Source organism: Oculatella sp. LEGE 06141 (assembly GCF_015207605.1).
In the GTDB taxonomy this organism is placed as follows: Bacteria; Cyanobacteriota; Cyanobacteriia; order Elainellales; family Elainellaceae; genus Oculatella.
Window position 1 is genome coordinate 1 of sequence record NZ_JADEWO010000029.1, and the last position, 86308, is coordinate 86308.

Annotated in this window: 62 protein-coding genes and 5 pseudogenes; 30 read left to right on the plus strand and 37 right to left on the minus strand. The window is 49.9% G+C overall.

Annotation, left to right across the window (positions count from 1 at the left end; all coding sequences use genetic code 11):
• Positions 1-224 precede the first annotated feature (224 nt).
• From IQ268_RS33480 to IQ268_RS18650, 5 genes and pseudogenes are all read right to left on the minus strand, one after another.
• Positions 225-659: a lysozyme gene (locus IQ268_RS33480; protein ID WP_370584683.1), complete on the minus strand. Its 435-nt coding sequence runs from the start codon at positions 657-659 to the stop codon at positions 225-227.
• Between the two features lie 114 nt (positions 660-773).
• Positions 774-1514 (minus strand): annotated as a pseudogene (locus IQ268_RS33485) (peptidoglycan-binding protein); the annotation flags it as partial.
• A gap of 185 nt (positions 1515-1699) precedes the next feature.
• Positions 1700-2473 (minus strand): MlaE family lipid ABC transporter permease subunit, encoded by a 774-nt coding sequence (locus IQ268_RS18640; protein WP_193882539.1) that lies wholly within the window; start codon positions 2471-2473, stop codon positions 1700-1702.
• A gap of 222 nt (positions 2474-2695) precedes the next feature.
• Complete coding sequence (locus IQ268_RS18645) at positions 2696-3454, minus strand: hypothetical protein (RefSeq protein ID WP_193882348.1); 759 nt, start codon at positions 3452-3454, stop codon at positions 2696-2698.
• 72 nt (positions 3455-3526) lie between these two features.
• The gene (locus tag IQ268_RS18650) at positions 3527-4822 is read right to left on the minus strand and encodes an MFS transporter (RefSeq protein WP_193882351.1); all 1296 of its coding nucleotides are present in this window, start codon (positions 4820-4822) and stop codon (positions 3527-3529) included.
• A 315-nt stretch (positions 4823-5137) separates the two neighbouring features.
• Between IQ268_RS18650 and IQ268_RS18655 the strand changes: the two genes are divergently transcribed.
• Complete coding sequence (locus IQ268_RS18655) at positions 5138-6682, plus strand: mercuric reductase (RefSeq protein ID WP_193882355.1); 1545 nt, start codon at positions 5138-5140, stop codon at positions 6680-6682.
• Positions 6683-6742: 60 nt separating this feature from the next.
• On the opposite strand, the gene IQ268_RS18660 is transcribed toward IQ268_RS18655, so the two are convergent.
• Positions 6743-8962, minus strand: coding sequence for an ATP-binding protein (locus tag IQ268_RS18660; protein WP_193882358.1), 2220 nt, complete (start codon positions 8960-8962; stop codon positions 6743-6745).
• A 670-nt stretch (positions 8963-9632) separates the two neighbouring features.
• Here IQ268_RS18660 and ilvD point away from each other — a divergent pair.
• Positions 9633-11477 carry a dihydroxy-acid dehydratase gene (ilvD, locus tag IQ268_RS18665; RefSeq protein ID WP_193882361.1) on the plus strand — a complete coding sequence of 615 codons (1845 nt, stop codon included), beginning with the start codon at positions 9633-9635 and terminating at the stop codon, positions 11475-11477.
• A 42-nt stretch (positions 11478-11519) separates the two neighbouring features.
• The gene (locus IQ268_RS18670) at positions 11520-11753 is read left to right on the plus strand and encodes a hypothetical protein (RefSeq protein WP_193882364.1); all 234 of its coding nucleotides are present in this window, start codon (positions 11520-11522) and stop codon (positions 11751-11753) included.
• A gap of 144 nt (positions 11754-11897) precedes the next feature.
• Here the strand turns inward: IQ268_RS18670 and IQ268_RS18675 are convergent, their stop codons facing one another.
• Complete coding sequence (locus tag IQ268_RS18675) at positions 11898-12302, minus strand: hypothetical protein (RefSeq protein WP_193882367.1); 405 nt, start codon at positions 12300-12302, stop codon at positions 11898-11900.
• Positions 12303-12461: 159 nt separating this feature from the next.
• On the opposite strand from IQ268_RS18675, the gene IQ268_RS18680 reads away from it, so the two are divergent.
• On the plus strand, positions 12462-12653 hold the full coding sequence (locus IQ268_RS18680) for a hypothetical protein (protein ID WP_193882371.1): 192 nt from the start codon (positions 12462-12464) through the stop codon (positions 12651-12653).
• A gap of 4 nt (positions 12654-12657) precedes the next feature.
• On the opposite strand, the gene IQ268_RS18685 is transcribed toward IQ268_RS18680, so the two are convergent.
• Positions 12658-13200: a hypothetical protein gene (locus IQ268_RS18685; protein WP_193882543.1), complete on the minus strand. Its 543-nt coding sequence runs from the start codon at positions 13198-13200 to the stop codon at positions 12658-12660.
• A gap of 335 nt (positions 13201-13535) precedes the next feature.
• On the opposite strand from IQ268_RS18685, the gene IQ268_RS18690 reads away from it, so the two are divergent.
• Positions 13536-14009 carry a DoxX family protein gene (locus IQ268_RS18690; RefSeq protein WP_193882374.1) on the plus strand — a complete coding sequence of 158 codons (474 nt, stop codon included), beginning with the start codon at positions 13536-13538 and terminating at the stop codon, positions 14007-14009.
• Positions 14010-14256: 247 nt separating this feature from the next.
• Here IQ268_RS18690 and IQ268_RS18695 read toward each other — a convergent pair whose 3' ends face one another.
• The 12 genes from IQ268_RS18695 to IQ268_RS18750 all read right to left on the minus strand — a co-directional run bounded on the left by IQ268_RS18695 (position 14257) and on the right by IQ268_RS18750 (position 32962).
• The gene (locus tag IQ268_RS18695) at positions 14257-15555 is read right to left on the minus strand and encodes an MFS transporter (RefSeq protein ID WP_193882377.1); all 1299 of its coding nucleotides are present in this window, start codon (positions 15553-15555) and stop codon (positions 14257-14259) included.
• Between the two features lie 18 nt (positions 15556-15573).
• On the minus strand, positions 15574-16623 hold the full coding sequence (locus tag IQ268_RS18700) for an iron-siderophore ABC transporter substrate-binding protein (RefSeq protein WP_193882380.1): 1050 nt from the start codon (positions 16621-16623) through the stop codon (positions 15574-15576).
• A gap of 31 nt (positions 16624-16654) precedes the next feature.
• Positions 16655-19246 carry a TonB-dependent receptor gene (locus IQ268_RS18705; protein ID WP_193882383.1) on the minus strand — a complete coding sequence of 864 codons (2592 nt, stop codon included), beginning with the start codon at positions 19244-19246 and terminating at the stop codon, positions 16655-16657.
• A 124-nt stretch (positions 19247-19370) separates the two neighbouring features.
• Positions 19371-20441: an AraC family transcriptional regulator gene (locus IQ268_RS18710; protein WP_228035505.1), complete on the minus strand. Its 1071-nt coding sequence runs from the start codon at positions 20439-20441 to the stop codon at positions 19371-19373.
• A 518-nt stretch (positions 20442-20959) separates the two neighbouring features.
• Positions 20960-21790 (minus strand): ABC transporter ATP-binding protein, encoded by an 831-nt coding sequence (locus IQ268_RS18715; protein WP_193882386.1) that lies wholly within the window; start codon positions 21788-21790, stop codon positions 20960-20962.
• On the minus strand, positions 21787-22833 hold the full coding sequence (locus IQ268_RS18720; RefSeq protein ID WP_193882388.1) for an iron ABC transporter permease: 1047 nt from the start codon (positions 22831-22833) through the stop codon (positions 21787-21789). The genes IQ268_RS18715 and IQ268_RS18720 overlap by 4 nt, the downstream gene beginning before the upstream one ends.
• Before the next feature lie 29 nt (positions 22834-22862).
• Positions 22863-23903 (minus strand): iron ABC transporter permease, encoded by a 1041-nt coding sequence (locus IQ268_RS18725; protein WP_193882390.1) that lies wholly within the window; start codon positions 23901-23903, stop codon positions 22863-22865.
• 484 nt (positions 23904-24387) lie between these two features.
• Positions 24388-26175, minus strand: coding sequence for an ABC transporter ATP-binding protein (locus IQ268_RS18730; protein ID WP_193882392.1), 1788 nt, complete (start codon positions 26173-26175; stop codon positions 24388-24390).
• A gap of 110 nt (positions 26176-26285) precedes the next feature.
• A complete protein-coding gene (locus IQ268_RS18735; protein WP_228035507.1) occupies positions 26286-27281 on the minus strand; it encodes an iron-siderophore ABC transporter substrate-binding protein in 996 nt (331 codons plus the stop codon).
• Positions 27282-27356: 75 nt separating this feature from the next.
• Positions 27357-29930, minus strand: coding sequence for a TonB-dependent siderophore receptor (locus tag IQ268_RS18740; protein ID WP_193882394.1), 2574 nt, complete (start codon positions 29928-29930; stop codon positions 27357-27359).
• Between the two features lie 91 nt (positions 29931-30021).
• A complete protein-coding gene (locus IQ268_RS18745; protein WP_193882396.1) occupies positions 30022-31035 on the minus strand; it encodes an AraC family transcriptional regulator in 1014 nt (337 codons plus the stop codon).
• A 154-nt stretch (positions 31036-31189) separates the two neighbouring features.
• Positions 31190-32962, minus strand: coding sequence for an ABC transporter ATP-binding protein (locus IQ268_RS18750; protein WP_193882398.1), 1773 nt, complete (start codon positions 32960-32962; stop codon positions 31190-31192).
• 54 nt (positions 32963-33016) lie between these two features.
• On the opposite strand from IQ268_RS18750, the gene IQ268_RS18755 reads away from it, so the two are divergent.
• Positions 33017-33301, plus strand: a complete 285-nt coding sequence (locus tag IQ268_RS18755; protein ID WP_193882400.1) for a hypothetical protein — start codon at positions 33017-33019, stop codon at positions 33299-33301.
• A gap of 109 nt (positions 33302-33410) precedes the next feature.
• On the opposite strand, the gene IQ268_RS18760 is transcribed toward IQ268_RS18755, so the two are convergent.
• The 7 genes from IQ268_RS18760 to IQ268_RS18790 all read right to left on the minus strand — a co-directional run bounded on the left by IQ268_RS18760 (position 33411) and on the right by IQ268_RS18790 (position 46143).
• A complete protein-coding gene (locus IQ268_RS18760) occupies positions 33411-33785 on the minus strand; it encodes a DUF1636 domain-containing protein (protein WP_193882403.1) in 375 nt (124 codons plus the stop codon).
• Positions 33786-33789: 4 nt separating this feature from the next.
• Positions 33790-34767 carry an iron-siderophore ABC transporter substrate-binding protein gene (locus tag IQ268_RS18765; RefSeq protein ID WP_339383378.1) on the minus strand — a complete coding sequence of 326 codons (978 nt, stop codon included), beginning with the start codon at positions 34765-34767 and terminating at the stop codon, positions 33790-33792.
• A 19-nt stretch (positions 34768-34786) separates the two neighbouring features.
• On the minus strand, positions 34787-37366 hold the full coding sequence (locus IQ268_RS18770) for a TonB-dependent siderophore receptor (RefSeq protein WP_193882409.1): 2580 nt from the start codon (positions 37364-37366) through the stop codon (positions 34787-34789).
• Between the two features lie 171 nt (positions 37367-37537).
• The gene (locus IQ268_RS18775) at positions 37538-38344 is read right to left on the minus strand and encodes a Uma2 family endonuclease (RefSeq protein ID WP_193882412.1); all 807 of its coding nucleotides are present in this window, start codon (positions 38342-38344) and stop codon (positions 37538-37540) included.
• Between the two features lie 28 nt (positions 38345-38372).
• Complete coding sequence (locus IQ268_RS18780; RefSeq protein ID WP_193882415.1) at positions 38373-39371, minus strand: AraC family transcriptional regulator; 999 nt, start codon at positions 39369-39371, stop codon at positions 38373-38375.
• Positions 39372-39473: 102 nt separating this feature from the next.
• A complete protein-coding gene (locus IQ268_RS18785; protein WP_193882418.1) occupies positions 39474-39809 on the minus strand; it encodes a DUF4242 domain-containing protein in 336 nt (111 codons plus the stop codon).
• Positions 39790-46143, minus strand: a complete 6354-nt coding sequence (locus IQ268_RS18790; RefSeq protein WP_193882421.1) for an AAA family ATPase — start codon at positions 46141-46143, stop codon at positions 39790-39792. The genes IQ268_RS18785 and IQ268_RS18790 overlap by 20 nt, the downstream gene beginning before the upstream one ends.
• Positions 46144-46376: 233 nt before the next feature.
• Here IQ268_RS18790 and IQ268_RS18795 point away from each other — a divergent pair, with 233 nt between their 5' ends.
• The 6 genes from IQ268_RS18795 to IQ268_RS18820 all read left to right on the plus strand — a co-directional run bounded on the left by IQ268_RS18795 (position 46377) and on the right by IQ268_RS18820 (position 52141).
• Complete coding sequence (locus IQ268_RS18795; RefSeq protein ID WP_193882424.1) at positions 46377-47450, plus strand: class I SAM-dependent methyltransferase; 1074 nt, start codon at positions 46377-46379, stop codon at positions 47448-47450.
• A gap of 167 nt (positions 47451-47617) precedes the next feature.
• A complete protein-coding gene (locus tag IQ268_RS18800; RefSeq protein ID WP_193882427.1) occupies positions 47618-47893 on the plus strand; it encodes a hypothetical protein in 276 nt (91 codons plus the stop codon).
• A gap of 40 nt (positions 47894-47933) precedes the next feature.
• The gene (locus tag IQ268_RS33260) at positions 47934-49283 is read left to right on the plus strand and encodes a calcium-binding protein (RefSeq protein ID WP_193882430.1); all 1350 of its coding nucleotides are present in this window, start codon (positions 47934-47936) and stop codon (positions 49281-49283) included.
• A 244-nt stretch (positions 49284-49527) separates the two neighbouring features.
• Positions 49528-51003 (plus strand): calcium-binding protein, encoded by a 1476-nt coding sequence (locus IQ268_RS18810; protein ID WP_193882433.1) that lies wholly within the window; start codon positions 49528-49530, stop codon positions 51001-51003.
• Between the two features lie 25 nt (positions 51004-51028).
• The gene (locus IQ268_RS18815; RefSeq protein ID WP_193882435.1) at positions 51029-51367 is read left to right on the plus strand and encodes a hypothetical protein; all 339 of its coding nucleotides are present in this window, start codon (positions 51029-51031) and stop codon (positions 51365-51367) included.
• A 33-nt stretch (positions 51368-51400) separates the two neighbouring features.
• Positions 51401-52141, plus strand: coding sequence for a DUF6585 family protein (locus IQ268_RS18820; RefSeq protein WP_193882477.1), 741 nt, complete (start codon positions 51401-51403; stop codon positions 52139-52141).
• 204 nt (positions 52142-52345) lie between these two features.
• Here the strand turns inward: IQ268_RS18820 and IQ268_RS18825 are convergent, their stop codons facing one another.
• Positions 52346-54001: a bifunctional diguanylate cyclase/phosphodiesterase gene (locus IQ268_RS18825; protein ID WP_228035509.1), complete on the minus strand. Its 1656-nt coding sequence runs from the start codon at positions 53999-54001 to the stop codon at positions 52346-52348.
• A gap of 1113 nt (positions 54002-55114) precedes the next feature.
• Here IQ268_RS18825 and IQ268_RS18830 point away from each other — a divergent pair.
• Positions 55115-55861, plus strand: a pseudogene (locus IQ268_RS18830) (IS256 family transposase); the annotation flags it as partial.
• Between the two features lie 82 nt (positions 55862-55943).
• On the opposite strand, the gene IQ268_RS33490 reads toward IQ268_RS18830, so the two are convergent.
• From IQ268_RS33490 to IQ268_RS18860, 8 genes and pseudogenes are all read right to left on the minus strand, one after another.
• Positions 55944-56222, minus strand: a complete 279-nt coding sequence (locus IQ268_RS33490; protein ID WP_370584681.1) for a DDE-type integrase/transposase/recombinase — start codon at positions 56220-56222, stop codon at positions 55944-55946.
• Between the two features lie 13 nt (positions 56223-56235).
• Positions 56236-56361, minus strand: a pseudogene (locus IQ268_RS33495) (IS6 family transposase); the annotation flags it as partial.
• Between the two features lie 164 nt (positions 56362-56525).
• Positions 56526-57290 carry a peptidylprolyl isomerase gene (locus IQ268_RS18840; protein WP_193882483.1) on the minus strand — a complete coding sequence of 255 codons (765 nt, stop codon included), beginning with the start codon at positions 57288-57290 and terminating at the stop codon, positions 56526-56528.
• Between the two features lie 159 nt (positions 57291-57449).
• Positions 57450-57774, minus strand: a pseudogene (locus tag IQ268_RS33500) (IS5/IS1182 family transposase); the annotation flags it as partial.
• The gene (locus tag IQ268_RS18845) at positions 57767-58081 is read right to left on the minus strand and encodes a transposase (RefSeq protein WP_228035510.1); all 315 of its coding nucleotides are present in this window, start codon (positions 58079-58081) and stop codon (positions 57767-57769) included. The gene IQ268_RS18845 and the pseudogene IQ268_RS33500, both read right to left, overlap by 8 nt.
• Positions 58082-58234: 153 nt before the next feature.
• Positions 58235-59686 carry an HlyD family efflux transporter periplasmic adaptor subunit gene (locus tag IQ268_RS18850; RefSeq protein WP_193882486.1) on the minus strand — a complete coding sequence of 484 codons (1452 nt, stop codon included), beginning with the start codon at positions 59684-59686 and terminating at the stop codon, positions 58235-58237.
• 149 nt (positions 59687-59835) lie between these two features.
• Complete coding sequence (locus tag IQ268_RS18855; protein WP_193882490.1) at positions 59836-62580, minus strand: peptidase domain-containing ABC transporter; 2745 nt, start codon at positions 62578-62580, stop codon at positions 59836-59838.
• Positions 62581-62622: 42 nt separating this feature from the next.
• A complete protein-coding gene (locus tag IQ268_RS18860; RefSeq protein WP_339383381.1) occupies positions 62623-63186 on the minus strand; it encodes a helix-turn-helix domain-containing protein in 564 nt (187 codons plus the stop codon).
• Between the two features lie 1851 nt (positions 63187-65037).
• Here IQ268_RS18860 and IQ268_RS18865 point away from each other — a divergent pair.
• The 15 genes and pseudogenes from IQ268_RS18865 to IQ268_RS18935 all read left to right on the plus strand — a co-directional run bounded on the left by IQ268_RS18865 (position 65038) and on the right by IQ268_RS18935 (position 78603).
• Positions 65038-65271 carry a hypothetical protein gene (locus IQ268_RS18865; protein ID WP_193882557.1) on the plus strand — a complete coding sequence of 78 codons (234 nt, stop codon included), beginning with the start codon at positions 65038-65040 and terminating at the stop codon, positions 65269-65271.
• Positions 65272-65330: 59 nt separating this feature from the next.
• Complete coding sequence (locus tag IQ268_RS18870) at positions 65331-65561, plus strand: hypothetical protein (protein WP_193882493.1); 231 nt, start codon at positions 65331-65333, stop codon at positions 65559-65561.
• A 98-nt stretch (positions 65562-65659) separates the two neighbouring features.
• Positions 65660-65890: a hypothetical protein gene (locus IQ268_RS18875; protein WP_193882496.1), complete on the plus strand. Its 231-nt coding sequence runs from the start codon at positions 65660-65662 to the stop codon at positions 65888-65890.
• Between the two features lie 105 nt (positions 65891-65995).
• Positions 65996-66187 (plus strand): hypothetical protein, encoded by a 192-nt coding sequence (locus tag IQ268_RS18880; RefSeq protein WP_193882499.1) that lies wholly within the window; start codon positions 65996-65998, stop codon positions 66185-66187.
• A 97-nt stretch (positions 66188-66284) separates the two neighbouring features.
• Positions 66285-67463: a phosphotransferase family protein gene (locus IQ268_RS18885; protein WP_193882501.1), complete on the plus strand. Its 1179-nt coding sequence runs from the start codon at positions 66285-66287 to the stop codon at positions 67461-67463.
• A gap of 285 nt (positions 67464-67748) precedes the next feature.
• The gene (locus IQ268_RS18890; protein WP_193882504.1) at positions 67749-68867 is read left to right on the plus strand and encodes a T3SS effector HopA1 family protein; all 1119 of its coding nucleotides are present in this window, start codon (positions 67749-67751) and stop codon (positions 68865-68867) included.
• Positions 68861-69877 (plus strand): aldo/keto reductase, encoded by a 1017-nt coding sequence (locus IQ268_RS18895; RefSeq protein ID WP_193882507.1) that lies wholly within the window; start codon positions 68861-68863, stop codon positions 69875-69877. Before IQ268_RS18890 ends, IQ268_RS18895 begins: the two co-directional genes overlap by 7 nt.
• Positions 69878-70042: 165 nt before the next feature.
• On the plus strand, positions 70043-70831 hold the full coding sequence (locus IQ268_RS18900) for a peptidylprolyl isomerase (RefSeq protein ID WP_193882510.1): 789 nt from the start codon (positions 70043-70045) through the stop codon (positions 70829-70831).
• A 367-nt stretch (positions 70832-71198) separates the two neighbouring features.
• Positions 71199-71645, plus strand: a pseudogene (locus tag IQ268_RS18905) (IS1 family transposase); the annotation flags it as partial.
• Between the two features lie 338 nt (positions 71646-71983).
• A complete protein-coding gene (locus tag IQ268_RS18910; RefSeq protein ID WP_193882516.1) occupies positions 71984-72343 on the plus strand; it encodes a hypothetical protein in 360 nt (119 codons plus the stop codon).
• Positions 72344-72398: 55 nt separating this feature from the next.
• On the plus strand, positions 72399-72803 hold the full coding sequence (locus IQ268_RS18915) for a VOC family protein (protein WP_193882519.1): 405 nt from the start codon (positions 72399-72401) through the stop codon (positions 72801-72803).
• Between the two features lie 39 nt (positions 72804-72842).
• Positions 72843-73967, plus strand: a complete 1125-nt coding sequence (locus IQ268_RS18920) for a protein kinase (protein WP_193882522.1) — start codon at positions 72843-72845, stop codon at positions 73965-73967.
• A gap of 46 nt (positions 73968-74013) precedes the next feature.
• Positions 74014-74121, plus strand: a complete 108-nt coding sequence (locus tag IQ268_RS33505; RefSeq protein WP_370584685.1) for a hypothetical protein — start codon at positions 74014-74016, stop codon at positions 74119-74121.
• A gap of 298 nt (positions 74122-74419) precedes the next feature.
• Complete coding sequence (locus IQ268_RS18930) at positions 74420-76327, plus strand: serine/threonine protein kinase (protein WP_193882525.1); 1908 nt, start codon at positions 74420-74422, stop codon at positions 76325-76327.
• A 395-nt stretch (positions 76328-76722) separates the two neighbouring features.
• On the plus strand, positions 76723-78603 hold the full coding sequence (locus IQ268_RS18935) for a ShlB/FhaC/HecB family hemolysin secretion/activation protein (RefSeq protein WP_193882529.1): 1881 nt from the start codon (positions 76723-76725) through the stop codon (positions 78601-78603).
• Between the two features lie 46 nt (positions 78604-78649).
• Here the strand turns inward: IQ268_RS18935 and IQ268_RS18940 are convergent, their stop codons facing one another.
• Positions 78650-84403, minus strand: coding sequence for a CHAT domain-containing protein (locus IQ268_RS18940; protein WP_193882532.1), 5754 nt, complete (start codon positions 84401-84403; stop codon positions 78650-78652).
• A gap of 578 nt (positions 84404-84981) precedes the next feature.
• Here IQ268_RS18940 and IQ268_RS33005 point away from each other — a divergent pair.
• Both IQ268_RS33005 and IQ268_RS18945 read left to right on the plus strand, forming a co-directional pair.
• The gene (locus tag IQ268_RS33005) at positions 84982-85107 is read left to right on the plus strand and encodes a hypothetical protein (protein ID WP_255527228.1); all 126 of its coding nucleotides are present in this window, start codon (positions 84982-84984) and stop codon (positions 85105-85107) included.
• Positions 85108-85214: 107 nt separating this feature from the next.
• Positions 85215-85802, plus strand: coding sequence for a COP23 domain-containing protein (locus IQ268_RS18945; RefSeq protein ID WP_193882536.1), 588 nt, complete (start codon positions 85215-85217; stop codon positions 85800-85802).
• Positions 85803-86308 lie beyond the last annotated feature (506 nt).

Here is an 86308-nt window from a genome sequence, read left to right on the forward strand (position 1 = left end):
GGGTTTGGGGGCAAAGCCCCCAAGTCTTCACCTCCCCACCTTAGATTCAATACACTACCAACCTGCCCACCCGCACCGATCGCAACACAATCAACCTTGCTGAATAGATAGGAACGAATTGCTGATTAGAACACCTGCCTTAAAGCAACCCAATGCCCCAACAAACCTCATACATGTATTCAGCAACGCCAAATGATAAAGCTCTATCACCGTGCCTCTGCTGATCACCGTGCCTCTGCTTTGAGAAACAATGCCCTCTCCGCACTTCTGCGCCGCACCAACCCTGCCAACACCCTGCCGCCTGCTTTATTCCAGCGCGGAAACTGATCCGCCGCACCCCGATAATCGCTTCGGTTCAAAAGTCGCAGCAGCGTTGACCCCGCCAAAGCACCCTGCCCAACATTGTACGTAAACGACACCAACGCCGAAAACTGATTTGAACTGAGCGGTACTTTTACTAACCGCCGCACATGGTTTTCAAACCGTCTCAGGTCTTGCCGCAGCAACGCCTCTCCTTCCGCCCTGGTGATAACCTGCCCAGCCCGGACATCCGCTCCAGTATGCCCGTAACCAATCGTCCAAACGCCGACCGGATCTCGGTAAGCCTGCGATCGAAACCCCTCAAAATTCTTAACCAGGTTCAACCCCTCCTGATTAATTTGCCCCGTTCCTCCCGCTGGATTCGCCGGAATATTTGGTGGAGTGGGTGGCTGCGGTTGACCGGGAATAGGAGCGGTGACATTATCGGCGCGAAACGTCTCCTGCCATGTCTTTGGCCCTACAATACCGTCTGCAACCAATCCCTTTTCTTGTTGAAACTGACGCGTCACCCGTGCGCTTTGCGAGCCATAGAAACCATCCACATCAATCGTCCAACCCCGATCCTTCATTCGCTGTTGCCATTGCTGCACATTCACATCATATTTCAACGGCTTTCCTGGCTCATACTTCAGCAAATAGCCAGGATAGGCCACTTCTGATGCCGTTAACGCACTGGTTCTTGGCATTGGTGATTCAGCCACCGGAGCAAACAGATCTTCAGCACTGTTGGGCTTGGCGTGCTTCTCTGATGGGGCGATCGCCAGAGCCGAATCCGATTCCAACATATCCCCCACTCCTAACGTTGCCGTATCCTCAGGCATCCCCGTCAAAACATCTACCTTCCTGCCAGTGAGGGATGTATGGACAGGAGCCGGACTGCCAGCCAAACTGGGGCTTTCAGCCGAGTTGCCGGAACGTGTAAGTGAGGTGTTGTTGCGATCGCCAGTAAACCGTTCCAAATGCATGGATTTAAATACACCAGCCACACCAGGTTCTACCTGACGCACCGATGAGGATAACTCAATTTCTGGTGTAAAGCTGTTCTGGCTGGCGATCGACCCATCTGCTCGGATTGCAGCTACAAGATCTGTCTTGGTGTAACCAGCCGTTGCATTGTTCAAAAACGAGGTAACTGAAAAGATAGATTGTAATGCCGTTGATTCATTAGACGAGAGAGTTCCAAACGTCTCCATACTCAATTCTCTTGGATGCGGTAAGTCAAGGTATACAGCTTGAAGCAAAGGAGTGCCTTTCAGCCAGATAAGTTGTAGACGTGACCCAGCGACGACCGTTCCCAGAGGGATAGATAGAAGCGCATCTACCAACTAACTGGCTGCTACTGCCCGACATCATTTCAGTTGAGTCTGTATCCGGTGATTTATCTGGAGGTGGGCACAGTGCCAAACAAGAGCAATGACAATAAGAAATCGCAGCCGAACAAGCAAATCCAACCAACGACCACCGCAGCGGTTGCTGACTGCCCCACCTCCCTGGCTCCACCAATGGTCGTTAAGCCACAGCTACACCCTATTACCGACAAAATTGCTCCAAAAATACAGGACTTGACTGTAACTGCAATGAGATCGTCGATCGTGAGGAAATTACGAACTGACAACAAAAACACGGCAGGCGGTTGACCATACAACAACGCCGCCGCAACGATGCCACCCATAATTCCTACAACCATGGCAACGATCGCCACAACAGGCAGCATGAGACAGCAGGCCACAATTCGCGGTGTGATCAGGTAGTCGATTGGATCGGTTCTCAGCATTCTGAGCGCATCAATTTGTTCACTGATTTTCATCGCTCCAATTTCCGCCGCAAATGCTGAACCGACCTGTCCAGTCATGACGCTGGCCGTTAATACAGGGGACAACTCCCGGCAAAAGGCAAGGGCAAAGGCTCCACCAACGCCCGCGATCGCTCCAAAGCGGGAGAGTTCGCGAGCCGTTTGTACCGTGAAGATCATTCCTGCAAAGCCATTGACCAACAAGACGGCATAGAGTGAAGCTGGCCCAACGGTGTAGAGGTGAACAAGCAAATTACGCCAATGGAGCCGTCCCTGTAGCAACCGAAACAGGACTTGCCCTGCGAGCAGACAGGTCAGCAATGTTCGTATTAGCGGGCGACTGCCAAACAGCAAGCGAATCTGTTTGATGGTCAGTTTTTTGAACGAATGGAGTGTATGCAGCAGTGGATTGCTTTCACCTCCCTATTCCAGAGCATTGCTAACTTAACATCTTGCTGGAGAATTAAATATCGCACCCACTGCAAAAGAACCTGATCAGGTTTCTACAAATACGGAGAGAACCGAGTACCAGATGCATAAATGGCCGATTTTGTTCCATTTAGGCGATCGCCCATCTATTCCCTAAGAGGCGAAGGATTGCAACCGCTGGTCAAGCTTGGAGGCCAGGGATTGTAGCGAAGTTAAGGGAGTAGCGCGATCTGGATGAATCACAAATACGGTGTTCAATGTAGCGTCTCTGCGAAAAATGGCAATATCTGTCTTGCCCAAATCGGCAACGGTTCCTCGGAACCCGATCGCGATATTGCCCACCCCCGACAAATCCAAAAATTGTAGGTCTTCTGGTTTTTCTTGCCCTAACACCTGGGTTAATGCCTCCGGATTGCTTAACATAGCATCCAGAAACGCGATACCCAGTGGCGAACCGGGCTGATTGTTTTCCACAATGTGATCAATTGGTACGGACGAGACACACACAATCTCTGCGATCGCGGCTTCTGAAACAAACGCGTTTCCAGGTTGCTCTGAAGGATTGCAGTTGCCAACGGCCGCACCTGAATACACCGCAAATCCGGGTGGCAAATCGTCTAGCGTCAGCAGGTTTGTGGGCAGGTTTGCTCCTAATGCGGGTTGGGGAACAGTTGAAAACGACAGAAAAATACTCACCATCACCAATAAAGCGACGACTAAGCTGTTTAGTCTATTGCGACTTCTGTTGCAACTTAGTCTATTGCCATGCTGCGATCGTCCTGGCTCTGGTTGGATCATTTCAGCCATTTGCTTCCTTGCTACCCATCCGTTCTCGTCCACAATTGACATTGCTAGTTCCCGCTTAAACGCTGCTGCTCCGCTTGCTCTACCGTAGACCATTTTAGCGTTCACAGGTTTAAGCTCTGCTGTTATCTCGGCGTTGCTGAATCATAGTATGAATTTGCCCCCCATCAGGGCAGCACGTTAGCGCTTCTGATAATTGGCTGACAGTTTTTGATACGAACGCGATCGCATTGCCATAACCGTCACGATCAGCCCAATCAGCCCGGTTACTGTAAATAAAAGCGCAATCCCTCGATCGGTTCCAGTTCCAAACCAGCTACCGAGGAGATCTACACCAACCCCGGTTGTCATAAAGGGGATGAATATAAATTGCGCGATCGGCCCAATCATAAAAGCCGTGAGAGGGGCGGCAGATTGCTCAATGCTTTGGGCAAACCCGAATACTCGCCCCTGGCGCTCAGGTGGTATTACCGTTTGAATGATGGTTTGCTCTGCCGCTTCAACCACCGGAATTAAGCACAGGTAAATAAATAAGCCGATCGCCAGCAAGAGGATATAGGGCTGAATCGTAAAGAAAATGGAAACAATCCACATGACAATATTGGACAGAAATAGCGTTCGCAGTGGGCTTTTTCCCAATCCTATTCGGGCGACCGCTAACCCACCGACAATGAATCCTAAACTTAAAAACCCCCACAAAATGCCCCATGCTTGCACCGATACGAGCGACAAACCATAGGCATCCATCAGGGAAATAAATACGCCACCCAGGAAATTGTTGAAACTGTTGAAAAAGATGAGCGCAAACAGTCCAGGGATAAGACGGATCACTCGAATTGTGCCGCGAATATCAATGGAGTGAGGTTGAGCGTCAGTGTGAAGGATTCGCGTTTCGGGAATGGACAGCGTCCATAGATGAAGCATGGCCAGAAGGGTTATGCCAATTGCGAAAACAAGCATCCAAAACATGCCAAGAAAGCCGATGACCAATCCGCTAAAGATAGACGCAACCAGGAATGCTACACCATTCACTGTGCCAACCAAACCGTTTGCCTTATCCCTTTGATGCTCAGGAATTAAGATCGTTACCAGCGTTGGAAGTGCGATCGTTCGTAGATTTCCAGCGATCGCCCCTATCAGTGCCAGGATGATGAATATCCAGAGAACAATACTGCCAGGATCAGTAAAGACAGAAGAAGGCACCGACACAAAAATAAGATAGGCAAGCAGATATAAAATCAGAGAACCAATGCTGGAAAGCATCATGGCTGTTTTCTTTTTATACCGATCCACCAGAGAACCGAGAAAAAAACCGGAGATAGCGACAGTCGCCAGATACACCCCCGCCATCACTGATGTTGCCAGCACTGACTGGGTTTGCAGATACACCCAAAACGTGACCGCAAACCAAACAAAGGTATTGGTTAATGATGCCACTAGCGAGTTCACTAAAATAGCGTAGAAACGGTTCGTCATGCGTTCTATCCTCTGCGTGGGGATGGGGGGTATGAATTCTATTCACTGAGAGTCGGCTGCCGCATTACGTAGAGCGGGGAGCCAGTTGGCTGTTCATAGGACATGACAGAAAACCCTTGAGTAGTAGCAGGTGAAACAGTGCAGGTAAGCCCGACCAACTTGCAGTGTAATACAAATAATACAATTGTAGTTTATTTAGATCCTTGACTCAACCGTTAGTAAAGTTGACGACGATTCTCTAGACTGAAGACGGGTGCGCTAATGGCTCAAGCTGTCATGGTGGCCGCCTGATTCAACGTGCTAAAGGAGTCTCTGATGACAAATATTGACACCCGTTCCGTAACGGTTCAACCGATGGATCAGTATAACCAAACGCTGGTTGCGAACCTTCATCCCTCGAACTGGGTAAACCCAAAACCAGCTTCCCGTTATAATCTGGTTGTCATTGGAGCCGGTACCGCTGGGTTGGTCACAGCCGCAGGAGCGGCTCTGGTCGGAGCTAAGGTGGCTCTAATTGAAAAACATTTAATGGGTGGAGACTGTACCAACACAGGCTGTGTTCCCTCCAAAACCTTGATCCGGTCTGCACGAGCCGTAGCTGATGTGCATCAGGCTCATCGCTTTGGTGTCTCTGTTCCCGATGGAACTCACGTTGATTTTGCCGCAGTGATGGAACGGTTGCGCCAGGTACGAGCGACCATCAGCAAAAATGACTCCGTTCAACGATTTTGCGAGATGGGTGTTGATGTATTTTTAGGGCAGGCTCATTTTTCCGGTTCAGATACGGTGGAGGTGGCTGGACAATCCTTGCGGTTTAAGAAAGCGGTGATTGCCACTGGGTCACGCGCGGCTCAGCTACCGATTGAGGGGTTGGCCGAATCGGGATACCTCACTAATGAAACGGTTTTTTCGTTGACCGAGTGTCCTAAACGCCTGAGTATTATTGGCGGTGGCTACATTGGATGTGAATTGGCGCAAACCTTCCGTCGGTTAGGTGCAGAGGTGATCCTGCTGCAAAAAGGATCTCGGTTGCTTGCCAGTGCCGATGCCGATGCGGCTCAAATCATTCAGCGGCAGTTTGAGCAGGAGGATATTCAGGTGGTGTTAGATGCCAAAACTACGCGCATCGAACGCCATGGAGCCGAAAAGAGAATCTACTACCAGCGCAATGGTCATGAAGAAACCATTGTTGTGGATGAACTGTTGGTTGCCGCTGGGCGATCGCCCAACATAGACGGGTTAAATCTGGAGGCCGTAGGAGTCAACACCGATTCAAAGAAGGGCGTTCTGGTCAATGAGTTTCTGCAAACCTCGAATCCGCGTATTTATGCCGTTGGGGATGTGTGTATGTCGCAGAAATTTACCCATGCAGCAGACGCAGCGGCTCGACGAGTAGTTCGCAATGCGCTGTTTTCACCCCTGGGAATTGGGCGACAAAAGCTCAGCCAGCTTGTGATACCCTGGTGCGCCTACACCGATCCAGAAATTGCCCATGTGGGTTTAAGCGATCGCGCCATTCAACAACAGGCCGATCAAGTTGAAACGCTGTTTGTTTCTCTGGATGATGTCGATCGGGCGATCGCTGACGGAGAAATTCACGGGTTTGCCAAAATTCACCTCAAAAAAGGGAGTGACAAAATCCTGGGAGCAACGGTGGTTGCTCGTCATGCTGGCGAAATGATTAATGAAATTACGCTGGCGATGACCAGAAATTTGGGACTGGGAGCGGTCGCCAACACGATCCATCCCTATCCCACCCAGGCTGAAGTGATTCGCAAGGCAGCAGACGAGTACAGCTTCAGTCAATTTACGCCGTTCATTAAAAAACTATTTTCAACCTGGCTACAGTGGCAGCGATAATCTGTTGTTACACCGGGTTAACTGACACGCACCCATTTGTCGCCTTAACCAACCGTCTATTTATGTGTATTGGTGAACGGTTTGCCGAAGCGGGATTTGAATAATGAATTCGGTTCCTGCACCGGGAGTTGAGAAACACTCCAGCTTGCCGTGATGTTTTTCTGTGATAATTTGGTAGCTGATCGGCATTCCCATTCCCGTGCCTTTTCCAAGCGGTTTTGTGGTAAAGAAAGCATCAAAGATGCGTTTTTGCGTCTCTTTGGACATACCAATTCCGTTATCGGCGATCGCCACTTCTACCCATGAATCGTTGATTAACGCTGTCCGAATTGTAATTTTCGGAGCGGGTTGGGGGTGGGATGAAGATTGAGTCGAGTTCAACTCAGCGCCAGGAACTGGAACCTGAGAAGTGCTTTCCAGTGCATCAAGGGAATTCACCAGGATGTTCATAAAGACCTGGTTGAGCTGTCCGGCATAACATTCTACAAGCGGTAGTGCAGCGTAGTCTTTGATCACCTCAATTTCTACTTGTTCAGGATTGGCTTTGAGGCGATGTTGCAGAATCAGCAGGGTGCTATCAATGCCTTCATGAATATCGACCGCTTTGAATTCTGCTTCGTCCATCCGGGAAAAGTTCCGTAGCGACAGAACAATTTGGCGAATCCGCTCTGTTCCCAGTTCCATAGAAGCCAACAACTTTGGTAGATCATCCTGCAAAAACTCCAGATCGATGTCTTCCACAGCCGTCTGGATTGCAGGAGCCGAGTCAGGGTGGTGCTGTTGATACAACTGCACCAGTTTCAACAAATCGCTAACATACGTCTGCACATGGCTGAGGTTGCCATGAATGAAGTTCACTGGATTATTAATTTCGTGAGCCACACCAGCCACAAGCTGACCCAAACTCGACATTTTTTCACTTTGAACCACTTGAGCTTGAGTGCGCTGCAGTTCCTGTAAGGTATTTTTGAGTTCAGCCGTGCGTTCTTCTACCCGATCTTCCAATTCTGCTTTGCTTTGCGCCAGTGCTGTAAATGATGTTCGCAGTTGTTCTGCCATATGGTTAAAAGACTGAGACAGGGTATTGAGTTCTTGAAGCTGACTCATTTCTACTGTCTGATCCAAATCACCCGATGCCATTGCTTTACTGGCTCGATTTAAGTGAAGAATCGGGCGGGCAATCCAATGGGAGGTGAATGCACCCATAACTGAAGCTGCAACCAATGCGCCCAGGCAAAGCACGATCGTGGTGCGTGTGTTTGCATTGATTTGCGTCATGAATGTGTGTTCTGGCAGACTCGTTACTACGAGCCAATCCAGGCCATACTGATCCTGCCAGGGGTTAACATCAACAAAATGCCGTTCTCCCTGCACCTTGAGCTGAAAGTGGGTCACCTCGGTAATGGACTGAAATCCGTTGGAGGCTTGAATTTGTTGGGCAATGCTTTGAATGACCGGATTAGCGCTGTCGATCGCCTTTATTCGTTGAGCTTCCTCGTTAACCAGAACAAAGGGCTTCTCGATGCTGGAGTTAGCAATGAGGGTGCCGTCCCGCTCCACAATAAACACCTGTCCAGATTCGCTGATGGCCAGGTTGCGTAAGAAGTCGCTCAGCTTCAGCAGATGAATATCTGTGGCGATCATGCCTAGCAAACGATTCTGCGCGTCATAGATAGGACGACTGGCGGAGGCTGTGATGTATGGACCCGTCGGAAAGTTTGCAGTTACAATCTTTGCCCAAATGGGTTTGCCTGCTGCAATGGGGTCGGTGTACCAGGGTTCGCTGAAGTTATCCCAATCCCAGCGACCATTCACTTGAGTGCGGTTACCCTGGTCATCAACGGCATAGTTGGTCACGTTGTTGGGCAGGGTTGCAGTCCATTCTTCAACCGTCGTTGTTTTGCCATCATAACGAGCGGCTCCAAGCCCCTCCCCTGTGACTAAGCCAATGCCGATGAAGGTCAAATCATACGCCTGCATTTGATCCCAAAAATACTCGCCTACTGCTTTGCGATCGCGCACATCCAGCATTCCTCGACGAATGGCGTTTGCATTGATCTGGTTTAGCGTTTGCGGAATGGAAAGATAAGAACTCAAGTGTTCGTTGACGACATCACCGGTGCGATCGATCAACTGCTGTGCCAGATCATTGACTGCTTTTTGCCCATTCTTGAAGGACAAATAACCCACCAAACTGACAGCTCCAACGGTTTGGAGAACGAAGGGCACAACCAGAACAATTTGTAATGGAAATGCCTTACCTTTACTGAGATGACGCATCTTTGTCAAAAGGATGGCAGAACAGGGACAGTTACATCAGGCCAGGTAGTTGATCGGCTGACAACTTTCAATCGCCCTCTCCTATGTCTGCCTTGCAGAGGTTTAAGGAAAGGACGTTAAACGTCAACTTTGATCCTTAACCGCTTCGCTCCTGTGTGGCAGGAGAAGGCGTTAAGGCTTCAATTCGTCAATCAGGCTATGTCAATCAGGCTATATAGATCTAAGGTGCCCATAATGCCATCGGATTAACAATTAAAGCGGTCTTGCTTGCGCTCCTCCGACAAGCTACAAACGTTCACGGCAACAGGTATTTCTCTTAACCATCACGTCTTAGAGGATGTTTGGAAGTAAGGGCGTAGCATTCGGTAAATAGCCCTTGAAATAGACCTCAGGCGGATTGCCCGTAGATTGTGCAGGGGATGCTACGCTCCTACGGATGTCGGGCGGACTACCAATTAGACCTCATAAAGCATTCTCTTTAGAGCCGGTTGAGACAGCGCTTCGCAAATGTCATTTCACTCAACGCTGTCCTCAGCGCAGGTTAGTGGTACAGAAATTTTGAGATATTTGCTGGCAGGTGATGGCTGGAGGAGGGCGATCGCCGCAGGAATCACAGTAAAATCATTCAAAGTCTAGACTCTTTCGATCCCCTATCCCAATAGGATGCACCATGCCAACCTATCGATCTAAAACCTCTACACAGGGACGCAATATGGCCGGTGCCCGCGCGCTCTGGCGCGCCACCGGAATGCAAACCGAAGATTTCGAGAAGCCCATCATTGCGATCGCCAACTCCTTTACCCAATTTGTACCCGGCCACGTTCACCTGAAAGATCTGGGTCAGTTGGTGTGCCGTGAGGTTGAAGCCGCTGGTGGTGTCGCCAAGGAATTCAACACGATCGCCGTAGACGATGGCATCGCTATGGGTCATGATGGGATGCTCTACAGTCTGCCGTCGCGCGAGATCATCGCCGATTCGGTTGAGTACATGGTCAACGCCCATTGTGCCGATGCCCTGGTCTGCATTTCCAACTGTGACAAGATTACCCCTGGAATGTTGATGGCCGCTTTGCGGCTTAACATTCCTGCCGTATTTGTTTCTGGTGGCCCGATGGAAGCGGGCAAAACGAAGCTCTCGGAGCACAAGCTGGATCTGGTGGACGCTATGGTGGTGGCCGCAAATGACAACGTTAGCGATGAGGTTGTCGAAGAGTATGAGCGCTCTGCCTGCCCAACCTGCGGCTCTTGCTCTGGCATGTTCACCGCCAACTCCATGAACTGTCTCACCGAAGCGATCGGCCTCTCCTTACCCGGCAACGGCACCGTACTCGCCACCCATTTCGACCGGAAGGATCTGTTCCTTAACGCTGCACGTACCGTTGTCAGCATTACCCGCCGTTACTACGAGCAGAACGATGAATCCGTACTGCCGCGTTCGGTGGCTAACATCAAAGCGTTTGAAAATGCCATGATGCTGGACATTGCTATGGGCGGTTCCACCAACACCATTCTGCACTTGCTGGCTGCGGCTCATGAAGCCGAGGTTGACTTCACCTTGGCCGACATCGATCGCCTCTCGCGCCGGGTTCCCCAGTTGTGCAAGGTGGCACCAAACACTCCCCAGTATCATGTCGAAGATGTTCATCGTGCTGGCGGTATCCCCAGCATTCTCGGCGAACTGGATCGTGCCGGGTTGCTTCACACGGATGTGCCGACGGTTCACAGCCAGACGCTAAAGGAAGCGCTCGATCGTTGGGATGTTATGCGTACTGATGACGAAGCCGTTCACACCTTCTTCAAGGCTGGCCCTGCGGGGATTCCTACTCAGCAAGCGTTCAGCCAATCGACCCGCTGGCCTTCACTCGACCTGGATCGAGAAAATGGCTGTATCCGCAGCATCGAACACGCTTACAGCACGGAGGGGGGGCTGGCTGTACTCTACGGCAACCTGGCTGAGCGCGGTTGTATTATTAAGTCGGCAGGTGTAGACGAAAGCATTCATGTGTTTGAAGGCCGAGCGCGCATTTATGAAAGTCAGGATGCTGCGGTCAAAGGAATTTTAGGGGATGAAGTACAACCGGGTGACGTGGTGGTCATTCGGTATGAAGGGCCGCGCGGTGGCCCCGGGATGCAGGAAATGCTTTATCCGACCAGTTACCTCAAGTCCAAAGGGATGGGTAAAGTTTGTGCATTGTTGACCGATGGCCGCTTTTCCGGCGGTACGTCGGGACTCTCGATTGGTCATGCTTCTCCGGAGGCGGCGGCAGGTGGCAACATTGCCCTGGTTCACGATGGCGATCGCATCCTGATTGACATTCCCAATCGCAGCATCCATGTGGATCTATCGGCGGAGGAATTAGCCAACCGTCGGGTTGCTATGGAAGCTAAGGGTAAAGATGCCTGGAAGCCTGAACAGCCCCGGCAGCGTCGGGTAACAGCAGCGCTCAAGGCGTATGCGCTGTTGGCAACTAGTGCCGATCAAGGAGCGGTACGAAACCTGGAAATGCTTGAGTAGAGCAGCCTCTCGACGAGTGCAAGCTTTTTAGGGCAAACTATCATGCTCATGCAGTCGCGGAGTTCTGCAATTGATGCCTCAATGCATGGGTTTGAGCAGTTTTTGGCGTTGCTGCATGAGCGTCTGAAGCCTTGGAAACGTCCTGTCTTTAACGGCCTCCGATTCTCTACTATTGGGGACTTCAAACCGCTTCTGGTTCAAAGTCCCCATTTTGCTGAATGCCCTTCCGCCTTGGCATCGGCTCAGTCGAATGCTCACATCGAAGCCCAACGCTGAGGCTTGAGCGCCTGTGGCAAGTCATTCCAGGAACATCTGAACCTTCAGAGTTCTTAAACTGGGTAGATTTGGAAAGCGATTCAAACCATGATCTGCCAATGACTCATTTACTTAGCAATGTCTGACGTTTCGACTCAACGAATTTCAAACAGCGGTAGCTGGAGCAGCCTCTTTGTCCAAGGGAATTGCTGCTGGTTCCTCATCGGCCAGGCGCTCGTTAAGTTCTGCAACTAGATTCTCTCCACCCCGATGCGCTTCCCACTCGCCTGAATCCGACTGACCAATACTCCATTTGCCAGACATAAAATCTGCGTCTACTGCAATAGCGCCTGTATAGCTCACTAAACTGAGCGACGTAGTAAGATACCGCTTTGTAAAGCTAATAGTAAGTCCACTGACTTCACCTGTAATTTGCGCCTCTCCTAAGTTGCCGTCATCTAAAATCCTACCGGTGAGCGTGTTGCCGCTTTGAACCAGAGTGGCTTCAAACCGGGTAGGAGATCCCGCTTGCCAGTAGGTTCCAAGCCAAGTGCCATTTACATCCGCCATTTGAGCACCTAAGAACAACAGAGATATTGCAAGAATATACTTGCAAGCACTATGCCAGTATAGGCGGAGTGCGATCGCGATACATCTTACTTAGGTGTCTAGGTTACAACAGATAAAGTACAGATGAGTGAATCAACTGAACAAGAGTGAATAAGAGAAATGCTGCCCTACTTTGACCGTGTTCCAATTTGGTTCGAGCTAAAACCGTTTTTGTTTGGGCTGGCGATCGCTGGCTTAGGGTTTGTCGTGGCACAGCTTTCAAATCATTTCACCTATCAGTGGTTACACTCTGACGAAAGAGCAGATGAAACGGACGCGACAAATGATGAGGATGAGACGGGTGAACCATAACAACCTAATCATCATTGATTGAATCTGGCTTTTTTCCGGACTCCCAACGGTATAGCCTCGGCAACTGAGCTAAATCGAGGCCGTAGTTTACGCTCCATACAACGAGTTCTAGCATCAAAATAGCTCGTACCCAGACCAGATTTGATCCGGGTTCAATGAATCCCAAGCCTTCATACAATTGCCAGAGGCGATAGGGCACATAAAGATAAGGCACCATAACCCAGGTGACCGAGCGAAATCGCCGCAGCGTCAACCTTTCGCTAATAATTTGTAGTGCTAGAATAATAAAATATGATAGGAAGACGACCAGGACTCCTGAGTAGTGCTGTCCAATGCCCCACCACACCAGGGCAAGCAACGGCGGAAATACTCCTAAAATTTGAACCGATGTAAACCAAAGTGTGAACCATTGGGGCAATGGTTTGGGTAATTCGTAAGCTTTTGCACCTTGCCATGCTCGACCCGCGATCGCCAGAAATGCAGTGGCGATCGCCACAAACAGGAGATCTCGCAGCAGAATGTTGGTGGTGATATCAAAAACAATCATAAACTTATTATCCCATAGGGGGTTTCGGCTCATCACCTGCCTTCCGTGGTTCCCACTTTCTGCACTTTAACAAACCCTGCCCTTATAGTAATGGGCACCATTGCCCCCTACGTTTGAGTAAAAGGGTGTCTGCGTCGCTCCCAACCCTTTGCAGCCTTGAGCCTGTTATTATGAAACGATCGCATTGAACGGTGCGATCGCTCGTCTTTTATCTGTCGTTACCTGTTGCTTTTATACCCATCCAGCAAACCATCGCCAAGATTATCTGGGCAGCAGAATTATCTGGGCAGTGAGCGGCGAAAATCAATTAAACCTAACTGAAACCATTCCTAGTGATGACTGCAATTCAAACAAAACCAACGTTACTGAGTGCCACTCTGCAATCTACCGCGATCGAGAACCGCCCTGCTCAGGTGGCCTGGACACTTTTTCGAGTGGTGGTGGGCTTACTGATGATCCATAACGGATTTAGCAAACTGGCAGACGTGCAGGGGTTTGCCAGCGGGGTTGTGAGTTTTATTGGCTTACCTTACCCCGTTTTCTTGACCTACTGTGCGGCCTACGCTGAAATTGTCAGTTCGATTCTGCTAGCACTTGGATTATTCACGCGGCTCAATGCTTTGATCCTGCTGTTTACCATGCTGATTGCGATATTCTTTCACCTCAAAAAAGACGGCTGGCAAATTTCGCCCTTGGAAACGGCTTCCCTGTATGCCCTGTGGTTTGGCTTCTTCCTGACCAATGGCGGTGGTTTGTTCTCCCTCGATACGGCGATCGCAGGTTGGCTGAGGAAATCCTCATCTCCGTAAAGTAAACTGGTCGATGGTGATTGGGGTACTTACATCGTCGCTGTAACGAGGGGCAATCGGGTCGAATTCGAAGCCTGAAACAACGTAAATCTGTTGCTTAATAGAGGCAAATCCTGGCATGTTGAACTTGAGTAGTACAAAAGTTTAATTGAAGGCCTTTGTCCTGTAACAGTTTCAGCTAATTGCCCCATATCGCAGCTACGCTGCAATCATCCCATCTGGCAAAAATAGTGTGACTACACTGGATCTAATCCATCTCATGATCGGGCATCAACGCTTCAGCGGCTTGAAATCGTTTGACCTTAGTGCTTATCAGTCCAATCACAATGATGACAATGGCAGTCAGTGTGTATAAAAGTGCAATGCCGCTACCCATTCCTGACCCTACCATTGCTCCAAATGTTGAAGCCAGCCACCCTTCCGATCGCATCAGCGGTTCAAACACCCGATCGGCAAGCAATCCTGCACTGAGTCCGGCTGAGACTTCAATCACGATGCCAATCAGGTAATCTGCTGCAAAAACTCGTCCCTGAAGGTTGGGCGCAACTTTGGCATACCATACCGCCATGTAGGAGCTAAACACTAATGGGCTGTGTAGAGATGCCCCAAACCGAGCGATCGCCCATATCCCAATTCCTCGTCCTAGCCCCAACACCAGTTCGCTTAAGCCAATGCCGATAAAGCCAACAATCATTCCTGAAGTGCGACGACGAAATCCACCCCCAATGCTCAGAGCGATCGCGCCGACAACCCCTCCCACCCCTGACGCTGCTACAACAATGCCTAACGTCTCAGCATTGCCACCTGTTCTTGCCAAAATCATTGGTTGGTAAAGCACTTCGCCCATTTGATTGAGAAAGGCGAAGGAGGACATGATGATGACCATTGCCAACAAACTAGGCTGAGCGGCAATGTAGCGAAACCCAAAGGTTGTCTCTTGCCAAAGCTTCTTACTCGTCTCTTCAGTGCTGGCGTTCAGCGTTTCTCTCGTTTGCGGAATCGGCACCAGAAATAGAGTCAGCATAGCGATCGCAAATGTCGCCATGTCAATTGCAGTAATGCCTAATAGTCCTACCCTTGGATAAAGCAATCCGGCTAAGGCTGGAGAGAGAATTCCGGCAGCATAGCTCACCATCATACCCAGACTACTCGCACGAGTATGGTGTTGTTTTGGAACAATTAAGGGAACCAGAGTGGAATAGGTGAGGGATTGAATATTTCCGAAGCAACCAATGATGGCAGCAATCAAATAAATATGCCAAAGCTGTAATGCCTGAACGGCTGCCAGGATACCAACGGAGAGGGTGCAGACCGCCGCCGCCGTATCGCTGACAATTAATAGGTGTTTACGCGAGATGCGATCGACTAGAATGCCTGCAAACAGAGATATCGCAATCTGCGGTAGTTGATAAAAAACGAGGATGAGAGCAATCGCCGTTGCTGATTCGGTTTGCTGCCACACCCATAGGGTCAGCGCAAAGTAGGTCATGCTGCTGCCAATGGAAGATGCCAGTTGACCCAGCCAAAGGATAATAAAGGTACGCACGGTTACAGGAAGTCAACCTTATTGAGTGGGCAATAGCTGTCGCTGAAGTTCATTGAGGTAGAGATCAGTGCCAACGGGGCCCGGTAAACCTAAACAAAGGTAGGCAGGAATGAAATAGACTCGTCCGGCTTTACTAGCATCCAAGGATTGGGCGATCGCACTCTTTTCCCATGCCTGTTGAAAGCGCATGAGTTGGTGTTGCTGGAAACGGTTAGAATCGGTTGAGCTACCTGCAACCGCAAAATCAACCCCAAATAGCATTACTAAATCTGCCTGGTTCATTTGGGGAATTTGCTCCAGGGAGATCGGCACAGAGGCTTGGAGTTGAGCAGGATCGATCGCGGGTGGATAAACCAGTTGAAATCCCAAATCCTCTACCAGAGCAGCACAGTAGTTTTCTTGAGGGGTGAATAAACGAACTTCGGTCATGTCTGTTGAAGACAGCATCAACACCTTGGGATGAGATGCTACAACCGGGGCAAGGCGTTGTCGTGCCTGGTCTACTGCTTGCTGCATCTGGGTTAGGGCTGTGTCTGCCTGTGTAGATCGGTTCAACGTTGTAGCGATCGTCCGTAAATTTGTTTCTGTATCAAACCAGTCGAGTAGTAACGTCGGCGCAATTTGGGCAAGCGTGGCATATTGTTCATCTCCAAGGAAGCTGGGACCCAGGATTAAATCGGGCTTGCTTCGCAGGAGTGCTTCTAGATTGGGCGTGTAGTCTATTCCCACATTGATAGGTTGGGTAATAATGCGATCGCCCAAATAGGGAATTTGCACGGCTGGATTGTCATAATCCTTGGTGTGAAACTGAATGTGGTCGGCAAAACCAACGGGCTGTACCTCTAAAACCAGCAACAGTTCCAATAGATTGGGACCCAACACCACAATACGTTCTGGCTGTCCGCAAACTTCAGTTTTTCCCATTTGATGGTCAACGGTGCGACAATCCGCCGTTGTGGTTGTTGGGGCTGGCTCTTCAACTGAGGAATCGATCGCACCACAAGCCCCGATCACGCTAGTCAGAAGTAGGGCAATGAGCCATCCTCGAACAGAGTGGTACTTAATCATAGCGTGATCCTGAATATCTCCTATTTACCGCTTAAAAACTGACTGAGACTGAACCAATCACCGACAACGGCTCTCCGGGTCTGATTCCCGTATTGCGGTTTGTGCCACTGGCACTGGTGATGTAATTCACGTCAAATAAGTTGTTCACATTGAGAGCGAATCGCCAGTTATCACGCCGATAGAACAGTGCCGCATTCGTCAGGAAATAATCGCCCAACTCAAAGTCATTATCGAGATTGCCAAAGCGGTTGCTGACATAGTTCACACCTAAGCCAAAACCCAATCCTTGCAAGTCACCCGATTGAATGGTGTAGGTTGACCACAATCCCGCACTATGTCTTGGGGCATTCACCAGACGGTTGCCAATGGGAACAACATTATCCTCAGTCACCCTGGCATCTGTGTAGGCATAGAAACCAATGACATTCCAGCCTGGTAAAATCTCTCCAATGGTATCCAGCTCGATTCCCTGACTGCGCTGTGCTCCAGTTGCCGCCGATGCTCCTGTGAGAGGATCAACCACTGTTGGCACATTTTGTTTAGTGATGTCAAAAAACGCTAATGTTGCGAGCAAATTGCCGTCAAATAGTTCTGTTTTAGCGCCGATCTCAAATCCTTCTGATGTTTCGGGTTCCAGAAAGTCTCCATCAACACCTTGAGCAAAATTGGGCACAAACGATCGAGAATAACTAGCGTAGAGCGATACATTGTCTAAAGGACGATACACCACTCCCAAACGCGGACTCCACGCTGTATCTGAACGTCTGGTGTCTTCGGCGACGTTTCGGAAGATAACGCTGTCATAACGCAATCCACCGACAAGAGTGATAGCATCGCCAATCGAAATCTGATCTTGCAAAAACACACCGACGCGATCGTACTCCGTATCAAAAGGAGCAAAGGGAGTAAGGCCACTCAAATCGGGTCGGGAGACTAAACCATACTCCGGATCAAAAATATTGAGCGGTGCCGGAGAATTAAGGTCAACGCGGGTAAAGACCTCATCAAACCGATTAAAGTTCAGATCAACTCCAGCCAAAAGCGTATGGTCGATCGCGCCTGTGGCAAATTCTCCCACTACATTGGTCTGCAACGAGTAATCGTCGGATCGATAGCGGCGATCGGCAGGAAAGCGAGTGACTGTTCCTGTGGCATCATCCACCGCAAACGGCAGAAACGTTTCTAAATTGTAGTCCTGAGCAACATAGCGAAAGGCGTTGCGTAATGTCCAATCTTCATTGAATTGGTGCTCCAGGTTATAACCAATTGTGAACGATTCAGTACGGCGGAAATCATCTGGTTCATTCACAATCCGACCAGCGGGAACATCCGCAACCCGATCGCCAATGGCAACCAACCCCGTATCGAAGGGGGATTCGTCATCTAAGTATTCTAGCGAAACGGAGAGAGTGGTGCGATCGCTAATATCCCAGGCTAAAACCGGGGCAATAAAGAATCGCTCATCGTCGGTATCAAAGTCACGGAAACCATCTTCTCGCTGATAAACAGCATTCAATCGATAGCGGAGTGAGGCATCTGCCGTCAATGGCCCGGAAAAATCCAGGCTCGGACGAATTAGCCCAAAACTCCCTGCCTGCAATTGCAGCTCATACGCTGGTTCAAACAGAGGTTGCTCTGTCACCAGATTGATAATTCCCCCCGGTTCATTTTGACCGTACAGAATCGAAGCAGGGCCTCGTAACACTTCAATCCGCTCCAGGTTTGCCGTTTCCTGAACTCCCAGGTTGTTGTAAACCCGAAATCCATCACGTAAAACTGGACCATTGGAAAAGGTATCCGTTGAAAAGCCCCGTAGTGTCAGAGTTCCCCCCGCTCCAAAGGCATCCAGGCTACCCACCACACCGCTGACATTTCGCAACGCCTCATCCACTCGTAAAATTTGCTGGTCTTCCAGAATCTGGCGCGGAATCACCTGAACTGACTGGGGTACATCCAGAATCGGGGTATTGGTACGAGTGGCGGTACTGGCATCAGGCGCGAAGTAATCACTGCCCTCCTCCGCACCAGAGACGACAATCTGAATGGCATCCGCTTCTGCTGAAACTGCGATCGCATCACTGGGAACAGCATTCACAATCAGTTGAGCATTTTCGGTACGGAGATCAACAACAGGCGGTGCATCGGTTCCTGTGATCGCAATCCGTACCCGATTGTCGGGCAGACCGTTGATGTTAACCAGAGCGATCCCGTCTGCGGGTTGAGCGGCTGAGAACTCATTGCCTTCTGGTAATGCCAGTACTGCATCAGGCAGATCGACAATCAGCGCATTACCGACCACAGTCGGTTCAGGCGTGACGAGTTCACCCGTCGTTTGCAGCGTCAGTTCAATGCCTCCTTCGCTTGAGTCAAGCTGTATCCCTGTGATTTGCACGATTGAACCTTGAGCAATTTGCGTCAACCCTGCCTCCACTGTTGACGGAACCTGGTCATTCGTCATTTGCCCTGGTTCAGAGGTTTGTAGCTGTGCCAATAACCATTGACGATTCACCAATGACGATCGCGGTTCCTGCCCCTGAGCGACTGCCGCTGTCCCTATTACCCACACCAGTCCCGTCATTAACCCAGCGGACTGCCCCACCCAAACGCTCCACTTCAACTTCATGCCAAACCCTACACCACAAATAATAATTTTTCTCAACAACCAATGAGGAGATGATAGGGGGTTCGAGACCTGATTTTCTTTGTGAAATTGAAAGGTTTCTTTGTTAAATGAAGTGTCTGCCCCTTTAATTGTGTTTTCCAAGTTGAAACGCCTTGGGGTTGATCCCAAATCTGCGGCGAAAGGCAGTGCTGAAGGCTTCTGGGTTACAATATCCCACTCTTGCGGCTACGCCTGCAATCGACAGATCAGAATTCAGCAACAATTCCTGAGCAATTTGCATTCGATGGTGATGCAAATAACCAAAGGGCGTTGTGCCAAACACTTGATGAAACCCCTGTTTCAGCCGATATTCACTAAGTCCGGCCTGTTGCGCGATCTCCGCCAATGAAGGGGGATGACTAACATTGCGAACTAACTTATCTTTGGCAGCATGAAGCTGTTCTAACTCATGGGGTGACAAACGCCGCGATCGCTCCCTGGAGGATGGCTCCTCGGTCCATTGGGAAAACTGCAACGCCAACAGCTCCAGAGCCTTGCTCTCCAGATACAACTGCTGCGTCAACCCCTGATAGCAAGCGTGCAAAATTTGTTGTAACACCTGATTCATGGCGGCTGTCGTTCGTCCCAGAGGATGGTGAAATCGCCGAGTCCCATATCCCTTTAGCAAACGCTGAAGCGATTGAGCCAAACCGATTTCATTCGAGTAAAAGGAGCGAAAGTAATCAGCAGGAGCATAGACCATTACCACCTGAATCATCTCGTCGGATTGCCATTCCTCTACTTCGGTCAAATCCGGCAGGTAATAGAGATAGTTGTAGCCTGGAGTCTCTATATAATCCGATTCGACCTCCGCCACACCTTTGGTTTTGACCCTGGAGGAACCCGATATATAAAACTTTGCCGTTAATGGAAAGACCGAGTCATGCTGCTGTTCTAAGCTTAACGGCTGCCGCAGTATTGCTTGACGAATATGAATGGTGAGTCCGTTCCGCAGATGAATACAGCGATCGCCTCCGTTCCCCAAGATGCTGGGCAGGTTGGTTTGTGTCTCAAACGCCGTTCGTTGATGGATGATTTCCCCTTGTTGTTGGGCGCGTTCTGTCAGTGCTTGAACGTCTGCCAGGGTGAGGGCGATCGCAGAGTTAGATCGCTGAGTCGTTGTGCCCATTACACGAGTTTTTGAAGAAATTGCCATCCCGCCATCCAAATTGTTTTATTGCTATTAACTCTCATTAAGTTGGGTGCTTTGTCAAGTCAGGTGTTCAATTTGGCGATGGCATTTATACAACCCGTTTGACACCTTGCGGGGCTGAATTACAGCCATTTTCAGTTGCATTCACCACACTTCAAACCCTACACCCCACACCTATCTTGGCGAGACTGTGGCTGACTCGATTGAGAACTGCTGTAAGGTAAACGCAAGCCTCTACTCTAGCCACGCTCAGGTATGGCTTCAACTCCTCCTGGCATGGTCTTTTCCAAGAACTGCAACTATCCAATAACGCCGCTACCCGCCAGTAGCGATCGCTTTTTTTCTGACCCCTATTCCTATCATGGCATGTCTATAAATGTCATTTGTTCTGTCACGTAACCTCGACTCTAATGTTTGTGGGATCAGAATTTGCAAACGGTGGGTGATGGTGAAACAGTTCAACCATCGCTTAGCAATCCTCTCCGGGCGATCGAGGGTGATTAAACTACACAAGCTAGCAATTATCCCTGATGCAATCTTGCCTCTCTGCTTTTGCGTCCGATTGGGACACACATTGGTGTTCCAGCCACAGGATCGGCAACAATCCGGCTCTCTAAGCCAAACACTTCTCGCACCATTGCCTCAGTCATCACTTTAGTCGGAATTCCCTGAGCGTAAATACATCCCTGCCGCATCGCCACCAAATAATCGGCATAGCGACAGGCTTGATTCAAATCGTGCAGCACCATAACGATTGTCCGGTTCTGAGTTTGATTCAACTCATACAGCAGATCCAGTACTTCAATTTGATGCGCCAGATCGAGAAATGTAGTGGGTTCATCCAGCAGCAGAACGTCTGTATTTTGTGCCAGGGTCATGGCAATCCAGGCGCGTTGTCGCTGTCCCCCTGAAAGACTATCAAGTGGGCGATCTGCCAACTCTGCCACACTCGTAATTGCAAGGGCTTGTTCAGTGAAGCGTTCGTCCTCCTGTGACCACTGCTGCAGCCAACCCTGATGGGGATAACGCCCCTGTGCCACCAATTCTCTGACGGTTAACCCTTCAGGAGCAACTGGACCTTGAGGCAACATTCCCAATCGCTTAGCCACTTCTTTGGTAGACAGTTTAAAGATCGAAGCGCTATCCAGATAAACCACGCCAGCTTTCGGCTTAACCAACCGCGCCAGTCCTTTAAGCAGGGTGGATTTTCCACACCCATTAGGTCCAACCAGTGCAGTGATTCTACCCGCTGGAATTGCCAGATCTAAGGCTTCAATAATCGTGGTGTCTGCATAAGCCAGGCTGAGTTTGCGGGTAGTGAGAGCGCTTTCAGTGGAGGTATCGGTCTTCATGTATTGCGATTACGATAGAGCAAATAAAGGAAGTAAGGCGCACCTACAACAGCGGTAATCACGCCACAGGGTATTTCGATCGGCGCAAACAGCGATCGCCCCAATAAGTCAGCTAGTGCAACGATAAGCCCACCCACCAAAGCAGCAGTAGGAATTAATCCTTCATGGGCATTGCCAACCAGTTGCCGCGCCAGGTGAGGAGCCATCAGCCCTACAAAGCCGATTGTGCCAGCAGTCGCCACACTTGCTCCAGACAGCGCCACACAGGTAATGAGTAACAGAGCGCGCTGCCATTCTACCGAACTGCCCAAGCTCCGCGCCACCTGATCTCCCAAATTCAACGTATTAAGTTCTCGTGCCAGAAGCAAGGATGCTGGAATAAACACAACCAGCCACGGCAATAACGCTTGCACATGCTCCCAATTGCGTCCATACACACTTCCGGCTAACCACACCAACGCCTGACTCACATCATAAATATTTCCAAAGGTAATCATTAGAGTGGTGAACGCAGACGCGATCGCCCCCACGCCTACACCGACCAAAATCAGTCGAATTGGCGCACTGCCCTGCTCCCACGCTAACCCATAAACCAGCAATGCCGCGATAGCTGCGCCTGCAAAGGCAGCGATTGGCAAAAAGAGTATAGGAATGGAAGGAAACAAGACAATTAGAGCAACTGCTGCCAATCCTGCTCCTGCCTCCACCCCAACAATTTCTGGAGCAGCCAGGGGGTTACGAGTTAGCCCTTGCAAAAGGGTTCCGGCGATTGCCAGTGCGGTTCCCACCATAAAGGCAATGATGACGCGCGGCAGCCGCAGGGTGTGAATGACAAAAACATAGTCAGAATTACTGCTTTGTAATCCTAGAACTGTTTTGACCACGTCCAGATGTGGAATAGGGTATTCTCCATAGCCAACGCTGATCACCATAACGATCAGTGTCATGATCAGCAGTAGCAGCAGTACCAGGGGAACTCGCCGATCGATCCGAAACGACAACCGGAGTGAATTGGATCGAATAACGAACCAGGAGATTTTCATAGTAGAGGATTGGTGCAGTGGAACGCCTCTCATTGTTTTACCTTTGAGCGAGCCAGATAAATGAAGAACGGCGCACCAATCAAAGCGGTCATGATGCCCACGGGAAGTTCTTGAGGTTTGATCACCAAACGTGCTGCCAGATCGGTTAGGGAGAGTAACATTGCACCCCAGATCGCAGCATAGGGTAACAACCATCGGTAATCGGCACCAACCCAGAACCGCACAATGTGAGGAACGATCAAACCAATAAATCCGATCGGCCCTGCCAGGGAGACTGCACTTCCAGCCAGCAAGACAACTACGATGGCGGCGATCGCCTTCACCCACCCGGTTCGCAATCCCAAACCTTTAGCGACATCTTCTCCCAGTGTCAATGCTGTAATTTGCTTGCCGAGGCTGAAGGCAAGCACCAGACCAATCAGAATGTAGGGAAACACTTGCACCAAATTATTCAAGTCTCGCCCTGCGACTGACCCGGCTAACCAGAAGCGAATGTCATCGAGAGTACGCTGGCTGAGAATCAAAATTCCCGTCGTCAGTGCGGCCATCAGATAGGAAAGCACTGCTCCTGCCAGAATTAGCTTCAGGGGAGTGATGCCCCTGCGCCCGACTGAACCCAATAGATAAACTGCAATTGCAGCGATTGCTCCTCCAGCAAACGCTATCCAGGTATAAGACTGAACAGACAAACTGCCAAACATAAAGGTACTGGCAACCACTGCAAGGGCAGCCCCGGCACTGATGCCCAAGATACCCGGATCTGCCAGCGCGTTTTGGGTTAGTCCTTGCATCAATGATCCCGCAACCGCCAGTGCGGCTCCGACTGATAGGGCAATCAACGCACGCGGTAAGCGAACGGTTGTGATAATCAAATGATTGGTTGAACCATCAAATGCAACTAGTGACTGCCAAACCGTATTGGGCGTAATTTCTGCTGCACCCAGAGTAATGCTCACTACAAAACATAAGGCAAGTAGTAAAATGCCGACTATTAGCCCCAACAGTCGCAAGGAACGCGATCGTTTAGGTGAAACGGATGGTTGATGTAGCTGAGCTTGAGACTGAGGCATGATTACGGTCGTTGTGTAGCAATTCCTGACGTGGCTTCAAGCAGATGATCTGCCGCTGTTGACTTACGCCTCGTTGCTGAAATCAAATTATTTCACAAAATTGGTTCAGTTGTTGCAAATGTATCTCAAGAGAGCGTAAGCTTATTGGAGACTACTGTCAAGTTTTCTAATTAAATCGGTAGATTAAGTTTAGTAAACACAGGCCAATTTGTTGAAGCGGGAGTGAGCATCCGATCCCTGCTCCATTCTTGGTTCAGATTGACCGATGGTGTGTAAATTTCTGCCTGTGCCTGCCAATACAGCGTTTCGAGGGCAAGCATAACCGTGTAGATCACGTCAGATTCATGGTGTGTGCTTATTGCTACCCTACTAAATTGCTACCACTTGTGAGGCTATGAATTTTGGACATTGCAAATTGCTGCTATTCACTCAAGTAAATTTATTCCTAACGATGCGACTGTGTTGCAAAAAGCAGCAGACATCATCACTTCATTGCTAAATTCATGCCTGACTGCACGCACCATAGCCCTGCATAGATGCCGTTGTGTGCTATCAACTCATCATGGATTCCCTGCTCTACAATTTGCCCCTTGTCCATTACATAAATGCAGTCTGCATTGCGAATGGTCGAAAGCCGATGGGCGATCGCAATTGTCGTTCGATTCTGCGTAATCACCTGCAAGGATTTCTGAATGGCGGCTTCGGTTTCGTTATCTACGGCTGAGGTAGCTTCGTCCAGAATCAGAATCGGTGGGTCTTTGAGAATAGCACGGGCGATCGCCAGTCGTTGTCGCTGCCCACCAGAAAGCTTCTGCCCTCGTTCTCCCACGATCGTGTCATACCCCTGGGGCAACTCCTGAATAAACTCATGGGCTTCTGCTTGCTGTGCCGCATGGATAATTTGATCACGAGTGGCATCAAAACTGCCGTAGCGGATGTTTTCAGCCACCGTGCCGTGAAACAAAAACACATCCTGACTCACCCAACCAATGCACCGTCTTAGCTCCAATAGGTGAAGTTCTCGAATGTCGTTGCCGTCAATTAAAATGCGTCCACTTTGCACGTCATAAAAGCGGAGTAAAAGTTTAACAAGTGTACTTTTACCCGACCCGGTTGCACCGACAATCCCAATTGTTTTACCCGCAGGAACATGAAGGGAGAGATGTTTGAGAACCGGATTACAACCATTGTAGGCAAAGGTGATACTGTCAAATTGAACTGCACCCTGCACTGTTTTAAGCGGTAGAGATTGACTACCGTGCGGAATTGCGATCGCCGTATCCAGCAAGCTCATGACGCGCCGTACAGAAGCCATCGCCCTTTGATACTCATCCATGATTTCGCTCAGTTCGGTGAAGGGCCACAGCAAATCTTGCACGATAAACACCATGAATCCATAGGTTCCGACACTGAGATTTCCCTGAAGCACGTCTCTACCGCCCAAGTACAGCGTCAGCACAAACCCCAGTAAAATCAGAAACCGAATCAACGGTTGGAACGATACACTGAGGGCGATCGCCCTTTGATTACCGCGACGATACGCCTCACTTTCTTGATAAACGCGATCGCTCTCGTATGCCTCAGCGGTAAAGCTCTTGATGGTGGCAATGCCGGAGAGGTTATTGGAGAGGCGATCGCTAATCAGCCCTGCCTGGTCGCGCACCCTGTCATAACGAGGAGCCAAACGGGATTGAAATAGAAACGTTCCCCACAGAATGAATGGAATGGGCAGCATGGCAAACCAGGCAATGCCGGGAGCCAGCAACACAAAGCTGATGCCTACAGCAAAGATGCGGGTAAAGAAGCTGATCAGATCTTGTGCTCCGGAGTTGAGGAAGCGCTCTAGCTGATTGATGTCATCGTTGAGAATCGCTAACAGCGTTCCCGTGCTGTGGTCTTCAAAGTAGGCAAGATCTAGGTCTTGCAGGTGATTGTAGGTATCGACGCGCAATTTGTGCTGGAGAGATTGGGCAAGATTGCGCCAGAGTTTATCGGCTCCGTATTGACTGAGGGATTCTAAGCCCCAGGTGGCGATCGTCAGTAGAGACAGTACAAATAATTGAGTTAGCGGATTTTGAATGCCAAATCGGGCAATCAACGAGGTTTCTCGTTCAACCACTACATCTACTGCAACGCCAATCAGGTAGGGTGGAGCCAGATCAAACAGGGTGCGAAACATAGAGCAGATTACGGCTCCCAAAACGTGCCAACGACAGCCAGCAGCGTAGCGAAGTAGACGCAGGAGCAAATGAGCAGACGTGCGAATCGTCATTATTTCCGACAAATGTAAAATTCAACTGAGATTAGAGCGCATACTTTTCCTGTACCAAGCGCACGAACAATCGCCCCTTCTTTAGGGCTTACTATCATTTCCTTAGATAGTTAACCAGGATTGACGAGGTATTTGTACAGGTCATCAATGACGGCATCAGCAGCCAATAAATTCCAGCCTTCCCAGGTTACTTGATCGACAAAATAAACCTGGTTTTGTTGAACGGCGTTTAGTTGCTGCCAAAGTGGTTTTTGTTGTAGCTCCTGGAAGGCTTTCTCATCGTCATCGGAAAACGTCATGATGAATAAAATGTCGCCATCGACTTTCTCCAGTTCCTCTTCAGAAAAGCGAACGTAGCCATAGGGCGTTGTTATGTTCTGTGAAGGAGGGCGTTGCAATCCCACATCATCGAGAATAGATCCGGCAAACGAATTTTTGACATCGCTGCCAAAGGCACCATAGTAGAAGAAGACGAGGGAGATGGTTTTGGTTTGATAGCGATTCTCCTCTGGAGAGGCTGCGCCAACGCCCAACGCAGCTTTTAGTTGATCAATTCTCTGATAGTAGTGATCCCAGGCTTGCTGAGCATCCTCTTGTTTACCCAGCACCTCTGCCACAAAGGCAAAACTATCTCTCCAGGTTCGATCGGGTTGCCAGCCAGACAATGCTGTAGGCGCGATATTAGATAGCAGCGGATAGATTGCTTCATGGGAATCATGCCACCCGATAATTAAATCAGGTTTTAGAGAGACTATTTTCTCTAAATTGGGTTGCTCATCACTACCCAGTTGCTCTATGCCCTCCAAGCTATTGCCCAAATAGCTCGGAAATTGATTGCCCCAATAGGTTGTCAAGGTACTGCCAACGGGTTTAACATCAAGCACCAGGGCATTCCCCAATGTGGATAATGTGACAACCCGTTGTGGATTCTCAGGAACACAAACTTCCTCGATCCGTTGTTTGATTAGACGACAGTTTGCACTCGGTGAGGGGCGATCGCCTGGTGTTTGGAGCGCAGCATTTTGAATGTTGCACGCAGAAACGACAACCGTCATTAAAACACCGAGCCAAAATAACAAAACTGGGTAACCGTATCTTTTCGTCATGGGTAATGCAATCAATACGTGGAGAGGAATTTGAACGGAGTATAGTACTTACTCGCATAGTCATGTTGAGAGTAATTAAAACTCCCAAGCGACCGTGCCAGACACCGTAAACGGATCGCCTCGCAACACAAAATCTCGACCGCTAACGGAGACAAAATAGTTTTCGTCAAACAGGTTCTTGACGTTTAACGCAACTCGCAGGCGATCGCGTCGGTAAAACAGAGCCGCATCAGCGCGTAAATAACCGGGCACATCAAACGAGTTGTCCAAATCTCCAGCGCGATCGCCAATATAGAAGAGTCCTAAACCAAACCCCAGTCCTCTTAAATCTCCTGATTGAATTTCATAGGTAGTCCAGAGGTTGATGTTATGTTCAGGGGCATTGGTCAAACGATTACCCGTTTCAAACGTATTATCATCGGTAATGCGGGCATCGGTGTAGGCATAGCCCACAATGATATTCCACCCCGGTAAGATTTCACCAGACAGATCGACTTCAACCCCCTGACTGCGTTGTTCGCCGGTTTGAATCGAAAAGCGAGAATCATCAGGGTCTACCGTTAATAAATTAGAACGGGTTAAGTCATACAGGGCAAGGGTGGCCGCAAGCCGATCGTTCACCTCGGCTTTTACGCCAATCTCGTATTGCGTTCCTCGCTCCGGTTCAAATACGCCCCCATCCGCTGCTCTGCCTTCGGTTGGGTTAAACGATCGGCTGTAGCTGGCATACAGCGAAATCGGTGGAATCGGCTGATAAACAATGCCAACACGGGGCGTAAAGGCATCGCCCGATTGACTTTCTCTAGTGTCTGACAAGAAATCTCGATTGGTTTGCTCGAACAGGTCAAACCGCCCGCCCAACAGTAGCTTGAGATTGTCGGCGATCGCAATTTGATCTTGCAGATAGATCCCCAAAGAATCGGTTAAGCGAGAACCATCTTCGTACACGGTATCAATGCGGCCAATCGGAGGTTGACGGTAGACCGGATCATAAATATCGAGCGGAGCCAATTCCGCCAGATCAATACCAAAATTATTGAAATTGTCCAGTCGGCTCAAGTTCACGCCGAACAACAGTTGATGTTCCAAAGAACCAGTTGAAAAGCGTCCTACCACATCGGTTGTGAGATTATAGATATTAGAATCGCTGTCTGAACTGTAGGTACTGCGATTTGCTGTTCGGCCATCCGCATCAAGACCCAAGAAAAACGACTGATCGTTATCCCGATTCCGCTCAAACGCGACTCGAAAATCATTTCTCAATGACCAATTTTCGCTAAATTGATGCTCCAACCGATAGCCAATCCGTGTGGTTTCTATTTCAGTATTGCCATCGGGTTCATAGACCGTTCGACTACGAGGAATCCGACGCCCATCTGGCCCTGGCAACACGGTGCCCACGGCTGGCAAGACCACAACCGACCTGGAATCAATTGTTCTGCGGGAATGCTCTCCTTCGAGGGTCAAGGTTGTATTATCCCCGATAGCCAGACGGACAACAGGCGCAATAAAAAACGATCGACTCCCAATAAAATCAATGTAGCTATCCGTATCTTGATAGGCCACATTGAGGCGATACAGCAATGCTCCAGATTCATCCAGCGGCCCTGATAAATCAACCGCACCACGGTATAATTCATTGCTGCCAATGGTTCCTTCTACTTCATAAAAAGGAATTGCAAGGGGTTGTCGGGTCACAATGTTGACCGTGCCGCCTGGATTGCCTAATCCATACAAAACGGACGCGGGACCTCTTAAAACCTCTACCCGCTCGAAATTGTACAAATCTCTCGTTTCAGTTAGAGTGCGATCTGGTAAGCCGTTGCTGAGAACATTTCCGCTAAAAATTTCAAACCCTCGAATCACAAAGGAATCGGCGCGATCGCCCGATCCTCTCGTCGAATTCACCCCCGTAGCATTCCTCAATGCATCACCCAGCCGAGTCGCTTGCTGATCTCGAAGTGCGGCTTCAGGAATCACCTGGATCGCCTGAGGAATATCGCGTAGTGGCGTGTCGGTTCGGGTTCCCACCGAGGCATCCGGCACATAATAGTCATCCGCTTGCTCACCGGTGGCCACAATCTGAATCGCATCATCTTCAGCGACTGTTTCAGCACCCCCTGTAGTGACGGCCAGCACCAATCCCTGCGCGTCTGAGGTTACTTCTGCGATCGGTGGCGCATCGGTTCCGGTAATGGCAACCCGTACTCTGTCACCCGGTAACGCTGTCACGTTCACCAACGCAATGCCTTCGATCGGTTCTGCTTGAGAAAACTCCTCTGCCAGAGTTGCATTCGCAATGTCCACAATCAGCGCATTTCCAATGGATTGGGTTTCCGATACCGCCAGATCACCGTCTACTGTTTCCAGTACTATCTGCAAACCCGTTGCGGTTTCCTCCACCTGCACCCCAGTAATTTGTACGAGCGAGGTTTCGAGTTGAGCGATCCAATCAGTCACCGTTGTGGCGGGTGAATGAGTGGACGGGTGGATCGGTAGATTAGACTCACCTACGCTCCTACGCTCTGACTCACCTACACTCTCACTCTCCTGTGCCCAAGTGGGTAACGCCACTATCCCTGCAAAACTACTGGCCAGCACTACCATCCAGGTCAATCGTACCGATGTCGAACGTTGCCACACGCGCATTTCAATTCCTCACACTTAGGGAACCCACTTTATTGCTAACAGTTCTCGTTAAGCAACAACAGGCAGTGTAGGGAAGTGAATTGTGGCCTGTCTATCCCAAAACGGACACGAGGTGTTTAGAACCCGTTTTACCTGCCAAACATTCACTGGGCGAAATCCCAAACTGTCGCTTAAACCCGGCGGCAAAATGACCCAAGTGGGAATAGCCTACCCAGTTTGCGATCTCTGCAACGGTGTAATGCCCCTCTCTCAGGAGTTGCTCTGCCTGTTTCATGCGCTGCTGGGTCAAGTAACCCACCACCGTAGTGCCAAATAACTCTCGAAAGCCTCGACGTAAGGTGCGATCGCTAACGCCGACCCGCTGTGCTAGCTCCAGGAAACTCGGGGGCTGCTCCAGCCGAGACAGTAAGATTTCCTTGGCGTGGTAAATCCGGGCAACGGTATCGGGTTTGCGTCCAGGGGCAAGAGAGGTCAATCGCTGATCAGCCAAGATTGGCTCAAGCTGTAGCGACAGCAAGTCAAACACTTTCGATTGAAGATACAGGCGTTGAGTTAAACCACAAAAGGGGGACTGCAAAATTTGCTGTGCCAACTGTCTGCTTTCCTGCGTTACTGGAGGAAAGAAAGACACCTTCCAGTCTTCTTGCTTTAAAAGCAGTTTCAGAAATGTGTCATTGGAACCTGCCAGATCTGAGTAGAATTCGGCAAATACCTCTGGTCTGAGATGAATATGTACATTGATCAGGCGTTGCGATCGCTGATGGTGCATTGCATAGGATGGAGAAACGCCGCTGCCAGACAGATATCCCCGTGACCCGCCAAAGGTCGGGTACTCCTGACTATGCTCCAGACCAGATAACACCACAGTACATTGCACTAAATGCTCATGCAGAGGGACTTTGATCGTAAAATCCTGATAGAATTTCTCGTCTGACCAACCCACCCACACGCTAGGCAATAACTCTAGCTCGCAACTATAGCCCCGACCCAGGTGTTCCGGTACTCCTTGGATTTCAAACCCGTCAGGTATCCCATTGCCAGGGTTTGGTTTGGGAGCCTGCTCACACAGTTCGGCCCAGTCACTTTCGTTGAGGATGAGCGTCATAATAGGGTCAAATCAAGCTTAGCAGTTGAGATTAATGATAATATTTTTCAATAATATCATCATGATTGCGCCCACCGAGAAGGATAATCTCATGCGACTCTAACAATCGCCCCACGCTCTACTTTCGTGTAGCGGAAACTCACGGCATTGTTGATCAACTCACTCCTGACTGCACGCGCCATAGCCCTGCATAGATGCTGTTGTGTGCTATCAACTCATCATGGATTCCCTGCTCTACAATTTGCCCCTTATCGATTACATAAATGCAGTCTGCATTGCGAATGGTCGAAAGCCGATGGGCGATCGCAATTGTCGTTCGATTCTGCGTAATCACCTGCAAGGATTTCTGAATGGCGGCTTCGGTTTCGTTATCTACGGCTGAGGTAGCTTCGTCCAGAATCAGAATCGGTGGGTCTTTGAGAATAGCACGGGCGATCGCCAATCGTTGTCGCTGCCCACCAGAAAGCTTCTGCCCTCGTTCTCCCACGATCGTGTCATACCCCTGGGGCAACTGTTCAACAAACTGATGAGCTTCTGCTCGCTTTGCTGCCTCAATAATTTGTTCGCGAGTCGCGTCAAAACTGCCATAGCGAATGTTCTCAGCTACTGTGCCGTGAAACAAAAACACATCCTGACTCACCCAACCGATGCATTGTCTTAAGTCCGTCAGGCGTATCTCTCGAATATCCACTCCATCGATCGCAATCCGTCCACTTTGCACTTCATAGAATCGCAACAGCAGCTTGACCAATGTGCTTTTGCCTGACCCCGTTGCCCCGACAATGCCGATCGTTGCCCCTGCCGGAACGGATAGAGATAACTGTTTGAGAATGTTGTTGCGATCCTGGTAGCCAAAGGTGATGTGATCAAACTGTACTTCACCTCGGACAGTATTGAGGGGGAGTGAGCGATCGCCCTGCGAAATTGCGATCGGCGTATCGAGCAACCCCATCACCCGCCGCACTGATGCCATTGCCCGCTGATACTCATCCATCAATTCGCTCAGGTCAGTAAAGGGCCACAGCAATCGCTGGATGATGAACACCAGAAAACCATAAGTGCCTGCGGATAAGTTTCCGTTAGCGACAGCCAGACCTCCCAGAAACAGGGTGGCTGTAAACCCAATTAGAATTAAAATCCGAATCAGAGGCACGAAGGCGGCACTGAGGGCGATCGCCTTTCCATTACTGCGGCGATAGGCTTCACTTTCAACTGTGACGCGATCGCGCTCATAGGCTTCTGCCGTGTAGCTTTTGATCGTGGCAATGCCAGAGAGATTGTTGGCTAATCGACTGCTGATCAATCCACTTTTCTCGCGCACATCGGCGTAGCGTGGCTCCAATTTGGACTGGAAGACTATTGACCCCCAGATGACAAAGGGAATCGGTAGCATCGCCCACCAGGACACTCCTGGAGCCAGGATGATAAATGTACTGCCAATCAGGAGAATAGTGGTGAGAAAGTGAAGGATGTTATGGGCACCAAAGTTGAGAAATCGCTCCAGTTGATTGATGTCATCATTTAACACGGACAGCAGCATTCCCATACTGCGTTCTTCAAAATAATTCAGTTCTAATTCTTGTAAATGACTGTAAGCATCAACTCGTAATTCATGTTGTAGAGTTTGGGCTAAATTGCGCCATAGACGGCTGTAAAGATATTCCGTCAAGGATTCCAGGCTCCAGATCAACAGGGTCAGCAACGATAGAACCGCCAGTTGCCCGGTGATGCTGGTGATGCCAAAACGAGCAATCAGAGAGTTTTCTTCATTGACGACAACATCAATGGCGATACCAATGAGATAGGGAGGTGCCAGATCAAAAATAGTATTGAGAATAGAGTTGGCGATCGCTCCCCAAACTTTAACCTGGTAGGGTTTGCCGTACCGTAGTAGACGCAGGAGTGGCTGAGCCACAAGAGTTGCCATACGTGATTTTAGCGAAGTTATAATGAGTTATATCTATGACATGAGGCACTAGTCATGCCCCTGATCCCTCTCTTGATTGGTTCATCTACAGCGTTAGGAATGGGCTATTTCTGTGCAGATATTTACCGCAACCGACGCAGATTAGCTGAAAAGCCTGTACCTGAAACAGATTTGACTTGCTATGAGCTAGGTCTTCCCGATCAAGTGGATCTTCTTGGAGCTGCTGAACATACACTCAGCCATGCGGGACATGCAATTGGAGAAGCCTCTAGTGAGTGTGCGAGTGGCGGCATAGGACATTGTGTAGAGGCGATCGCCCATATTATTTCCCATCATTAATTACAGCCATTTTCATTTGCATTCACCACGCCTTAAACCCTACACCCATCTTGGCGAGACTGTGGCTGACTCGATTGAGAACTGCTGTAAGTTTGGCGTTTCAATCTACTCATCCCCCCACTGCCGGAATCTTGGCAGTGCTCACCGACTGCAACATTTCAGGAAACTGCTTCCAGGGAATATCGCCAGTCTTGCTATTGAGGTAGAGTTTGCCAAACTCAAGCAGGGCAGGAGCCGTTTCATCCGTTGGCAAGGTTGTAAACAAGTAGGTGGGTTTGTGGGGAGCAGAAAAAGCAACAGCGCAGGGGCGATCGCAGGTCCACAAGCAACCGACAGGCTGAATTTCAAAATGAGCAGACTGTAATTGCTCAGCAGTTAACGTGTTGAGTTGTTTGAGTAAGCGCGCACCATCAGCAGGTTGATGTTCAGCTCTTTCTTCGGAAGAGTGGCAGGATTGGCAGATGAATAAAGTGTGTTTGGGCATAGGTTTATGGCGTGTTGACGAGGTACTGAAACAAGTCATCAATGACAGCATCGGCAGCTAGCAAGTTTCCGCCTCGCCAGGTCATGTAGTCGATAACATAAACGCGATTTTGCTGAACAGCTCGAAGCCTTTGCCACAGGGGTTTCTGTTTCAGTTCTTCTAACCTGTCCTTGTCGTTCTCTGTTAATCCTCCAATCAGCAGAATATCTCCATCGACTTTCTCCAATTCCTCTTCACCAATTTGCAGTTGTGTATCAGGAACAACCACATCTTGAGCTGCTGGACGTTGCAATCCAACATCTTTCAGAATGGAGTCTGGAAATGATCCCTTTGCCTCGCTAAATATCGCCCCTGGCGCTACAAAGATCAGGGAAATGGTTTTGTCGCTGTAGCGATTCTCCTCTGGAGAAGCTGCGCCAATGCCTAAAGCGCTTTTAAGTTCTGCGATTCGTTGATAGTAGCGATCCCAGGCTTGTTGTGCCTCTGTTTGTTTTCCTAATACCTCAGCGACAAAACTAAAGTGATCTCGCCAGTTCTCTGTGCCACCCCAATCATCTAAAACCGTTGGTGCAATTTTTGAGAGGAGAGGGTAGATGGATTCTTCCCAATCTAAACCCACAATTAAATCTGGCTTGAGGGTCAGCAACCGTTCCAGATTAGGGCGATCGCTCCCTACAGCATCGATTCCCTCTACCTTATCTGCCAGGTAAGGTAGAACATAATCACCGTTGATGTAGGTGCTAGCAATCGGTTTAACCCCCAGACTGAGGGCATGACCCAATGTTGGAATCGATAGCGTGACAATGCGCTGAGGATTAGCAGGAATACAGGTTTCTCCAAGTACATGCTGAACGACCTTGCATTCAGCAGTCAGTTGTTCAGGGGAAGAAACGGTTACTCCTTGAGGGGAACCACAGGCAGTGGTTAGAAAAAAACCTAAAATTCCCAGCAGTAACCAGCCGATAAACGAGCGTATGGTCACGTTTTTACACCTCAAGCGACTAAAATTCCCATGAAACCGTTGCTTCCACCGTGATCGGATTACCCTGATAAACCCGATTAATATTTTGCTGAGTCGCCTCGAAGTATTCAATATCGAAAAGGTTCTTGATGTTGATTGCGGCTCGAAGCTGTTCTCTTCTGTAAAAGATTGCGGCATCCGTTCGCAGGTAACTGGGCAGTTCAAAGGTGTTTTGTGTATCACCGAAGCGATCGCCCACCAAAAACAATCCTAAACCAAAGCCAAGTCCTGCAAAATCACCGTTCTGGATCTCATAGGTTGTCCACAAATTGGCACTATGCTCTGGAATATTGTTCAGGCGATTGCCCTCTTCAAATGTATTATCCTCAGTCACCCGTGCATCCGTATAAGCGTAACCTGCAATGATGTTCCATCCGGGTAAAATTTCACCGGACATATCCAATTCAATTCCTTGACTGCGTTGTTCTCCGGTTTGAATGCTAAAGTTCAAGTCTTCCGGATCAGGTGTAAGTACATTAGAACGAGTCAAGCGATACAGTGCTAAGTTCGCTGAAAGACGATCGCTGATATCCGCTCTGACCCCCACTTCATATTGAGTTGCCCGTTCTGGATCAAAGATGCGCTGATTGTCTACCACTTGCTGAAAGGCTCGACCATAACTGGCATACAGCGAGATGGCTGGAATCGGTTGATAAACAAGCCCAAGACGAGGACTAAATGCTTCATCCTGCTGACTGGTTTCCACCGTGTCAGTGGCAGTGAACTCCTCTCGGTTCTGATTTGTGATATCAAATCGTCCGCCTAATAAAACCTTAAAATTATCTGCGATCGCAATCAGATCTTGAATATAAACACCCACACTATCCAGCGTGATGTCTGAATCAGATTCAAAGTCAATGTCGCCTGGTGGCTGTCCGTAAATTGGATCGTAGATATCGATCGAAGCCGCAGGACGATTAATAAACAGTCCACCATATTCAACCCTGGATAAGTTAACTCCAGTCACAAGTTGATGGTTAAGACCACCCGTAGTAAATTCACCCGATACAAATGTATCCAGGTTGTAAGACCGTAGATCGTTGTCAAAGAAACCTAATCCTCGGGTCAGCGTCCGGTTATCTTCTTGCAGACTGAGGGGATAGGTATAGGCATCTCTGGTTATGTCAAGGAATGAGGCATTAAAGGCATTGCGGAGTTGCCATTCTTCGCTGAAACGATGTTCTAAATCATAACCAATTCTAAAGACTTCGCCGTAGGTATCGTCAGTTGGTTCACTCACATTGCGATCGCGCGGAATTTCACCATTTGGATTCGGCAACACTGTACCCCTTGCAGGTAGTCCAAACTGAAAGGGCTGTGAAAACGAAATATACTGAGCGTCTACAGTAATCTCCGTTTGGTCGCTGATTAACCAAGTTACGACGGGAGAGATAAAATAGCGTTCAGCTTCAAAGAAATCAATGAAACTTTCCGATCGCTGTGCGGATGCATTCAGGCGATAAAGTACGGTTTCACTGTCATTGAGTGGACCAGATAAGTCAAGGGCACCGCGATAAGAATCAAAGTTGCCAACTAAAGCCTCGACTTGATAATACGGATCGCTCAGGGGTCGTTCAGTAACCAGATTAACGCTGCCCCCGAAACCACCAAATGGACCACCTGCTTGTCCATACAATACGGAGGTCGGTCCTCGTAAAACTTCAACTCGTTCAATATTGGCAGCATCGTATCCCACATTTTGCAGCGTGTAATCTGCGAGTCCATTTCTCAAAAGGTTGGTGCTGGAGTCGAAACCTCGGATGAAGAATGAGGTGGAGAAGTTGAGAGGCTGATCTGCACCCTGCGCGGTTCCCGGTACGTTTCTCAAAACTTCGTCCAATCGCTGGGCTTGCTGATCTTCAATCACCTGTTGAGGGATGACCTGAATGGACTGAGGAATATCGCGCAGCGGTGTGTCGGTTCTCGTCCCTACGGAAGCATTGGAAGGGTTATAACCGTCATCCTGCCCTCCTGTCACCACCACCTGAATCGCGTCTTCTTCTGCAATGGCATCCGCATCTCCCAGGGTCACTGCCAGGACTAATCCTCCTGCCGCTTCGCTCACCTCAGCGGCAGGAGACGCATCCGTTCCCGTGATTGCCACTCGCACTCGATCACCAGGCAATTCCGTCACGCTCACCAATGCAATTCCTTCGATGGGGTTTGCTTGAGAAAATTCCTCTGTGATCGTGGCATTAGGAATATCCGCAATCAGGGCATTTCCCACCGATCGCGTTTCTGGGACTGGCAAGAAGTCATTGTCTGTTTCCAGCACCACCTGTAAGCCTGCCTCAGTCTCTTCAACTCGCACCCTGGTAATTTGCACTAGCGAGGCTTCAACTTGGGCGATCCAGCTCTCAACACCGGTAACAGATTGCTTAAGGTTGGAAAGGAAGTCGGGAGTCGAGGTAAATTGTTCCTCCCCACTCCCTATTTCCCCGTCCCAATTCCCTACCTCTTGCGCTCCTATGGGTAAGGCTAAAGCAGCGATCGCACTGCCTGAAAAAAGCACTACCACCAACGCCGATCGCACCGAAACCGAAACTGCTAATACAGACATCTCAATTCCTCACACCAGAAAACTCTATTGCTAATCTTTCTCGATTGCAATAAAGGCAGTGTAAGGAGCTTGCATGAGGCGCGTCTACTCAAATTCGGACTTTGATCCTAAACCGGACAATTTGAGCGATCTTTTCGATGAGTGACTATGGCTCCTTTGCTTCTATTCAACTCAAGCCGAGGGATCAACTCCCAATTCTCGCAGCTTTGCAGCTAGCCGATCCGCCCGCTGCTTTTCCTGTTCTGCTTGCTGTTGCGCCTGCTCTGCTTGCTGTTGCGCCTGCTCTGCTTGCTGTTGCGCCTGCTCTGCTTGCTGTTGCGCCACTTCTTCAGGCAGCAACACCAGATCTCCCTGGGGCGTATAAAATCTCAACCAGGCACAACTGCCGTTGACCGGTTCTCGATCGATCGCTCCCTCCCAGGTGCCCAACCAGAGTTCCAGCGTCTCGCACCACAGCCAACCGCGATCGTTGGGAGTCAGGGGCTGGTAGCCGTGAGCCAGATCCAGTCGCCACCCTGCCAAAGAGGTCGGATCAAACGGGTCAAAGACAAAATAATCCGGTGTCCGAAACGTTTGCTCATAGAGGTCTTTCTTTGCACCTCGATCGATCGCAGCGGTGCTGGGAGACAGCAGTTCGACAATCACATCGGGATAGCGACCCGACTCTTCCCAAATTACCCAACCCTGCCGTTCCCGATCCGGTTCAGCACCCAGGACTGCAAAAAAATCAGGACCTCTAAAATCCCGATTCATGACCTGTTGACGACTGTAGTAGACGAACATATTGCCGCCTACAAAGCTATCAGGTCGAGCAGAGAGGGCTTGCTGCGCTGACCGAATCAGCACATTCATGGCAATGCGATGACGATTACTTTCCAAGGGTTCTCCATCGTCAAAGATCAAGTCGGTTGGAGGGGTGGGCACTTCCCAGTCAGGGGGAAGTGCAGGCTGGGAAGATAAGGCAATTTCTGGAGTCATGATTTGTGCCTCTGCCAGTGTTTTCCCATTATATCGAGGCGGTAATGGCTGATTGGCAACCCATCGCCCATTGTTTTGGGGTGACGCCAAATTTGCGTCTGAAGGCTGCCGCAAAATGCCCCTGGTTGCTATAGCCACAGCGATGAACGACTTCAGCCACCGACCAGCCCTGTTGCAAAAGCTGCGCTGCCTGGATTAACCGTTGCTCGGTTAAATACCCCATTATGGTTGTACCGAATAAGGCTTGAAAACCACGTCTCAGCGTGCGATCGCTCACTCCAACCTGGCGCGCTAACTCCGTCTGAATTGGGGGATGTTCCAATTGCGATCGCAAGATCTCTGCGGCAAAGTGAATTCGAGCAAGGGTATCGGGTTTGAGGGAGGCAGCGGTTTCTGTAGCATCGCCTTCCAAAAGGCCATCTAGTTGCAGTGCCATCAATTCAAACACCTTGCCCTGCAAATATAGTCGCTTGGTCATTCCCATAAACGGACAGTCAATGATCTGTTGCACCACCGATCGCATGGCTGCTGTTGTTTTGGTCGAGAATACCTTCTGCCAGTTGTCTCCTTGTATTAGGGGTTGCAGTTCGGGTGGCAATTCCCCTGTTGGTGTAGCAAAGAACTGGTTGAGCAAGTGGGGCTGCAAGTGAATATTCACGCCAACATGAGGCTGGAACTTGGGCATAAACACCGTCAAGCGACGCTGAATTCCGCTACCGCCCACATAGCTTTGCGCTGCGTCGATCAACATGTAGTCACCACTATCTTCCACACCAGATAGATGCACTTTGAACTGCACTAAATGCTTGTTTTCTAAGGCTCGCAGTGTCAAATCATTGTAGATTTCATTGAAAACGCACAGTTCCAAACCAGGATATAGCTCTATTTCACGGCGGTAACCACTGCCTAATAGGGGTGGCATTGTGTAAATCGTTTCCAGTCGATCGATCGAGGTGACCGATGGACAGCACTGCTCGGCTTCCGTCCAAATTTCATCAACTTCTTGGGCAATCAGGTCAAGGGGCATAGGGGGCAAAGGATTAATGAGAATCAGTATCAATAACTCCTTATTATTACGCCTTGAAGGAGGGTTTGCATCAGAAATTTTGGCAGGATTGTATGGATAAGCTCACGTTGAGAAGAGGTCGTGGGGATGCGATCGCGAATTCATCAAGCACCAGCCTTTGGTGCGAATAGTTCCATCCCTTTCTGGTTTCGGTTCCAAGACATCCACCGTCCAAATGCGAGCAAACGGCAGTCCAGCTTTACGGAAGGAGCGACGCACCGTTTCAGCATCGGGTGCTTCAAATTCGCACACGACCGAGCGGCGATCGCGGGACATCATCGATCGAATCCAGCGAACGTTATGAGCCTGATGGCAGGGAATACCGATCTCGATATCGTGATTCCATTTCGATTCGGTAATGGGGGGATCAAATACTTTTTCAACCAGTACGATCGCCATGCGTTTCTCCTGATGTTGTGAGGCAAAGTTCGAGCTGCTGAGCAAACTGCTCGACGGCAGCATGAGCGCGAACGCTGATCGGGTGATGGTCAATTTGTCGCCGCAGATTTTGCAGCGTCACGATCGCTGACTTTGTCTGTCCGAGTGCCAACTGTGCGCGTCCTAAAATGGCTCCGGCAATCGCCAGACAACTGTAATGTTCAACCACACGCGCCGCTGCGAGTGCTGCTTCGGCATGGGCGATCGCCAATTTCACACGATTTTGCTGTAAGTCAATCTCTGCTGCACAATTGAGCGTGTAAGCGAGCATCCGCTGGTCGTCTAGCCGATGGAGATCTGAGAGAATTTGCTCAAGTGCCGTCGGGTCGCTATGACTGGAAGCATACTGAGCCAGAAGGATGAGAGCTGCTGCAATCGCGCCTTCGCTGCCCGTTTCAGCCATCTGCGCCGCAACCGTTGCCATTTCGTGGCCATAGCGCAGGGCATCAGGGGTGCTGCCTGCCTCTAATTCCAGCATCGCCAGATACTTCAGGCAAAGGCAGGTGCGCCAGTGGTCTTGATCGGCTTGTGCCATCTGCCAGGCTTGCTCTAAGTGCAGCCGTGCGCCTTCCCAATCTGCTGCATAGTAGCGGACAATTCCCAGCCCGCTCTGCACATCCAGCAGGTCTTGCCCGACGCGAGCCGCCAGCGATCGCGCTTCCAGTAGCATTGCCTCAGCGCGGGGCATATCGCGTTCAATTTCAGCTAAACACCAGCCCGTGTATGCCAGCATCCGTGCTGTTGTCGTCGGACTGGCGGTGCGGCCTCGCTCAGCGGCTTGCAGCGAGTGCTGATGAACACCTGTGAGATTGCCGTGATCGTGATGCAGTGCGATCAGTGCTTCCAGGGCGATCGCTTCCTGCTCCTGCAACCCCAAGCGGTTCGCCTCGGCAATTAAACGATGCAGGTCAGCCTCAAGCTGGACGACGCGATCGCTTGTGACACCTGCCAGCACAAACACTTTGAGCAGGTGGATGTGAAAGTGAATACGCGATCGATCCTCAAGCTGCTGGCAGAACTGCATTCCCCGCTGAGCCAGCTCTGCGGCTTCAGCGTAGGCAAACAATCTAAGGCTGTGTTGCGCTGCCGCCAGTGCAGCGGTTGCTGCCAGGACATGATTTCCACAGAGCGCGGCGTGATGCGCGATATCGCTGGCGGATGAATCGTCAGTTGCAATGTCCTGAAGCGTCTGCGCGATCTGACAGTGCAGCAGACGGCGACGTGGCTCCGAAAGCTGCTGATACGCTACCTGACGGACAATATCATGGGCAAAATCATACCCCATGCCGCCGTTGACAGTGCCGGGGCGAATGATGCCCTGCTGCTCCAATTGCTCCATTGCCGTTAGGAGCTGAATGGGGTTGCGATCGCGCTGACTCGTCTGTTCCACCAACCTCGTCAGCAGATTTGGATTGAAGCTGCGCCCTAACGCCGCTGCCCAAGGCAAAAGCTCACGGGTCGCTTCGTCAAGCTGAAGCAGGCGGTCTTGAATCAATGATTCTAAATTCGCGGTCGCATCGTCGGGCTGCGATCGCGATCGGGCAAGTTCGAGGATGAATAAGGGATTGCCGCCACTTTCGGCAAAGACACGCGGCACCCAGTCTTGATCGACGTCAGGGTCGATCGAGTGCATCAAGGCTGCCGTCTGTCCCTGATCGAGTGGGGCAAGCGTCAGGGACTGCAAGCGCCGTTCACGTCGCAGAGTTTGAATGACTTTAGCAATCGGCTCGTTCATCTGTAGCTCATTAAGGCGAGCAGCACAGGCAAATAAAACGGGCGATTGACTCAACAGCCGAATGGCATAGTGCAGCAGGGCGATCGATGCCTCGTCGAGCCACTGGATGTCGTCGAGGAGAATCACCACGGTTCGATGTCGGGCAAGCTGAGCCAGCCAGTGTACAACGGCATCAAATAGGCTGCTGCGATCGCGTGGAGAGCCGCTTTGCGCGTCGGCAGGCGCATTACCAGGCGGTTCAGTCTGCGGCAGCAGAAATTCTAGCGCAGCGGGCAGCGACAGGTTGTGATTGCGGGCGATTGATCGAATGCCGTCGATCCAGGCTCCATAGGGACGTACCATTTCAGCCGCGAATCCGCGTCCCCAAACGACATAGCCACCGCTGGCTTCGACGGTTCGAGCCAGTTCTTCCATTAAGCGAGTTTTACCAATGCCCACTTCACCCAGCAGCAGCAACACTTCAGCGGTTGAATGGAGCCAGCGATCGATCGTCGTCCACTCGCGATCGCGTCCAATTGGAGGACGTGTCGATGCTGGCTTGAGCAATGTATCGCTGGCAGAGCCAAGTTCGATCGCACCCAGCGTCTTTAGAGCCACGATTTGCGCTTCTGCGAGTCCGGTTGCGCCGGTGATGTTCATGCCTTCGTAGGGGCGATCGCTCCTCAAGGTTTTCAAGCAGGTTTCGGTTCGCCAATTCCAGAGTTTAATTGTTTCATCGGCACTGCTGCTCGCCAGTGTTTCATTGTCGGGGCTAAATACCACTTTGATGATTCGATCGGTATGTCCAGACAGGGTTCTTCCTTCTTGTTCCGTTTCCAGTGCGCGAATTCTGATGGTGTAGTCATCGTTGCCACAGACAAACAGGCGAGTATCCGGGCTGAGGGCAAGCGGCAATTCATGAGAGGCGGCTGGAACTGTATTCAATAGTCGTCCGGTCTGCACATCCCAAACCTTAAAGCCATCCCCATCACCAGCACTCACCAGCGTCGATTCATTCTGGCGAAAATAGGCTTGCCACACCGCAGCCACATGACCGCTTAGCGTGTGTAGCAGACGCCCGGTTTTGACCTCCCACAGCTTCACGGTATGGTCGCTACTGCTGCTGGCAAGCATGTCAGCAGCGCTAAACACCAGCGAGATGACCCAGTTGGTATGCCCTGCTAGCGTCTTCAACAGCCGTCCGGTTTCCACATCCCACAGCTTCACCGTGCAGTCTTCACCTCCAGTTGCCAGGATGGTGCTATCTGAACTAAAGGCAACGGCCCAAACGAGAAAGATATGTCCCTGTAGCGCCCTTAACAGTTGTCCGGTCTGCACATCCCAGAGTTTGATGTCGTTGTCGCTGCCGCTTGCCAGGAACCGACCATCCGGGCTAAAAGCGACCGATGCCACCCAGCCCCTATGTCCTGGTAGCGTTCTCAACAGTTGTCCAGTTTCGACATCCCAGAGCTTTACGGTATGGTCTTCGTAACCACTTGCCAGCAGACGACCATCGGCGCTAAAGCAAATCGATCGCGGCAAATTCGATCGCCCCTGCAATGTTTTCAGCAAGTGCCCGCTCTGCGCGTCCCACAGCTTCAGCGTATGGTCTTCGCCACCGCTGGCTAAAAGCTGACCATCCGGGCTGAATTTGACCGACCAGACCAAACGACTGTGGGCTTGCAGCGTTTTGAGGAGCTGCCCGGTTTGCACATCCCACAGCCGGATAGTGTCGTCCTTGCTGCCGCTGACGAGCATTCGGCTATCTGGGCTGAAGTATAAGGACGAAATCCAGTTGGTGTGTCCCCGCAAGGTCTGCAACCGTTGCCCGGTTTGGATATCCCAAAGAATAATGCTGTCGTCAGCACTGGCAAGCCATTTGCCGTCTGGGCTGATGGTAACGAACGCCACCCGATCGCCATGTCCCTGCAAAGTATTCAATAGCTGTCCCGTTGCAACATCCCACAGCTTTACCGTGCGATCGCTGCTACCGCTAGCCAGGAGATTGCCGTCGGGATGAAAGGCAACTGACCAAACCGAATTGATATGTCCTTCTAACCGTGTTCGGCTTTGTCCGGTGGCAATGTCCCAAAGGGTGATGGCGCGATCGCCGCTGCCGCTGGCTAGCAGGCTGCCGTTGGGGTGGAAGGCGACAGCCCAAACGAGATCATCTGCTTGCAGCGTTTGCAGCAGTTGCCCTGTTTTAACCTGCCATAGCTTGATGGTGTGGTCGGTGCTGCCGCTGGCTAGCAGAGAGCCATCAGGACTGAAGGCAACCGACTCGACCCAGGAGTGGTGTCCTTTAATCGTCAAGATGGGCTGATAGTCGGATAGTCGCCAGAGCCGAATGCTGCCGCTGTGTTCACCTGTTGCCACAACCGCTGCATCTGGGCTGAAGGCGATCGAGTGAATCACGCTGCCAATCTGCATAAAATCGGGCTTTATAAAGTTGGTATGGGTGAAGTTGACGCGATACAAATTGACGTGTTGAAGATAGGCATGGCGAATGGTCAAACCCGAAAAATCAGAATCAGTTAAGTCAATGTTGAGATAGCCGCAGAGGTTGATGAAGTTACCGCTGGCGTAACCTGTTCGTAGAGTTTCCTGGCGTTGCAGCAGCTTGAGAATGGATTGCAACTGCTCTTTTAGCCGGCTAGAATTACCGATCGCCTGACGTAGCTGGTTGGCAACTGGCTCTAATATCAACCGAGTCTGACTTTCGCGCACATAATCCTTAACCGTTGTTTGAATTAAGGCGTATTGATTGAACAAAACCAGTTGTTTGGTTACAAGTTCAGTCGCAATTTGCTGGGTCAAGCGATCGCACACATACTCCATTACCACAGGCTGTTGAGTATAGCTGCCTGTGCGTTTTTCGATAAGCGATCGCCACCGCAACGACTTCAGAGCCTCTAAAAAATTGGCGCGGGTTACCGCTGGAAAGATATCGGCTTCTAGCTGAGCGATCGTTGTCCATTCCCGGTTAATGGCTAGCCAATACAGAATCGTTTGCTCTAGCGACGACAGCCGCTCAAACTGCTGTTCTAATAGATGCCGAATTTCGCCAAACAAGACGGCATCTTGCTGCAAAAATTGCTCAATATCACCATCAAACACAGCTTGAATTGAGCTGGCAACAACCATTAGCGCTAGTGGATTACCGCCATACTGTTTGATGAGTTGCTGTTTATGCGCTTCCGATCCCACTACTCCCCTGGCGTTCAGCAACACTTTAGCGGTTTCTGCTGAACCGCCTAGCTCGAAGGTTCGCACGGTTTCTCCCTCTTGCGTCGCCAGTTCAGCAGGTTTTTCACGGCTGGTCAGCAGCAAACAGCTTTGATGCGGTCTTTCACCAACTGCCTGAAACAGATCTCCGTACGTTTCGTAATCTGGGCGATACTGTCCGGCGCGATCGCCCGCCTCAAATAGTGTTTCCGCATTGTCAAGGATGACCAGAGCGCGTCGCGCCCGCAGCCAGTGAACCAAGCGGCCAATTTCCGCTTCCGTCTCCTGCTGCTGCGACAGAAACGACACCAGATCGGCCAGCAACGCTTTTAAGGGTGGCGCATTCCGCAGCGATCGCCAGATGATGCATTCAAAGCAATCTTGCCCGGCGACCTGCTGCGCCAGCTTCACCGCTACAGCAGTTTTGCCAATGCCACCCATGCCCAGCAGTAAGACGAGTCGGCAGCGGTCATTAACAATCCATTGCTCCAACGTTCTAAGTTCTGTCTCTCGCCCATAGAAGATGGAAACGTCGCTTGCTTCGCCCCAGGAAATGGTTGGCTCCCAATTTTGATGCGGCTTGGCGGGGGCGGCGTTTGGTGTGGGTAGGCTTTGCTCGTCTTCGCTGAGAATTTGCTGATAGAGGGTTTGAGTGGCTGCGCTCGGGTCGATGCCGAGTTCTTCGCGCAGCATCGTCATGCAGCGGTGATAGGTTTGCAGCGCGTTGGCGCGATCGCCACTCAGCGCATACAGCCGCATCAAAGTGCAGTAGGTCGTTTCATTGAGCGAATCCACTCGCAAAAGCTGCTGCGCGTAGCCCAACGCAGTGCGGTAGTCTTGCTGCTGCACCAGCAGATCAACCAGCCGCTCGAAAGTGCTCACCCGCAGTTGCCCCAGCCGTTCGCGCTCTGGTAACACCCACTCGTCTTCGCAGTTGGGCAGCAAATCGCCGCGATACAGCGACAAAGCGTGCTCCAGGCTCGATCGCACCAGTGCCGGATCGGCGGATTGGTCTGCCGTTTTCACGGCTTTTTCAAACTCCGCGACATCTAGCTCGATCGCAGCAGTGGGCTGCCACTGGATCGTTTTGGCATCCACAAGCAGGTAATTCTCTGCCTGTGGCAACGCATGACGGAGGTTGCTCAGCTCTTTGCGTAGATTGGTACGAGCCTGGGTGTCGCTCGAGTCTGCCCAAAGATGAAAAGCGATCCGCTGCCGCAGTTGCGGACTATGACGGTTCAGCACCAGATACGCCAGCAACGCCTGCGATCGCCCGCTGCTCATTCCACTCACGGTGCGATTGCCGTCAGTTAAGCAAAACTCTCCAAGAAGTTTGATCTGCAATGTCGGAGACATGCTGTTTCAAGTGAGACTCAGTTGCGAAGAAGTCCTACCTTTACATATAGAGTTTCAAGGCGATTTTTCCAAAGTTCAATAGAAATTTACAACAATTACAGACTTAATCAGACCTATCTACTGTTGCTTTGCCAGGTCAGGAACGCTTTCGGAACGGTTTGGGAGCGCCTCGATCGCTAACTTGATTTCAGATGCAAAGACGCATCAGAAAATTGTTAGCCGAGGAGCCAACTATGACCACTCAAACCTTTGACACAACAAAAGCCGCCGCCTTTGCCGATCGAATGCTGAGTGTCCTCAACAGCGGCGCGATCGCCCTGATGACCTCGATCGGCCATCGCACCGAACTGTTCGACACGATGGCAGAACTGCCGCCCTCTACCAGCCAGCAGATTGCCGATGCCGCCGGACTCAACGAGCGCTATGTACGCGAATGGCTTGGCGCGATGGTGACAGGCGGGTTTGTCGAGTATGACGCGATCGCCAAAACCTACATGCTACCTGCGGAACACGCTGCTTTCCTGATCCGGGCTGCGGCCTCTGACAATATTGCTGTCTTCGCCCAATATGTGCCGCTGCTGGGAACGGTAGAAGAGCAAATCATTGACTGCTTCTACAAAGGTGGCGGTGTGCCCTATTCCGAGTACAAACGCTTTCATGCCGTGATGGCAGAAGATAGCGGCCAAAGTGTTGTCTCTGCCCTGTTTGATCATGTGCTGCCCCTCATCCCCGGACTGACTGAAGCATTGCAGCAGGGCATTCACGTTTTGGATATTGGCTGTGGCAGTGGACGGGCGTTAAACAAAATGGCAGAGGCATTTCCGAACAGTCGCTTCACCGGCTACGACTTCTCTGAAGAAGCGGTTGCCAATGCCACTGCCGACGCTCAGATGCGAAAGCTGAGCAATATTCAGTTCCAGGTTAAAGATGCCGCCACGATCGAGGAGCGCGATCGCTACGACTTGATCACCACCTTTGATGCCATTCACGATCAGGCAAAACCTGATGTCGTGCTACAAAACATCTGTCGCGCATTGCGATCGGATGGGGTTTACCTGATGCAGGATATTCACGCAACAACGGATGTAGGCGGAAATCTCGATCATCCGCTGGGTTCACTGCTCTACACCGTCTCCTGTATGCACTGCATGACCGTTTCACTCGCGTATGGCGGCATGGGATTAGGAGCAATGTGGGGCAAAGAAAAAGCGCTAGAACTATTAGCTGAAGCGGGCTTTCAGCAGGTTGAAATCAAGCAATTGGCGCACGACTTTCAGAATGACTACTACATCGTTCGCAAGCACTAAAGCCGTTTAACCATGTGCAAATTATGTGCATTCGCAGCACGGTCTTCCCGTGTTCGCCAGGATTCGCTTGTCTTTAATCTCAGTCAGTTTGCAACTGCTGTAGCAGCAAAATCACTATCTGAGCGATCGGTTTCTCAACCACCAACCAACATTCAGGAGAAGTCAACATGAAAGGAACAGGGACAGATGACGAAGTATTAGAATTCGCAGTTCACTCAGAATCTAGTCAGCAAAAACCAGCAACGTTTGCTGCAAAACTCGATCGCATTGTGCGCGATTTGATTGAGTCAATTATTTCGGTGAATGAACTGAAAATCTATTCATTCAGGAACAAGTCTGGCAGTGCTTATTGGGCCATTCAAGACTCGATCGCAGGACAAAAAGTATTTTTTGAATCTGAACAAGACGTGCGGGCATGGCTTGACAGACGCTACTACCACTAACCCAACTCATCCACACAGCAACCCAAGGGAGAATTGCACAATGGCAGAAGTAATTGAAACCCCTGACAATAATACATTTGCAACCGCAACGAATCTGGGTAACATTCGCAATAGTCCGTTTGTTCGAGGTGATTTGTTTGGCACTGATTCGGCGGATTTCTTCAAATTTCAAGTCGATCGCGCTACCAAAGGCGGGATTGCAGTTGTCCCACAAGGGGTGGACACTAATTTGGTGCTGTTCAACAGCAGCGGTCAACAGATTAGGAATTCTCTCAAGCCAGGAACCGCCATAGAATCGATCGCGTTTGACAATTTGCTAGCAGGTGAATATACCTTGCTGGTCAGCAAATCAACGGGCAGTGGCAGCTATACGCTCAGTGCAAATGGCCGTGCGATTACTCGTGCCCAAATGAGTGTCACGGTCGATCGACTGACAGCACTTGAACGCTATGACACGAAGGTTCCGTTCACAAACTTTGATCGCGCCGACTTTTACATTGAAACAAACATTGAAGGGCGCAGGAAGAACAGCCGGGTCTTTGGAAACGATAACGATATCAATCCTAACTTTACAGTTACTCAAGAGGTTGATATTAACAAACTGCTCCTTTTTGCCAGCATTGGAGCAAAAGACGAAGATCCTGATACCGATGATATTGCTGACATTGATCCTGGTGTCCCAGGGAATGATATTCCTTTCGATTTTGATCCAATCAAAGGTGAAGCAAAAGCAAGGGGGTTTGCGTTTACATCTCCGTTCCCAGAAGGACAAATTATTACTTCAGAGGGTAACGGCGACGTTCTTTTTCCAACCCCGATCTTCAACACTCGTAATAAAGGAGCAAGAATTTCTTTCCGTATCAACTACGACACCTTCACTTCATCCACCTCCAGCTTCAGTAACAGTACTCCGCTCATTGTTGGCACCAACGCCAGTCAAGATCTGACTGGACAAAATCGAGGCGGCATCCTCTGCGGCGAAGGCGGCAACGACAACCTCTCCGGCATGGGTGGCAACGATGCTCTGTGCGGTGGTACGGGCAACGACAAGCTCAATGGCGGCACAGGCAATGATATCAGTTTTGGCGGCTTGGGACGCGACACCCATACAGGTGGTGCTGGCAGAGATACCTTTGTGCTAACGCTCAATGACGGTGTGGATGTGATCAAAGACTTCCAGAAGGGCAGAGATAAACTGGGGCTTTCGATCGAGCTAAACTCTGAAATTCTCGACATCGTGCAGCAAGGCAAAAACACCGTAATTGGCGTGGGCGGTGAACGACTCGCCATTCTCTCAAATGTAAAAGCCAATCAAATTAATGCTGCTGATTTTGTCACCGTAGACCTCTCCCGCTTCAAAGGAATCGAAGTGCCAACCTTAGTTGCATAGCTATCAGCAAGTGCGATCGCACGGGTTGCGCTTCTAACTCAAATCGGTGCTACTCAATCTGTTTAAGTTCGATCGCTACACTTTCACCTTTCACTCACTGCAATTTCTCGTTTTATGTCTTCCTACCGTAGACACCGTGGCCTACAGGCTGTCTATTTTCGCGCCTGTCAGCTACAGGCACCGTTTCTCAAACTCACGCTTCATTGCTCACTGAATCACTCACACTCTCAGGAGAAATTCAATTATGGCAAATGTAATCATTGACACCCTACTCAATCCCAATACCATCGTTCGAGAGCAAGAACAAAACAACCTTCTTGACACGCGAAATGGCCTGCTCAGAGATGCCGAAGCGGTGTTTGGCAATTTGCCCGACGGCACGGTTGGCGCAGCAGGCAACATTAACGGAGCCAACAACATTGGACTCAATGATGCCACTGATGTCTTCTCATTCACGGTCGATCGCCCCGCCCGACTCGATGCCAGGTTGCTTTCCAATAACGAGAAAGAAATTTCATTCAACCTCGTCAAAGACTTCAATAACAACGGCAAGAAAGACTTTGGTGCGAACTTTGAAGATCTGCTGGATGCCTCGTTCCAACCGGGAGCCGATCAGATCTCGTTCGATCGCCTCGATCCGGGCACTTACTTTCTCGAAGTCAACAAAACCGCCGTTCCCAACAACTCGATCGACTACACACTAATTCCCAAAGCATCTGCCATTGCAAACGCCAAGCTGAATATTGAGATTGAGCGATTAATTCCGCTCGGTACGAAGGGCAATGTGGTGGTGCGGGCTGAAATCGACGGGCGAATCCGAGAAACCCAACCGTTTGCACCGATCGCCAATCAAGGCATTTTTCTTAGCGCACCCGTTGACCCCAACAAACGCGAAGTGACGGTCAAACTGGATGCGTTCAAACTGTCTGCGAATGGCAGGCGATCGCCTCTAGATCTCAACTTCAAATCTGGCACAACCCAACTATCGTTTACCTACGATACATTGACTCGTGAAGTCAAAGGAGAAACCGGATTTGGCTTCTTTGGCAAGGAGAACGCCGTAATTCGGCAGACGATTCGCGGTGATGGCGAAGGATCAATTAACGGCATCCGCGTCAGTTATGACAGCTCGACGGTTTCCGATGTGCTGGTGGGTGGCGATCCGGCTGCCATCTTGCAGGCCAACAACATTCCTGTGATTCGCGGCAGTAACGGTCAAGACCCAATGCGGGGGACGGCCAACAGCGGCATTCTGCTGGCACTGGGCGGCAACGATCGCGTCAATAGCGGCGGCGGCGATGATATCGTCGATGGCGGCAGTGGTAAAGATGTGATTACGGGCGGCACAGGCAACGACATTCTGATTGGCGGCACGGGTAGCGATCGCATCTTCGGCAGTAGCGGCGATGATCTACTCGATGGCGGCCAAGGCTCAGACCTGCTCGTTGGCGGTGCAGGCGCAGATACCTTTGTGCTGGCTCGTGGCAATGGCAGCGATATCATCCAGGACTTCCGCAACGGACAAGACTTCATTGGACTCAGCGGCTTAACTGTTGGCGATCTGAAATTTGTGCAGCAGGGCAGCAGCACGGTTATTCAGGCAGGCCGAGAACCACTTGCTACCCTGCAAGGCATTCGCCCCTCCCAGCTTGACCTCGCCGATTTTAAGTCAATTTCAACGATGTCTGTGTTAGGAGCGAGCGTTCCCATTCTGGCGTAGCAAATCGCCCAACGGAGCCTTACACATGGCACTGTTTATTCTGTTTGCGTTGTTAGGTGGGGTGGTCGGTAGCGTTATAGTGGGTATCCCCGGTGTACTGATGTTGATGACTGGACTGCAACAACACGCCGGATCTCGACGCTTCATTCGGATTGCCTTGTGCAGTGTGGCTGCGATCGCCACCCTCCTAATTACTGTCTGGTGGAGCGTATCTCAGTTTCAGACGATTACACCTCCGGGCGGCGGCGCACCCACCCCAGATGATGCCGCTGCCCTGCTCAAAGCTTGTCTTGGATGCGGTCTTGCGCCCGGACTGAGTCTTTTCTCAGCAGGGTTGGTTAGCCTCTGCGGTAACAGAAATTGAACCCACGATCTAGAACATTATTGGAGTCTACTGATGAACTATTCTGCATCGATCGCCCCTCAAACCTTCGGTCATCTTTTAGGAGAATTCAACTGGCACAAATCAAAAGCGAAACGGCTGTTTGTGCTCTGGAGCCTGATGGTTTTTCCTTCCTTAATTAGCTGCTTGTTTTTAGTCGGTATTCCAGCAACGTTTTTCTCGGTCTACTTTGCTCATCGATCGTGGCGGCGATGGCGATCGCCCCAAACTGTAGTGTTGCTTTATCAACATGGCTTGGTGGATCAGCGCAAACCTCAGCCTGTAATTTTGCCCTATGCCGATGTAGATACTTTGTTGATTGCGGTCACTCGTCTAGCAAATGTTACAAGCCACGTCTATACTCTCCAAACGAAAGACAAGCGCAAGATTCAATTTGATGAGCATTTGGCGCAAATCAAAGATTTAGGGCAAATTTTGCAGGAGCAAGTTGCACAGCAACAATTGCCAGAAGCGATCGCCACCTACAATCGGGGGCTACCTATCAGCTTCAAGCAGCTTGCCATTTCACCTGATGGAATGAGTAGAGGCAGACAACATTTATCCTGGCAGGATTTTGATGGCGCAACCGTGATTCAATCTCGAACTCGCAAACACGTTCATGTCTTCCTTGAAATCAAGCAAAAAGGTCAACAAAAGCCCTGGGCACTGCTCGACCAAGCCACATTTCCGAATCTGTCGCTGTTTTTTGCCCTGCTCAATCATATTCAAGTTTCAACTCGGCCTGACGATATCTAATTGAATTGTTCACAGATCAGAAGCATATCGATCGTTGGTTCTTTGCCGCTTTTGGGCAGTAACGCGAGAGAACCATCGCCAGTGATTGTCTCTTCAGCATTCCAACGATCGATTGCCTTACTGGACGACCGCCTGTTGCGTCCAAACACTAGTTGATTCTGCGGGTTCAGGCTTCATACTCAACAAATTATTCTTTGTGCCTGCTCAATCTGGGATTAAATTACGCGTTTGTACAGCAGCAGAGAGATGGCTTTCGGGGAAGTAGTTGCTCTCTAGCAGTTGGGTCAGAACATCAGCAGTAACAGGACGACTAAAGTAATATCCCTGCACTTCATCACATCCGTGTGCTTCTACAAACTCAAACTGCTCTTTTGTTTCTACCCCTTCAGCCGTGATATTTAACTGAAGGCTGGTCGCCAAAGCGATGATGGCTTTGGTAATGACCACATCGTCTGGATTGGTGACAATGTTTCGCATAAACGATTGATCGATTTTGAGTGTATCGATAGGAAAGCGGCTGAGATAGTTCAATGAAGAGTACCCTGTACCAAAATCATCCAGTGCGATCGATATTCCCAAATCATGCAGTTGTTGTAAGCTGGCGATCGAGTGCGTTACGTTCTTCATCATCAAGCCCTCTGTCACCTCTAGCTCCAAGCAGGATGCCTCTACCCCTGTCTGTGCAAGGATTTGGGCGATGCGTTCAACAAGGTCTGGTTGTTCGAACTGACGAGCAGATAGGTTGACGGCCATCCGGATGGGTGGCAAACCAGCCGATCGCCAAATCTGGCTTTGCTGACAGGCCGTTTTTAGCACCCATTCCCCCATTTCCAGGATGAGACCGTTAGCCTCAGCAATGGGAATGAACGTTGCTGGTGAAACCAGACCACGAACTGGATTTTGCCATCGCAGCAATGCTTCTACGGCAACAATGCGTTGTGTTCGAGTATCAAATCGGGGTTGATAGTGTACTGTCAGTTCATTCCGGATCAAGGCGTATCCTAGTTCATTTTCTAGAGCTAGCCTTTCTTGAAGTAACGTATTCATTTCAAGAGAATAGAACTGATAATGATGCCCTTGCCGCTCGGCTTGCTTCAAAGCAGTGTTAGCGTTTTGGAGAAGCTGTTCATCAGTTACGCCATCGAAAGAGGAAATTGCAATGCCTATACTGGCACTGGTCGAAACCTCACTTCCATTCAGGGAAAATGGTTTAGCAATGGTATCCAGCAGATCTTGCGCCAAACCAGGAACATTGTGAGATGCCGTGATTTCTGGTTGCATCACTCCAAACACATCGCTGCCAAGAAAGGCAAGCACGCTGTGTTTGGGCATAGCGTCGGACAATCGTTGAACCACGTTTCTTAGCAGCAACTCACCCACGCTGCTTCCCAGGGCATTCCGGACATTCTCGAAGTTGTTCAATCTCAGAACCATCACTGCCAGAGATCGGTTGTCTCGTTCTGCTTGAGCGATCGCCTGCTGGAGCTGTTTTTGAAATAGCAATTGATTGGGTAAACCCGTTAAATTGTCGTAATGCACTATGTATTGGATCGCATCATCCAGGTTGCGAATGGTATGAACGGTATCAGCCATTAATGTGCCAACTTCATCGGTAAAATGGGTTGGCAGCTTAGGCAGAGCGCTTTGATTGAGATAATTCCTCAGTGCCAGAGACGTTTGAACCACAGGCGCTAATAGTGTATCTAAGGCGAGAAGTGTTAAAGCAGTGCCAACTAATGTGGCAATTAGTGCAATGATCAGGATTTTTACAGTTGACTCAAACGAAAGCGAATTGGCCGCAATGAAAAAGGCAAAGAGCGTTAAAAGCGGTACGTGAGTCCCCAGAAAAGCCACAAGCATAATTTTTAGCTTGTAACTTCTAACCAAGTTAAAGCGAGACAAAAACGAATAAAATCTTAAGTTTTTAAGAGGAGTGTGCATAGAGGAGTACATAACGTTGGAGGAGGTATTGAGAGGAGGTATTGAAAAGTTTTCCTCACGGTTTGTTTCAGTGTTCCCTGTGTTGCAACACGAGAAGCGATCGCCCGTGCCTATCTTTGGCCGTACCAAGAATGATGCCCCTTTTGTACTGCAATACGAGGAGCGATCGCTCCTCCCCTGCTCCCCTTAAACTAACTCAGCTTCTTGAAAAAAAGTCTGTTGTTTTGACCACAAACCAAAAGGTTGAACCTCGCTGAATAGAAAGATAAACGGTTGGTTCAGTGCCTGCCGTAAAGGCATTGCCATCCCCTTACATACGCCATACATGCACTCCGCACCACCAAGATTCATGAATTAAGGTAAGGTGAGGCTGCTTGCTAAGAGGTAGCTTTAAAAGTGTGTGCTGCATTCGTCCCTTACACTCTCTAACTCTGGAACTTCCGAGCTAATTCTGTTTCAAAGTTCCCCAGCAGCAAGCACTTAACGCCTGCGGTAAGCCAGAAACGGGGGAGCGAGTGAGCATCGACACCTTTAAACCATCCTTCTAGCGAGCCGCGTATTTGGTTCAGTCAATCCCCTGAACGGTTCACAACCAGACTCTTCGGTGCCAGTCAAGTACTACAGTTGTAGAGTTGACGTTGAAAGAAGCCGACGTTTGTAGTGATGAAACCTTGCAACGGCTGGGTGAATTCGTCGCCACGTAGACCAGTGCAAGATGTGGTTCACGCTTGGCATCCAAGCCCGCAGCAGTGCCCATAATACCCGACGCACTTCGGGCATACCCAAAGGGAGTTCAAGCTGCGTTTGCGTTTGAACTCGCTCATAGAATGGCTGATGGAGGCGTTCAAATCCCCCTTGTATCTTAGAGGAGTGGCAGACCGTTCCCTCTTAGGTTTCTCAAAACCGTAAAAAAGCTTGGGTCGCTACACTCCTCGAAGTGCTGAGAACTCGTAGAATCGCCTGGACTTCTAAGTCTGCATGGAGCAAGGAAGAGCGCAGCCTTCGACCTATCGTATCTGATGGAGGTCAGGATCTCATGGAGCAGCATTATACCCCATCCTTTATCTGGATGCTTTGTACGTCAATATCAAGGTTTCCGGGCGCGTCAGCAAACGAGCCGTGTATGTCGTGTTGGGCATCAACGGCGAGGGCAATAAGGAACTGCTGGGGTTATGGATTGGAGAGGCGGAAGCCGAAGGAGCCAAGTTCTGGCTCAAAGTGTTGACAGATTTGAAAAACAGAGGATTAAAGGACATCTTGATTGCCTGCTGCGATGGGTTAGTGGGCTTTCCCCAGGCGATCGAGGCACTGTATCCCAAAACCCATGTTCAATTGTGTATCGTGCATCTGATTCGTAATTGTCTGCGCTACGTCCCCTGGAAGGAATCTAAAGCGGTGGCAGCAGACCTCAAGCCCATCTATCAAGCGGCCACGCTTGGCGGCGGAAGCGGCCCTTGATGCGTTTGCAGCCAAATGGGATGCTCGTTATCCGGTGATTAGCCAAATTTGGATTCGCCATTGGGAGAACATCATTCCCATCTTTGACTATCCAATGGATATTGCAAAGTCATCTACACCATCAATGCAATTGAGTCGCTCAATCGCTCACTGCGCAAGGTGATTAAGACCAAGGCTGTATTCCCAGATGAGGAGTCTGTTTTCAAGTTGATGTATTTAGCAATGAACAACATTACCAAGCGCTGGAACCGACCGATAAAAAATTGGAGGTCAGCCTTGTCACATTTTGCTATCCTATTTCCAGGACGCTTCAACTATTGACAATCTAAAGGCTGACACAAAATCTAAACACTCTCTCGCAAAAACTAATTAAGGACAAATGATCGGTATCGCTTGCATTCCCTTAAGTAGTAATTCCAAAGAGTGCTTCAATAAATCTGACTTGAGAGACAATATCCACTTGGTCGATTCCTTTGACTTGTCCTTTCCGAATCATATTCATCGCCTCGATTCCGCTCAACGTTCTTCTTGCACTGTTGAACGTCTTAAATCCCACCATCGGCTTCACAATTCCTTTGATATGGCGATGATCTTGCTCAATCACATTGTTCAAATATTTGCTCTGTCTGAGTTCGGTCTCTTTTTCAATCGTCTCATCTGCTTTGAGAGCATCTATTACCACTTACCCACCGATTGATCGTCGAGTGGTCTACCTCCACCCCCCGTTCCTGCATCATCTCCTCTAGATTTCGGTAGCTCAAAGCATAGCGGCAGTAACACCGAACGTTGAGCAGGATGGTCTCGAGCAGAAAGGTCGCCATTTGAACGGGGAGAACCTGGACATACGAGGTGAGGGAAGCAGGGGTTATTCCTCTTACCTTACCTCTCTACTGTTTTTGCAACCCTACCAGATCTAGTGCCCTACTGGGTCAACCCGGATCTCATGATCGGCATTTGTCCCGTGCAATTATTGCAGGAAAACCTCTTACCTACTCTGGAGCAAGATAGGTTCTGGTTCAAGCTGAGGCGTGACTTCTACCTGCTCCACCTGCTGTTTGAGCCAGGTTGCAAATAAGGCGGATAGAATTTCGTAACGCAATTCTTGAGTCAGTTCGGCTGGAATCAGTTCTTCCACCAGGATTAAATGTGCCCCCTGTGCTGTGACAATGGGTTTCAAAATTTGAGGTGGTTGAGCTGAAAATACAGCCGCCGAAATTTCTGGTTTCAGTTCATTTCGTCGTACCAGTCCGCGGTAGCCACCTTGCCGCCGCAAATCCGGATCTTGAATATACTGGTGAGTTGCCTGATGGAAGTGGATTTCACCTTCCTGAAGGGCATAGAAAAGTTCCATCGCCAGGTCTTCATCATCCAGCACAATTTCGTACATTACTACGCGGGTATAATCAAGCTGATGTTCCAGGAAATAGGGTTCTAGCTGCTCAGCAAACAAATGCTGCGCCAGCTTAGCAGACAGAACGGTTGCAGCAGCCAGTTCTTCGAATTCATCCAGGGACAGGTGATACTTCTGCAACCAGATCCAGGTTTCGCCTGCACTATGCAGGTTGTTAACGCGGCGGAGATCATCGGCTGCTTGCTGAAGTTCATGGGTATCTGCGACGATTCCTTTCTCTGCGGCAATTTGGGCAATTACCTGCCGTCCTACAATTCCCTCAATCATGGTGGGAATCAGACAGGACAACTTGACTTGTTGAAAGATATCTTTGTCGCAAATGGTAATTGGGTTTAGCATAGCAAGTTCAGTGTTAAAGAGCAGAACGGGTACGGGAGAGGGGAGAATTTGATTTGGAGTTTAAGGGCAATGGGATGGGGATAGGTAGATTTTGAGGTTCGGGCTGCTAACTACAGTGGCTACTTTTACCTTTTCTATAGAACCCATTTGAGATCCTAATCGGATTTTCGTCATAATCTGTGGATAAATTCGTTCCAACTTATTTCTCAAGTGGTCGATGTGATACCCGTGGTCTAACAAGATAGTAATTTTGGGGATGCTGACTGGCTCCGCCTTCTTGAAATAGTCGATGTTGAGCGTTAACCTTTCAACTAAATCCCACATCATCAGACACATTGGCAGGGCTATAGGGGGTGAAAAAGGGAAACCCAATCGTATCAACGGCAAGATGCCTCTTTATCCCGTTCGTTGCCTTGTAGAAACAAAATTCCTTTGAATCCACACCCGCATTACAGGTGTTCTTCACCGTTTGCGAATTAATGATGATTAAGGTTGTCCATTTCGTTGTTTTTAACTTGTTCTCGTACCTGTCGATGTAATACACCCACAAGATGTTCAAACACACCTGCGGCTTGCCACTGCTTGTAGTGCCAATAAACGGTTGAATAAGGTAAGTCTCTCGGCAAGTCACACCAGTCGCAACCATTTTTGAGTTGATAGAGGATACCGTTGACGATTTCTCGTTTTGTCCAGTTTGATGGACACGTTTGTTTCTTCTTCGGTAGTATTTCAAGCAACAGGGGTTCAAAGATTTCCCATTCTGCATCAGTGAGGTCGCTGGAATAGGGCATGACATCTAAATCAGGTAAGTTTGAGCACCTACAGCAGTTCTCAGTCGAGTCAGCCACCGTTTCGCCAAGATGGGTTGGGGGATAGGGTTTGGAAGGTGGTGAATACAAATGAAAATGGCTGTAATTCTTCTTCTAAAAGATGTCAAAGAGGCTCTATAGTTCCAGTCCTCCCTTCTGGAGCTTTTTGAATGGGTCGAGAATAAAGTCGATGATACGACGCTGGCGAATGATGACTTCCGCTGTTGCCGTTTGGCCGGGGGATAGCATGACTCGTTTATTTTGAGTCTCGATGTAAGGCTGATCGAGAACAATTTCAAGTTCAAACGTCTGGATGATCCCCTGGGGGGTCTCTATACTTTTAGAGTCGGGCGAAATGTGTTGGAGGTTGCCAGAAACGATGCCATAGTCCTGGAAGGGGTAAGCGTCGAATTTGAGTTTAACGGGCAGTCCTGTTCGTAGAAAACCGCTTTCAGAACTGGGCATCTGTGCCCGAAAGATGAGGTTAGCTTCGGCGGGGGCAATTTGGGCGATCGCCTGTCCCGGTTGTAAAAAAGTCCCGGCACTATCCAGAGACAGACTAAAGATGGTGCCATCGCTGGGTGACTTGACTAGCCGTTGCTGCTGTTGAAACTGCAATGACTCAATCTGCTTACGTGTTTGGGCAATGTCTGCCTGGGTATCGAGGATTTGGGCTTGCAGTTCCTTAATCCGACGTTCACTTTCCAGTACAGTCAATTCCCCAGTGCGAAAGACGTTCTCATAGTTGCTTTGCTGTTGTTTGATGCCAGATTCCGCCTGCTGAATTTCGGCCTGGGACTGGTTGACTGCATGTTGGCTTTCGTCCAATATGCGTTCGATCTCTGCTAGTTCGGCTGCCGGGACGACTCCCTCTGCCAATAACTTTTCATAGCGTTGGACTTCAGTGCGATCGCGATTCAGGCGATCGGTTGCCAGGCTGTAAGCTCTGCGAGCAGCCTGCAACCGTTGTTCTACCTGGTCGATCTGGGCAAGTTGGGCGGTTTGCTGTGCCTGACGCTGCAATCGTTGCGAGCGAATGGCAATTTCCTGTTCATTTTTCATTAGTTCCAACTGTGCCACCCGGTTCAACGCACCTTCCAGCTTTGCCTGTGCCTGCTGTAATTCTGCCTGAACCACCTCTGATTCCAGTTCCACTAATACCTGACCTGCTTTCACCGTCTGCCCCTCCCGCACTGGTAGGGCCGTTACGGTTCCTGTGACGGGGGCATCAACGCGAATGGTTTTACCTTGAGGTTCCAGCCTACCCTCCGCACTGCCCGTTTCGTCTACCTTTGCCAGAGAAGCCCAAGGCAGGGCGATGGCTGCAAACAGCACCAGAAAATAGAGCAATCCCCGTGTCCAGACCTGAGGCAGGGTATCAATCAGTTCCCTGGTCAGCGAAGTCCATTCATCGCGCACCGGTACAGGGCGGGTTGCCTCCGGCGATAAGGATGGAGAACTGAAATCTGCAACGGTAGCAGTACTTCTGGAAATCTCCTGGATTCCCAGATGGCTCTTTGGAGAACTGTTTTCCAGATGATGACCATTTTGACTGAAGGCTTCAGATGCAGTAGGAAAGTTAGACATAGCGACTGGGGTTTAGGGTTATAGGTGTTCGCCTTGACGTTTCCACTGGGTCGGGTTGTGGGTTGTTAGTGGCTGGTTATTGGTTGTTACTGGTTAGTAAGAGGTGGCTTTTAGGGTTCAGGTTAATTGCAACCACCTGACACCCGAATCTACAAACTTGTCACCATCAACTGCTGCTGGTTTAGGTAGAAGTAGTGCCCCCGTTTTACCATAAGCTGCTCGTGGGTACCGCTTTCGACGAGGATGCCGTGATCGAGTACCAGGATCAGGTCGGCGTGGCGCACGGTGGAGAGGCGGTGGGCAATGATCAGGGTGGTGCGGTTTTGCAGAATTTTGTTCAGGTTTGTCTGGATGATGCGCTCGGACTCAGCATCCAGATGGCTGGTGGCTTCATCCAGGATCAGCAGACGAGGATTGCCTAATAGAGCACGGGCGATCGCCAACCGTTGCCGCTGCCCACCGGATAACATGCCGCCGCCTTCGCCGATCTGGGTTTCATAAGCCATCGGCAGGTCTTTGATAAAGGTGTGTGCTCCCGCCAGTTGAGCCGCTTCAATCACCTCTTCCAGGCTGGCTTCTGGAAACCCAAGACTAATGTTCTCACGGATGGTGCCTCCGAACAGAAACGTGTCCTGGTCTACTACACCGATCTGCCGCCGTAGCGATCGCAGAGAGAGGGCAGTGACATCGTAGCCATCAATCAAAATTTTGCCTTCAGTGGGAGGATAGAGACCCAGTAACAGCTTGGAGATGGTGGTTTTACCGGAACCACTGCGCCCGACCAGGGCAACCATTTGTCCTGGCTCAACTTCAAAATTAACGGCTTCCAGCGTATTCTTATCGCTATTGGGATGGTAACGGAAGGTCACCTGATCAAATTGAATGTGTCCCTGAATTGGGGGTAATGACTGTCGTGCCTGTCGTTGCAGATCTTCTTCTGGTTCTGCATCAATCACGTCATTGATCCGTTCAATCGCAATAATCACTTCTTGTAATTGGTTCCACAACACTGTTAAGCGTTGAAATGGATTAATCACATTACCCATCAACATGTTGAAGGCAACCAGTTGACCAATGGTCAATTCATTTTGAATTACCAGCCACGCACCAAACCAGAGCAATGTTGTGGTGACAACCATTTCGATCGCTGCACTCCCAATTTGTAGAGAGTTGCCAATTACCTGGCCAGAAAATAGCTTTCGCACAGACTTACCAAACAAATCTTCCCAGTGCCAGCGGACAGTCTGTTCCACTGCCATTGATTTGACACTGCGAATACCTGTAAGAGACTGAATTAAATATCCGGTTTCTTCGTTGTAAGCATTGAAGATTTCTCGCGAAATGCGTTGAAGAAATGGAGTGGCAATTAGCGCCAGCAGGATGAAGGGGGGCACAATCACCAGCGTCAGCAGTGCCATCTTCCAGCTATACCAGAACATCAGTCCCAGGTAAACAAACACCGTCAGCAGATCTAGCAAAATTGAGAGTGCTTCTCCGGTGAGAAATCGCTGAATTTTTTGGTTCTCCTGAATGCGGGAGATGATGTCGCCCACATAGCGAGATTCAAAAAACTGGAGGGGGAGGCGGAACGTGTGGCTGATGAAACCGACGACCAGTGCCAGATCAATTCGATTGGCAGTGTGATCCAGCAGGTATTGCCGCAGCCCCATCATGGCAACTCGAAATACACCAAATACCAGTAACCCCAAGCCAACAGCGGTCAGGGTCAGGTTGCTGCGCTGCACCACCACCCGATCCAGTAGCAGTTGGGTCAGCAGGGGTGTTACCAACCCAAACACCTGAATCAACAGGGAAGTGATAAACACTTCAAATAAAACCAGACGGTGGGGTTTGATCAGTTCAAAGAACTGCCAGAAGGGTCGGCTGGCTTCTTCCGCCTGTTTCAACAGAGCCGTGGGTTGCAGCAACAGGGTGTAGCCATTCCAGCCCGCTTTGAAGTCCCGGTAGCTGAGCGATCGCTGCCCAATGGCTGGGTCGCCCACAATCACGCGATCGTGGCTCACCTCAAACACCACAATGTAGTGTTTGCCTTCCCAATGAACAATGGCTGGGAGGGTTTGCTGTGCTAGCTTATCCAGACTGGCTTTTACTGGGCGGGTGCTGAAGCCAATACTTTCGGCGGCGACTGCCAACCCGCGCAGAGATGCGCCATTGCGATCTACGTTGGCAATATCCCTTAACCGATTGAGGTTAAACCGCTTGTCCCAGTAGCGCCCGACCATGACCAGACAGGCAGCTCCACAGTCGGAAGCACTCTGCTGTTCAAAAAAGGGATAGCGGCGGGTGACTCGTTGCCACAGATGCCCGACCTGTAAAGTGGGACTGGGGAAATAAGCTTTGCGGATGGGCTTGCGGCTGTGGGGATGGATTGCCATCGGTGCAAAATTGGAAGACGACGATTGCTCAGGTGCTGCCACCTGCACTGCCACCGACTCCGGCAGAATTTCAGCCTTTTGCACCATCTGCTCCTGTTCCATTGCCCGCTGACGCAGGCGATCGCGAAGTTGGGGATGGTTCTTCATCAGCGATCGCACCAGGGTGTCTGGTACAAATCCCAACCGTGAATTGAGGGAAGCCCTTGCTGCACAGGGTTGCCCCGTAATATCCGAAAACAGCGTTATCTCCCCAAAGCTTTTGCCTGCCTCCAGGGTTTGGAGCAAATTGTTAGAATTATCAATCAATCGGACTTTACCTGCCAGCACCAGATAAAGACCAGGAGGGGTATCCACTGAATGCCAGAACACTTTTCCGGCAGAAGGTTGCAGAATTTTAACCTCTTTCCAAAAGCTGGTGAGGTTCAAACCTGACAATGGCTCCCCCAATAACTCTGTCAGGGCATTGACCAGCAAGGGATCTGGGAATTGCCCAGGCATAGAAGATGGGAATTGTGACATGGCTGCATCCAATAGAAGGGACTAGCGTCTGCTTTGGATCAGATTCAGCGACCACAGAAAATTTGGGTTGGGCACCGCTTGCAAGTCGCGAATTGTAATCGTAGAACCTGCTGCCGCAGTGTCTGAAGGTTGATTTGAGAGGTTACTGCTCCTGGGGTTGGAGAGCCCCATCTGTTTCAGCAACCGATGGATGTGGCGATCGCTGACTTCAAGACCAAATTCCTTTGCCATGTGCTTACTCAACCACGGAGCCGTCCAGCGGCGAAAGGGATAGCCGTACTCTTTTGGATTGGATTGCACCAGTTCAGCCAGACGATGCAGATACTCTGGGGTCACTTTCTTTGGGCGACCCATTGGACGGGAATCCCACAGATGAGCCTGTCCGCTCTGGGCAACATGGATCCAGTAGCGGGCTGTCTCCGCTGAACACTTCAATGACTCGCAGATTTCTGTCTGAGATTTCCCGGCGTCTGCCAGAAGCATAATCTCAATCCGACGGCGATACTCCAGGCGCAAATCTGATTGCAACCGTTTCAGCAGTAACTTACTTTGAAATTCCGTCAAGTATAGCCCCTGATTTTCCACGACAATCTACTCCTCCTGGTATCATGAGCTATGAAAAAAGTTGGGAACGCGCCTCCACTCGATTCGGGTAAGCCTGTCACTATCAGGCAAACAGAAGATTGCAGCCCATCAGTCTATAGACTTATAGGCAACTTCCTCGATTCGGCAGCGGGGGTTGAATTAGGAATTGGCAGTAAACCAATGCGTTAAGCCAATTAATTTATTGGTTGAGTTTGATGGATTTACCTTCGTTGAATCTAATCATGGATTGAATGGGAATAGAGGTAAGAAATTTCCAATCTTCATTCCGAAAGTGTTAAATGTCCTTGAAGAGCAGAGTCAATAAAAAGAGGTAAATTGTAGGGAACGCATTGATAGCGGCTGTCATAGTTTCTCCAGATAAACTTCGGGCTTTGAGTAAGCAAAGTTTAAGAAAATAAATTCGAAAGCCATGCCATGCGATCCAAATTCTTTAAACAATCTGAAATAAAAGTTACTAGAAACTTGATGATAATAAATTAATTCCCTCCTAAGAGTTGGTTAAATGCAAATTAAGTTTTAGAAATAGTGTTAACAAACAGGCTGAAACGTTGATTTTTCCAATTGTTTGGAATACAAAAAGAAACAGTGAAGCCAAATTGACATGCACTTATTTAGGAGCATTCTATAAATTTTTCATGAAGAATCAAAAGTTTAATCTGACCGAGCGCGTGTCATTTTCTACAGAGAAAAAGAAAATCTCTGATGCTCCATCATAGCCACAGGGCTTGACAAGTATGCATGATGCTTATAATCCAGAGGAAGTTGGTGATGTTCTGGACGTGGGGATAGCTTTCCAGAGATTGCTGCTAGAAGTAGGGTTCAGATACCCTGATCCACATGTCTAGAACACGACCGCCTATGTTGCAGCTCCAATTTTTAAGAAGTGGGGAAGGTGCCAAATTCTTATATTTAGAATATCTAATCAAGCTAATCAATTATTTTGATGTGTCTTGTGAATTGCTTTTCAAATAAAAACTTATCCATCGTAAAGGAAGCATTTGCACAGGAGGCAGGGAAACACACTCGGAAGAGAAAACATTAAAAAACAAAAGACATAATCTCTTTAGTTTTGTCTCCCAGAAAGATCAGGCGATCGCCCTAACGCACCACTCTCAGCATTTCCTCTCGCGAAACCCCACCACAGGCTTTCCCCATCGCCTTAACCATTGCAGAGACTTTTGGTTGTCAGGATAAGCCTTGTAGGGAAAGAGTAACATGGTGTGCAGTAATTCCCAAATACTGCGGCTCTGGAAGATCATTGAGTCACTTCAACGAATTTCAACGAGACATTGGGCTTCTAGGTACAGCCATTTTCAGTTGCATTCACCACGCCTTAAACTCCACACCCCACACCCATCTTGGCGAGACTGTGGCTGACTCGATTGAGAACTGCTGTTAGTCCAAGATTATCTCGTGCAACGACCAGTCCATTCCCCTGACATAACTCCATTCTTTAAGTCCGGATACTAGGTGCCCAGGGCTTGATTCCTGTACATCAAACTTCAGTAGCCTACTTCAGGACACTAGAAAAGACACAAATACTTGACCTATGGCGTTAATTTGAAAGAAATCACTTTTGTACTCATCAGACAACTCAACTTTTGATTCTTTCAGCAATCATCCGTAGTCAGTGAAATCCCCTTGGAGCAAGTCTTCTTGCCAAGTTTGAGTTCCCTAAGCTAACCAGACAAAACTGACTGATTTAAGGATCTAGAATTCAAATCAAAAAGATTGACCGAGTTTACTTTTCTCCCGATACTGAGGTGCAGAGTTGAGCAACTCTTTGCTTAATTCGTTTCCAAATCCATTCCCTTGAAGGAGAAAGCAACAATGGCTTACATCACTATTTCTGATTTGCGTCCTGCTGGTGCCGATCTGTTCATGGATTCTGAGAACTTCCTGAGCGAACTGTCTGATGGTGAACTGAGCGTCTACGGTGGTGCAACTCCCACCATTGTTCCCGCATCTGCGGCTGCTTGCTTCAAGATCTCCCTAGGTGTAACGGCTGTTACTGCGGCGGCTGGTGCGGCTGTCGGTGGATTCATCGGCTGGCTGTCTCGCTAAGTTTCATCTAACCAATAGATACTCAATGTTCTAGTTTTTGAAAGTTTGGAGTGCAAACTATGGCATCTATTCTGATCAACGATTTACGTCCTGCTGGCAGCGATCTGCTGCTAGATCAGGAGAGCTTCCTGTCCGATCTGTCTGATGAACTGACAGGTGATATCAGCGGGGGACTTGCGTTTACGGTTGTAATCAGCCCTGCAAGTGCCCAGGTTGGTGCTGCTGCTGTGTCTGCATTTGTAGCAAGCGTTGGTGCAAGCTACCTCGTTGTGAAGAACTGGGGTAGATAAGCTGCTCTTTACCGTTACTGTGATCAACGCTTGAGACAGGAGGGACGTCTCGCTGTCTCAAGCCTGTTTCCCCCTTGCATTTTGGAGGATAAGTCATTATGGCATCTATTTTAGTTAAGGACTTACGTCCTGCTGGATCTGATTTGCTGGTCGACCAGGAAAGCTTCCTGTCCGATCTGTCTGATGAACTGACGGGTGATATCAACGGAGGACTGACCTTTCTGACTCCGGCAAGTCCTGCAACCCCACAAATCGGCGCAGCAGCAGCCTCTGCGGCCGTTGGTAGTGCGGTACTGTCCTACAATGTGGTCAAGAACTGGGGTAGATAAACCCTGACCACCTATCTGAGGAGGGCTTGAGAGAGCAAATCCGCAAGGCTCAAGCCCTTTTCTGGGAACAAGCATTCAAGTCGCTGTTGTTGATAGAGGGCAACTATGAATCGGAATTTCTTGAATCAATTAGGGGACCAGGCTGCTGTAGTCGGTGCATTGGCAGTCCTGACATTTATTCTGAGTGCGTTGATTGCGTTTTTTATTGTCAGAGACTTTAAGGGGAAGCCAAATTCTGCAACACCTTCCGTTCAACAACAAAGCCAGCAAGAGCAGGGCGATCGCCCCAGGCTTTAACCGAATTAGCTGACAAACCTCTGAAACCTTGATTCTGACCTTTGTCAACCAAGCTAGGGAAGGGGTAATTGCAATTTATGAACTGGAGGTTAGGAATATGTCATTTCTACTAAGTTCGCAGAATGTAATTAAGTACTTGAATCAACATGGATTTGATCTGGATTTAGATCCCAGTTCAATTGAAATTGAGCAAAAGTTTGCTAAGAATTTTAATTTACTGCTGACGTTGCCGGATGATCGTAAGTTGTTGGTTAAGCAAGAACCGCTCAAACTGGATGGACAGGCCGTAGGGGAGTTTTTGCAAGAGTGGCGGGTGCAGCAATTTATCCAGCAGTTCCCTGAGCTACACCGCTTTAAGCCTTCGTTCCCGGAGTTACTGCATTTCAATCCGGACAATGCCATTGTCGTTTTCAACTACCTTCTGGACTATTGTGATCTGGCAGATTTTTATACCAAGCAAAATTGGTTTCCAGTGGAAATTGCGATAGCGATCGGTCAGTTCATTGGACAGATCCACGCATCGACCTATCACCGGGCTGAATACCAAAAGTTCCTGGCTCCCAACCTGGCAGAGCAGATTGCCAACCATCAAATTCATTTGGCGCAAGGGTTAGAGCGGATCGGTCCAGAGGTATTTAGTGAATTTCCGGTGGAAGCGCTCAAGTTCTTTTCCCTGTATCAACGGTACGATAGCCTGGGACGGGCGATCGCGGAACTCTCTACTGCTGTTCAACTCTGCTGTTTAACCCACAATGATCTGCGTCCCAATAATATTTTGCTCCACCAGGATTGGGAGACCTTAGCGATCGCACCGGAACAGCCCAGTTTCCTGCGGATTATTGATTGGGAACGGGGAGCATGGGGTGATCCTGCCCTGGATATGGGTTTGATGATTGCCAGCTATTTGCAAACCTGGTTAAACAGTCTGGTTATCAGTTCTTCCTTTGATATTCAAGAATCCCTTCGTCTGGCAATGACACCGCTGGAGCAACTGCAACCTTCTATCACTGCCCTATTCAAAGGATATTTCAGCCAGTTTCCAGAAATTTTGGATCACCGTCCTGATTTTGTTAAACGCACGGTTCAATTCGCTGGTCTGGGGTTGATTCGGCAAATTAACGCCATGATTCAATATCAAAAATCCTTTGGCAACATGGGAGTCTGTATGCTCCAGGTTGCTAAGTCACTCCTCTGTCGTCCAGAGGCGTCGATCGCGACAGTCTTTGGCGTCTCAGAATCTACATTGATTGCTTTAGTAAGTTCCGCTCAAGCTTAGGATCACGGATCAAATCAATGCCGCGTATTGTACGGGCGGGTTTTAAAGTCAAATCAGTATCCCATGAAGCACTCAAGCAAACCCGCCCCTATCCGATGCTCGAATTGATTTAATTCCCATTCCTTAACAAGCCATAAATTACAGCGATTTTCACTTGATTAAACCGCACGACTCCTCATTCCCCATCTTCACGGTGGTTTATTCGTCCGAAAACGGCTGTACCACCCACATTTGAGCGTATCTGAATTGTTCTCTGCCCACATTCAGTGACAATTTTCTACCCCTATGCAATCCCTGAATCTTTTACGCAGCCAACTGCCCGCTTCTGCACCCAGTCGTTTGATCAATGTTCTGGAAGATATTGTGCAGCATGTTCAGATCCATGCAAACTTCTGTATTCACCATCCCAATTACAAACCCTTCGATTTGCCGGAGGAAGTTGCACTTCGCTTTTTGCAAGCTCCATCCGACCTGCGAGATAAGTTTCTAAGTTTGCAGGTGCGAAGTTTTATTTATGGGTTGTACTACAACGGTTCTCTACAAACCCTACTGGCACCAGACAACAACGTGAACAGCCGGGTGTTGCAACAAAATTTAGAGAATAACACCCTCCAGGGTATTGATCTGGAGTTTTATCAACGTTTGCATCAGAGCAACGCTGGACAGGGCTACTTCGATCCGGGATGGCAGGTGTTGCGGCAGGAAGAAGATGGCACTCTGGCAGTATTTAAGCATGATTTGACGCTGCATGTTGAGCGCGATCGCCACTTGCACCCCTCAGAACAGACTGCAAAACCAGGGGAGCAGGTGGCAATGCTGTTGCCCAAAAACCTGGTGCAGAACGGATTTTATATGGCGATCGGCAATGCTGGCCCGGAAAGCAACAACACGGCTCAGGTAAAGATCGTGAGGATCTATTTCAACCTCAGTCCTGACGGGGCTGTAGCAATGATGACTGGTTTGACACAGCAGCTTAACCAGGCTCAAATTCCCTTTAGTTTCAAAGCTCTCTACAACTCGTCTGAGTATAAGCGTCACGATTCTGCGGTTCTGTACTTTGATCGCTCTCACTATGAAGCCGTCCGCCAGGTGTTGCAACCTCTCTACCAAGCGCATTGCACTTACTTTCATGAAGCAACTCCCCTGTTCACCAAAACCCTGGCTCCCGGTCTAGCCCTGGCCGAAGAACCCGCTCAGAAACTGACTGCCCAGGAAAGTTTTGGCATGAATCGCTGCCAACTGATTGCCAATGGCTTACTGCTGGCGCGGCTGAGTGGTGATGAGTCGCCCGAAAAGCGAATGACAGCCATTCTGGAACAATTTGCGCTCTTAGGGATTGCGCTCGAACTCCCCTACCTGAATCCCCATTCTGAGGACATTTATACTCCCCTGGATCTATGCTGATTGCTGACCTGTCAACTCCAGACCAAGCTCCATCTAATCCTGTTGATGTCCCCAACCCGATCGCCCCAGAGTCTGGCTTTTCTTTCTACCGCAAACTGGGACGAACCGATTTAACCGTCAGTTGCCTGGGTTTGGGCGGTGGCGGTGCCATCTCTAGCGAAGATACACTTTACGCCTTTGACCAGGGGATCAATTACTTTTTCTATTCCAGCGATTTGCATCATCATCTCTACCGTTCTATGGCTGGCGCTCTGCATCAACTCTGTCGGCGGGGGGCTGCTCGACGCGAGCAAGTTGTTCTGGCAACGGTCACTTACATTAAAAATCCTGAAGTCGCACTGGCAGCTCTCCTGGATCAATTTCAGGAATTGGGAATTGATTATGTTGATGTGCTGTTTTGGGGCTGGATTGGCAAAGATGATGCTTCTGCTTTAGCGCAGTGTCTTAACCTGTCCCGCGACCTGCGGGGGCCTCATGCTCCCTACTGCCGGGTGATGGAAAGAATGTTTGGTGTGTCAGAACGCCTCAAGAAAATGGGAGCCGTTCGCTACATTGGTGCTTCGTTCCATGACCTGGATCTGGCGCAGCAGTGGTTAAACAGCCCTTTATTGGATGTGGTGATGGTGAGACACAATATCAGCCACCGTTCGGCTCAAAAAAAGATTTTTAGCCAATTGGATTCCACCGATCGCGATCGCCCCGGAATTGTCACCTTCAAATCCACCGGCTCCCATACCGGCTTGCTCTGGGAAGTTCCGGTGCCCCTGTCCCCAGGCTGCTGGCGACCCACTGCTCCAGACCTTTATCGCTACTCGCTGACTCAACCCTGTGTGGATATCTGTCTGACCGGCTTGAGATGCCGGGAAGAAGTGGATGCGGCAATCAAAGGCGTGCAGCAAGGTGGATTCACACCAACTGAAATCGAGTATCTCAATCTCTATGGGGATCTCAGCCGTAACCGCCTCAATCCTCAGGAAATTCTCCCTGAAAAACTGATCTACCGTTCCTAATGGCTTTTTAAACCACTAAAACACTTGTTTCCACTGTCGCAGTAGCGATCAAATCTCCCTTCCTTGACACCGTTCGGCTAACACTCACAGCGAAGTCTGATACCTGACATCTGGCACCTGCCGTAACAAACTTTTTGACTTTGTCACCTTTAACCTGGTATCACCATGGCAAGCACACTAGAACAGACTCCAACCCAATCTACCCAACCTACCCTGCCAGCGATCGCTCCTGCGACCGATGCAGAAATTCTGGCTTACTTACGCTGCACCTGCAAAATTGCAGAACTGTCTACTGCCGCAGAGCAAAATTCCCTGATTCTGAAATTGTGCGAACAATTCAATATCACCCTGTCCGATGAGGAGTGGCAGGCGGCTGGAGATGCCTTTCGAACGGAACACCGATTACTGGGTGCCACTGAAACCCTTGACTGGCTGAATCGTCAGCGGATTGCTGTAGAAGATTGGTCACAGGGCATTCGAGTCACATTGCTGACTAAAAAGTTGCAGGAGCATTTGTTTGGGGAAAATGTTGATAGTCACTACCTGAACAACCGTGAGCAGTACAAACGGGTTGCGGTTTCCCAAATTCTGGTAAACGAGTTGTCTGAAGCTCTGCGGTTACTTCAACTCTTGCGCCAGGAACAGGTTTCCTTCTGTGCAGCGGCATTGGAGTATTCCAAAGGCAAGCATTCTAAGGAAAATGGCGGTTTCGTTGGTGTGCGATTTTTAGCCGAATTGATTCCCGAAATTGCATCGGCGGTTGCCGATGCCGAAGTAGGGCAATTAGTGGGACCTATTTCTACCAAATTCGGTTGCCACATCGTTCGGGTAGAGAAATGGTTTGTGGCTGAATTAACCCCAGATGTTCGAGACTACATCCTTGCAACCTTATTTCAACTCTGGTTACAGAACCATGATTCTGTTGTTGCCCAGAGCTGGCAGGATAATTTGTAAATCTGGTATTTTCAAATCATTCATAACGGCGTTGCTGAGTTTGTATATGAATGAATAGCAGGATGAATTGATCTGCTCCAATTCATCCTGCTATTCAGGGCTGTGTCCAAAAATGGGTCAGTGGTAAGGTAGACAAACCTAACCTGGTTGTGTCGCAAAAACTGGGGAATGGTAAGGTAAGCAGGACTAAACTCTCCTCTTAACCTTCCGATGTCTACTTCTACTCGGCAGTGGGTAGTGTGCTAGACCTGTGGACTTGAGGTAGAGTAGTTTTACCTCTAGCAACTCATGCTCCTATGGTTTTGGAACCCGGTCTGTGCCCTGCTTGCCAAAGTTCCGATCTGGTCAAACATGGAACTTCAAAGGAGGGGACGGTTGGATTGGGTTGAGTCTGGCTTGTTCCAGTGGCTTAATTCTTGCCGCCTGCGTGGGCAAACACACCGATGCATTTATTGAGCAATTAGTAGTCAACACCGAAGGAAAGACCCCTTGCAAACAATTGAATACAGATGACTGGGGTGGATATGAGCGAGTGTTGTCACCAGAAATAGAACACTACATTGGCAAAGATAAAACACAGCGATTGGAGCGGACGAATGGAAGATTACAACAACAAACGGGAAGATGGCATCGGCGACAGAATAAATTTGGCAAGGTATGGGAACAGACCAAAGTGACGGCTCGGTTAGTCGTGAGTTACTTTAACTGGATCTGGAAACATAGCCGCTTCCAAACCACTGCTGCACAACGAGCAGGATTAACGACGCGATTGTGGAATTGGCACGACATCGCCACTTATCCCACATTAATTTAATGCACTACCGGATGTTGTTCTCGACATCGTTCCTTTTACAGAAGTACAAGCACAGAATGTTGTTCAGGTATTCAGCAACTGCACTCAGCGAATTGTTGCTATCAGCAGTGGAGATGTTTACCGTAACTATGAAGGGTTGCAAGGTCAAGGCAACCATCCTTCTGATCCAGTGCCCTTAGCTGAGGATGTACCACTGCGGGAAACGCGATACCCCTATCGAGACCTGGCGGAATTAAACTTCGAGTTTCAGCAGGACTACGACAGGATTTTGGTGGAACAGGCGCTAATGCAGCATCTGGACATCCATTGTACAATTCTCCGGTGTACAATTACTCCGGTTGCCAGCCGTGTATGGTTCTGGCGATCGCCAGCATCGTTTTCTACCCTACCTTCAGCAAATGTTTGACCAGCAACCCATTCTATTGGGTGAGAAACAAGCTCGTTGGCGCTTCTCCCATGGCTATGTGGAGAATGTTGCAGCGGCGATCGCACTAGCAGTCACGAACGATCGCGCAACAGGGCGTGTCTATAACGTAGGTGAGTCAAGAACCCCAACTTTATTGGAGCGAATTCAGACGTTAGGACGTTTGGTGGATTGGCATGGCGAGATGGTGATTCTTCCCAAAGACCAACTCCCGTCCCGTTTGCAAATGAATTTACAGTGGCAGTATTACCTGGCGATTGATATAACTCGTTGACCAATACGAGATAGGTAGATGATGATTTTCAAACGATAAAGAAATGGCATGACTTATGGAACCATACATTAGCCTGATTACGCTTGGAGTTTCTGACCTTGTTCGTTCCACCGCCTTTTACAAACAGGGACTAGGTTTACCTGCGAAAGAAGAGTTTGAGGGCGTGACGTTCCTCAATCTTAGAGGAACCTGGTTGGCTCTCTATCCCCGTGAGGCACTTGCAGCCGATGCTCAAGTTTCAGCAGCAGGGAATGGTTTTTCAGGACTCACTCTGGCACACAATGTGAAATCGAAGGAAGCCGTCGATTCCGTTCTTGAACAAGCAAAAGCGGCAGGAGCTACCATTCTCAAACCTGCACAAGATACTGATTGGGGCGGATATTCTGGCTACTTCGCTGACCCGGATGATTATCTGTGGGAAGTCGCTTGGAATCCCCATTTTGATTTGACGACTGGATAGGATCAATGATCAACAAAAGGTGTCATCGAAGCACGAATAATGATTAGCAATTCTTTAGAGCTTAGAAGGCAGAAATATTTTGAAATTAGTTCGCAAATTGCTCGGCTTGATGATAGTAATTTGAATTCATTGTTTGACCAGAGTGAGTCGAATGAATCAAGTACAGGTTGGGGGATGAATCACATTATTGTCTTTGGGCAATCCAAAGTCTTTGTGAAACGTGTTCCGGTTACGGATATTGAATATGAAAACCTGTTTTCCACCAAAAACCTTTATAATCTTTCGACTGGTTATAACTATGGCGTTGGTTCGCCTGGTTTAGGAGTTTTCCGTGAATTGATAACCCATCTCAAAACAACCCATTGGGTCTTGGAAGGAGCGATCGCCAACTTTCCATTGATGTATCATTATCGAATTCTTCCTTCTACTAAAAACTGTGCGAAGTTGGAAATTGACATAGAACATTGGGGTAATCATGCCAACATCAAAAAATATGTGTTAGACAGGGTACATGCCAAATATGAATTGGTTTTATTGCTGGAGTACATTCCCCACATATTAGAGACGTGGTTGCAAGAGAACCCCCACCAACTTCAGAAAACCCTCAATGATTTATGGAGGACGATCGCTTTTTTAAGAGCGAAAGGAATCATTCACTTTGACGCCCATTTCCGTAATATTTTGACGGACGGTGAGCAGATTTATTTGACTGATTTTGGGTTGGCACTCGACAAGAGTTTTGCATTGACAGAAGACGAAACCGTTTTCTTTGAGCAAAACAGTTTGTATGACTATGGGGAAGTCCTGCGAAATTTGGGACATTTAATTCGATCGCCCTATGGTTCATGTTCTGAGAACGACAAGTACAGAATCATGAAGAAATATGGCATCAAAGACGGTTTACGACCCTATGAAGTGGGAGCCATATTGCTCGATAACATTCAGCAGATTCAGGCTGATGGAGACATGGTTTTAGATGAGTTTTATGTTTCCAGCATCGTTAAATACCGTAGCATTATTGCACTGATGCAAGCCTTCTTTACTGAGATGAGGGGAAGCGACCAAAAGGACACACAACTGCCTCACACAGAATTACGGCTGCTGCTCAACGAGGCTGGGTTGCTTCCAATGCAGACCCATAATCAAGCTACCGAGCAACCGTGAGCTAGAGGTATTACAGTATCTTGCCACCGGGATATTAAACCAGGCGATCGCCGATCAACCATTGGTCAGTCTTGCTGCCGTTGAATGGCACGCTCACGACATCTACGACAGGTTGGAGGTGAATAACCGCACTCAATCCGTTGCAAGAGACTAGACAAACCGGATGAACCACTATATTGAGCATGAGACTGGCGTGTGTTCTCAACGATCTCCCTGTGGGAAGACCCTGACCCTGATTCTGCTGCCTCGACACAACAAACCCAAAAGCAGCGAGAGCGGGAGTTCACCATTAAGCCTACAGCTTTGCGCTTTGAGTTTCGTCGGTCAACCAGATGCAGAATCAGAGACGAATGGGGAATGCGTCAGGGTTGGGGTGTAGGTTAATTTAATCCTATCTGAGTAAGATGTTTATTAACACCTATGGTGAGAGAGATTGCCTCCTCTAATATTTCATGAATTCACCCAGTGTTTCAGATCCGTGGTTAGGTCGTCGCCTTGGTGACCAGCAGCGTTACCGCCTCGATCGGCGGTTGGGCAGTGGTGCTGTAGGGGATGTCTTTTTGGCGATGGATGTACGTCTTGGTCGGCGGGTTGCCATCAAAGTGCTCAAAGGTGCCCTCGCTAAATCAAAGGAGTTACTGGCTCGGTTTGAACGCGAGGTGGCTCTGTCCGTTGCGCTTGAAAGCGAACATATTGTACAAGTGATTGACTACGGAGTTGCCACAGGGGGGTTTCCGTTTTATGTAATGGAATACCTGCAAGGGCAAACCTTAAGCCAACTGTTGAGCCGAACAGGTCGCCTGTCGATTGAACGCACTGTGACGATCGCCAATCAGCTTTGTGCCGGACTCAAGGTTGCCCATGAGGGAGTTACCCTGTGGAAGGAGGAGGCCACCGTCTCAGAACAGGTGAAGGTGATTCACCGCGACCTTAAACCCGCCAACATTTTTGTTGTCAATACTGCCCTCGGCGAGTTGGTCAAGATTCTGGACTTTGGCATTGCCAAGAAGCTACACACCACCGGGCAAGCCGAACAAACCAACTTAACCCAGGCATTTTTAGGAACATTTCGCTACGCCGCTCCTGAACAGTTAAAGAATGCCTGGAACATTGACGAACGAGCCGATATCTACAGCCTGGGGATGATCCTCTACCAAATGCTGAGCGGCACCGAACCGTTTGGAATTGAGGCAAAAACATCATCTCAGTTGGAAATGTCCTGGGCAATGGCTCATGCGTCTGTGGAACCAACCCCGCTGCGTCAACAGCCCTACTGTCAATCATTGCCGCCCGAATTAGAAGCCGTGGTGATGCGCTGTTTATGTAAGCGATCGATCGATCGGTTTGCCTCTGTAGTGGAATTAGGCCAGGCTCTAAAGGCCATCGTCCAGGTGACTCGCGTGGCCTCGGTTACAGCATTTTCCCGTGCTGCCCAGGCGGAAGCGCTTGATCCAACCGTTTCTCAACCCCTGGTTCAGCGTCAAGATGCAACCATTCACCGTCCGCTAGCTCAGCTATCTTCACCCACGGCTGAACCCAGTCTCACCACGCAAGCGCCTTCTCACTTGGAACCAGAACGACCCGATGCCACAATCGTGCAGGGTTCTGGCAACCAGCCTAGACCCGACCAAACGATCGTGCAATCTACTACCGCTCCATCTCCTGCGGTGCCTCCAGGGGTTCCAGATGCCACGGTTGCCCAAACGCCTCCTGGAACAACGGACGGCACAATTGTTCAATCGCCGCCGTTGCAGCCACCCAAACCACCCAATACGACCATTCTTCAATCTCCCCCAACACCGGGATCACCGCCCGCAGGAGCCACGATTGTCCAAAATCCTGCCTATCGGAAACCGGGCAATGCCGATGCCACGATCGCCCAAACCCCACCGCAATCGATCGCACCTCGTCCAGATGCCACGATCGTACAGCCGTTTAAGTCCACTCCTTACCGGGATATGAACCAGGTAGATGAACCCCTGGCGCAAGTGCCACCGTTGCAGGGGAGAGAGGTTGCAGGTGCCCAACAGCACCAGGCTGGAGTTCAGGGAAATGCTCCTGTAAGAAACGGCTCCTTAGTATCGCAGGGGGTGCGCTGGCTCAAGTCAAGCTATGGCGATCGCCTCATTGCTCAGGCATCAGCTGATGTTAGACAAACATCCCGTCGGCTCTCCTCTGGTATTCTGGTGCCGCTGGGCGTTGGGTTTGCCGTTGGTTTAACCGTAATGGCTGGGGCTTACTTCTTTTTGCGGGCTCAGTTTCGTCAACATTTACCTCGGCAAAATCAGTCTTTACTCATCATGCATAGCACCGTACAGGACAGGCTTTCATTTCATGATGATGGCCACAAGCTTGACTGAAGGCAAGTATGGTGATCTGTCCTGATACAGTAATGATATTCCAGTAGTGATGGTTTAGTAGCGATCGCTAAAGAGTGCCGACATTTAGAAGCAATTCTTTATGTTCGGGTAATGCTCCTATGCTTAAAATGACAAGATATCAAAGAATCAAGATATCAAAAACACTGCTACCGCTACAGGGCAATGATCGATTGACGCCTGATGGAGGTTAAGCACTGCGTCTTCCTTTAGGCTCTAACGGTTGATGTGAGCCACATGCGCTAGGCGTAACGGTCAATCCGCAAGTTTCAGCTCATTTTACATGATCTATATGCCAGTTCTATATGCCAGTAAACGATACAGGTATACGGCTTAATTTAACCTCACAACCAGGCTTGTTTTTGTCTGGCGTTTCAATGACATTGTTATTGGGTTCTGCTGTCTCGGCGACACCCAGTGCCCCGTTCTCTACAGCTTGTATTGTTGTGGATGATGCAGAAAGCGATCAGGTAGAGGCTTCCCAACCTGAAGCAGGTCAAACGGCTCCAGCGATCGATGCTGCTCCTGAAGCCTCCCCCTTTCCTCCCATCCCATCCATTACCAATCCTCCATTAACCAATCCATCTCCGTGGGGCGGTACAACGGTTGCTCCCATACCGTCCGAACCATCATCACCGGATGATACCAGCACCCCCGCTCTCCAGGAGCCGCCCGTTTCATCCCCTTCTGTTGATGCGGTTCCTCCTGCGCCCACCCTGGTGACGGTAAACCAGCTTGCCGTGACCGGAAGTACCATTTTTAGTGCAGAGGATATTGAACCGATCGTTCAGCCGTTACGCGGACAGACCGTCAGTATTCAAGCACTCCAGGCAGCAGCGGATCAAATTACAGAAAGGTACGTACAGGCAGGATATATTACCTCCTTTGCCGACCTGGATGAGGATAGTTTAGGCTCCGAAACGATCCAGATTGAGGTAATTGAAGGCAGCATTGCAGAAATTCAGGTGAGTGGACTCGATCGCCTGGAACCTGGCTACCTCTGTAGCCGCTTACAGCTAGCGACTGAGGCTCCAGTGAATGCAAACCGTTTGGAAGAAAGGCTGCGGTTGCTAAAAATTGATCCTTTGTTCAGCAGTGTTGAAGCGATTCTGCAACGGGTCGAGAGTGACGCTCCTGCCGCTCAGCCAGATAGCCGCCGAGGTCGTAGTATCTTGCGAGTGGTGGTTACAGAAGCCGATCCCATTGATCTAGAAGTGCGGTTTGATAACCATTTCCCATCCACGATCGCCCCACAAACGGCGACGGTGGGCTTTCGTCATCGCAACCTGGCTGGGTTTGGTGATGAGTTGGCGTTTTCCTACAGTGTGGGGGTCAACGTCACCGATTTTCCGAGAGCCGCGCTGAACCTGTATGACTTAAGCTATCGCATTCCGCTCAATCCGCAGGAAGGCGCACTCCAGTTTCGCGGTGTCTATAGCGATTCGGCGGTAACGGCTGAAGAGTTTGAAGAGTTTGGGTTTCGGGGAACGTCAGAGTTTTATGAACTGGTCTATCGGCAGCCGCTCGTTCGTTCATTGCGAGAAGAGTTTGCGGTATCGGTCGGGTTCACCATCCAAAATGGTCAAACGTTCATTTTTGATAACAATCCACAGCCGTTTGAAGAAGGCCCCGATGATGACGGCTTTAGCCGAACGCGAGTATTGCGAATTGGACAGGATTATGTGAGAAGAGACACGCAGGGGGCATGGGCGCTCCAGTCTCAGTTCAATTTTGGGTTAGATCTGTTCGACGCCACCAACAATTCTGGTTCCGTTCCAGATGGTCAATTCTTTAGCTGGCTTGCACAAGCGGTTCGCTTTCAAGAATTGGGAAATGATTATCGGCTAATTGTACGAAGTGGCTTGCAGCTTACGCCCGATCCGCTCTTATCATCACAGCAATTTTTCCTGGGGGGTGCGTCATCTTTGCGGGGCTATCCTCCCAACAGCCGCCGGGGGGACAACGGCACGTTTCTATCGGTTGAGGGGCGAATTCCAGTAGCGCGTAACCCTTCAGGGGCACCGATCTTCCAGCTTGCTCCCTTTGCTGAGGTGGGCTATGTCTGGAACGATCCGTCCAATCCTAATGAAGAGGACGATCCCCGATTCTTGAGTGATATTGGTCTGGGTTTCTTGTATCAGCCCAATTCAGATCTGTCATTGCAGCTCGATCTGGCGTTGCCGTTTGTAGAGTTGGGCGATCGCCGCGAGCAGCCACAGGATAATGGCATCTACTTTAGCGCCAGTTATCGGTTTTAACGGTTCCGCTCATTGAGCCCTGGTAGAGACGTGATCCACCACATCTCTACCAGGGGCTGCCAACCATCGTAAAAGCAGCCCAGAAGAACGGATGGCTGAGGTCATCAACTCCAAACTCATCCATCAGAGCCGATAACTCTGCGGCAGTACTGTCCGAGAGTTCCAAATTGCCCGTTGGGCCAGACAATTGATTTCCCTCTAATTGAACCTCTCCACGCAGCATAGCGATCTGAGTTTGCTGGAGCGCCTCTGCTTTAATGGGAACCAGCGCTAACTCTCGGTAAAACTCTGTCATTAACCCCAGGGTGCCCACATCGCTGACATACCACAAACTTGCCAACGAGCTTTTAACGCCTGCGGCCAGAGCCAACCCCGCAAAGCCTAGCTCGGCGGACTCATCTCCCAAAGCGGTACGGCAGGCGCTCAGGGTCAGCAGTTCAACGGGTGCCTGGTTTAGTTGGAGCTGGCGCAATTGGTTTAAACCAAGACGGGCATTCCAGAGTTGAATGTAAGAATCATTCGCGTCTCCCGGTAAAAACTCACCGTGTGTTGCCAGGTGGAGGATGCGGAAGGCCGGATTGTTGATTTCTGAGGCGATCCGGGGCAGTGTAAACTCCTCATCAAACAGCGTTTCTCCTTGCCACGGTTGTTGCACTACAGCAGCAATTTCAATGGGGACAGAGGGCAAGTCGTTTAAATCAAATCCCCGTTCTTCCCATCTACCGCTACCGACTGCCAACACATTTGAGCCTTGAAGCGACTGATAGCGTGGGTCAATCAGGTTAATGCTGGGTAGCAACCCCACACTATACTTCTCAATTAGAAATTCACTGCCGTTGTGCAACGCGGCAAAGGGGAGCGATCGCAGTCCTGAACTGGGAATAAACGCCAGGGTATCAATGTTGTGATTGGTTAACTCCGATTCAATGGGCGTAATCAGCCATTGATACAACTGCTGCGCCGATGCTAAATAGCTGGTACCGCCAAGTTTGCTAATGTCTTCCGGGTTTACCTCAGCCCGAAAATCTTGAACCACGGCCAGCAGAGCCTCTCGATTGGCCTGGGGAACTGTGCGGCGAATAGGTTGCCCTTCCGGGAAGAAAGCGATCGCCTCCAGTTGTTCGGGTGTATCAACCAGGTAAATGATGGCAGCACGCCGACCCGCCTGTGCCGCGATCGTGCCTAAAATGGCGCTAATCTCTTCAGGGGTTCTAATTCGTTCGCAGGGGTCTTGTCCACCAGCCAGTTCTCCAAAGGTTTCGGAACCAAAATATTGCTGGAATTCTCGACAGGTCGTGTCTTCAAGGGCGGCGACCGTTCCCAGCACCAGCGGCGGAGTGAATTCGGAACTGAGGCTTGGTTCTGCCCGCTCCGGCGGCGGTACCACTTCGGTCGGGTCAATGGTTGGAGGCTCCTCCCCATTCGGTGGAGGTGGGGGTGGCGTAACGTCAATATCATCTGTGTCGATTTCAATGGTGCCGCGAGTAAAGTCACCTGGAATCGATCGCCCTACTCTCAAGGTGTTGACCCCGTTCGTAATGTTGCCAGCCGTACCGTTGAGAGTCGCATCACCAATGACAAATGGCTCTACCGGATTGGTTTCTGGCCCCCCGGCATGGGTGATAGCGATCGCTCCTCCTCCTGAATCAATGCTGGTATTATCAGGTCTGGCAGGGCTGGGAGGTAAAATCCCTGTAGCTCGGAAGAAGCGGTTGGCGTTTACCCGAATCGTGCCGCCTTGAGTCGCGATCGATTCGACTTCAATATCCTGGCTCGTGCTGGTAAGGCCGACAGCCCCTCCGCCGCTGTTCAAACTAGCGCCACCCTGTGCCCCAGCCTGAATTGCAGATCCACGAATAGTAATATTGCCGTTCGTGATGATGGGGGCACCCAGGGTAACGGTATTAAATGCGGTGGCGGCCAGACTCGACAAAGCCGCTTCACTGCCAACCGTTCCGTTAAAAGCGATCGCCCCATTGGGGGCATTGACCGTCAGCGAGCGGAGAACATCTTCGCTATCCACCGTGTTGTTGAACACAATATCGCCAACGCTATCGGTTAACGTTACATCCTGCCGCAGGAAGACCGGATCATTGAACTGCATGGTGTTACCTGCCGTGGTGATGTTGGCACCAATAACGGTTTGTCCAGCAGCATTGGTCGTCAGGCTGGCGAGGGGACTGCTGCCGCCTACAGCTCTGTTGAAGGTGGTCACACCAAGATCCGTTGCGCCATCTGACACAACGTCGTTGCTGTTTACCGCCAGTGAACGAGGGGCATTGGCCGAATCTACTGTTGAGTTAAACGTAATGTCGTTGCCGGTAAGGGTCGTATTCTGCTCCAACGTTACCGGATCTTGATACACCTGATCGCCCGTGGTGGTAATCGAGCCGCTATTCAGATTAGCTGCGCCGTTAACCGTCAGGGATTGTAGAGGGACAGCATTGCCAACGGCTCCGTTCAGGTTCACCTGTCCTGTGCCTGCATTGAGCGCCAGAGTAGCGGTACCGTTTACAGTGCCATTGAGGATAATGTTGCCACCGATCGCCGCTCCTGTATTCAGCGTGGTGTCGTTGTTGAGTGTGGTATTGCCATTGATTTGAATCGGCTGACCCGCTGTTGTGATTCCGGCATTGAGTGTGGTGGGTGGAATATCTGGATCGTCGTCAATTACCTGGTTGCTAAAAGTTGTTGCGCCGTTCAGGGTGATGGATGCGTTGTCAGTACCAATTAGACTGCCCTGGACGTTGATGGTACCATTGGGCGATCGCACCGTCACCGGGTCACTAAACCGAGGATCGGCACTTCCCAGAATCGTTACATTGCCGCTTCCTCTCTGGTCGCCAATCGTAATCTGGCTGAAGCCATCCTGAATCGCACCCAGATCAAAATCAGTCAGATTCAGCGGATTACCATAGCCTGAGCCACCTATTACAATATCCAGATCGGGTGCCGATGGTTGTAATGTGAGTGTGCCGCTTCCTTGAACCAGTCCGAACCCGCCCTCTTCACCCCCTTCAAAGAAATCAATTTCATTACCTGTGAGCGTAATGTTCCCTGTTCCAGAATTGACCTGTGAAAGAGAGACAGTCGCATTTGGATTGGCAGCAGCACGACCAGCCGTTACGGCAATATCCCCATTGGCTGAGTTGATGCTATTGATCAAGACATCATCCGTTGCGGATACAGTAACATTACCACCCTGGCTCTGGATCGCATTGCCGGAGATAGTACCGTATCCTGTACCCGCTTGCACGGCGATCGCCTCAAGATCAACGTTTCCATTGCCAGAGTTGAGTGTCCCGAAGTCTATACCAGTACTAAAACCGACTGTATTTGAACTCAAGCTAATATTGCCACCGTTGGAGTTGATGTCGCCCACATTAATGGACTGGCCGGAAATGGCGATCGCCCCCCCTTGCGTTTCGATCGTGTTGAAAAATTCGACGTTGCCAGCCGAGAAGCTGCCAGTTCCATCACCATCCGCATCGGCTGTAAATCGCACCGAGCTGCCGCTAGTTGTCGGCAGGTTGAGAACTCCATCATCCAGAGGATCAATGGTGATGTCATTAGTTGCTTCCAGGATAATATTGGCATTGGCTGCTTGGCTCTCCAGAGCTTGCTCAGAAATAGTATCGGTTCCAGTAGAGGTTCCTTCTCCTTGAAGAATATCAGGCAGGTTCTCATCTAGATTGCCTCCACCTTCAACGGCTGTGAATATCGTGATGTTTTCTGGGTCAAGTAACAGCATTCCTAACTCACCCTGAGCCGCCGTCAGGTTAACAGAACCGTCAAACCGCAGAGCCTGTCTGCCAGATACTTCAGCAAAGCCACCATTGCCCGCATGTTGCCCACCCTGGGCGCTAATCGTGCCGTAAAATGCTGTTGTTCCATCTGCCCAAACAATGACGTTTCCACCCTCTCCACGGTGGGTGGCATCTGCGGTAATGCGAGAATCGCGGCTGACATACGTTTGGCTGGCATTAGGAACGGTGCCTTCTCCCCGATAGTCGCCCCCCACCAGCACCGTGCCGCCACCGCTATGACCAGACGCATTGAGTTGAGCGTTTGCCAGCCCTACCCTGTCACCCAATAGGTGAATCGTGCCGCCTGCGCCCGACTGAGGATTGGAAACATCGAACTGTCCCGATGCAACGACCGTTCCCGCTGTTGACGGGATGACTGTGCCAGAATCGACTAATTCTGCCTGTCCATTTGTATTCACCTGTAATCCTAATTCTTGCCCTGTGCCGTTGCTGGTGAGTAACTGAGGGAGAGAGGCGATCGGCAATATCCATTGCTGAGGCTGACGACTACCAGGGGCGATCGGAATTTCCAGGCTCAATACGTTACCAGGTTGGCTCAGCCGCACCATGCTCTCCCCCGGCACCGCCACCGCCGTTAACTGCCCACCCGACGCAGAAAGCTCTCCAGTGTTCACCACAACGCCACCCAGCAACCCCAGGCGTTGCCCTGCGGCAACGCTTAGATCTCCGGCATTAACAATGGCACCGGGCTGAGAGACGGTAAACGCAAATGCACTGGGATTGCCGTTTAGTAGAGCATAATCATTATTGCCAATAGCGCTGAACCAGTTTGAGCCAAAGCCAATCCCGGTTGCCGTGGTTGCCGTAAAGCTTCCGGGCAGATCCAGGGTGGCATTTGGTCCAAAAACAATGCCGGAGGGGTTCATCAAAAATAGATTGGCGTTGCTGCCACTGACCCGGAGGATGCCATTGATAAAAGAGGCTTCTCCACCATTGATTCGCCCCAGAACGTTGATTACCTCTGGACGAGTAATGAAGTTGGCAATTTCTCCATCGCTTAACCCAAACCGCCTAAAACTATGGAAAAGATTAGTGTTGTCGCCGGAAGTGCGTCCTCCCGTGATGTCGATGCGATCGCCCCTCGGACTCACCACCGTACCCGTACCGTCGCGGTTAGGCACAATGGATTGGGCGATCGCCTCTGAACTGGAAACAGCCCAAGCGATCGGGAATGCAGCTAAGGGTAAGCAAGCGGCCTTCAGTGCAGAGCGAAGAGAATGCTTGCGGCATAGTAAAAACCGTCCTTCTGGTAACTGCACCCTTAACTTGAAGCGATCGTCCAATCCCCGACGCTGCAAGGCTTGATTAATTGCTTTTTCACATAACCCAATCTGCTCTTGGCGCTTCTGCCGGGTAATGCTGTTGGGATGGACTCGATAAAAATAAAGCGTCTTAGGGAGATGCCGTATCTCAGTTATTTCAGAGAGCCGTAAGCACAATTCGTAGTCTTCAATGTATTCAAAGGATTCATTGATTCCTCCAGCCTGATCAAAGATCGTTTTACGGATCAAGCGAAAGTGGAAAACCATGAAGTCTACCAACAGTTGATCTTTAGAGTAGGGAATCTGACAGAGACGACCACTCCCTCGATGAGTCCCCTGTTCGTTGATCTCAGCATAATTGGTGTAAACCAGACCTACGCCTGGATTGGCATCTAGCACCGCTCCTGTTTCTTCCAGTGCGGTTGCAGCTAGAATATCATCGTCATCAAGCCAACCAATGTACTGACCAGAAGCCTGGGTCATCGCCGCCTTCAAAGCAAGACCTCGTCCCAGATGGGGAGCGGCTATCACCCGAATGCGCCCATCTCGTCGGGCAAACTCCTGCGCGATCGCAACAGAATCATCGGTTGAACCATCATCCCAGATAATTAGCTCAAAGTCTGGTCGGGTTTGTTGTAAGACACTGGCGATCGCCGCTTGCAGGTAGCCCTCTCGGTTGTAGGTAGTCATCACCAGGGAAATTGCTGCCATCTGAAGCGCTCCTCTTGTTTCCTAACCGTTGCGAGTGATGCAGTGATTGATGCACTAAATGGCGTTGGGATGGGTGAAGGTTTTTCTAGCGCAAACCCTCGCCTAGCAAGCGCAACCCTGACACAACATTACGATAGTTCGTTCAGTTGTCTATTAGACCAACCGCTAATTGATATCAGCAGATTCTGTCCCTGGTTTGCCAACCTGGATCGAGCACAACTGCGATCGCTGTCTGTAGCGGTATAGATATGCAATATTACAAATTAATGATGAAGGTGGAGCGATCGCAGTTAGGAAAATTATTAATTTTCAAACACATGATCCAGTTTTGTTCTGAGATGATGTGAAGTAGTAAATAGGTGCTATACCAATGCGTGCAGGTAAGGCTTAACTTCTGGTTGCCGGATAGATCGTTGGAGCGTGGATTTCGACTGCGCTCAATCTGCGCTCATTTGGCGCTCAATCTACGCTCAATCTGCGCTCAGGCTCAGGATGTGTTCATTTGCGCTCAGGCTTGCTCAGGCTGTGCATTCCAGGCTGAGCCTGAACATGGGAGAAACAGCGTTTCAGGAGTTTTAGTGGGTCAATCAGGCTTAACCTTTATCGGCTATCTCGTTTCATCTCAACTTTTCAATCGAGCGATCGCCATTGGCATTGGTACCGCTTTCATCAACGTCAGTTTCTCATCTCGACTCACTCTGTAACAGTACCCTACCGGGTACTTATCGGTACATAACCGGGTTCTTCAAAATAGAGTGATATGCCCTACTCTATTTACATTAATTTTTTACTTAAAAAGCAGGAGTTTGATATGACCGTTTCTTTAGCAGCTAAAGCATTCGTTTTTCCATTGGCGGTTGCCAGTATGCTGCAAATTGCTCTCCGTCCTGCCTTGGCCGAGAGTGCATCCGTGGCGCAGTCCACTACACCTACTGGATCAACGGTCTTTGAATGTATTCCAACGGATACCTCTGGACGCTATGCTACGATCGCCCGCCGGGGGCAATTGGTTTCGCCGCCTATGATTACCTGGGAGCAAGTGCAATACTACACACCACAACAGCGGTGTCAAATTGTATCAGGCCGACTCAATGGAGCGGTGCAAGCCAATGGTGGCAGATTTGGCAACTTGCTGTTAACCTACGGCAGCGTCAATAGTCAGCCCGTTATTTGCTATGTGGGCAGCCGAACGGATACATGCAACACTAGCAATGTATTACTGACGTTAGCGCCAGAGGATCGGGGACAGGAGTTAGCCATTCTAAGACAGCTAGTTACATTTGGAACCGAAGCCTCAGGTGGCCCCTTGCTACGCAGACCCACGCGCCATTACGCTGACCTTGGCTCCCAGTTAGAGCAATACCTTGGAGCCGATGAGGAGAGTTCAGAGGGTCTCTAAAAGTAGCCGAACCGGGGTAAATGTCCTGCATCAGTGAATTGAAGGGCAATGCAGGATTGAACCAACCTGAGGATTGCGAAACGTAGCAGAGGTGCTTCCTTCTCTAGGGCGTGTTTTAAAACTCCTGATTGCTCGGTTACATTGTGCTTTTCGCCCCCTAAATCCCCCAAATTTGGGGGACTTTGAATCGCTCAAAAGTCTATAGAGTTGGGACTTCCGGGATTTAAAGCACGCCCTAGTAAAAAATCCCCCAAATTTGGGGGATTTTTTACTATAGAAGGCTCAGAAGTTCCCCATGACTGTCGTTAGCGCCTGGAGCCGTTCAAGGGTCACTCAGCGCTGTTTGAACCTCCACTAAAAGACATCCGTTCCAGTCTCAAAGACGGGATTAGCAGGGGCAGGCGCAGGGCTAGGTGAGGGAGCAGGGGCAGGGCTGCTGACGGGGGCAGGCGCAGGTGTTCTGGGAGATGGCCTGGGGGCAGGCGGTGGCGTTCTAGAGGCCGGGG

Bases quoted from the DNA above. Each gene is read 5' to 3' on its own strand.
- ilvD (WP_193882361.1), top strand. From the start codon at position 9,633: ATGCCAACCTATCGATCTAAAACCTCTACACAGGGACGCAATATGGCC.
- IQ268_RS18680 (WP_193882371.1), top strand. From the start codon at position 12,462: ATGCTGCCCTACTTTGACCGTGTTCCAATTTGGTTCGAGCTAAAACCG.
- IQ268_RS18850 (WP_193882486.1), bottom strand. From the start codon at position 59,686: ATGTCTAACTTTCCTACTGCATCTGAAGCCTTCAGTCAAAATGGTCAT.
- IQ268_RS18820 (WP_193882477.1), top strand. From the start codon at position 51,401: ATGAACTATTCTGCATCGATCGCCCCTCAAACCTTCGGTCATCTTTTA.
- IQ268_RS18915 (WP_193882519.1), top strand. From the start codon at position 72,399: ATGGAACCATACATTAGCCTGATTACGCTTGGAGTTTCTGACCTTGTT.
- IQ268_RS18720 (WP_193882388.1), bottom strand. From the start codon at position 22,833: ATGAAAATCTCCTGGTTCGTTATTCGATCCAATTCACTCCGGTTGTCG.
- IQ268_RS18825 (WP_228035509.1), bottom strand. From the start codon at position 54,001: ATGCTTGTGGCTTTTCTGGGGACTCACGTACCGCTTTTAACGCTCTTT.
- IQ268_RS18945 (WP_193882536.1), top strand. From the start codon at position 85,215: ATGACCGTTTCTTTAGCAGCTAAAGCATTCGTTTTTCCATTGGCGGTT.
- IQ268_RS18790 (WP_193882421.1), bottom strand. From the start codon at position 46,143: ATGTCTCCGACATTGCAGATCAAACTTCTTGGAGAGTTTTGCTTAACT.
- IQ268_RS18700 (WP_193882380.1), bottom strand. From the start codon at position 16,623: ATGATTAAGTACCACTCTGTTCGAGGATGGCTCATTGCCCTACTTCTG.
- IQ268_RS18705 (WP_193882383.1), bottom strand. From the start codon at position 19,246: ATGAAGTTGAAGTGGAGCGTTTGGGTGGGGCAGTCCGCTGGGTTAATG.
- IQ268_RS18725 (WP_193882390.1), bottom strand. From the start codon at position 23,903: ATGCCTCAGTCTCAAGCTCAGCTACATCAACCATCCGTTTCACCTAAA.
- IQ268_RS18770 (WP_193882409.1), bottom strand. From the start codon at position 37,366: ATGTCTGTATTAGCAGTTTCGGTTTCGGTGCGATCGGCGTTGGTGGTA.
- IQ268_RS18940 (WP_193882532.1), bottom strand. From the start codon at position 84,403: ATGGCAGCAATTTCCCTGGTGATGACTACCTACAACCGAGAGGGCTAC.
- IQ268_RS18930 (WP_193882525.1), top strand. From the start codon at position 74,420: ATGAATTCACCCAGTGTTTCAGATCCGTGGTTAGGTCGTCGCCTTGGT.
- IQ268_RS18935 (WP_193882529.1), top strand. From the start codon at position 76,723: ATGACATTGTTATTGGGTTCTGCTGTCTCGGCGACACCCAGTGCCCCG.
- IQ268_RS18755 (WP_193882400.1), top strand. From the start codon at position 33,017: ATGCCCCTGATCCCTCTCTTGATTGGTTCATCTACAGCGTTAGGAATG.
- IQ268_RS18685 (WP_193882543.1), bottom strand. From the start codon at position 13,200: ATGATTGTTTTTGATATCACCACCAACATTCTGCTGCGAGATCTCCTG.
- IQ268_RS18855 (WP_193882490.1), bottom strand. From the start codon at position 62,580: ATGCCTGGGCAATTCCCAGATCCCTTGCTGGTCAATGCCCTGACAGAG.
- IQ268_RS18920 (WP_193882522.1), top strand. From the start codon at position 72,843: ATGATTAGCAATTCTTTAGAGCTTAGAAGGCAGAAATATTTTGAAATT.
- IQ268_RS18655 (WP_193882355.1), top strand. From the start codon at position 5,138: ATGACAAATATTGACACCCGTTCCGTAACGGTTCAACCGATGGATCAG.
- IQ268_RS18760 (WP_193882403.1), bottom strand. From the start codon at position 33,785: ATGCCCAAACACACTTTATTCATCTGCCAATCCTGCCACTCTTCCGAA.
- IQ268_RS18735 (WP_228035507.1), bottom strand. From the start codon at position 27,281: ATGACGAAAAGATACGGTTACCCAGTTTTGTTATTTTGGCTCGGTGTT.
- IQ268_RS18775 (WP_193882412.1), bottom strand. From the start codon at position 38,344: ATGACTCCAGAAATTGCCTTATCTTCCCAGCCTGCACTTCCCCCTGAC.
- IQ268_RS33260 (WP_193882430.1), top strand. From the start codon at position 47,934: ATGGCAGAAGTAATTGAAACCCCTGACAATAATACATTTGCAACCGCA.
- IQ268_RS18715 (WP_193882386.1), bottom strand. From the start codon at position 21,790: ATGAAGACCGATACCTCCACTGAAAGCGCTCTCACTACCCGCAAACTC.
- IQ268_RS18660 (WP_193882358.1), bottom strand. From the start codon at position 8,962: ATGCGTCATCTCAGTAAAGGTAAGGCATTTCCATTACAAATTGTTCTG.
- IQ268_RS18900 (WP_193882510.1), top strand. From the start codon at position 70,043: ATGGCAAGCACACTAGAACAGACTCCAACCCAATCTACCCAACCTACC.
- IQ268_RS18890 (WP_193882504.1), top strand. From the start codon at position 67,749: ATGCAATCCCTGAATCTTTTACGCAGCCAACTGCCCGCTTCTGCACCC.
- IQ268_RS18745 (WP_193882396.1), bottom strand. From the start codon at position 31,035: ATGACGCTCATCCTCAACGAAAGTGACTGGGCCGAACTGTGTGAGCAG.
- IQ268_RS18785 (WP_193882418.1), bottom strand. From the start codon at position 39,809: ATGGCGATCGTACTGGTTGAAAAAGTATTTGATCCCCCCATTACCGAA.
- IQ268_RS18840 (WP_193882483.1), bottom strand. From the start codon at position 57,290: ATGCTAAACCCAATTACCATTTGCGACAAAGATATCTTTCAACAAGTC.
- IQ268_RS18870 (WP_193882493.1), top strand. From the start codon at position 65,331: ATGGCATCTATTCTGATCAACGATTTACGTCCTGCTGGCAGCGATCTG.
- IQ268_RS18675 (WP_193882367.1), bottom strand. From the start codon at position 12,302: ATGGCGGATGTAAATGGCACTTGGCTTGGAACCTACTGGCAAGCGGGA.
- IQ268_RS18710 (WP_228035505.1), bottom strand. From the start codon at position 20,441: ATGGCAATTTCTTCAAAAACTCGTGTAATGGGCACAACGACTCAGCGA.
- IQ268_RS18885 (WP_193882501.1), top strand. From the start codon at position 66,285: ATGTCATTTCTACTAAGTTCGCAGAATGTAATTAAGTACTTGAATCAA.
- IQ268_RS18690 (WP_193882374.1), top strand. From the start codon at position 13,536: ATGACTGCAATTCAAACAAAACCAACGTTACTGAGTGCCACTCTGCAA.
- IQ268_RS18875 (WP_193882496.1), top strand. From the start codon at position 65,660: ATGGCATCTATTTTAGTTAAGGACTTACGTCCTGCTGGATCTGATTTG.
- IQ268_RS18865 (WP_193882557.1), top strand. From the start codon at position 65,038: ATGGCTTACATCACTATTTCTGATTTGCGTCCTGCTGGTGCCGATCTG.
- IQ268_RS18750 (WP_193882398.1), bottom strand. From the start codon at position 32,962: ATGGCAACTCTTGTGGCTCAGCCACTCCTGCGTCTACTACGGTACGGC.
- IQ268_RS18650 (WP_193882351.1), bottom strand. From the start codon at position 4,822: ATGACGAACCGTTTCTACGCTATTTTAGTGAACTCGCTAGTGGCATCA.
- IQ268_RS18795 (WP_193882424.1), top strand. From the start codon at position 46,377: ATGACCACTCAAACCTTTGACACAACAAAAGCCGCCGCCTTTGCCGAT.
- IQ268_RS18800 (WP_193882427.1), top strand. From the start codon at position 47,618: ATGAAAGGAACAGGGACAGATGACGAAGTATTAGAATTCGCAGTTCAC.
- IQ268_RS18780 (WP_193882415.1), bottom strand. From the start codon at position 39,371: ATGCCCCTTGACCTGATTGCCCAAGAAGTTGATGAAATTTGGACGGAA.
- IQ268_RS18895 (WP_193882507.1), top strand. From the start codon at position 68,861: ATGCTGATTGCTGACCTGTCAACTCCAGACCAAGCTCCATCTAATCCT.
- IQ268_RS18880 (WP_193882499.1), top strand. From the start codon at position 65,996: ATGAATCGGAATTTCTTGAATCAATTAGGGGACCAGGCTGCTGTAGTC.
- IQ268_RS18670 (WP_193882364.1), top strand. From the start codon at position 11,520: ATGCTCATGCAGTCGCGGAGTTCTGCAATTGATGCCTCAATGCATGGG.
- IQ268_RS18815 (WP_193882435.1), top strand. From the start codon at position 51,029: ATGGCACTGTTTATTCTGTTTGCGTTGTTAGGTGGGGTGGTCGGTAGC.
- IQ268_RS18740 (WP_193882394.1), bottom strand. From the start codon at position 29,930: ATGCGCGTGTGGCAACGTTCGACATCGGTACGATTGACCTGGATGGTA.
- IQ268_RS18810 (WP_193882433.1), top strand. From the start codon at position 49,528: ATGGCAAATGTAATCATTGACACCCTACTCAATCCCAATACCATCGTT.
- IQ268_RS18845 (WP_228035510.1), bottom strand. From the start codon at position 58,081: ATGCCCTATTCCAGCGACCTCACTGATGCAGAATGGGAAATCTTTGAA.
- IQ268_RS18730 (WP_193882392.1), bottom strand. From the start codon at position 26,175: ATGACGATTCGCACGTCTGCTCATTTGCTCCTGCGTCTACTTCGCTAC.